General features: G+C 40.7%; 87 protein-coding genes, 1 tRNA gene, 4 other RNA genes, 2 pseudogenes and 1 other annotated feature (2 of these 95 running past the window's edge). Of the genes and pseudogenes, 45 read left to right on the top strand and 49 right to left on the bottom strand.

Annotated features, from left to right (window positions below):
• The 6 genes from ltnD to B0X70_RS12570 form a co-directional block, all read right to left on the bottom strand.
• Nucleotides 1-530: the 5' portion of an L-threonate dehydrogenase gene (gene ltnD / locus B0X70_RS12595; protein WP_217469480.1), read on the bottom strand. Its footprint begins 376 nt before the window's first position; the window shows 530 of its 906 coding nt (coding positions 1-530); the start codon lies at nucleotides 528-530; its stop codon lies beyond the left edge, outside the window.
• Nucleotides 531-900: 370 nt separating this feature from the next.
• Nucleotides 901-985: transfer RNA gene (locus tag B0X70_RS12590), tRNA-Tyr, on the bottom strand.
• A 150-nt stretch (nucleotides 986-1,135) separates the two neighbouring features.
• A non-coding RNA gene (locus B0X70_RS12585) (RtT sRNA) lies at nucleotides 1,136-1,280 on the bottom strand.
• A gap of 163 nt (nucleotides 1,281-1,443) precedes the next feature.
• Nucleotides 1,444-1,571, bottom strand: a non-coding RNA gene (locus B0X70_RS12580) — RtT sRNA.
• A 180-nt stretch (nucleotides 1,572-1,751) separates the two neighbouring features.
• Nucleotides 1,752-1,896, bottom strand: a non-coding RNA gene (locus B0X70_RS12575) — RtT sRNA.
• Nucleotides 1,897-2,062: 166 nt separating this feature from the next.
• A non-coding RNA gene (locus B0X70_RS12570) (RtT sRNA) lies at nucleotides 2,063-2,197 on the bottom strand.
• A 53-nt stretch (nucleotides 2,198-2,250) separates the two neighbouring features.
• Here B0X70_RS12570 and B0X70_RS12565 point away from each other — a divergent pair.
• Nucleotides 2,251-2,430 (top strand): type II toxin-antitoxin system HicA family toxin, encoded by a 180-nt coding sequence (locus B0X70_RS12565; RefSeq protein ID WP_036805646.1) that lies wholly within the window; start codon nucleotides 2,251-2,253, stop codon nucleotides 2,428-2,430.
• A gap of 58 nt (nucleotides 2,431-2,488) precedes the next feature.
• Nucleotides 2,489-2,902: a type II toxin-antitoxin system HicB family antitoxin gene (locus B0X70_RS12560; protein ID WP_110087358.1), complete on the top strand. Its 414-nt coding sequence runs from the start codon at nucleotides 2,489-2,491 to the stop codon at nucleotides 2,900-2,902.
• A gap of 177 nt (nucleotides 2,903-3,079) precedes the next feature.
• Here B0X70_RS12560 and purU read toward each other — a convergent pair whose 3' ends face one another.
• Nucleotides 3,080-3,928, bottom strand: a complete 849-nt coding sequence (gene purU / locus B0X70_RS12555; protein ID WP_217469479.1) for a formyltetrahydrofolate deformylase — start codon at nucleotides 3,926-3,928, stop codon at nucleotides 3,080-3,082.
• 45 nt (nucleotides 3,929-3,973) lie between these two features.
• Nucleotides 3,974-4,453 carry a YchJ family protein gene (locus B0X70_RS12550; protein ID WP_217469478.1) on the bottom strand — a complete coding sequence of 160 codons (480 nt, stop codon included), beginning with the start codon at nucleotides 4,451-4,453 and terminating at the stop codon, nucleotides 3,974-3,976.
• 158 nt (nucleotides 4,454-4,611) lie between these two features.
• On the opposite strand from B0X70_RS12550, the gene rssB reads away from it, so the two are divergent.
• From rssB to B0X70_RS12530, 4 genes are all read left to right on the top strand, one after another.
• Nucleotides 4,612-5,637: a two-component system response regulator RssB gene (gene rssB, locus B0X70_RS12545; RefSeq protein WP_036777158.1), complete on the top strand. Its 1,026-nt coding sequence runs from the start codon at nucleotides 4,612-4,614 to the stop codon at nucleotides 5,635-5,637.
• A gap of 380 nt (nucleotides 5,638-6,017) precedes the next feature.
• A complete protein-coding gene (galU, locus tag B0X70_RS12540; protein ID WP_044466996.1) occupies nucleotides 6,018-6,980 on the top strand; it encodes a UTP--glucose-1-phosphate uridylyltransferase GalU in 963 nt (320 codons plus the stop codon).
• Nucleotides 6,981-7,003: 23 nt separating this feature from the next.
• Nucleotides 7,004-8,347 carry a UDP-glucose dehydrogenase family protein gene (locus B0X70_RS12535; protein WP_036805653.1) on the top strand — a complete coding sequence of 448 codons (1,344 nt, stop codon included), beginning with the start codon at nucleotides 7,004-7,006 and terminating at the stop codon, nucleotides 8,345-8,347.
• A gap of 8 nt (nucleotides 8,348-8,355) precedes the next feature.
• Complete coding sequence (locus tag B0X70_RS12530; protein WP_105397374.1) at nucleotides 8,356-9,369, top strand: NAD-dependent epimerase; 1,014 nt, start codon at nucleotides 8,356-8,358, stop codon at nucleotides 9,367-9,369.
• 297 nt (nucleotides 9,370-9,666) lie between these two features.
• Here the strand turns inward: B0X70_RS12530 and hns are convergent, their stop codons facing one another.
• Complete coding sequence (hns, locus tag B0X70_RS12525; protein WP_036777152.1) at nucleotides 9,667-10,071, bottom strand: histone-like nucleoid-structuring protein H-NS; 405 nt, start codon at nucleotides 10,069-10,071, stop codon at nucleotides 9,667-9,669.
• 644 nt (nucleotides 10,072-10,715) lie between these two features.
• On the opposite strand from hns, the gene B0X70_RS12520 reads away from it, so the two are divergent.
• Nucleotides 10,716-11,321 carry a thymidine kinase gene (locus tag B0X70_RS12520; RefSeq protein ID WP_036805664.1) on the top strand — a complete coding sequence of 202 codons (606 nt, stop codon included), beginning with the start codon at nucleotides 10,716-10,718 and terminating at the stop codon, nucleotides 11,319-11,321.
• 131 nt (nucleotides 11,322-11,452) lie between these two features.
• Here B0X70_RS12520 and adhE read toward each other — a convergent pair whose 3' ends face one another.
• The gene (gene adhE, locus B0X70_RS12515) at nucleotides 11,453-14,083 is read right to left on the bottom strand and encodes a bifunctional acetaldehyde-CoA/alcohol dehydrogenase (RefSeq protein WP_217469477.1); all 2,631 of its coding nucleotides are present in this window, start codon (nucleotides 14,081-14,083) and stop codon (nucleotides 11,453-11,455) included.
• A 410-nt stretch (nucleotides 14,084-14,493) separates the two neighbouring features.
• On the opposite strand from adhE, the gene B0X70_RS12510 reads away from it, so the two are divergent.
• From B0X70_RS12510 to oppF, 7 genes are all read left to right on the top strand, one after another.
• A complete protein-coding gene (locus tag B0X70_RS12510) occupies nucleotides 14,494-15,138 on the top strand; it encodes a YchE family NAAT transporter (protein ID WP_036805668.1) in 645 nt (214 codons plus the stop codon).
• A 553-nt stretch (nucleotides 15,139-15,691) separates the two neighbouring features.
• Entirely contained in the window at nucleotides 15,692-17,335 is a 1,644-nt protein-coding gene (locus tag B0X70_RS12505; RefSeq protein ID WP_217469476.1) for an ABC transporter substrate-binding protein, read from the top strand.
• A gap of 129 nt (nucleotides 17,336-17,464) precedes the next feature.
• Nucleotides 17,465-19,105: an oligopeptide ABC transporter substrate-binding protein OppA gene (gene oppA, locus B0X70_RS12500; protein WP_217469475.1), complete on the top strand. Its 1,641-nt coding sequence runs from the start codon at nucleotides 17,465-17,467 to the stop codon at nucleotides 19,103-19,105.
• An 85-nt stretch (nucleotides 19,106-19,190) separates the two neighbouring features.
• Nucleotides 19,191-20,111, top strand: coding sequence for an oligopeptide ABC transporter permease OppB (oppB, locus tag B0X70_RS12495; protein ID WP_036777141.1), 921 nt, complete (start codon nucleotides 19,191-19,193; stop codon nucleotides 20,109-20,111).
• Nucleotides 20,112-20,125: 14 nt separating this feature from the next.
• Entirely contained in the window at nucleotides 20,126-21,034 is a 909-nt protein-coding gene (gene oppC, locus B0X70_RS12490) for an oligopeptide ABC transporter permease OppC (RefSeq protein ID WP_036777138.1), read from the top strand.
• A 9-nt stretch (nucleotides 21,035-21,043) separates the two neighbouring features.
• Entirely contained in the window at nucleotides 21,044-22,042 is a 999-nt protein-coding gene (gene oppD / locus B0X70_RS12485; protein ID WP_217471634.1) for an ABC transporter ATP-binding protein, read from the top strand.
• The gene (gene oppF, locus B0X70_RS12480; protein WP_036805680.1) at nucleotides 22,039-23,040 is read left to right on the top strand and encodes a murein tripeptide/oligopeptide ABC transporter ATP binding protein OppF; all 1,002 of its coding nucleotides are present in this window, start codon (nucleotides 22,039-22,041) and stop codon (nucleotides 23,038-23,040) included. The genes oppD and oppF overlap by 4 nt, the downstream gene beginning before the upstream one ends.
• Nucleotides 23,041-23,198: 158 nt before the next feature.
• Here oppF and B0X70_RS12475 read toward each other — a convergent pair whose 3' ends face one another.
• Both B0X70_RS12475 and cls read right to left on the bottom strand, forming a co-directional pair.
• Entirely contained in the window at nucleotides 23,199-23,528 is a 330-nt protein-coding gene (locus tag B0X70_RS12475) for an HI1450 family dsDNA-mimic protein (protein WP_036805684.1), read from the bottom strand.
• Between the two features lie 112 nt (nucleotides 23,529-23,640).
• Nucleotides 23,641-25,101 (bottom strand): cardiolipin synthase, encoded by a 1,461-nt coding sequence (gene cls, locus B0X70_RS12470; RefSeq protein ID WP_036805688.1) that lies wholly within the window; start codon nucleotides 25,099-25,101, stop codon nucleotides 23,641-23,643.
• Nucleotides 25,102-25,348: 247 nt separating this feature from the next.
• Between cls and B0X70_RS12465 the strand changes: the two genes are divergently transcribed.
• Nucleotides 25,349-25,531 carry a YciY family protein gene (locus tag B0X70_RS12465; RefSeq protein WP_036805691.1) on the top strand — a complete coding sequence of 61 codons (183 nt, stop codon included), beginning with the start codon at nucleotides 25,349-25,351 and terminating at the stop codon, nucleotides 25,529-25,531.
• 102 nt (nucleotides 25,532-25,633) lie between these two features.
• Nucleotides 25,634-26,314 carry a TonB system transport protein TonB gene (gene tonB, locus B0X70_RS12460; RefSeq protein ID WP_217471633.1) on the top strand — a complete coding sequence of 227 codons (681 nt, stop codon included), beginning with the start codon at nucleotides 25,634-25,636 and terminating at the stop codon, nucleotides 26,312-26,314.
• 67 nt (nucleotides 26,315-26,381) lie between these two features.
• Here the strand turns inward: tonB and yciA are convergent, their stop codons facing one another.
• Nucleotides 26,382-26,813, bottom strand: a complete 432-nt coding sequence (yciA, locus tag B0X70_RS12455) for an acyl-CoA thioester hydrolase YciA (protein ID WP_217471632.1) — start codon at nucleotides 26,811-26,813, stop codon at nucleotides 26,382-26,384.
• A gap of 77 nt (nucleotides 26,814-26,890) precedes the next feature.
• Complete coding sequence (locus B0X70_RS12450; RefSeq protein ID WP_036777126.1) at nucleotides 26,891-27,427, bottom strand: septation protein A; 537 nt, start codon at nucleotides 27,425-27,427, stop codon at nucleotides 26,891-26,893.
• Nucleotides 27,428-27,640: 213 nt separating this feature from the next.
• On the opposite strand from B0X70_RS12450, the gene B0X70_RS12445 reads away from it, so the two are divergent.
• The 4 genes from B0X70_RS12445 to B0X70_RS12430 all read left to right on the top strand — a co-directional run bounded on the left by B0X70_RS12445 (nucleotide 27,641) and on the right by B0X70_RS12430 (nucleotide 32,040).
• Nucleotides 27,641-29,371 (top strand): SulP family inorganic anion transporter, encoded by a 1,731-nt coding sequence (locus B0X70_RS12445; RefSeq protein ID WP_036805695.1) that lies wholly within the window; start codon nucleotides 27,641-27,643, stop codon nucleotides 29,369-29,371.
• Nucleotides 29,372-29,549: 178 nt separating this feature from the next.
• The gene (locus B0X70_RS12440) at nucleotides 29,550-29,951 is read left to right on the top strand and encodes an HVO_A0114 family putative DNA-binding protein (RefSeq protein ID WP_036777240.1); all 402 of its coding nucleotides are present in this window, start codon (nucleotides 29,550-29,552) and stop codon (nucleotides 29,949-29,951) included.
• 400 nt (nucleotides 29,952-30,351) lie between these two features.
• Nucleotides 30,352-30,909 carry an Ail/Lom family outer membrane beta-barrel protein gene (locus B0X70_RS12435; RefSeq protein ID WP_217471631.1) on the top strand — a complete coding sequence of 186 codons (558 nt, stop codon included), beginning with the start codon at nucleotides 30,352-30,354 and terminating at the stop codon, nucleotides 30,907-30,909.
• 576 nt (nucleotides 30,910-31,485) lie between these two features.
• Entirely contained in the window at nucleotides 31,486-32,040 is a 555-nt protein-coding gene (locus B0X70_RS12430) for an Ail/Lom family outer membrane beta-barrel protein (RefSeq protein WP_110087228.1), read from the top strand.
• Nucleotides 32,041-32,199: 159 nt separating this feature from the next.
• On the opposite strand, the gene B0X70_RS12425 is transcribed toward B0X70_RS12430, so the two are convergent.
• A complete protein-coding gene (locus tag B0X70_RS12425; protein ID WP_040148646.1) occupies nucleotides 32,200-32,970 on the bottom strand; it encodes a YciC family protein in 771 nt (256 codons plus the stop codon).
• A 439-nt stretch (nucleotides 32,971-33,409) separates the two neighbouring features.
• On the opposite strand from B0X70_RS12425, the gene ompW reads away from it, so the two are divergent.
• Nucleotides 33,410-34,051: an outer membrane protein OmpW gene (gene ompW, locus B0X70_RS12420; RefSeq protein WP_036805710.1), complete on the top strand. Its 642-nt coding sequence runs from the start codon at nucleotides 33,410-33,412 to the stop codon at nucleotides 34,049-34,051.
• 36 nt (nucleotides 34,052-34,087) lie between these two features.
• On the opposite strand, the gene trpA is transcribed toward ompW, so the two are convergent.
• From trpA to B0X70_RS12390, 6 genes are read right to left on the bottom strand one after another with little or no spacing between them, the layout of a single operon-like run.
• Entirely contained in the window at nucleotides 34,088-34,894 is an 807-nt protein-coding gene (trpA, locus tag B0X70_RS12415; RefSeq protein WP_217471630.1) for a tryptophan synthase subunit alpha, read from the bottom strand.
• Nucleotides 34,894-36,084, bottom strand: coding sequence for a tryptophan synthase subunit beta (gene trpB / locus B0X70_RS12410; protein ID WP_046397255.1), 1,191 nt, complete (start codon nucleotides 36,082-36,084; stop codon nucleotides 34,894-34,896). The genes trpA and trpB overlap by 1 nt, the downstream gene beginning before the upstream one ends.
• Nucleotides 36,085-36,142: 58 nt before the next feature.
• Nucleotides 36,143-37,507 (bottom strand): bifunctional indole-3-glycerol-phosphate synthase TrpC/phosphoribosylanthranilate isomerase TrpF, encoded by a 1,365-nt coding sequence (trpCF, locus tag B0X70_RS12405; protein WP_217471629.1) that lies wholly within the window; start codon nucleotides 37,505-37,507, stop codon nucleotides 36,143-36,145.
• Between the two features lie 2 nt (nucleotides 37,508-37,509).
• The gene (gene trpD / locus B0X70_RS12400; protein WP_214068076.1) at nucleotides 37,510-38,508 is read right to left on the bottom strand and encodes an anthranilate phosphoribosyltransferase; all 999 of its coding nucleotides are present in this window, start codon (nucleotides 38,506-38,508) and stop codon (nucleotides 37,510-37,512) included.
• A gap of 13 nt (nucleotides 38,509-38,521) precedes the next feature.
• Nucleotides 38,522-39,100 carry a glutamine amidotransferase-related protein gene (locus B0X70_RS12395; RefSeq protein WP_040148654.1) on the bottom strand — a complete coding sequence of 193 codons (579 nt, stop codon included), beginning with the start codon at nucleotides 39,098-39,100 and terminating at the stop codon, nucleotides 38,522-38,524.
• Nucleotides 39,100-40,695 (bottom strand): anthranilate synthase component 1, encoded by a 1,596-nt coding sequence (locus B0X70_RS12390; protein WP_217471628.1) that lies wholly within the window; start codon nucleotides 40,693-40,695, stop codon nucleotides 39,100-39,102. Before B0X70_RS12390 ends, B0X70_RS12395 begins: the two co-directional genes overlap by 1 nt.
• Before the next feature lie 28 nt (nucleotides 40,696-40,723).
• Nucleotides 40,724-40,824: a sequence feature (Trp leader region), on the bottom strand.
• Between the two features lie 671 nt (nucleotides 40,825-41,495).
• Between B0X70_RS12390 and B0X70_RS12385 the strand changes: the two genes are divergently transcribed.
• The 10 genes from B0X70_RS12385 to rluB all read left to right on the top strand — a co-directional run bounded on the left by B0X70_RS12385 (nucleotide 41,496) and on the right by rluB (nucleotide 64,390).
• Nucleotides 41,496-43,130 carry a glycoside hydrolase family 18 protein gene (locus B0X70_RS12385; RefSeq protein WP_217471627.1) on the top strand — a complete coding sequence of 545 codons (1,635 nt, stop codon included), beginning with the start codon at nucleotides 41,496-41,498 and terminating at the stop codon, nucleotides 43,128-43,130.
• Between the two features lie 97 nt (nucleotides 43,131-43,227).
• The gene (locus B0X70_RS12380; RefSeq protein WP_217471626.1) at nucleotides 43,228-46,779 is read left to right on the top strand and encodes a Tc toxin subunit A; all 3,552 of its coding nucleotides are present in this window, start codon (nucleotides 43,228-43,230) and stop codon (nucleotides 46,777-46,779) included.
• Nucleotides 46,772-50,869 carry a Tc toxin subunit A-related protein gene (locus tag B0X70_RS12375; protein WP_217471625.1) on the top strand — a complete coding sequence of 1,366 codons (4,098 nt, stop codon included), beginning with the start codon at nucleotides 46,772-46,774 and terminating at the stop codon, nucleotides 50,867-50,869. Before B0X70_RS12380 ends, B0X70_RS12375 begins: the two co-directional genes overlap by 8 nt.
• A 124-nt stretch (nucleotides 50,870-50,993) precedes the next feature.
• Nucleotides 50,994-52,862 carry a glycoside hydrolase family 18 protein gene (locus B0X70_RS12370; protein ID WP_217471624.1) on the top strand — a complete coding sequence of 623 codons (1,869 nt, stop codon included), beginning with the start codon at nucleotides 50,994-50,996 and terminating at the stop codon, nucleotides 52,860-52,862.
• 190 nt (nucleotides 52,863-53,052) lie between these two features.
• Nucleotides 53,053-53,913 (top strand): RNase RNM, encoded by an 861-nt coding sequence (gene rnm, locus B0X70_RS12365; protein ID WP_105394790.1) that lies wholly within the window; start codon nucleotides 53,053-53,055, stop codon nucleotides 53,911-53,913.
• Nucleotides 53,914-53,940: 27 nt separating this feature from the next.
• On the top strand, nucleotides 53,941-54,561 hold the full coding sequence (locus B0X70_RS12360; protein WP_036805745.1) for an L-threonylcarbamoyladenylate synthase: 621 nt from the start codon (nucleotides 53,941-53,943) through the stop codon (nucleotides 54,559-54,561).
• Between the two features lie 319 nt (nucleotides 54,562-54,880).
• Nucleotides 54,881-56,029, top strand: a complete 1,149-nt coding sequence (locus B0X70_RS12355; protein WP_246593510.1) for a C2 family cysteine protease — start codon at nucleotides 54,881-54,883, stop codon at nucleotides 56,027-56,029.
• Nucleotides 56,030-56,599: 570 nt separating this feature from the next.
• Entirely contained in the window at nucleotides 56,600-58,003 is a 1,404-nt protein-coding gene (locus B0X70_RS12350; RefSeq protein ID WP_105394793.1) for a hypothetical protein, read from the top strand.
• Nucleotides 58,004-58,134: 131 nt separating this feature from the next.
• Nucleotides 58,135-63,216, top strand: a complete 5,082-nt coding sequence (locus tag B0X70_RS12345; protein ID WP_217471622.1) for an RHS repeat-associated core domain-containing protein — start codon at nucleotides 58,135-58,137, stop codon at nucleotides 63,214-63,216.
• A 241-nt stretch (nucleotides 63,217-63,457) separates the two neighbouring features.
• Complete coding sequence (gene rluB / locus B0X70_RS12340; protein ID WP_217471621.1) at nucleotides 63,458-64,390, top strand: 23S rRNA pseudouridine(2605) synthase RluB; 933 nt, start codon at nucleotides 63,458-63,460, stop codon at nucleotides 64,388-64,390.
• 33 nt (nucleotides 64,391-64,423) lie between these two features.
• Here the strand turns inward: rluB and cobO are convergent, their stop codons facing one another.
• Both cobO and B0X70_RS12330 read right to left on the bottom strand, forming a co-directional pair.
• Complete coding sequence (gene cobO / locus B0X70_RS12335; RefSeq protein WP_046395815.1) at nucleotides 64,424-65,020, bottom strand: cob(I)yrinic acid a,c-diamide adenosyltransferase; 597 nt, start codon at nucleotides 65,018-65,020, stop codon at nucleotides 64,424-64,426.
• On the bottom strand, nucleotides 65,020-65,784 hold the full coding sequence (locus B0X70_RS12330; RefSeq protein ID WP_217471620.1) for a YciK family oxidoreductase: 765 nt from the start codon (nucleotides 65,782-65,784) through the stop codon (nucleotides 65,020-65,022). Before B0X70_RS12330 ends, cobO begins: the two co-directional genes overlap by 1 nt.
• A 492-nt stretch (nucleotides 65,785-66,276) precedes the next feature.
• Here B0X70_RS12330 and catA point away from each other — a divergent pair, with 492 nt between their 5' ends.
• Nucleotides 66,277-66,915: a type A chloramphenicol O-acetyltransferase gene (gene catA / locus B0X70_RS12325; protein ID WP_217471619.1), complete on the top strand. Its 639-nt coding sequence runs from the start codon at nucleotides 66,277-66,279 to the stop codon at nucleotides 66,913-66,915.
• Between the two features lie 158 nt (nucleotides 66,916-67,073).
• Here the strand turns inward: catA and B0X70_RS12320 are convergent, their stop codons facing one another.
• Nucleotides 67,074-67,187, bottom strand: a complete 114-nt coding sequence (locus B0X70_RS12320) for an integrase (protein WP_235319350.1) — start codon at nucleotides 67,185-67,187, stop codon at nucleotides 67,074-67,076.
• A 204-nt stretch (nucleotides 67,188-67,391) separates the two neighbouring features.
• Here B0X70_RS12320 and sohB point away from each other — a divergent pair, with 204 nt between their 5' ends.
• Nucleotides 67,392-68,438 carry a protease SohB gene (gene sohB, locus B0X70_RS12315; RefSeq protein ID WP_105397404.1) on the top strand — a complete coding sequence of 349 codons (1,047 nt, stop codon included), beginning with the start codon at nucleotides 67,392-67,394 and terminating at the stop codon, nucleotides 68,436-68,438.
• Nucleotides 68,439-68,605: 167 nt separating this feature from the next.
• Here the strand turns inward: sohB and B0X70_RS12310 are convergent, their stop codons facing one another.
• Nucleotides 68,606-68,785, bottom strand: a complete 180-nt coding sequence (locus B0X70_RS12310; protein ID WP_146110568.1) for a hypothetical protein — start codon at nucleotides 68,783-68,785, stop codon at nucleotides 68,606-68,608.
• 58 nt (nucleotides 68,786-68,843) lie between these two features.
• Here B0X70_RS12310 and B0X70_RS12305 point away from each other — a divergent pair, with 58 nt between their 5' ends.
• The gene (locus B0X70_RS12305; protein WP_217471618.1) at nucleotides 68,844-69,674 is read left to right on the top strand and encodes an alpha/beta fold hydrolase; all 831 of its coding nucleotides are present in this window, start codon (nucleotides 68,844-68,846) and stop codon (nucleotides 69,672-69,674) included.
• Nucleotides 69,675-69,779: 105 nt separating this feature from the next.
• On the opposite strand, the pseudogene B0X70_RS12300 reads toward B0X70_RS12305, so the two are convergent.
• Nucleotides 69,780-69,991: pseudogene (locus B0X70_RS12300) on the bottom strand (DUF2498 family protein); the annotation flags it as partial.
• Nucleotides 69,992-70,329: 338 nt separating this feature from the next.
• Between B0X70_RS12300 and topA the strand changes: the two are divergent.
• Together topA and cysB are read left to right on the top strand one after the other, a co-directional pair.
• Nucleotides 70,330-72,930, top strand: a complete 2,601-nt coding sequence (gene topA / locus B0X70_RS12295; RefSeq protein ID WP_217471617.1) for a type I DNA topoisomerase — start codon at nucleotides 70,330-70,332, stop codon at nucleotides 72,928-72,930.
• A gap of 304 nt (nucleotides 72,931-73,234) precedes the next feature.
• Nucleotides 73,235-74,209, top strand: a complete 975-nt coding sequence (gene cysB / locus B0X70_RS12290; protein ID WP_036805759.1) for an HTH-type transcriptional regulator CysB — start codon at nucleotides 73,235-73,237, stop codon at nucleotides 74,207-74,209.
• 49 nt (nucleotides 74,210-74,258) lie between these two features.
• Here cysB and B0X70_RS12285 read toward each other — a convergent pair whose 3' ends face one another.
• Nucleotides 74,259-75,086, bottom strand: coding sequence for an Evf family palmitoylated virulence factor (locus tag B0X70_RS12285; protein WP_046397490.1), 828 nt, complete (start codon nucleotides 75,084-75,086; stop codon nucleotides 74,259-74,261).
• 253 nt (nucleotides 75,087-75,339) lie between these two features.
• Here B0X70_RS12285 and acnA point away from each other — a divergent pair, with 253 nt between their 5' ends.
• Complete coding sequence (gene acnA / locus B0X70_RS12280; RefSeq protein WP_217471616.1) at nucleotides 75,340-78,015, top strand: aconitate hydratase AcnA; 2,676 nt, start codon at nucleotides 75,340-75,342, stop codon at nucleotides 78,013-78,015.
• Nucleotides 78,016-78,084: 69 nt separating this feature from the next.
• Here the strand turns inward: acnA and ribA are convergent, their stop codons facing one another.
• Nucleotides 78,085-78,681, bottom strand: coding sequence for a GTP cyclohydrolase II (gene ribA / locus B0X70_RS12275; protein ID WP_072165203.1), 597 nt, complete (start codon nucleotides 78,679-78,681; stop codon nucleotides 78,085-78,087).
• 250 nt (nucleotides 78,682-78,931) lie between these two features.
• Between ribA and pgpB the strand changes: the two genes are divergently transcribed.
• From pgpB to B0X70_RS12240, 7 genes are all read left to right on the top strand, one after another.
• On the top strand, nucleotides 78,932-79,666 hold the full coding sequence (pgpB, locus tag B0X70_RS12270) for a phosphatidylglycerophosphatase B (RefSeq protein WP_105394800.1): 735 nt from the start codon (nucleotides 78,932-78,934) through the stop codon (nucleotides 79,664-79,666).
• A gap of 160 nt (nucleotides 79,667-79,826) precedes the next feature.
• Entirely contained in the window at nucleotides 79,827-80,138 is a 312-nt protein-coding gene (locus tag B0X70_RS12265) for a LapA family protein (protein ID WP_036805770.1), read from the top strand.
• Nucleotides 80,139-80,144: 6 nt separating this feature from the next.
• Entirely contained in the window at nucleotides 80,145-81,314 is a 1,170-nt protein-coding gene (gene lapB / locus B0X70_RS12260; RefSeq protein WP_217471615.1) for a lipopolysaccharide assembly protein LapB, read from the top strand.
• Between the two features lie 46 nt (nucleotides 81,315-81,360).
• On the top strand, nucleotides 81,361-82,107 hold the full coding sequence (gene pyrF / locus B0X70_RS12255) for an orotidine-5'-phosphate decarboxylase (RefSeq protein ID WP_217471614.1): 747 nt from the start codon (nucleotides 81,361-81,363) through the stop codon (nucleotides 82,105-82,107).
• Entirely contained in the window at nucleotides 82,097-82,423 is a 327-nt protein-coding gene (yciH, locus tag B0X70_RS12250) for a stress response translation initiation inhibitor YciH (RefSeq protein WP_036805779.1), read from the top strand. Before pyrF ends, yciH begins: the two co-directional genes overlap by 11 nt.
• 384 nt (nucleotides 82,424-82,807) lie before the next feature.
• A complete protein-coding gene (locus B0X70_RS12245) occupies nucleotides 82,808-83,413 on the top strand; it encodes a TetR/AcrR family transcriptional regulator (protein WP_217471613.1) in 606 nt (201 codons plus the stop codon).
• 32 nt (nucleotides 83,414-83,445) lie between these two features.
• Entirely contained in the window at nucleotides 83,446-83,925 is a 480-nt protein-coding gene (locus tag B0X70_RS12240) for a nuclear transport factor 2 family protein (RefSeq protein ID WP_046396505.1), read from the top strand.
• 87 nt (nucleotides 83,926-84,012) lie between these two features.
• Here B0X70_RS12240 and B0X70_RS12235 read toward each other — a convergent pair whose 3' ends face one another.
• From B0X70_RS12235 to B0X70_RS25580, 3 genes and pseudogenes are all read right to left on the bottom strand, one after another.
• A complete protein-coding gene (locus tag B0X70_RS12235; RefSeq protein ID WP_217471612.1) occupies nucleotides 84,013-85,293 on the bottom strand; it encodes a type II toxin-antitoxin system HipA family toxin in 1,281 nt (426 codons plus the stop codon).
• On the bottom strand, nucleotides 85,290-85,478 hold the full coding sequence (locus tag B0X70_RS25205; RefSeq protein ID WP_246593557.1) for a hypothetical protein: 189 nt from the start codon (nucleotides 85,476-85,478) through the stop codon (nucleotides 85,290-85,292). Before B0X70_RS25205 ends, B0X70_RS12235 begins: the two co-directional genes overlap by 4 nt.
• A 39-nt stretch (nucleotides 85,479-85,517) precedes the next feature.
• Nucleotides 85,518-85,652 (bottom strand): annotated as a pseudogene (locus tag B0X70_RS25580) (DNA-binding protein); the annotation flags it as partial.
• Nucleotides 85,653-85,920: 268 nt separating this feature from the next.
• On the opposite strand from B0X70_RS25580, the gene B0X70_RS12225 reads away from it, so the two are divergent.
• On the top strand, nucleotides 85,921-87,270 hold the full coding sequence (locus B0X70_RS12225; protein WP_217471610.1) for a Fic family protein: 1,350 nt from the start codon (nucleotides 85,921-85,923) through the stop codon (nucleotides 87,268-87,270).
• An 85-nt stretch (nucleotides 87,271-87,355) separates the two neighbouring features.
• Here B0X70_RS12225 and B0X70_RS12220 read toward each other — a convergent pair whose 3' ends face one another.
• From B0X70_RS12220 to B0X70_RS12135, 18 genes are all read right to left on the bottom strand, one after another.
• Complete coding sequence (locus B0X70_RS12220) at nucleotides 87,356-92,266, bottom strand: putative adhesin (RefSeq protein WP_217471609.1); 4,911 nt, start codon at nucleotides 92,264-92,266, stop codon at nucleotides 87,356-87,358.
• Nucleotides 92,267-92,767: 501 nt separating this feature from the next.
• On the bottom strand, nucleotides 92,768-93,817 hold the full coding sequence (locus B0X70_RS12215; RefSeq protein ID WP_036805796.1) for a carbon-nitrogen hydrolase family protein: 1,050 nt from the start codon (nucleotides 93,815-93,817) through the stop codon (nucleotides 92,768-92,770).
• 761 nt (nucleotides 93,818-94,578) lie between these two features.
• Complete coding sequence (locus tag B0X70_RS12210) at nucleotides 94,579-95,505, bottom strand: YopT-type cysteine protease domain-containing protein (protein WP_246593509.1); 927 nt, start codon at nucleotides 95,503-95,505, stop codon at nucleotides 94,579-94,581.
• 126 nt (nucleotides 95,506-95,631) lie between these two features.
• Entirely contained in the window at nucleotides 95,632-96,546 is a 915-nt protein-coding gene (locus B0X70_RS12205) for a hypothetical protein (protein ID WP_217471607.1), read from the bottom strand.
• A gap of 72 nt (nucleotides 96,547-96,618) precedes the next feature.
• A complete protein-coding gene (locus B0X70_RS12200; protein ID WP_217471606.1) occupies nucleotides 96,619-98,250 on the bottom strand; it encodes a membrane-targeted effector domain-containing toxin in 1,632 nt (543 codons plus the stop codon).
• A gap of 173 nt (nucleotides 98,251-98,423) precedes the next feature.
• Nucleotides 98,424-99,335, bottom strand: a complete 912-nt coding sequence (locus B0X70_RS12195; protein ID WP_214039136.1) for a Pvc16 family protein — start codon at nucleotides 99,333-99,335, stop codon at nucleotides 98,424-98,426.
• A 24-nt stretch (nucleotides 99,336-99,359) separates the two neighbouring features.
• Nucleotides 99,360-101,441 (bottom strand): ATP-binding protein, encoded by a 2,082-nt coding sequence (locus tag B0X70_RS12190; protein WP_217471605.1) that lies wholly within the window; start codon nucleotides 101,439-101,441, stop codon nucleotides 99,360-99,362.
• Between the two features lie 9 nt (nucleotides 101,442-101,450).
• On the bottom strand, nucleotides 101,451-102,872 hold the full coding sequence (locus tag B0X70_RS12185) for a contractile injection system tape measure protein (RefSeq protein WP_217471604.1): 1,422 nt from the start codon (nucleotides 102,870-102,872) through the stop codon (nucleotides 101,451-101,453).
• A gap of 162 nt (nucleotides 102,873-103,034) precedes the next feature.
• Nucleotides 103,035-106,073 carry a baseplate wedge protein gene (locus B0X70_RS12180; RefSeq protein ID WP_217471603.1) on the bottom strand — a complete coding sequence of 1,013 codons (3,039 nt, stop codon included), beginning with the start codon at nucleotides 106,071-106,073 and terminating at the stop codon, nucleotides 103,035-103,037.
• Nucleotides 106,074-106,102: 29 nt separating this feature from the next.
• Nucleotides 106,103-110,152: a baseplate J/gp47 family protein gene (locus tag B0X70_RS12175; RefSeq protein WP_217471602.1), complete on the bottom strand. Its 4,050-nt coding sequence runs from the start codon at nucleotides 110,150-110,152 to the stop codon at nucleotides 106,103-106,105.
• Nucleotides 110,153-110,235: 83 nt separating this feature from the next.
• A complete protein-coding gene (locus B0X70_RS12170) occupies nucleotides 110,236-110,652 on the bottom strand; it encodes a contractile injection system spike tip protein (protein ID WP_214039131.1) in 417 nt (138 codons plus the stop codon).
• Nucleotides 110,649-111,071, bottom strand: coding sequence for a GPW/gp25 family protein (locus B0X70_RS12165; RefSeq protein WP_217471601.1), 423 nt, complete (start codon nucleotides 111,069-111,071; stop codon nucleotides 110,649-110,651). The genes B0X70_RS12170 and B0X70_RS12165 overlap by 4 nt, the downstream gene beginning before the upstream one ends.
• Before the next feature lie 12 nt (nucleotides 111,072-111,083).
• The gene (locus B0X70_RS12160) at nucleotides 111,084-112,685 is read right to left on the bottom strand and encodes a phage baseplate assembly protein V (protein ID WP_217471600.1); all 1,602 of its coding nucleotides are present in this window, start codon (nucleotides 112,683-112,685) and stop codon (nucleotides 111,084-111,086) included.
• Nucleotides 112,682-113,365: a CIS tube protein gene (locus tag B0X70_RS12155; RefSeq protein ID WP_217471599.1), complete on the bottom strand. Its 684-nt coding sequence runs from the start codon at nucleotides 113,363-113,365 to the stop codon at nucleotides 112,682-112,684. Before B0X70_RS12155 ends, B0X70_RS12160 begins: the two co-directional genes overlap by 4 nt.
• Nucleotides 113,352-113,531 carry a DUF5908 family protein gene (locus B0X70_RS12150; RefSeq protein WP_217471598.1) on the bottom strand — a complete coding sequence of 60 codons (180 nt, stop codon included), beginning with the start codon at nucleotides 113,529-113,531 and terminating at the stop codon, nucleotides 113,352-113,354. Before B0X70_RS12150 ends, B0X70_RS12155 begins: the two co-directional genes overlap by 14 nt.
• Nucleotides 113,528-113,986: a phage tail protein gene (locus B0X70_RS12145; RefSeq protein WP_065391978.1), complete on the bottom strand. Its 459-nt coding sequence runs from the start codon at nucleotides 113,984-113,986 to the stop codon at nucleotides 113,528-113,530. The genes B0X70_RS12150 and B0X70_RS12145 overlap by 4 nt, the downstream gene beginning before the upstream one ends.
• A gap of 18 nt (nucleotides 113,987-114,004) precedes the next feature.
• Complete coding sequence (locus tag B0X70_RS12140; RefSeq protein ID WP_217471597.1) at nucleotides 114,005-115,186, bottom strand: phage tail sheath family protein; 1,182 nt, start codon at nucleotides 115,184-115,186, stop codon at nucleotides 114,005-114,007.
• A gap of 54 nt (nucleotides 115,187-115,240) precedes the next feature.
• Nucleotides 115,241-115,343 carry the end of a phage tail sheath family protein gene (locus tag B0X70_RS12135; RefSeq protein ID WP_217471596.1) on the bottom strand. It continues 1,187 nt past the right edge of the window, so 103 of the gene's 1,290 nt are visible here — the last part of the coding sequence; its start codon lies beyond the right edge, outside the window — the gene reads right to left on this strand; its stop codon occupies nucleotides 115,241-115,243.

Here is a 115,343-nt window from a genome sequence, read left to right as displayed (position 1 = left end):
ACGGTAGATCCTTGACCAATTTCATTTCCGACATGGTAGAGGCGTTCGGTGGTTGCATCAAATACGGGTTTTAGTTGTTCAAATAATGCTGGCTCACCAGAAGCCATAACAGTAAGTTGGCCTTGTTCGGCTTTTAGTGCGCCACCTGAAATAGGTGCGTCCAGCATGTTGAGATTGTATTGGTTAAGACGATGGGCAAAATCTTTAGCTTGTCCTGCGGCAACGGTACTGTGAAGCACAATGATCGTACCGGCTTTTAGTTGGTTGACTAGCGGTGTTTCGCCTTCGAACAGTATGCTTTCTATTTGAGCGCCATTGACGACGACGAGTAGGATAGCATCCAGCTCTGATGCCCAGTTTGCTGCGTTGTTTGTTGCTACTTTAGCGCCCGCTTGCAGAAGCTGGTCACAGGCTTTTGGATTTAAGTCAAATCCATATGTGGGAATACCCGCGCGTATTAACGCGCGGGCAATTCCCATCCCCATAGCCCCCAATCCTATAATTCCTATTTTTTGTGTTGATTGGTTCATGATGGTTCCCTGGTGTTGTTGTTATAATTTGTTATTTTTTATAATTATTTCACACGAAATTTCACAAATACACGATGGTTATCACATTCGAATGCCTGCTGTTTGAAGATGACTTTTATTTTAATTATTTGATTTATATGGTTTATGTTGGGTGATTGTGGAATGTTAGGTTTCACATAATGGTGTGATAGAAAATAGGGTTGTGAGAGCACACTAAGGTGGGTAAGCGCGTTTAGTTGAGTTCTTTTAGAGGTGTTAGTTAGTCTGGGGCTGTGGATGACGATTTGAACCTTGACGAAGGTTCTCGACTTTTCCCCAAATGAGGAATGCGTTCTTATTGGGCTTGTTTGTAAGGCTTGAAGGATGTTTGTGGTGGTGGGGGAAGGATTCGAACCTTCGAAGTCTGTGACGGCAGATTTACAGTCTGCTCCCTTTGGCCGCTCGGGAACCCCACCAGATTTTGAAATGTATCACTGTTGTTGACAGCGGACGGAATCATATCAGATGAAACGCTACTGTAAAGCATATATTGAAAAATAAGTGACTATATGCTGATTTTCCAGCCTTATTGATCTTGTTGTGAGCAAATTAAGTAGTCTGTTTGCTGGTGGTGAGGGAAGGATTACTCGTCACTGCGTTCCTCGCCCTGCGGGCCAATGCGTCGCAAGCGCCGCATTGTTGTTTCGCTGCGCTCAACTCGAACCTTCAAAGTCTGTGACGGAAGATTTACCGTCTGTTCTCTTTGGCCGCTCGGGAACCCCATCCGATTTTGAGAAGTATCGCTGTTGTTAACAGCGGCCGGAATCACATCAGATGAACCGCTACTGTAAAGCATATATTGAAAAATAAGTGACTATATGCTGATTTTCCAGCCTTATTGATCTTGTTGTGAGCAAATAAGTGGTTTGTTTGCTGGTGGTGAGGGAAGGATTACTCGTCACTGCGTTCCTCGCCCTGCGGGCCAACGCGTCGCAAGCGCCGCATTGTTGTTTCGCTGCGCTCAACTCGAACCTTCAAAGTCTGTGACGGAAGATTTACTGTTTGCTCCCTTTGGCCGCTCGGGAACCCCACCCGATTTTGAGAAGTATCACTGTTGTTAACAGCGGCCGGAATCACATCAGATGAACCGCTACTGTAAAGCATATATTGAAAAATAAGTGACGATATGTTGGTTTTCTACCCTTATTGATCTTGTTGTGAGCAAATAAGTGGTTTGTTTGCTGGTGGTGAGGGAAGGATTACTCGTCACTGCGTTCCTCGCCCTGCGGGCCAACGCGTCGCAAGCGCCGCATTGTTGTTTCGCTGCGCTCAACTCGAACCTTCAAAGTCTGTGACGGAAGATTTACCGTCTGTTCTCTTTGGCCGCTCGGGAACCCCACCCGATTTTGAGAAGTATCACTGTTGTTAACAGCGGCCGGAATCACATCAGATGAACCGCTACTGTAAAGCATATATTGAAAAATAAGTGACGATATGTTGGTTTTCTACCCTTATTGATCTTGTTGTGAGCAAATAAGTAGTCTGTTTGCTGGTGGCGGGGGAAGGATGACTCGTCACTGCGTTCCTCGCCCTGCGGGCCAACGCGTCGCAAGCGCCGCATTGTTGTTTCGCTGCGCTCAACTCGAACCTAATTTAAATAGGGTTATCGAGGTTATTTTTTATTGATATTTGGAGTTATTGGGGTTATTGTTATTGCCAGGTTAAACAGATAGGAGTTGATTTGAGAAGTGCAGATTTAATCAAAGAAGTTGAGAAAAAAGGGTGGGTACTGGTAAGAATCAACGGGAGTCATCATCATTTTAAACACCCTGAACGTAATGACTTGTTGACAATTCCACATCCCAAACAGGAAATCAAAGTGGGATTGCTTAGGAAAATACAGAAGCAAGTGGGGCTGTAAGCCCCCTTATCTGCATCTGCACTAATCAAATTTCTTAAAATTATTGAAGGAGTATAACGTGTTATATCCTATTGCGATTGAAATTGGTGATGAGAACCACGCTTACGGCGTGGTTGTGCCCGATATATCAGGTTGTTTCTCGGCAGGTGATTCAATGGAGGATGTAATAAAAAATGCCAAGGAAGCTATCTCTGGGCATTTAGAGTTATTGGCCGAAATGAACCAATTACCCCCTGAAGCAAAGCCATTAGATTACTGGATCAAAGATGAAGAATACTCAGGGTGGGCATGGGCTGTAATTGACGTTGATGTTGAACCATATTTGGGTAAATCGACAAAATTCAACGTCACTCTGCCTGATTTGTTATCAAAGAAAATCGATGATCAAGTTAAAGCAAGTCCAAACCTGTATAAGAATCGTAGCCACTTTTTGCAAGTGGCTGCTTTGCATGAATTGCAAAACGGTATTTAGTGTTGTGAATAAATAAGCGGTCTGTTTGTGGTGGCGGGGGAAGGATGACTTGCCACTTTTGAAAAGTCACTGCTACTGCTTACAGCGGCCAGAATCACATCAAATAAATCGCCGCTGTAAAGCATGTGCTTGAAAAGTAGCTACTGTGTGCTGCTTTTGGGCCTAATTAATTCAGTTTTAAAGAATTACAGTACGGTTGCCGTAAACAAAAACCCGCTGAGCAAGAACCCAATATAGAGCATGGCTCAGAGCATTTTTTTCAACATCCCGGCCCGCTCTCATCATATCTTCAGCAGTGTATGTATGGTCTATGTTAATGACCTTCTGAGTAATAATTGGACCTTCATCCAGGTTATTATTCACATAATGCGCGGTTGCTCCGATGATTTTTACCCCTCTCTCGTAAGCCTGATGATAAGGACGCGCCCCGATAAATGCAGGTAAAAAGGAGTGGTGAATGTTAATAATCTGATTTGGATAATGCTGGACAAATTCTGGCGTCAGTACTCGCATGTATTTAGCTAATACCACATAGTCAGGTTTGTATTGGTCAATCTGGGCAATCAGTTTTTCATCATGTTGTTCACGGGTTAAACCTTCATGACTAATCAAGTGGAAAGGAATGCCAAATTGCTCAACCAACGGTTGTAATGTTGCGTGGTTGCCGATAACCGCAGCAATTTCAACGTCAAGCCCATCATAAGCGCTTTTCATGAGCAAATCCCCAAGACAATGCGCTTCTTTTGTCACCATAATGACAATACGCCGACGCCCCGCACTATTTAATTCCCGTTGAGAACCCATCGGAAGCGCATCATCTAAATCAGCAAGAAATGTCTCATCATTGAAAATTCCTTCAAGCTCAGTACGCATAAAAAAGCGGCCGGTGCGATGATCGACGAATTCATTATTCTGAACTATATTCAGTTGGTGTTTGTAGCAAATATTCGTAATTTTGGCGATCAGTCCTTTGGCATCAGGGCAAATGGTGCGTAGAATTTTCTTTTGTATATGTTGATGTTGCATGAATGGGATTGTCCTTAAATATTTTGCGTTTTCTGTTTGTGGATCTTAACCACAACATTTTTTGTATTTTTTACCTGAACCACATGGGCAGGGGCTATTACGGCCAATTTGAGGTTTTACGCCATCAATAGGTTTTACACCATCAATATAGTACCAACGCTGGTCTATACGAAGAAAACGTGAACGTTCATGAATAAGTTGCTTATCTTGGGATTTCTGATCAAGAAAGCAAGCTGAAAATTCAACATAGGCTTCGTTATCATTTTTGCCTTTTTCAGTTGTAATAACATTTAGTCCGAGCCATTGGGTAACAATAAAACTCTGTTCTAGATCTAAACGCCACTTTTCAGCCTGGCAGTCAGGATGCCAACTGGTAATAAGATAATCGGCGTTGTGCTTTACATAGGCACTGTATCGAGAACGCATCAGTGATTCGGCTGTCGGCGCAAATTTTATGTTTTGGAGATAAGGGGAACAGCAATCCGCAAAATCTATTCCACTACCACAAGGACATAGCTCTGTCAAAATAACTCCAAATTGTAAAGGGTGAAATACCATTTTTATGGGTTTTCTATTGCAAAGAAACGTAAGAGAACAAATGATAGTCACTTAATTGAACTAATATGAGTGATAGTACCTAAGAAAAGGTGAAGGTCGCAATATTAAGGTAAGGGAGCGCATTTATGGAAAAGGCATTGGCAGGCAAAAAAATTCTGATTGTGGAGGACGAACCCGTTTTTTGTTCTTTGCTGGCAGGGTATTTGCAAACGTTGGGCGCTAAGGTATTAGTCGCATCTAATGGGGCTGTTGCACTACAGGTGCTAGGACGCGAAGCTCATATTGAACTTATTTTATGTGATTTGGATATGCCGGTTATGAATGGCATTGAATTTATTGCGAAATTGACGAGTGAGGGTATTAGTATTCCAGTTATTATTATTTCAGCAACTAACAAGATGGCCGAAATTGATGAGGTGCTTCGTTTGGGAGCAAAAGATGTTTTATTAAAACCTGTTTCAGATCTTAATGAGATAAAAAAATCGGTGTTGGCCTATTTACATCCTACGGTCTTTATGTCTGGCGCGATTGAGCAGAATAACTTGAATAAGGATTGGTTAACGCTAAAGCATAATTCAGATGAAGCATTAAATATGCTTAAGCAGTTACAACCTCCAGTGTCTCAAGTTATCGCTCACTGTAAAGTGAATTACCGAAAATTGAATATGATTGATAAACCAGGGTTGATTCTCGATATGGCGGCGTTATCTGACAATGAATTGGCTTTTTATTGTCTAGATATTAGCCGCTCAAAAGAGTATGGTGTGATTTCGGCATTATTACTTAGAGTCGTATTTAACAGTTTGTTGCAAGAGCATATCGTTCACCATTCCCGGCGTTTACCCAGTATGGCAGGTATTCTAAATAGAATTAATAACTTGTTGGCAGGTGCAGGGTTACAAGGGCAGTTTCCATTGCTGCTTGGGTATTATCATACAATCAATAAAACGGTTTTGCTCACTTCCGCAGGGTTACATGCCAGTATTAAATCGGGTAATCGTCAAATCCAATTAGATAGTGGTGTTCCTCTTGGGACGTTGAGAACGATTTGTTCGAATCAGGTTTGCTCGCATAGTGCTGAATGGCAATGTCGGATTTGGAATACAAATAGTCAAATAAATCTGATGCTTTCTTCAATGTATTCTGGGTGAATATTACCAAGGTGGAATTTTGTTTAAAATGGATTTTAAACATTAGGTCACGGTAATGTAATTAAACAGAATGGTGCTGTTTATCGGAGGGAATTAGCTGGTATACTTGGCTTATTATGCTTGGAATCTATCTAATCAGGCTATTTTATTTGCCGCTCTTTGGTACAAAGAGCGGATTTAGCGTTGCTCAGGTAAAAGTGATAACTTTTTGCGTGGTCAGAGGGGTAAACAAGGCAGTGAACTCTGTGTATGCACCGGTTTCCGCGCTCGGTTTATTGACATAAAATAATCAGTAATAATGATGCCTTATTAAAGAATCGGCACTGATTTTGAGTTGAAAACGGATTTGTTTCAGCCAAAAAACATCGGGAGAAAGATTAATGCCATCGGTAAACGAACTATCGGTAAACAAACCATCAGTAAAAAAACTATCAGTAGAAAAAATAGTAAAGAAAGCCGTTATTCCAGTAGCGGGTTTGGGAACGAGGATGTTGCCTGCTACGAAAGCAATTCCTAAAGAGATGTTGCCTTTAGTGGATAAACCGCTTATTCAGTATGTCGTTAATGAATGTATTGCCGCTGGCATTAATGAAATTATCTTGGTGACCCATTCATCAAAAAATTCAATTGAAAACCATTTTGATACCAGTTTTGAGTTAGAGGCTATCCTTGAGAAAAGGGTGAAGCGTCAGTTGTTGGATGAAGTTCAATCTATTTGTCCAAGTCATGTCACCATTATGCAAACTCGTCAGGGAATTGCTAAAGGATTAGGGCATGCGGTGTTATGCGCCAAGCCTTTAATTGGTGATGAACCTTTTGCTGTGATACTCCCTGATGTTATTCTTGATGAGTTTAGTACGGATCTGACTAAATATAATCTGAGCGAAATGTTGGTCCGGTATAATGAAACGGGCGCTAGCCAAATATTAGTAGAACCTGTACCTCATGAAGAGGTCTCTAGTTATGGTATTGTCGATTGCCAGGGAGAAAATCTGCAACCCGGTGATAGCAAACCAATTAAGCGTGTAGTTGAAAAACCTGAACCGAAAGAAGCGCCATCAAATCTTTCTATTGTTGGCCGTTATGTGTTGTCCGAGAAAATTTGGCCATTATTAGCAAAAACAGCACCAGGTGCCGGTGATGAAATTCAACTTACTGATGCAATTGCGATGTTAATAGAAAAGGAGTCTGTGGAAGCCTATCACTTGCAGGGTGTAAGCCATGATTGCGGCAATAAACTTGGTTATATGCAAGCATTTGTCCGGTATGGTATGAAACATCATACTTTGGGCAAAGAGTTTACTGATTGGTTAATGGCTTTGCAGGATCGGGTTAAAGAATAATTTTACGGAAATTTAGGTATTATATGAAAGTTACGGTATTTGGTATCGGTTATGTTGGCTTAGTTCAGGCGGCGGTTTTAGCAGAAGTCGGTCATGATGTTCTTTGTATTGATATAGATGCGAATAAAGTTGAAAATTTGAAAAATGGTCAAATTCCCATTTTTGAACCTGGTTTAGCTCCACTGGTTAAAAAAAACTATGAAGAAGGCCGCCTGAATTTTAGTACGGATGCAAAGGCCGGTGTTGCGCACGGTAAATTACAATTTATTGCTGTCGGCACGCCTCCTGATGAAGATGGTTCAGCAGATTTAAAGTATGTGACAGCGGTGGCTCGTACTATTGCGGAATATATGGAGAGCTATAAGGTCATTATTGATAAGTCTACGGTTCCTGTTGGTACCGCGGATAAAGTTAATGTTGTTGTTAATGAGACTTTGCGTCAACGTAATATTGATATTCCATTTGATGTGGTTTCTAACCCTGAGTTCCTTAAAGAAGGAGCGGCCGTTGCAGATTGTATGCGCCCTGAGCGGATTATTATTGGGTGTGACAATGAAAGAGTTGTTGACCTGATGCATGAATTGTACGAACCGTTTAATCGTAATCATGATCGTATGATTGTGATGGATATCCGTAGCGCAGAACTGACGAAGTATGCTGCTAATTGTATGTTGGCAACGAAAATCAGTTTTATGAATGAGATATCTAATTTAGCAGAAATGCTTGGCGCTGATATTGAGCATGTTCGTCAAGGAATTGGTTCTGATTCCCGTATTGGCTATCATTTTATCTATCCGGGCTGTGGTTATGGTGGCTCCTGTTTCCCAAAAGATGTGCAGGCGTTGATTCGTACCGCAGAGCAAATTGGTTATCAGCCTAGAATTCTTCGTGCCGTAGAGCAAGTGAACGAACTGCAAAAGCATAAATTGCCCTCTTTTGTCACGCGCCATTTCGGTGAAGATTTATCCGGTAAGACATTTTCTGTCTGGGGATTGTCGTTCAAACCGAATACTGATGATATGCGTGAAGCGTCAAGCCGTGTTTTGATGGAAGCATTATGGCAGGCGGGAGCCAAAATACAGGCTTACGATCCGGAGGCGATGCAGGAAGCTCAGCGTATTTATGGTCAGCGCGATGATTTATTCTTGATGGGGACTAAAGAAGCGGCGCTGAAAGGGGCCGATGCCTTGATCATTTGTACTGAATGGCAAAGTTTTCGTGCGCCAGATTTTGATGTCATAAAAGAGTCTCTCAAGACGCCGGTTATCTTTGATGGCCGAAATCTCTATGATCCTGAGCGCCTGCAATCCCGGGGTTTTACTTATTATGGGATTGGTCGTGGCGCATCCATTAATCCGGTTATCTGAGTAATACAATGAAATTCTTAGTTACAGGCGCTGCTGGTTTTATTGGCTTTCATGTGAGCCAGAGATTATTGCAAATGGGGCATGAGGTTGTAGGTATCGACAACCTTAATGACTATTATGATGTGAGTCTCAAACAAGCACGGTTAGATCTATTATTTGATAAGCCAGGTTTTAAATTTGAAAAGCTGGATTTGGCTGACAGAATAGCCATTCCTGATCTTTTTTCCCGACACCAATTCCAACGGGTTATCCATCTAGGAGCTCAGGCGGGTGTTCGCTATTCGTTGCAAAACCCAATGGCTTACATTGATTCGAATATAATAGGGCATATCAATATCCTGGAAGGTTGCCGTCACAATAATGTTGAGCATTTATTATATTCTTCTTCTAGTTCTGTTTATGGATTAAATAGAAAGCAACCGTTTTCTACAAACGATTCAGTTGATCATCCAGTTTCTCTATATGCAGCAACGAAAAAGTCAGATGAATTAATGTCTCACAGTTACTCTCATCTTTATCAGTTGCCAACGACCGGCTTGCGTTTTTTTACCGTATATGGCCCGTGGGGACGTCCTGATATGGCTTTATTTAAGTTCACCAAGGCTATGTTATCAGGACAGCCTATTGATGTTTATAACCACGGTAAGATGGTTAGAGATTTTACTTATATAGATGATATTGTTGAATCGATAATCAGATTGCAAGACATCATTCCCGTACCAAATGAGAGCTGGACGGTTGAAGATGGACAAATATCTGCCAGCTCTGCCCCTTACTGTATTTATAATATTGGTAATGGTCAACCAACTAGACTAGGTGATTTTATTGAGGCAATAGAAGAATCATTAGGCATTCAGGCTAAGAGAAATTTTATGCCCATGCAAGATGGTGATGTTCTGTCGACCTGTGCTGATTCAAGTGACATTTTTCAAAAAATAGGGTTTGCCCCAAATACACCTGTGAAGCAGGGTGTGAAGCAGTTTGTAGAGTGGTATTTGAGTTTCTATCATAAGTCTAAATAAGATAAGGAGCCATTGGCTCCTTTTCTATTGAATCAACGACAGTGACCAGAGGGAAGTAAATAGTTGCGCCTGTTTGACTATTAATTTACCTAGGCATTGGCTAAACGAGTAACTAGCCTGCTTTATCGTAAAGAAATGATAGAAAAACGTGCAATCCGACTAAATCCTTCCCAAGGATACTTATACATGCTCATTCGAGAGACATTAATTCTTTTGTTATCTAAGCTGTTTAATAATAAAAACACCCTTCTATTTTAAAAGGGTGTTTTTAATTAAATTAACTTTAAAAACAATGAATTAGAGCAAGAAACTTTCCAGAGTTCTTCCTTCTTCTTCAATTGCTTTTTTGATAACAGCAGGTGTACGTCCTTGGCCAGTCCAAGTTTTAGTTTCACCGTTTGTATCAACATATTGGTATTTAGCTGGACGAGCAGGACGTTTCGTTTTACCAGCAGATTTGCCGGCGCTCATTGTCTGAAGTAATTCGCTTGGATCAATTCCTTGGTCAAGAATCATTTTACGAACTTCTTCCAATTTACGTGTACGTTCTTCTAATTCAGCTTGTACCTGACTTTCTTCTTCACGACGCTCTTCAACAACGACGGTCAGTTTTTCAAGTATTTCATCCAAGAACTCAAGTTGGCATTCTCTTGCTTGAGCTCGTAAAGTACGGATGTTATTTAGGGTTTTTAAATCGCTCATTGTCCTGGTCTCAAATTATTAATGATGATGGCTGATGTGGATATAATAATAGAATGCTATTTTATTTTCTGCAATAGTCAATTTATCATATTCGGATAAAATGGCTCTTTTTTTTAAACGTAATTTCTTTACAAAAGTTATATAGCGCTTTTTATACAGCTATTTCGATTGTCATTCCCCAATAACATGTTCAGGGTACCTTTAACAAAGGGGGGACATGATAATCTCTCTAATTTATAAACCAGGTATATACTAAATCGGTAAGTAATTTTAACTGTTTCTTATCATACCTGCTAAAGCAGAATAATACTAAGTTAAAAAAAACTTATGACTAATCCATGAGTTATCGCTGATTTACTGTTACCGTTTTCTGGAAGTCAATCACGCACATTATTAATTTGCATACGATATGCAACAAATCAGTCTGGCTTTCGTTTCTTAATTTAAACATGAACATTTGTCATTCAAATGCGCTTTATTACTTGGCTGGTGTGATGGTGGTCATGAATCATTAAGACATCACTAAGCTAAATATTTCGCTATATCAACCGGTGTAGCTTACTGGGATGGATAATCACGACGAAAGTTTATGGTAAACTCATCTGACTATATGGCTTTATAAATTTTGTTAAGGGGTAGGGCTGATGGCTCAACTTTATTTTTATTACTCCGCAATGAATGCTGGGAAATCGACATCCCTGTTGCAATCCTCTTATAACTATAATGAAAGAGGGATGAGAACGCTGGTGTTTACCGCAGAAATTGACACCCGGTTTGAAAAGGGCAAAGTTAATTCTCGGATTGGATTATCTTCTGATGCACTTCTGTTTAGTCAACAGACGGATATTGGCGTGTTGATCAGAAATGAAAATAAGCAGGCAAAAGTGCATTGTGTGCTGATTGATGAGTGCCATTTTCTCACGAAAGCACAGATTGAACAGTTATGTAAGGTGACTGACTATGATGATATTCCGGTTCTTTGTTATGGGCTGAGAACTGATTTTAGAGGCGAGCTTTTTAGCGGTAGCCAGTATCTTTTGGCGTGGGCTGATAAGTTAGTTGAGTTGAAAACTATTTGTCACTGTGGACGCAAGGCAAACCGTACATTACGTTTGGATAGCGAAGGTGTGGTCATTTATGATGGCGAACAAGTTGATATCGGCGGCAATGAAAAATATGTTTCTGTTTGCCGTAAGCACTATATGGATGCTGTCAGTGAGGCGAGGAAAAGCGAAAGAAGCAACATGTAATGGCGCTTTTCTGTGAAGCGGTCAGATGTTCTGTTTGAGAGTTTGTATTAACAATAGGGCAGAGGTAAGTTAAAGGGCGCTGATATCAGCACCCTTAAGTGATATTCAATCAGTTAATAAATTTGTTCTTATCAGCTTTCTTCTGCTGCAACGGTTTCAGTGAATTCTCGTCCATAGTATGAATCCAACAGCAATTGTTTCAGCTCAGAAATCAGTGGGTAGCGTGGGTTAGCGCCGGTACATTGGTCGTCGAAGGCATCCTCAGATAATTTATCAATTTTTGCCAGGAAGTCAGCCTCTTGAACGCCCGCTTCGCGGATAGATGTTGGAATACCTAGCTCAGATTTGAGTTTTTCTAGCCAAGCTAATAATTTTTCAATTTTTGTGACAGTCCGGTCACCAGTAGCGGATAAACCGAGATGATCGGCAATTTCAGCATAACGGCGGCGGGCCTGTGGACGGTCATATTGGCTGAATGCAGTCTGTTTGGTTGGGTTATCGTTAGCGTTATAGCGAATAACGTTACAAATTAGCAGTGCGTTAGCCAGGCCATGAGGAATATGGAACTCAGAACCTAGTTTATGCGCCATTGAGTGGCATACGCCCAAGAAAGCGTTAGCAAATGCAATCCCTGCGATAGTTGCTGCATTATGAACTCGTTCACGGGCAACCGGGTTAGTAGCGCCTTCGTGATAGCTGGCAGGCAGGAACTCTTTTAGTAGTTTTAGTGCTTGTAGTGCTTGTCCGTCAGAGTATTCGTTTGCTAAGACCGATACGTAAGCTTCCAGAGCATGGGTGACGGCATCCAGTCCACCAAAAGCACAGAGTGATTTCGGCATATCCATTACTAGATTGGCATCAACGATAGCTATATTGGGAGTCAATTCATAATCAGCCAGTGGATATTTCTGACCGGTTGCATCGTCAGTGACAACTGCAAATGGTGTCACTTCAGAACCGGTGCCGGAAGTTGTGGTAATAGCGACCATTTTCGCTTTAACCCCCATTTTGGGGAATCTATAGATGCGCTTACGGATATCCATAAATCGTAGAGCTAACTCCTCGAAATGAGTTTCAGGGTGTTCATACATCACCCACATGATTTTGGCCGCATCCATTGGGGAGCCTCCCCCCAAGGCGATAATAATGTCCGGTTTGAATGAGTGCATTTGTCCCGCACCTTTACGAACAGTGCTTAGAGTCGGATCTGCTTCAACTTCAAAGAAAACTTCTGTTTCTATCCCGTGGGATTTCAGCACATCAGTGACTTGATCAGCATAGCCATGATTGAATAAGAAACGGTCCGTTACGATAAAGGCGCGTTTTGCACCGTCGGTGGCAACTTCTTCTAATGCCACAGGCAGGGAACCGCGACGGAAGTAAATTGATTTCGGAAGTTTATGCCACAACATATTTTCTGCTCTTTTCGCCACGGTTTTGGTGTTGATAAGGTGTTTTGGCCCGACATTTTCAGAGATGGAATTTCCTCCCCAGGAGCCACAACCTAGTGTCAGAGATGGAGCAAGCTTGAAATTGTAGAGATCGCCGATACCTCCCTGAGAAGCAGGTGTATTCACTAGAATACGAGCCGTTTTCATTTTATCGCCGAAATACTTGATTCGTGCCGCCTGATTGTCCTGATCGGTATACAAGCAGGAAGTGTGACCAATTCCACCCATTTCAACCAATTTTTCTGCCTTTTCTACGGCATCTTCAAAGCTATTACCACGGTACATAGCGAGCAACGGGGATAGTTTTTCGTGAGCAAAGGGTTCTGTTTCATCAATCAAACTCACTTCGCCAATCAAGATTTTGGTCCTTTCAGGAACATGGATGCCTGCCATTTCGGCAATTTTTGTTGCAGGTTGACCAACAATTTCCGCATTTAAAGAACCGTTTTTTAGAATGATATCTTGAACAGCTTTCAATTCCTCGCCTTGTAACAGATAACCGCCATGTGTAAAAAATCGTTTACGGACCTGTTCATAAACAGCATCCACCACGATAACGGATTGTTCTGAAGCACAGATGACGCCGTTGTCAAAGGTTTTGGACATCAGAATAGACGCAATAGCACGTTTAATATCAGCCGATTCATCAATGACAGCTGGGGTGTTGCCGGCACCGACGCCGATTGCGGGCTTGCCAGAGCTGTATGCCGCTGTGACCATCCCTGGACCACCGGTTGCCAGGATCAGATTGATATCCTGGTGATGCATCAATGCATTGGAAAGTTCAACAGAGGGTTCATCAATCCAGCCAATAATATCTTTTGGCGCCCCTGCCGCAACCGCAGCACGCAGAACTAACTCTGCTGCTTTGGTTGTTGCTTTTTTAGCGCGAGGGTGGGGGGAGAAAATAATACCGTTACGGGTTTTTAGGCTGATAAGAGCCTTAAAAATAGCGGTAGATGTTGGGTTTGTGGTTGGCACAATACCGCAAATTAAGCCAATAGGTTCAGCGATAGTGATGGTGCCGAATGTTTTGTTTTCAGACAAAATGCCGCAGGTTTTTTCATCTTTATAAGCGTTATAGATATATTCGGAAGCAAAGTGGTTTTTGATCACTTTGTCTTCGACAATGCCCATACCAGATTCTGCTACAGCTAATTTTGCTAAAGGGATACGTGCGTCTGCTGCTGCAAGAGCCGCAGCGCGGAAGATTTTGTCAACTTGCTCCTGAGAAAAGTTAGCAAATTCACGTTGTGCTTTTTTTACCCTGGCAACCAGTTCGCCCAGTTCAGTAACATGAGTTACAGTCATAAAGAAGTACTCCTGAAAATATTAAAAATCTTTTAATATCAATGAATAAGTATTTTTTAGACTATTTAGCCTGGTGATTTTTTGGTAGCTACAGGTTACCATTTGGTATTAAATATATATTGATCTTAATCACATAAACCCCAAGCTGACTCCTTTCAGCTTAGGTCGGTGATAGTTATTATTGGATGGGTGTAAATTAGAGTTAATAAGGTTAAATTTCTAATCTGATGAAAATATTGGGTTAACAACTTGTTATATAAGATATTTTAAATTGTAAAATACGTTGCGGTCGATGGAAAATGGAACTTTACCAGTATAAAGTGAAGAAAAAATTAAGTTTTCTATGATTTTTGGGTGAACAATCATGAGAGTGTTTTTAATAACACAGCGTAACTTTGTAGAGGTTATTTGTGGGTGACTTACTGCTGGATCTTTCTGGTTACATTAAGTTTTTTGTTGGGTTGTTTGCACTGGTCAATCCTGTTGGTATTTTGCCGGTTTTTATCAGTATGACTCACTACCAAGCCCAGTCGGCTCGTAATAGAACTAACTTGATTGCCAATACTTCTGTTGCCATCATTTTATGGACAGCTTTACTGTTAGGTGACTCAATACTACGTATGTTCGGCATTTCCATTGACTCTTTTCGTATTGCAGGCGGAATTTTGGTGGTGACCATCGCGATGTCGATGATTAACGGCAAGCTTGGAGAGGACAAACAGAATAAGCAGGAAAAGTCGGAAACCGCCATTAGAGAAAGTGTTGGTGTTGTGCCGCTGGCATTGCCGCTAATGGCAGGCCCCGGTGCAATCAGTTCTTGTATTGTCTGGAGTTCTCGTTATCAGGGATGGCAGAATTTTCTTGGGTTGGTGCTTACCAGTGCATTGTTTGCTTTTTGCTGCTGGTTATTATTTCGGTCTGCACCTTTAGTCGTCAAATATCTGGGGCAAACAGGTATTAACGTTATCACTCGAATTATGGGGTTGCTGTTGATGTCTTTGGGAATTGAACTGATTGTGACAGGGATCAGGGCGCTATTCCCAGGGTTGCTTTGATATGATTTACGATAAAAGGTGTTAGTTTCTTTCTTGTGAAATTACAAATTATAATATTCTTATCATTTTTATTATAAAGCTTATATCATAGGCTTTTCTCACTTCTTTTACCGGTACTCCCTGAATTTTATACAAATAACCCAATATTTTTCTAAATTATTCTTTCCTGCTAGTTCAATGTGTAACTGGTTGCTTCCACCACTGTTTTGTGATGAATGTAGGTTTTTAATTTGCATTGATTGCAATTTGTTAAAATTATGTTTATTTTCATCTTTGGTCTAGCTTTGTTTACTATTTTAGTTAAGTTTAAAGTTGATAATTTGATAAATATCAGTTAGTTATAGTGGTTATTGGCGTGTTTTATCAATTAATGTAATAGGTCGCACTAAGTTGTTTGTAAGGATGATTTTTGCAATATGGGTGCGATATTTTAACAGTTGATATGATAAGTCCGCTTTAATATTTAATCCGTTACTTTGGGCTAAATAATGTGAAGATACCGGCCTTGATGGGATATGTGGAATGAACAAGTCCATCAAATTGGAGGTAAAAAATGAAGATCAAACAATTAGAATTATATAAGTTTATTTGCTGTATATTTTTATTATCAGCATCTCCTGTTACAGCCGTGTCTGCCGCTGAACTTCCAGATGGTGTGAAACTTGCGGATAAACAGCAAATTATTATTAATAATGGCACAGAGGTTGCTTCGCTTGATCCGCATAAAGTCGAAGGCGTACCAGAAACCAACATTATTCTTAATCTCCTGAAAGGGTTAGTAAGTACCGGCTCCGAGGGAGTAGTTGTGCCAGGCGTTGCCACCCATTGGGAAAATCAGGATTACAAGGTATGGACTTTTTATCTGCGTGATAATGCTAAATGGAGTGATGGAACGCCTGTCACTGCCCACGATTTTGTCTATAGCTGGCAGCGATTAGCTGATCCCAAAGTGGGTTCACCTTATGCCAGCTATCTTCAATATGCTTACGTTGAAAATGTTGGTGATGTTCTGAGGGGTAAAAAATCGCCTGATCAGTTGGGCGTCAAAGCGCTGGATGATCATCGTTTACAGGTGACTCTGACGCATCCCGTGCCTTATTTCGTCAGTATGCTCAGTCATACGGCAATGAAACCGGTGAAAAAGGATGTAGTTGAAAAGTTGGGTAATAAATGGACGTTGCCAGAAAATTATGTCGGTAATGGGGCGTATTCGTTGAAAGAGTGGGTGGTCAATGAGCGGATAGTGATCGAACGCAACCCTCGATATTGGAACAATGCAAAAACAGTTATTGATCAAGCGACTCTTTTACCCCTTCAATCTGAAACCAGTGATATTAACCGCTATCGCAGTGGAGAGATAAATATCACCAACAGAGCTATTCCCCCGACTCTGTATCAGAAAATGAAGAAAGAGATTCCTGATCAGGTTCGCGTCAGTCCTTATCTTTGTACGTTTTATTACGAAATTAACAATAAAAAACCGCCGTTTACTGATGTCAGAGTCCGCGAAGCCGTCAAGTTAAGTCTCGATAGGGATATTATTGCCGGAAAAATTATGGGGCAGGGGCAAATACCGGCTTATGGTTTTACGCCAACATTTATCGGTGGCGGCGATTTTGTTAAGCCAGAATGGGCTAATTGGACACAGGAGCAGCGCAATAAACGCGCCAGAGAATTGTTAGCCCAGGCCGGTTTCAATCAGGCGAATCCATTGAAGTTCACCTTGTTGTACAACACCTCTGAGCAAAACAAACAGCAGGCTATCGCCGCCGCATCCATGTGGAAAAAGAATCTGGGGGCGGATGTGATTTTGCAGAATCAGGAATGGAAAACCTCTCTTGAAAGCCGCCATCAAGGGAATTATGAGGTGACTAGAGCAACCTGGTGTGCTGATTACAATGAACCTACGGCGTTTTTAAACATGTTGCTGTCAGACAGCAGTAATAACACGGCGTTCTATCAGAATAAAAATTTTGATAGCTATCTGGAGCAGGCATTAATCGCTAAGGACGCTATTGAGCGTAAGAAATTATATCAACAAGCTGAGTTTCAACTGGATAAAGACTCGGTGCTGATTCCCGTTTATTACCGGGTGAGTGTAAGGCTTGTTAGCCCATCAGTGGGAGGGTTTTCAGGGAAAGACCCATTGGATTATATGGATATTAAGCGACTGTATATGAAAAAAATTAAACAGTAGCTTTATTCAAAAGAGTTACTGAGATCCTGCAAACAAAATCGTTCCTTTTGGATGCGGGTAGTAATCCACCCCTTATTTCTGGGCCGTCGGCCGAACAAGTCTGACGGTATAAAATTGGAGTAGAAAAAGATGATAAACACAACGAAAAAGAGACTACTTACTGTCAGCATCAGCGCTGCACTGAGTATGGTAATGGCAAGTCAGGTCTTTGCTGCAAAAGTGCCTGATGGCGTTCAATTGGCTGATAAACAGGTTTTAGTCCGTAATAACGGCTCTGAACCGCAATCGTTAGATCCACATAAGATTGAAGGAGTGCCAGAATCACATTTGGCCCGCGATCTGTTTGAAGGTGTTGTCATCGTTGGCCCGAATGGCGAAATTTTGCCAGGTTCTGCGACCAGTTGGGAAAATAAAGACTTTGCAGTCTGGACATTCCATATGCGTAAAGATTCTAAGTGGTCTAATGGAGATCCTGTCACGGCCCATGATTTTGTTTACAGTTGGCAACGTCTGGCCGATCCTAATACTGCTTCTCCCTATGAAAGTTACCTCCAGTATGCCCATATCACCAATATTGACGACATTATCGGTGGCAAAAAGAAACCAGATGCTCTGGGAGTAAAGGCGCTGGATGACTATACATTGCAGCTTACATTGAGCGAAGCGGTTCCTTATTTACCAAGGCTTTTGGCTCACTCTTCGATGGCGCCGGTGCATAAAGCTACGGTAGAAAAATATGGCGAAAAATGGACTCAGCCACAGAATTTTGTCGGTAATGGGGCTTATAAACTGAAAAATTGGATAGTCAACGAACGTATTGTGATGGAGCGTAGCCCGACATACTGGGATAACAAAAATACTGTTATTGATCAGGTGACTTTCCTGCCAATTTCGTCAGAGGTCACGGATGTAAACCGTTATCGCAGTGGCGAAATTGATATGACTTATATCAATTTGCCGATTGAGCTATTCCAGAAACTGAAAAAAGAGATCCCGAACGAGTTGCATATTAACCCAATTTTATGTACTTATTACTACGAAATTAATAACGAAAAACCCCCATTTAATGATCCCCGCGTCCGTACCGCACTGAAATTGGCTATGGACCGCGATATTGTGGCCAATAAAGTAAAAGCACAAGGTGATATCCCGGCTTCCGGTTATACACCGCCGGTTACTGATGGTATGAAAGAGGTGAAACCGGTGTGGTTTACTGGTTGGAGTCAGGAACAGCGCAACCAGGAGGCCAAAAAATTACTGGCGGAAGCAGGTTATAATAAAGATAACCCACTGAAATTTAACTTGCTTTATAACACTTCCGATCTGCATAAGAAAATTGCCATCGCGGTAGCTTCTATTTGGAAGAAAAATTTAGGTGCTGATGTTCGTTTAGAAAACCAAGAGTGGAAAACTTTCCTTGATACTCGACATCAGGGGAATTATGACGTAGCTCGTGCGGGGTGGTGTGCGGATTATAACGAACCATCTTCATTCCTGAATTCAATGCTTTCTTATAGTAGTAATAACACATCTCATTATAAGAGTGATGAGTTTGATAAACTGATGAAAGAATCTCTGAAAGTGGCAACAGATGATGAACGTGCTGCTGTTTACCAGAGAGCAGAAGCGCAGTTAGACAAAGATTCGGCTATTGTCCCGCTTTATTACTATGTGAATACCCGGTTAGTGAAGCCCTATGTTGGTGGCTATACAGGGAAAGATCCTTTGGATAATTTACACACCAAAGATTTTTATATTATCAAACACTAATCGTTGTAAAGCAGCCCGGAAAGGGCTGCTTTAGTGCCAAATTATTTTAAGGCCAGGGTTAAGGGCCAACACATAGGAACGGGCGATGCTTAAGTTTATTTTACGCCGTTGTTTAGAGGCGATCCCGACACTTTTTATTCTTATCACTATTTCGTTTTTCATGATGCGGCTGGCGCCAGGCAGCCCATTTACCGGCGAGCGGAAATTGCCGCCAGAAGTGATGGCAAACATTGAAGCGAAATATCATTTGAATGACCCAATTTATAAACAATATTTTGATTACTTAATTCAACTCACTAAAGGAGATTTCGGGCCTTCTTTTAAATATAAGGACTACTCGGTTAACGATCTCGTCGCAACAGCGTTTCCAGTATCGGCTAAATTAGGGGCTTCGGCATTTATCATGGCGGTTGTCTTGGGGGTCAGCGCCGGGGTTATTGCTGCACTTAACCAAAATACCAAGTGGGATTATACGGTGATGGGATTCGCCATGACGGGGGTTGTTATCCCAGGTTTTGTTGTAGCGCCGTTGTTAGTACTGGGGTTTGCTATTCATCTTAAATGGTTGCCGGGAGGAGGTTGGAATGGTGGTGCGCCTAAGTATATGATTTTGCCGATGGTGGCACTCTCTTTGGCCTATATCGCCAGTATCTCCCGTATTACCCGTAGTTCGATGATAGAAGTGTTGCACTCTAACTTTATTCGTACTGCGCGTGCCAAGGGGTTGCCATTACGTGTCATCATTTTCCGCCATGCTTTAAAGCCCGCATTGTTACCGGTTATCTCTTATATGGGGCCTGCTTTTGTCGGCATTATTACCGGTTCGATGGTGATTGAAACGATCTTCGGGTTGCCGGGAATAGGGCAGTTGTTTGTTAATGGCGCATTAAACCGTGACTATTCGTTAGTGTTAAGTCTGACGATTTTAGTTGGTAGTTTGACTATTTTTTTCAATGCGATTGTTGATGTGTTGTACGCTGTTATCGATCCGAAAATTCGTTATTAAGACTGGAGCACGCAATGATAGTTAACAAACAAAACAGCGAAGCTCTGGAAAATTTCTCTGAGCAATTAGAAATCGAAGGGCGTAGTTTGTGGCAGGATGCCCGACGCCGTTTTATTCACAACCGGGCAGCGATTGCCAGTTTGTGTCTGTTATCTTTGATTACCTTGTTTGTGATCCTGGCGCCGATGTTGGCTCAATTCACTTATGATGATACTGACTGGGCCATGATGTCGATGCCGCCTGATTCTGAGTCAGGTCACTATTTTGGTACAGATTCTTCTGGACGTGATTTGCTGGTGCGTGTTGCCATTGGAGGACGCATTTCGTTGATGGTTGGAATTGCAGCCGCTTTGGTGGCGGTAGTCGTCGGAACCTTATATGGATCATTATCTGGCTATTTGGGTGGAAAAATAGACTCAGTAATGATGCGTCTGCTGGAAATTCTGAACTCATTTCCATTCATGTTTTTTGTGATTCTGTTGGTGACCTTCTTCGGACAGAATATTTTTCTGATATTTGTCGCCATCGGTATGGTGTCATGGCTGGATATGGCGCGTATTGTCCGTGGTCAGACATTGAGCCTAAAACGTAAGGAGTTTATTGAAGCGGCGCTGGTGTGTGGTGTGTCAACCCGTCATATTGTGCTGCGCCATATTGTCCCTAATGTATTGGGAGTGGTGGTGGTTTATGCATCTTTATTAGTGCCGAGTATGATTCTGTTTGAATCGTTTCTTAGCTTTCTGGGATTGGGGACTCAAGAACCATTAAGCAGTTGGGGAGCACTATTAAGCGATGGTGCGAATTCGATGGAAGTTTCCCCGTGGTTACTGTTGTTTCCTGCCGGTTTTCTGGTGGTGACACTGTTTTGTTTTAACTTTATCGGCGATGGCTTGCGTGATGCCCTCGATCCGAAAGATCGTTAAGGAGGTAACATGGACAGCGTTAAAAACCAGAAAAGTTCTGAACCGTTGTTAATTGTTAAAGAGTTGGACGTAACTTTTAGTACCCCGGACGGGGATGTTACGGCGGTGAACAAGCTGAATTTTGATTTACGAGCAGGGGAAACATTAGGGATTGTGGGTGAATCTGGTTCTGGAAAATCACAAACTGCTTTTGCTTTGATGGGGCTGCTTGCCAGAAACGGCAAAATTGGCGGTTCCGCTATTTTTAATGGTAGGGAAATTCTTAACCTTGAAGAAAAAGCGCTTAACCGCATGAGAGCGGAAGAGATATCAATGATATTTCAAGACCCAATGACATCTCTCAATCCCTATATGCGTATCGGCGATCAACTGACAGAAGTATTGATGTTGCATAAGCATATGAGTAAAAGCGAGGCATACCTTGAATCGATTCGGATGCTGGATGCCGTCAAAATGCCGGAAGCGCTTAAACGAATGCGAATGTATCCGCATGAATTTTCTGGTGGAATGCGTCAGCGTGTGATGATCGCAATGGCGTTGTTATGTCGACCAAAATTGTTGATTGCTGACGAACCGACAACCGCACTTGATGTCACAGTTCAGGCTCAGATTATGACCCTACTGAATGAGCTGAAACGGGAGTTTAATACCGCGATTATTATGATTACTCACGATTTGGGGGTGGTTGCCGGTATTTGTGACAAAGTGTTGGTGATGTATGCGGGGAGAACGATGGAATATGGCTCGGCTCGTGAAGTGTTTTATCAACCAACTCATCCTTATTCTATTGGCCTGCTTAATGCTGTTCCACGTCTTGATGGTGATGAAGCGTCGTTGACGACCATTCCCGGAAATCCGCCTAACTTATTACGATTGCCGAAAGGGTGTCCGTTTCAGCCACGCTGTCAGTTTTCAGTAGGCCGTTGTGTAGATTGTGAACCGGGATTAGAGACATTTGGCAACGGGCGTTTGCGAGCTTGCTTTAAGGCACCGGAGGAATTGGTATGAGCCCGATTGAAGAAAGACGAGTGCTGCTGGAAGTAGCAGATCTAAAAGTTCACTTTGATATCAAAGATGGCAAACAGTGGTTCTGGCAACCAACAAAAACCTTGAAAGCGGTTGATGGCGTTACATTAAGGTTATACGAAGGGGAAACTCTTGGTGTGGTTGGTGAATCCGGTTGCGGTAAATCGACTTTTGCTCGTGCAATTATCGGATTGGTCAAGTCTTCTGGTGGTTCAGTAACTTGGTTGGGAAAAAGCCTGCTGGATATGGATGATAAACAGTGGCGGGATATTCGCAGTGATATCCAGATGATATTCCAGGACCCATTAGCATCCTTAAACCCACGAATGACGATTGGTGATATTATCGCTGAGCCACTGCGCACTTATCATCCAAAGATGAAAGAGCCGGAAATTAAAGAGCGGGTAAAAACAATGATGATGAAAGTTGGATTACTGCCGAATCTGATTAACCGTTATCCGCATGAATTCTCTGGTGGTCAGTGTCAACGTATCGGGATTGCTCGTGCGCTTATTCTTGAGCCTAAGTTGGTGATTTGTGATGAGCCGGTATCCGCACTTGATGTATCCATTCAGGCTCAGGTAGTGAACCTATTGCAGGAATTACAACGGGAAATGGGACTGTCGCTGATTTTTATCGCCCATGATCTGGCGGTGGTTAAACATATCTCTGATCGCGTGTTGGTGATGTACCTAGGGCATGCGGTGGAACTGGGCACTTATGATGAGGTTTATCATAATCCACAACATCCCTATACCAAAGCGTTGATGTCGGCGGTACCGGTGCCTGATCCAGATAAAGAACGAAATAAACACATTGAATTGTTGGAAGGTGAATTGCCGTCACCCATCAATCCGCCATCAGGATGTGTTTTCCGTACTCGTTGTCCAATGGCAGATCCTGAATGTGCTAAAACACGGCCATTGATGGAAGGAAGTTTCCGCCATGCGGTGTCTTGTTTAAAGGTTGATCCATTGTAGTTAAGGTTAATCGATTGTAGCTACTGAGGAATATTGTAAGGCATTAAATGTGAGAGTTACTTTTTGGGTTTTGTGTTGGGATTCAGACCTGCATCAAAACGGGTAGCTCTCACTCTTTGAATAAAAAAATAGCAGATAAAATCACTGACCTTAATTTTTCAATCTTTCCACAAAATATGGTAAATCGGGTGAGATTTTTCCCGGCAAATAAGGATGCGAGCGAAAACATCGTTGATCTCGGCATCTTCAGATTCTGCCAGCCCGATAATGACCTCGGCAAAAAAATCAGGGTTCGGATCAAAATCCACGTGCTTAACCCACTCCTCAGAAGGGATCAGTAATTCTGCGCCGCCACGTATTTCGAATTGTAAACTAAACAGTAGAATATCAGCGGGGTCGAGGTTGGATGAAGCCAGTTCAAGAAAGATGTCATAGGCTTTCTCAAGGGTTTCATCTTCTGTCATTCGATTATTGATGTCTAAATCCATAGCTTGTGAGGATCTGTTGTCCATGTTGATTTATTCGTGGGTCATGATGAAGGAATTAAAGCATGTTGAAGCGTTGATTGGTACCCCCGTCTTTACAAGACGAGGGTGTTGGTCACAGTAGTGGGCTAAAAAAGTAACAAATACGTTCAATTATCCGATGCCACAAAGGGCGTTGTTCCCACTCCTTGGTTTCCAGCAATGTAGAATGGGCGATATAATCATATTGTACCAGTGTCAAATCATTACCAAAGTTTTCATCATCAATAACCACGGTAATTTCGAAATTTAGCCACAGGCTACGCATATCGAGATTCACTGAACCCACCATGCTGAGTTGACCATCAACTAAAACGCTTTTGGTATGTAGCAAGCCATCTTCAAACTGGTAAATCTTAACACCGGCATTTAACAATTCAGCAAAAAATGCACGGCTTGCCCAACGCACTAAGAAGAAATTATTTCTGCGTGGAACGATAATAATAACTTCAACCCCTCGTAAAGCTGCGGTGCAAATAGCATGTATCAGGTCATCACTGGGAACAAAATAAGGGGTAGTTAAAATCAGTTGCTTACGGGCAGAGAAAATAGCCGTCATTAAAGATTGTTGAATCAATTCCTCGGGAAATCCAGGGCCGGATGCAATAACCTGAGTTGTGTGCCCGCTGGCCTGTTCAAATGGCATAATATTGCTATCCGGTGATGGCGGAAAGATACGTTGACCTGTTTCCATTTCCCAGTCACAAGCGTAAATAACCCCCATAGTCGTGGTAACTGGTCCTTCCATGCGCACCATGATATCGATCCATTGCCCAACGCCGGCATCTTGTTTAAAGAAGCGCGGATCGACCATATTCATACTACCGGCATAAGAAATATAATCATCTATCAAGATAATTTTACGATGCTGGCGCAGATCCATTCGGCGTAGAAATAGACGGAATATGTTGACCGGCAAAGCTTCAACAAATTCAATTCCCGCCTGGCGCATGATATCCGGGTATTGGCTACGGCAATATAACCAGCTACCGGCTGAATCCACCATAATACGGCATCTGACGCCTCGGTGTGCTGCGGCCATAAGAGCATCAGTCACTTGCTCAACCAAGCCGCCGGATTGCCAGATGTAAAACACCATATCAATACTGTGTTTGGCATTCTCAATATCTTTGATAATGGTTTTCAGTGAATGGTCATAGGTTGTCAGCAATTGGATCTTATTGCCTTTAACGCCTTCAAGCCCTTGTCGTCGTTCGCAAAGCTGGAATAAAGGCGTCGCGACTTCGCTATTTTCCGTGGCGAAGATATGACGAGATTTACGCAGTTCTTCAAGCCATACGGTTGTTGAAGGCCACATGGCTTTTGCTTGTTCAACTCTGCGTTTTCCCAAATGCAGCTCACCGAACGACAGGTAAGCGATGATTCCAACTAAGGGAAGGATATAAATAATCAACAGCCAGGTCATAGCGGAGGTGACCGGCCGACGCTTTATCAGAATGCGTAAGGTGATACTGGCAACAATCAGCCAATAAAAGAAAATAGCAAGCCAACTTAGGACGGAATAAAAGGTTGTCATATTCGGCAATCAATCCTGTTTTGTTCAGATATCTTTGGTGGCGTTTGACACGGTTTCCTCAAGACACGGGATATAAACGATCTAATTAACCCGATGAATTTACCAAAAAATCGGCAAATATACTGCAAGCATCATACTTGATATTGGTCATTTCGCATTATTGATATAAAAAGTACTATCCAGATACGCCTTGGATATCTTTTTTAAAGGCTTATAATGAGCGTGATATTTTTATAGGTATGACTTTATGAAACGTAGTCGGAATGAAGTAGGGCGGTGGCGGATGTTACGCCAGAATTTTAACCGTCGGCGCCGTTGGCTGGAAGGGCAATCAAGACGTAATTTACGCATTTATTCACTACGTAAATTAAATGGTTATAAACAGCGTCGAGCTTTATTGTTTGTTCAGCATGGCGAATGGATACATTGAAAAAATAATATTTTTGGCCTTATATTCACGCTCACCTACAATCTTTATTGAATATGATTGCTATTTGCATTTAAACTAGCAGTCATTCGAGGATTGACTATTATGCTGCTAATCAAGAATTCCCTTATGCGCTGGATACGTTGGCCAATATTGTTATCAGTTTGTTTGCACATTTCTATTGCTGCCGCCCTTTTTTGTTCTGCAATGCCGGAAAAACAGTCTGATGTTGCACTTATGTCTGTCGCTATGATTCAGTTAGCGGCTGAAGAAGCTCCTGTTTCGGAGCCGGCAGCGCCTGAGCCTGAATCAGAACCGGAGGAACCGGAACCTGTTCCGGAGCCGGTAATTCCAAAACCAGAGGTGAAGAAACCGAAACCAGAAGTGAAGAAGAAGGTTGTTAAAAAGCAATCTGAACCCGTTGAAAAGAGAGCTGAACAACCGGAAAAACCGCAGTTTAATCAGAATGCGCTGGCTAACCGTACTGATAATAATCAGAATAAACCGGTGGTTAAACCGCAGAATGGGCCAAGGGCATTAAGTAAAGAGTTACCTGTCTACCCATCCAGGGCTTCAGCATTGGGTACCGAAGGCTATGTGAAAGTCAAATATGATATTGATGAAGATGGACGGGTAAGAAATATAGAAGTCATTGGCGCTAATCCACCCAATATTTTTGAAAGGGAGGTGAAAAAAGCGATGAGAAAATGGCGTTTTGAAAAAATACCTGCGGTTGGTTATATCACAACCGTTGAATTCAAAATTACGGGTATATCTCAATCCTGATTGTCGGGGAAATGGAAATAAAAAAGGAGCATTATTAACACGCTCCTTTTTCCATTAATAATTAGCCTTATTCGTTATTGCTGCTAGCGAGTTGAAAGTGGGTTTTGCCTTCTGGCAATCGACGGGAGGCATTATCTTCATTAACCGCAACATAAGTGAATACCGCTTCGGTTGCACGATAGCGTTGACCGACAGGTGCAGAGGCGACTTTCTTCACCCAGACTTCGATGTTGATGGTAATCGAACTGTTACCGGTTTTGAGACAGTGTGCATAGCAGCAGACGACATCACCAACGGCGACAGGTTTCAGGAAAGTAATACCATCTACTCTGACAGTGACAACACGGCCTTCTGCAATTTCTTTTGCCAGAATTGCACCACCAATATCCATTTGTGACATTAACCATCCACCAAAAATATCTCCATTGGCGTTGGTATCAGCGGGCATAGCAAGTGTGCGGAGGACTAACTCTCCGTTAGGTAATTGTTGTTGTGTCATTGAAAACTTTACTTTATTTGATGAAAAAACAATACCTGCCTACTGACGATGGCAGGCAGGTATCCATTGGAATGGGGTTACTTCTGTTCGCGTGGCAGGTGACGGTAAATATATACTACACTGAGCACGGTGAAAACCAGAGTCAGGGCAGTCAGACCAAATACTTTAAAATTAACCCAGACATCTTGTGGTAACCAGAATGCGACATAAATATTAGCCAGCGCACAGGCAGTAAAAAACAGCGCCCATGCCATATTGAGTTTGTTCCAGACAAAATCGGGCAAAACTAACTCTTTTCCTAGCATTTTCTGAATCAGCGGTTTTTTCATAAACCATTGGCTGCCTAGCAAGGCTAATGCGAATAATGCATAGATGACTGTAACTTTCCATTTGATAAAGAGATCACTGTGGAAAGCTAAAGTTAAAGTACCGAAGACAGCCACCATGATAAAAGTGATCAGGGAAGATTTCTCTACTTTCCGGTAAATGAAATAAGTAATAGCGACAGCTAAACCGGTGGCGGCGATCAGCGCTCCAGAAGCGTAAAAAATGTCATACATTTTGTATACGACAAAAAAGACGACTAAAGGTAGAAAGTCTAAAAGTTGTTTCATATTTGAACCTATCGTAATTCCGGCATCTGATTATCATCCGATTTTAGTCATTTTGAAATCCATAGGGTATATCTCTCAATAAAAAAGATTTTTATCGATCGGTTTCGCAGAATTCTATCATAAAGAGCGGCGTAATTAACTTCCGGTTGTCAGTGAGCATATAACGCAGCATTATAGCTAAAACCCGTTGAAAAATAAGAGGGCATAAACCAGATGCAGTGGAAAAAACTACAGCGTTGGATGCCAGGGTTGGGCAATTTTTCTCATTATCGCAAGGAATGGTTGAGTCATGATTTAAGAGCCGGGCTTTCTGTCGCCGCAGTTGCGCTGCCGGTTGCGATTGCTTACGCTGAATTGATGGGAATAAGTGCAATTATCGGCCTTTATGCATGCATTTTACCTATGTTCGCTTATGCATTATTTGGTACCTCAAGACAGTTGATTGTCGGACCAGATGCAGCAACGTGTGCCGTTATTGCAGCGGCTGTCGCGCCATTGGTTTTTGATAATGAAGATGTACGCTGGCAGCTGACAATCGTAATGACCTTAATGACCGGGATATGGTGTGTTCTCGCCAGTCACTTCCGATTAGGCGCGTTTGCTGATTTTCTTTCCAAACCGATCCTGAAAGGATTAATGAACGGTGTTGCATTGACAATCATTGTGGATCAGCTAGCTAAAGTGTTTGGTTTTGCTGGCGTTCCGGCGGGATTGATTGAACGGGTGATCGCATTACCTGCCAAACTGATGGGTACGCATTTACCGACGCTAGCAATGTCTGTTGCTACGGTGTTGATTTTGCTCGCTGTGCGTTTCTTGCGTCCGACTTGGCCGGGGCCTTTGTTGGCAATGGTATTAGCGACTTATTTAAGCTGGCAATTTGGTCTGGAAAAATATGGCATCCAGATTGTTGGTAGTGTCAGCGGTGGGGGATTACCAGTTGTACCAGTGCCCGATTTCCAGCCAGGCATTATGCGTGAGCTAGTTATCCCGTCTTTGAACCTTGCTGTTATCAGTTTTGTCAGTTTTATGATGACGGCCCGCAGCTTTGCCAGTAAAAATGGTTATCAGATTGATGCAGATTGTGAACTTAGGGCCTTAGGCATTGCGAATATCGCTTCTGCTTTATCACAAGGATTTGCTGTCAGTGCTGCCAGCAGTCGTACTGCGGTTAATGATGCGATTGGTGGGAAAACGCAATTGGTTTCGGTTATCGCAGCGACCATTATTCTGCTGATTTTGTTATTTATGACAAGTTTCCTGGCTTATATCCCGTTGTCATCGCTTGGTGTGGTGTTGATTTATTCGGCATCGTCACTGTTGGACTTACGGCGGATCTGGTCACTGAGGAAAAGAAATCATCAGGCATTTACTTTATCACTATTTACATTAATTTCCGTGCTGGTGGTTGGCTTGATTAACGGTGTTGGTTTCGCCGTTTTGCTTGGTTTATTACAGTTTTTGCGAACTATATTCCGCCCGACAGATCAGCTCTTAGGGGTGAATGACCAAGGAATGATTCATTCAATTAATCATGGCAATGATATTAAACCAATAGATGGCGTAATGATGTATCGATTTAATTCACCATTGACTTATTTCAATGTCAGCTATTTTAAAAAGCGGGTGTTGCAGCATGTTGACAGGATTCAAAAACTTAACAAAACGCAAAAACATCCGGGTTGGCTGGTTGTCGATGCGGCTGTGAGTTTTACCCATGATGATGTCAGTGTATTTGCCGCCATTGATGAGTTGATTAATGAATTGAAAGTAAGAGATATCACATTGGTGCTCGCCGGACGTCGGACAGAACTTACCCGTTGGATAAAACAGAATAAGCTGCAAAGTAGTGATGACGATCTGATTGTGGCGCCCGATCTCTATTTTGCGGTACGAATGATCCAAAGTAAGCCTGAATGGTACTCGAATTACATTAAAAGATAATAATTTACAGTGGGTTGTTCACTTGAAGTTCGTTGAATAAAAACATATGATTAGATCATAACAAATAAAGAGGTTTTCGTAATGCAATCTGATTCAGGTTTGGACGTCTTGCTTGGGTTGCATGGTCAGAGAGTCATTGATGAAATTATCGCTGAACGCGAAAAAAGAGGGTAATACGATGAAAGCACTCATTGGCGTGATGAATGAAGAGCTTATACGCAAGCGTACATTGGCTATTATTAAGGGTGAATATATTGTTCAACCTGATGAGCCTAAAATCTGGTTTACTTCCATGATTGCGCTTGCTCAAGTACTTAGCAGTGACAATATTGCGCTTCTGCGTCTTATCGATGAGCACAAACCAGAGACAATCGCAGAGCTGGCTAATTTGTCAGGAAGGAAACCAAGCAACCTGTCAGTCACATTAAAGACACTTAGCCGACATGGTTTTGTCACGCTTGAAAAAAGTAATAAAAGTGTAAAACCAAAGGCGCTGTTTACTGACTTTGAAATAAAAATTGAGCAGGAAATCAGTGAAAGGGTGATGTCATCTTGTGGGGCTAAAAATATAGCGGCTTGAAATAGTAAATTTAACACCATGTAAATGAATACAACGTAAACTTGTTTATAACTTTCAGCCTCATGGTTTTATCACTGTGAGGTCTGATTGAACGATTATTCAGCTATAATAGCGCGTTATTGAGATCAATAAATAAATGCGAGAAATAAAATAATCACAATGATAATTATAATTGAGAAAAATAGTTATTAATTCCTGAACGTATGATTATTGACCGTCGCTATTCTATTAACTGAGATATCAGATCCTGAATACCTACCTTATTTTAAGATTTCTTGTTAAAAAACAATATGATTGAAGCATTAAGTATTTAATACCACGTTACATTCTGTTTTTCGATAAGTATATTTTAACAAAGCAAATCATTATTACTTGTACAATAACTATTTAGGACGTTCCAATGAAAAAGGCATTGATAGCCTCAGCAGTGGCAATTGGTTTATCTGTATTCACATTTGCAGCAAATGCCGGTGAACACACGATTTCGGGTGGTTATGCTCAGAGTCATGTGAAAGTTGATGGTGAAAAACTTGATGAAAACCCAAAAGGCTTTAACCTGAAATATCGCTATGAATTGGATAATAATTGGGGTGTTATTGGCTCATTCACGATGACACATCAGGGTTATGATTACTATTATGGTAGTAAAAAAGTTGGTACTGGTGATTTAGATTACTATTCTCTGATGGCTGGCCCTACATACCGCTTTAATGAATACGTGAGTGTATACGGTCTGGTTGGTGCTGCACACGGAAAGGTAAAGGAAAATAGTCAAATTTCTATTTTGGGCTTTAACTATAGTTATGAATATGAAGAAAGTAAGACCTCTGCTGCTTATGGTCTAGGATTGCAATTTAACCCTATGCCAAATTGGGTTATTGATACATCTTATGAATATTCAAAAGTAGGTAACTACAAAGTAGGCACTTGGGTAATTGGTGCGGGTTATCGATTCTAAATAGTATTTCCAATGTAGTCGTTCCTTTAAAGGGAATTCAGTCCAACTTTTGCGCTCTGGGCAATTTTATTAAGTGACTGAAGATAATAAAGTAATGTTAGAACCGACTCTCTGTTAGTTTGTTAGATAGTTTATTTAAAGGCTATCGAAATAATGAGGATAGAGAGTACGGATTTTCATCAGGGATTATTGAAACCGGATATATGTTTTTGACTATTGGTTTAATGTCCATATATCTATTTAGTTGAAATTGTTAGTCCATGTTTAGCCATATAATCTGAAGATTATTCCTTTATTAGTTATCACTATTATTCTAGACAAAATTCCCTGTTGTAAAACAGGGAATTTTTTTGCTTTTATCTCAATAGTGAAGTGATGAAATTCTAATAAGTACAAAAAACATCCGATTAAAATGGAAAAATTCTTCTGCTCAAGATGGGAAGCAGTTATTACTTGATCTTGTTAAACGGAAACTTAACAAAAAACGGGATTGAGTTGTTTTCTATTGGTTGCTGATAAATAATTGCGGTCCGTAATTAATGTTTTCTATATTTTATACAATATTAGGGATTTTCAATGAAAAGAACATTGGTGGCCTCAGTAGTAGCAGTAGGTTTATCTGTATTCTCATTTGCGGCAAATGCCGGTGAACACACGATTTCTGGTGGCTATGCTCAGGGTCATGTGAAAGCTGATGAAATTAAAGTTAATGATGAAAAGCTTGATAAAAAGTTTGATGAAAACCTAAAAGGTTTTAACTTGAAATATCGCTACGAGTTGGATAATAATTTTGGGGTTATTAGTTCATTCACATATACACACAAGGGGATCGAACCGATGCCTTCTGTTAAAGCTGATATGGATTATTATTCTCTAATGGCGGGTCCTACATATCGTTTTAATGAATATGTCAGTGCATACGGTCTGATTGGTGCTGCACATGGAAAGGTAAAGAGTGAAGGTTCTAACTCTAACTCTGACTTTAAATACAATAAGACATCAGTGGCTTATGGCCTAGGATTACAGTTTAACCCTATGCCAAATTGGACTATTGACACATCCTATGAATATTCAAAACTGAATGATATTAAAATAGGCACTTGGGTAGTTGGTGTTGGCTATCGGTTTTAACCGAAATTCGCTAATTAGTATTTAATTAGCTCTCTTTTCTATAGAATTCCCTGTTGAAAAACAGGGAATTTTTTGCATATTAGTTCAATTCAGTTATCACCAGCTTATTCTGTTTACCCCATAGTTTTATCACTATGGGGTTTTGTTTGAATAGCTACTTTATATTGATTTTTGTTGTGGAGAGGCAATCAGCATATACAACCGGAACAGATAAATCAGCAAAATAGCTGAAATGAGGTTATTGAATACACCAAGAATAATCCCTGCCATCTCGCTGTGAATGAATGTTAGGCGGTCAATAATAAATACCAACAAGAGCCTTGCGGTCAGCCATAAAAGAATTGCCGGAACCAACAGACGAATATTAGCAAATGCTAGTTTCCAGCTTATTTTCATAGAAGCAAAAATGCCGCGACGTTCAGCAGTCATAATAACGGGTGATAAAGCCAGTGCGATCGACAAAATAATGCCTGGTACTAGCATCAGCATCAAGCCCAGTTGAATTAACAGGGTGCAGATAAGCAGTAATAGGAATAGTTTCGGTAACTGGCTTGCTGATAAACCAATTGCCTGTAATGAAGAAATACGGTTTCCTGCTGAAACTGCCGCGACCAGCGTCAGTACGCCACCGACCAGTAGCACGCTGCCAATCATACTTGAGAAAATGGTCCCGATTCCCGCTCGCATGATCATTGACTGTTGCTCTGGGGTCATTTGAGACACCAGCTCCTGAATACCGGCCTTGCCTGAAGTGGCAAACGTAAATTCTGCTTCTGTCAGCAACTTCATCTGTTCGCTGTCAGGAATAAACAGGTGCCCCAATAAGGTGGTAACCAGAGCCGCCAGAACGGCCAAAGTCAGGGTACTTAACAGTTGATTTTTGAAAAAGTTAAAACTGTCACGGTACAGGGTATTCGCCGTGATTGGCATGAAGACAGCTCCTATCAGGTTAAACAACAATGCATAAGGGGTGATTGTACCTTGTTATGGGGAAATGTGGATAGTAGAAACGAGATGATACGGATAAATTAATGGTTAACTGTGATTATTGATAGTAGAAAAAAGTTCTTCACTTTATATTCTTAAGATAAAAATAAACATAAAATTAACCTTATTAAAACATAATGGAAATATAATGATAAGGAAAGATAAAACTTCGGAATGAGTATATAAATAAAGGATTTGTAACTGATTAATAATAAATGAATTTTGATCTGGATCAATTTAAAATAATTCCCAATTGAAATAATAATATTATAAATATGCGGTTTTACTGAAATTCTTTGAAAGATGTGATCTGTCTTGGATCATGATTTCTAATATATGAGTATATTTTAATTGACTTTAAATCACAGAAATGGGATGAATAATGAAAAAAATTTCTGCATTTGTATTAGCAGCGGCAACTTTAGCACCATCATTCGCTTTTGCTCATGAAGCGGGTGATTTTATTTTCCGCACAGGTACTGCGACGGTAAGACCTAATACGGGGTCTGACAATGTATTAGGGGTGGGTTCTTTGAGTGCGGATAATAATACCCAGATGGGTTTAACCTTCAGTTATATGATTACCGATAATATTGGTTTTGAATTACTGGCAGGGACACCCTTCCAGCATCGGGTAAGTTTACCGGGTGTTGGTGATATTGCTAAAGTAAAACATCTCCCGCCGACATTAATGGCGCAATACTATTTCGGTTCTAAAGAAAGTAGTTTCCGTCCTTATGTTGGTGTTGGTCTTAACTACACCACTTTCTTTAACGAAAAATTCAACGGCAATTCGGCTGTTAAAGATAATAACTTACATAGTCTGGATTTGAAGGATTCCTGGGGTGTTGCGGGGCAGGTTGGTCTGGATTATGAGTTAGATCAGAATTGGATGTTGAACGCCTCTGTGTGGTGGGTAAACATTGAAACAGATGTGAAATTTAAAGCAGGTGACCAGCAATATAAAATTGATACCCGGCTTGATCCGTGGGTATTTATGTTTGGGGTTGGTTATCACTTTTAATAAAAAAATGGGGCAGATTTTGCCCCATTTTTTGTATTAAAGTTGAGTGGCAGACTTCATTTTTGATACAAATTCAGCCAGTTTTTCCAGCATTATTTTTGGCTGGAAAAGATTTTCTTCGATAATTTTAACAACGGCAGATCCTGAAATGGCTCCCGCTGCGCCGCTTGCTAATGTTTCTTTTACCTGCTTAGGTTCTGAAATCCCAAATCCTTGTAACGGTGGCGCAGCATGATATTCCCGTAGTTTATTGACTAAATGATTTAACGGTTTTTCACCTCGTCTTTCTATACCGGTCACTCCTGCTCTTGATAATAGGTAGGTATATCCGCGGCCATAAGAAGCAATTTCACGTAATAGTTCATCTTCCGCGTTGGGAGGGCAGATAAAAATAGGAGCGATACCATGTTTCATCGCTGCGGTACGGAATGGTCGTGATTCTGACATGGGAACATCTGCAACTAATACTGAATCGACTTCTGCATCTTTGCAACGGCGGTAGAACTCGTCTATTCCATGATGAAAAACCAGGTTGGCATACATTAATAAACCAATAGGAATATCAGGATATTTTGCCCGAATTTTTGTTAATAGTTCAAAACAGAGCGAGGGAGTCACATTTGAGGAGAAGGCACGCAGATTAGCGTTCTGAATGGTTGGGCCGTCAGCTAGCGGATCAGAAAAAGGAATACTTAACTCAAGAGCGTCAGCGCCACTTGCAATCAGAGTATCAATAATTTCCAGTGATAATTCCGGGTTTGGATCGCCTAATGTGACAAAGGGGACAAAAGCACCTTGTTTACGACTTTCCAGTTGTTTAAATAGTTGCTCGTAACGTTCCATTAGATTTCCCCTCTGGATTTTAAAATATCATGGACAGTAAATATGTCTTTATCACCGCGACCGGATAGATTGACGATCAGTAATTGCTCTTTATCAGGCGCTTGATGGATCATTTTTAAAGCATAAGCCAGCGCATGAGAGGATTCGAGGGCTGGAATAATGCCTTCTTCACGGGAAAGGGTTTTGAACGCTTCTAATGCTTCATCATCGGTGATGGAAACATAGTCAGCCCGTCCAATACTGTTCAGATAGGCATGTTGAGGGCCAACGGAAGGGAAATCCAGACCGGCGGAAATAGAATAAGATTCTTCAATCTGGCCTTCATCTGTCTGCATCATTGGCGATTTCATACCAAAATAGATCCCCAATTTGCCATGTTTCAGTGGAGCGCCATGTTTACCGGTTTCAATACCTAGCCCGGCAGGTTCAATACCAATGAGGCGGACTGATGTTTCGGGAATAAATTCGGCAAACATGCCAATGGCATTGGAACCTCCACCAACACAGGCCAACACGGCATCGGGCAGGCGTCCCTCTTTTGCCAGAATCTGGGATTTGGCTTCTTCGCCGATCATACGTTGGAACTCTCGAACCATCGTCGGATAAGGATGGGGTCCAGCGGCAGTCCCTAATAAGTAGTGGGCTTTATCGTAGCTGCCAGACCAATCACGTAATGCTTCATTGCAGGCATCTTTTAAGGTAGCAGAGCCGCTGTGGACCGGAATGACTTCGGCTCCCATCAGACGCATGCGGAAAACATTAGGGGATTGGCGCTCCACATCTTTAGCGCCCATATAAATGCGGCATTTCATATTTAAAAGTGCGCAAGTGAGGGCGGTTGCCACACCATGTTGACCAGCGCCGGTTTCCGCAATAATTTCGTTTTTGCCCATGCGTTTCGCCAATAATGCCTGACCAAGTACCTGATTGGTTTTATGAGCGCCTCCGTGTAATAGATCTTCACGTTTCAGATAAAGTCGGGTTTTGGTGCCTTTCGTCAGATTACGACATAACGTTAATGCTGTTGGCCTGCCGGCATAATTTTTCAGTAGATCCTGAAATTCTTGCTGGAATTCGGGATCTTGCTGAGCCGCAATAAATGCGGCTTCTAATTGTTCAAGGGCTGGAATAAGGATCTGTGGTACAAATTGTCCACCGAAATCACCAAAATAGGGGTTAAGCTTACTCATTATTCTATTTGTCCATTGTAATTAATCGGAAGATTGTAATTAACTGGGAAATTGTTACTTACTGGTAACAGCGTAGAAGCTGAAACACTTTATTTAATTTATGACTGCTTTTAATGCCGGGGGCGCTTTCGACGCCAGAATTAAAATCAAGTCCGCAACAGCCATATTTTGCCGCTTGTTGGCAATTTTCTTCATTTAATCCACCGGCTAGCATGACATTGGCGAGTAATTGCTTTTCAAGTAATTGCCAATCGAAACTTTGGCCGGTTCCACCTTTGCCGTTATCAAGTAAATAACGGTCAACATTTTCGGCTTGGACGTGAAATGCCTCTTTCGACATATCAATTGCCTTCCAGATTTGACAATTTTCAGGCAGTGTTTTTCGCAGTTCCGTAATATAAACTTCGCCTTCTGCGCCATGTAATTGCACCGCAGCCAGAGAAAGGGTACGGGCGGTATGACTGATGAATGCAGATGATTGATTTTGAAATACCCCTACATATTTGAGATTTGCTGCATTGATAATTTGTTGGGCTTGTTGAATATTAATATTACGTGGTGAATGTTCAGCAAATATCAAACCACCATAAACAGCACCTGCCTGTAATGCTGCTTTAGCATCTTGTGGACGCGTTAACCCACAGACTTTATTTTCCCCCAGAATCAGTTGACGTAATGCTAAGTCTAGATTGGATTGGGCCATCAAAGCGCTGCCAATGAGAAAGCCATTAGCATAATGACTAAGATCACGAATTTGTTGATGTTGGTGAATGCCTGACTCGCTGATAACAATTGTTCCTTCCGGTAACTGCGGCGCAAGTTGCTTGGTACGGTTTAAATCGATAGAAAGATCTCTCAGATCACGGTTATTGATACCTATCACTTTAGCTTTTAGCGCCACTGCTCTGGCTCGCTCTTCCTCTGAACTGACTTCCGTCAGTACACCCATATTCAGGCTATGCGCAAGTTCAGACAGCGCAATATATTGCTGATCATCAAGAACAGACAGCATCAGTAAAATTGCATCGGCTTGATAATAACGGGCAAGATAAATTTGATAAGGATCGATAATAAAATCTTTGCACAATACCGGCTGGTGAACAGTATCACTGACTAAGCGAAGAAATTCATAGCTACCCTGAAAATATTTTTCATCAGTTAATACAGAGATGGCGGCAGCATAAGGCTGATAAATTTTCGCTATTTGAATGGGATCAAAATCCTGACGAATAATGCCTTTAGAAGGAGATGCCTTTTTACATTCCAGAATAAAAACCGTCTGTTCACTACTTAACGCCTGATAAAAATGACGATTGCTGGCAACAACGGCATCAATAAAACCTTCCAATGGTTGCTGTTGTTTGCGATCAATAAGATATTCGGCTTTATCATTAACAATTTTCTGTAAAATTGTGGCTTGCATGATTAACTCCTTGTTGCAAGTGCTATGACTCGTTCATAAGCTCGGCCACTGTGAATGGCTTCGAGAGCTTGTTGGGTGTTATGACGTAAATTTTCCTGTCCATGAATTTTCATTAACAGGGCAACGTTAGCCGCAACGGCATCAGCATGCGCTTTCTTGCCTCGCCCTTGTAACAATAAACTGAGCATTTCACGATTATCCTCTGGTGAACCTCCTTTTAATGCGGATATTGGATGATGTTGTAAACCAAAATCTTCAGCATTTAATTGATAATGGATAATTTCTCCATCATTAAGTTCTGCAACTTTCGTTGGCGCATGCAGTGCGACTTCATCCATACCGCCGCTGTGAACAACCGCCGCCCGTTGATAGCCGAGAACCTGTAAGGTGTGGGCAATAGGTCCAACGAGTTCAGGGCTGTAGACGCCAATTAAAGCCAGTGGTGGACGAGCCGGGTTGATCAGAGGACCTAATATATTGAATAGCGTCCGGGTTTTCAGTTGTTGACGTACCGGCATCGCATGGCGGAATCCAAGATGATACTGTGGTGCAAATAGGAAACAGATGCCGATTTCATCCAATGCGCTACGGGCACATTCCGCGCTGACATCAAGGGCGATACCAAACGCTGCCAACAAATCAGAAGAACCTGATCGACTGGAAACACTGCGATTACCATGTTTGGCGACTTTAATCTGACAAGCCGCGGCGACAAAGGCACTGGCGGTTGAAATATTGATGCTGTTCGCGCCATCACCGCCTGTTCCGACGATATCGCAGAAAGTGTAATCCGGCCGTGGAAATGGCAGGGCATTTGCCAGTAATGCTTGGGCTGCGCCGGCGATCTCCTGAGGTTGTTCACCGCGTAATTTCATGCTGATAAGTACAGCAGCGAGTTGTGATTCACTTAATTCTCCTTGAATAATGGCTGCAAATAGTTGCTGGCTTTCTTGTTGCGTCAGTGTCTGCGCATTAAACAATTTGTTGAAAATAGCCTGCATTTTCATCTCCCCTTTAATTTAGTGCCCAGACCAGAGTTTGTTCAAGTAATTTAGCGCCCTGAGTTGTGAGAATTGATTCTGGGTGGAATTGAAATCCACAAACCTTATGTTCGTTATGGCGAACCGCCATAACAGTATCGCCACAACGGGCAGAAATAGTCAGTTCGGATGGAATTTTATTACCCGCGAGAGAGTGATAACGGGCAACCGGTAGAGGATTTGTCAGATTAGCGAACATAGCCTGATTATCGTGTTCTGCCAGAGAAGCTTTGCCATGTAGGATTTCATCAGCAGCAGAAATTTCTCCACCATAGGCTTCAATAATGGCCTGATGCCCAAGGCAGATGCCGATCACTGGAATTTTGCCGATGATTTGTTGGAGTAATTGAGGCATACAACCGGCATCAGACGGTTTACCCGGCCCCGGTGAAAGCATTAATAACGGAGAAGAGAGCATGCTTAATTGCTGCATAATCATTTCAGTTGCAACGGTATTGCGATAGATAACCACCTGATGACCATGATTACGTAATTGATCGACCAGGTTATAGGTGAATGAATCCACGTTGTCGAGTAGCAGAATATTTGCCATTAGAAAATCTCCTCTGCCTGATGAGCTTCAATAATTGCGCGAATGACTGCTTTTGCTTTGTTACGAGTCTCTTCGGATTCTGCTAAAGGTTCGGAATCCAGCACGATACCTGCGCCAACCTGAACAGTCGCTATGCCATCTTCCACGTAGGCAGAGCGAATAACGATGCAATTATCCATATCTCCTTTGCCGGTGAAATAACCGACAGCACCACCATAGCTGCCCCGGCGTTCATTTTCATAGTGAGCGATAAGCTGCATTGCGCGTACTTTCGGTGCGCCAGTAAGGGTGCCCATATTCATACAAGCTTGATAAGCATGAAAGATATCCAAATCATGGCGTAATGTTCCCACTACGCGGGAAACCAGATGCATAACAAAGGAGTAGCGATCAACTTTTGTCAGATCAGCGACATAGCGGCTGCCCGGTTCACAAATGCGAGCTAGGTCATTACGGGCCAAGTCGACCAGCATCAGGTGTTCGGCTAATTCTTTATGATCTGTTCGCATCTCCAGTTCGGTCCGGCTGTCCAGATCGGCATCCAGCTCGCCGGCCGCATTGCGTCCACGGGGGCGAGTGCCGGCGATAGGGTAAATTTCAATCTGGCGATTGGATGCATCATATTTAAGTGCACTTTCAGGAGAAGCGCCAAACAGACAGAAATCTTTGTCCTGCATGAAAAACATATAGGGACTTGGATTGCGGTGCTTAAGCTTTTGATAAGCATGAAGCGGTGCCGGGCAGGGCAGAAAGAAGCGTCTTGATGGCACCACTTGAAAAATATCTCCCTGACGAATGTATTGCTGCAACTGTGCCACCATTTCTGCATAGGCTTTATCATCCCGATTGTATGAAACTTTCATGGCTGGCAGAGGGATCTGTTTTACCGGCTCAATAGGTTCGGTAATAAGTGCCGCTAATGTTTTCAATCGTTGTTTAAGGCGTTGCTCTTCTGCTTGAGAATCACTGAAAAGGGAGATTTGCAAACGTGCATTTTTATTCTGATGGTCGATCACTAATAATGTTTCTGCGAGATAAAAACAGAAATCAGGACAGCGTTGAACGGTTTTTACGGTTGGTAATGGCTCAAATCCGGCCACCAGATCATAGGAAAAAAGACCGCCGACAAATATTGCGTCTGTATTGTATGGAAATGAATTGTGTGGAAATGAATTGTATGGTGATGGCTCTTCCGCCAGAGAAAGCAGGGCACGCAGTGCATCAAATACGGATACCTCTTTCAGGCGATTATCTTCATCTATATTGTGATTAATTGGCGGGAAGGTAACTTGAAGAGCATCATGTGTCATTTCAGATTGGACATTGCTGGCCAATTTGTTGGCCAAAATGGGTAATAGATTTCGGCCATTTTCGGTCAACGCGTCAAAAGTAACCTGATTGCCGTTGGCACTGATACGTAAGGCACTATCGATAATCAGCAGACTTTTTAAATTTTTTTTGCTGTTAATTTCCGCAGATTCCAGCAATAAAGTTGCTGGTCGTTCACCACAGAGTTGGTTGAATAGCAGAGTAGGATCGGGTTGATAAGCTGTTTCCTGCTCGATTACTGTGATTTTTGGTTGTTTATCCGTCATTTTCTCGTCCTGTTAATAAGTTACGCATATAAAAAAACCCGCTGTTTAGGCGGGTTTTGGTAATTTGGCACTGTTGATTTATGTGCGTGACCATACCGCCCTTACTGGGAAGTTATGCCACCAACGGATAGACGTCATACATGCAGCCATTTTCAGTGCCTCTTTAGTATTAATAAATAGATGGTATACAAGACAATATCTTTCTCACTCTTGTACTAGTAAACTGGATCGTAATTTATGTGTCAAGTATTTTTTGCAAAGGTTAATTGGTACGCACATTCGTTACGGTGTAACAAAAAATAGTTAGAAATAAAATAATTATAGGATTCTTAATTTTAATAAAACTATTACTTCACTGTCACAAATAATGCATATTATCATTTTATAATATAGTCATAATATATATTTAGTAATGTTAAATATATAAATCATGTTTTATTAAAAAAGAATATTAACGATAACAGATTTTGACTAACACGCAGAATTGGCTGGATTTTATTTGAGTCAATAGGCCGAAGGAAAAAAGAGACTGTTAATTTTTATATCTGTATATGAAAAAAAGAGGTTTAGCTAATATTACTGTAAGAAGTAATATTCAGGGCTCTAACATATCGTGTTATTTAGAATTTAAATCTTTATAAGTTAAAGCTATGTAATTCTTTGTATTCAATACGTTATAGGTATTCTTGGTGAATGGTTTCTAACTCTGAATACTTATAAGACTCTACTTAATTCTGGCATGGGTTGCCATGATTTAACTCTCTGATGTTTAAACAATTGTATCGCTAGTGGAGTGAGATATGAGTGAAAATAAACCAAAAGCAGATAGCCAATTGGTGTATGAAACTGATCCACATAAAGTTAAGGATTCAGAAGAGGGCGCGGCGCAAAAAACTTATCGGTTAAATGGTTTTGATCCTAAAACAACTGATGGCGTATTATCATATACACCGACAAGACTTGCTAAAACGGTTTTTAATACTTACGAGGAGAAAGATGATTTTGGCGTTTTCTGCTATTTATCTGATTGGTCAATCTATGATGCGCGTTTGGTTGACACAGCAACGGAAGATGATTTTAAAAAGTATGGTGGCAGAAGTGCTGATTTAATGCGCTTTAAGGGCGATAAAGAAAAAGGAAAACCGTTTAAGAGAATCATCTTTAGTTTTGCAGGTATTATTGGAGATGCCGGGGATAAGAGAGCAACCATCATTGCTGCGGCGGGTAAAGATGGATGGCAAATGGGGGATGCTGAACAAGATATTTTAGAGAATCACGAAGGCAAACCGATTCCAATTGATCCTTGGGCAGATGTTGCAGCTTATCTTAATTGTGGTTTTACTCAGTGGGCAGGCAATCCTGTAGACTTATATCAACAAGATAAAGCCCAGGGGGTATTAGGCGGTTTACGTTTACTCAAGGAGGAAAATCCAGATCTGGAAATTTCTGTCAGTGTTGGCGGTTGGTCAATGAGTGGTGCTTTTTATAAAGTTTGTCGTGATGAGAAACTGCGCCAACGGTTTGTTGAAGGGGTCAAAGATTTATACACCAGATTCCCCATGCTAACCCACATTGATCTTGACTGGGAATATCCTGGTTCTGCGGGGGAAAATAATCAATTTGATGAAGATGATTATAAGTATTTTGCTGAGCTTATTAAGGATTTAAAAAATGCAAATATTAGTAATTTAAAAGGAATTAGTATTGCTGCTTCCGCTGATATAGAAAAAATTAAAGCAGCACATATTCCAGAATTGATCGCGGCCGGTGTCAATGAAATCAACTTAATGACTTATGATTTCTTTACATTGGGTGACGGAAAACTTTCTCATCATACCAATCTTTATCGCAATAAGGATGACCAGTATTCTAAATATTCAGTCGATGATGCAGTTAACTATCTTATCTCTTTAGGTATTAATAAGAAGTTTATCTATATCGGTTATTCTGGCTATACACGTAGTGCCAAAACTGCGGAGTTAGAGAGTAAGAATAATGAACAACTGGTTGGGAAATATACTGACGGAACATCTACGGTAGGGAGTTTTGAAAATAGTGTCACTGAATGGACAGATATTATCTATAACTATGTTGATTATGAAAATCAAATAGGTCGTAATGGCTATACGGTTTTCCATGATCCAGTGGCGAAAGCTGATTATCTTTATAATAAAGAACTCAAAGTATTTATGTCATTAGATACGCCACGCTCAGTCAGAGAAAAAGGTCGTTATGTTAAAGAAAAAGGGCTAGGTGGCTTATTTATTTGGAGCGGCGATCAAGATAATGGATTATTAACAAATGCTGCTCATGAAGGATTGGGTCGTAAAGCAATTAAAGAAGTTATCAAAATGGACCCGTTCTATTTTGAAGGTGATCTTCCTTCTTACGATAAACCGAAAGAGAAACAGTGTGAAGCCTGTAAATTAAATTGAATTTATGCGTTAAAAAAATCTCATTATTTAAAGTGGTTATAGTCTCTATAACTGTGCTATTCAGGTGTTTCCGATTAATTAGGTTGGGAATAATACAATGGATAAATATAAAAGCATTTCTCGTGAAAAACAGGATATAACAAAAGTATCGCCATTATTATCTGCGGTGGCAGAGATAAAATCATCAGCATCACCTATCTTGCCGACACGTTATATGTTGGCGAACTCAGAACAGAAGGAAGACAATTCTACTGTCACGCTACTCAATACACTTCAACGTCTGGGGTATAACTCAATTTTTGATATTATTGAAGTATCAAAACAGCGCTTTATTAAACGCCATAACGAATCTTTATCAGGTCATGCCGAGGTAATTTTTGATAAAGCAGTGAGTGCGGCTAATCAATTGGTACAAAGTTATCGGCAAAGACAATTGAGAGATTACGATGGCGCATCATTAACAAAAGCGAGTCGTCAGGCAAGATATTCTACTTATATTAGTGACAATACTGATGAGAAAGAAAAGTTGCCTGATTATAGCAACTTATTTCCTGAACCTTGGGATGATTTCTGTCAGCCAGACGCTATTGAGGCTCTTGATAGTCCGGTAAATTACCTGCTTGATCTTTATAAGTTTGTACAACAAATAGAGTTGGATGGTTCCAATAGTGCTGTGGGATTAGAGCAAAGGCGCGCTGATATTCCTGACTTATTACTTAATAGTGATAATCTTTACAAAGAGATTACAGCAATCTCTATTGTGAATGATGTTTTGTCGAAAAGTGCCAGGGAATATATTGATCAGACGGGCCATGCGGATAAACCGGTTAATCAGGTTTTGGGAGAGACTCGTTTTCCATTTACACTACCTTATAGTTTACCTTCCCAACAGATCAATAAAGGTTTGGCCGAAGAAGGGACAGAATTAGGCACGATTATTCAGCAAGTGGATCAGCAATTTCCCTGGCATATCTTAACTGAAAAGCGTGATCAGGCTTTGCTCGCTTATACTCAATTGAGTAAGGAGCAAATGACTTTACTGACAGAGAAAAGCCCATTTGCGCAAAATTTTTTATCACGTGAACAACTTATTAAGAGTTATTTCAGCACCAGCACAACCGAAATCTTGCCTGAACGTGATATTTCAAAACATGCTTATATTATTCTTGCTGATGGTAATGTTACTGGTCCGACATCGTTAAATGATAATGTGGATAAAGCTTATGACGAGATTATTATTACTTGCGAAAATAAAGCGAAAGAGACGATCAAAGTTAAACTTCGTGGTGAAAATGTTCTGACCTATAATCGTGTAAAAGCGAGGATGGAACCATTTAATAATTCATCTCCATTTAGTCGGCAATTAAAGTTAACGTATGTAGAAAGCGATAATAGTGAAATTGGTAATTTAGATAATGGCCCTTTCTTTGGTGCAATGACAGTTTATGCTGCGGTACCCAAAGAAAGCACAAATAATACCGCTGTAAATATTGAAGGTATTAACTTCCTGACCATGACTTACCGCTTCGCGATTGCAAAACAAGGTACTGCGCAAGCAGAATTATTGCCGGAAGCTGAACAATTCTTCCAGGATAATTATGGCCTTTCCGCGGATGACAGTGTGAAATTAAAAGAGGTTCTATTTTTTGGTCAACAAACAGGATCGAAAGTGACAGATCTCGAACATTTGTTTAGTAGTGGTGATTTCCGGCCTTTAGTTTCGTCCAATGTGTTATTCTCTAACCCTATTTTCGATAGTGGGAAAACGTCAGAACACTTTCCTGCATCTTATCACTATGGTGGTGTTTATATAAATGCGGGGCAATTAGACGCATTAAGCATTGTGAGAACGGACTCTGGACGAGAAATAGATGCAGTTTCTGATTCTCGTTATGATCGAATGAATCGTTTTATTCGTTTACAGCGTTGGTTAGAGCTACCTTATCATCAGCTTGATTTATTAATAATTTCAGCAATAAAAGCTGAACCCAATAATACCGATCTGACTATTTCCAATAATACATTAAGAGCATTAGGTTTATTCCGTCATTTATCAACACAATATAAAGTATTACCGGAAGCATTTGCTGGATGGATATATAAAGTTACGCCATTTGCTATCAGCAATAATATTCCATTTTTTGATCAACTGTTTAATCAGTCTAAACTTTTTGACCAACCTTTAATACTGGATGGGAAAGAGTTTAGCTATGCAGAAAATCAAGGAGAGGGCGCGAAAACAGTTAAACAATTGTGTGCAGGGTTAGCTATTTCTTTATCCACGTTTCAAGTGATTGCGCCTATCGTTGAGAAGGCATTGAAGCTCTCTTCTGGCAAATTGGTGCGTAATCTTGATGTCGTGTCCAGACTTTATTGCTTGGTAACTATTCCGCGATTATTTGGTTTTTCTGCGGAGGATGGATTAATTCTAGCCGGTATTTTGACAGGTGAAGAGGGATATTTGGCGAATATTCCGGTCTTTAAAGAAAAAGATGAGCAGAAAGATGACATTCTCAGTGTTATTGCTCAAATGGAGGTTTTGACTGCTTGGTTGGCTAAAACAAAGCTGACACCAATCAAACTTTCCTTATTATTAGGTAAAACTCAGCTTCCCGTGGTGCCAACAAGTGGCATGTTAACCTTTTATAAGGGAATTTCCGATGGTTTGACTGATAATGTGCGTTTACAACAGTCTGATTTTAATCGGCAAGAAATCAATGATATTGATTGGTGGACTATTCTATCAGATGAAAATGGTGTTTTTGATAAGAATAACGGTTTAATCAAAGATATCCCATTAGTATGGGGAAAAACAGATGAAGAATCTTTGCGGAAAAAGATTGAAGATATTTTAAATGAGAAGAAGATAAATCCAGATAATAATCAAATTAATATCGTCGTGCAGATCATATTGCAAGCTAAAACCGCGCAAGAAAGTCTATTATCTAGCGCTATTGCAGGAGAATATGGAGTATCAAGGGATATTGTTCCACTACAACTGCGCTGGTTAGGAAGTAGTGTCTATTCAGTACTGAAACTGGTATTAGATAATACGCCAGAAAAAGTTGAAGATATTAAGAAAGAGTTTCTGGACCTGACCTATAGTCTGTTAGTTTATACTCAATTAATTAATGCATTGAGCATAAGTAATAATCTGTTGTTATTGCGTCTGACGAATCCTAAATGGTTGGGTTTAAACGTGGATGAAACAACGGAAATATCATTATCATTAGATGAAATTTTCCTGCTGAATCGCTATCAGGATTTACTGGAAAATGCGAAACAGAATGAGGATAAAATTCAAGAATATTTTACTTTTGCTAATAGTGAAACTTCACCGAAGACAAGAGAAGAGGATGATGACAATTATAAATGTGCGCAATTACTGGCTGAGATTTTAGATTGGGACCCTGATGAAATTTCTCTTGCTTGTAAGAAAGGAGGATTAGATAAAGAACGTGCAATGACCTTATCCCAAATAGATTGGATACGACGATTGCAACAATTTTCTGTGAAAACTAATTTGTCCGTTGAGCCTTTATTAGGTGCTGGCGCACTTGATGTTAATTCAGATTTTGAAGCTTTCCAAAGTATCGGGGAAGCGGTAATGGCTGCATTAAAAGCGCAAGGAGATGATGAGAATGTCTAATTTAATTGAAGCAAAATTACAGGAAAATTTGCGTGATGCGTTAGTTGATTATTATCTTGGTCAGATTGTGCCGCATGATACCGCTTTTCAATCCTTGCGTGAAAGAGTTCAAAATGTGGATGATTTATATGATTTTCTATTATTAGATACTCAGGTTTCTTCTAAAGTAAAAACAGCCCGTGTCGCACATGTTACTCAATCTGTACAACAATATATTAACCGTATTGTTTTGAATTTAGAGTCAGGTTTATCGATGACTCAGGAAGATGCAGATAATTGGCAGGAGTTTGCTAATCGTTATGGTTATTGGGCGGCAAATCAACAACTGGCTATTTATCCAGAAGTCTATATTGATCCCACATTACGTTTAACCAAAACAGAATTCTTCTTTCAACTTGAAAGTGCGCTTAATCAAGGCAAGCTCACCGATGATGTTGCTCAGAAAGCGATATTGGGATATTTGAATAACTTTGAAGAGGTTAGTAATTTAGAGGTTATTGCCGGCTACGAAGATGGTATTGATATTGCCGATGATAAGGTCTATTTCATTGCTAAAACACGAACTCAACCTTACCGTTATTTTTGGCGAACTTTAGATGCCAAACAGCGTAATAATCAGACTGATGAACTTTATCCTACCGCCTGGAGTGAGTGGAAGCTGATTAATGTTCCATTAGAAAATGCATATAACGGTATTGTTCGTCCAATTATCTTAAATAACCGGTTATATATTAGTTGGTTTGAAGTTTCTGAAGAAAAACAAGGTAAAGATGAAATCATTAAATATCGTACCAAGCTTAATTTGGCTCATTTAGCGTTTGATGGTACCTGGAGTACCGGCACTACCGTTCGAGAAGATTTACTTGACCACTCTATGAAGGAGTTGATTGCGGTTCTCGATCGTACCGGAGATGTTGAACGCTTGGCTTTGGTGGCATTTGTGCGCTTAAAAGGTACAGATGAGAAGACCGGGCCTTATGATTATGATGAAGTTTTCACTTATGTATGTGACAATCTATTAATGGCAGCAACGGATTTGCCTAAATCCACTTCAACGCTGTCTGATCTGGATGCATATGGCGCTGCTTTAGTTTGGTTCTATTTCCGGGAACCTGCGAATGGCGGGCCGGACGAATATAAGCAATTGGTGCTTTATCCCGTTAATAATAATATGAAATGGCCGATAGCCGAACCACCAACATTTGAAGGACAATTGGGTAAAAAAGAAGATTTCAAGCTGGATGCGACTTATGTTGACGGGACATTGAATATGTATCTTACGTCCACTTCAACGTATAAATATGATTTTAGCAGAAGCAAAAATATCCTTTATTGTATTTGGTTGGAAGATAGCAAGGGTGAACGCTGTTGGCTGAATTATAAGATACTTACTCCAGAAGATTATGATCCAAAGCTGAGTGTGACATTGAACCGTTGTGATAGAAATGATGTAACGGTTGTTACGGGTTTTAGTTTGCCGTCGGAAACTGGAGATGATATTGCTGGTAGAATTAAGACTAAACTTAGTGTGGGGAAATTACTTCGTGATAAGGTTCAAATTAAGCAGACTAAACAAACTCAGTATTTGCAATTTCCAAAAGAAGAGCAACCAGAGGAACCATTAGAAAGTTGGTATTCTGACAAGGCAATTCGTTTAAATACCCTGTTTGCAAAAGAATTAATTAGTAAGGCGAGTCAAAAACTGGACAAAGTTCTCAGTTGGGAAACGCAAAATATTCATGAAGAGCCGATTACCGGCAATGTTTCAAAACCTATCGACCTTAAAGGGGCAAATGGTATTTATTTTTGGGAATTATTCTTCCATATGCCATTTATGGTGGCCTGGCGGTTTAATGTGGAACAACGTTATGAGGAAGCCAGTCGCTGGATTAAGTTTATTTTTAATCCTTTTGAAAGTAATGACGAACCGGCGCTGGGACAAGATAAGCCACGTTATTGGAATAGTCGTCCGATAATTGACGAGCCAAAGAGATTACGTAGTCTGGTAGAACCGGCTGATCCTGATGCAATTTCTGCCAGTGAACCTATTCATTATCGTAAAGCGATTTTTAACTTCTACGTTAAGAATGTTATTGATCAAGGTGATATGGAATATCGCAAGCTACAGCCAACGGCCAGAACGCTGGCGCGTCTGAGCTATGCAACGGCAAGTTCATTATTAGGCGCGCGTCCTGATCTCCAATTAGCCAGTTCCTGGCAGCCAATAACCCTTGAAGATGCATCATATAAGAAGAACAGCGCGGTACGTGCATTGGAGATGATAAGTTATCCTCTGCCTTATGCCCCGGTGGTTCATGATAGAACTATTCATGCGCTGGATAATGATCTCTTTATGAAACCGATTAATGAAGAATTAACGGCCCTGTGGGATAAAATAGAAAACCGGATTTACAATTTACGGCATAATTTAACGCTGGATGGTAAAGAAATTTCTATGGATCTTTATGATTCGAAAATTTCGCCTCGTGGATTAATGAATCAGCGTTATCAGCGAGTAGTTGCTGCCAGAAATGCCAGCAGAATGAATTTCAGAGTACCAAATTATCGTTTTGAACCGATGTTGGCGCGGGCGAAATCGGGTGTCGATACGTTGATACAATTTGGTAGCACATTATTAAGCTTGTTGGAACGGAAAGATAATTTGAGTTTTGAATCATTCCAGATGGTTCAGAATAATGATCTCTACCGTTTTGCGGTTGACCTTCAGCAACAAGATATCAATATTAATCAGGCCAGTCTTGATGCGTTGCAGGTGAGCAAACAATCTGCTCAGGATCGGTACGAACATTATAAAAGTCTTTATGATGAAAATATTTCGTCAACGGAACAGCAGGTTATTGAATTACAGGCTCAGGCATCTTCTGCTCTGTTAGCGTCACAAGTATCAAGAACGGCTGCGGCGGCACTGGATTTAGTTCCCAATATTTATGGATTGGCAGTTGGGGGATCACATTGGGGGGCTGCTTTAAATGCTGTTGCTGAAATAGCAACTTTGAAACATCAGTCTGATAGTACTAAAGCTGATAGTCTCAGTGTTTCTGAATCTTATCGTCGTCGCCGACAGGAGTGGGAACTGCAATATAAACAAGCTGAATGGGAAGTAAAGTCTATTGATCAGCAAATTAATATTCAGCAGTTGCAGGTCGGTGCCGCGCGTAAGCGTTTGGCGCAAGTTGAAGCGCAACAACAACAATCTCAGGCATTGTTGGCTTATTTCTCCAGCCGTTTTACTAATGAAAGTTTATATACCTGGATGATTAGCCAGATCTCAAGCCTCTATTTGCAGGCTTATGATGCTGTTTCTTCATTGTGCTTATCCGCACAATCCTCTTTACAATATGAGCTTGGGCTAGGCGAGCAGAATTTTATTGATGGTGCGAGTTGGAATGATCTCTATCAAGGGCTGTTGGTCGGTGAAAATCTAAAATTGGCTTTGCAACGCATGGAACGCACTTATGTTGAGCAAAATTCACGTCAATTGGAAATTATCAAAACGATTTCGCTTAAATCTTTATTGAATGAGGAGTGGGATACAAAACTTCAAGCCTTGAAATCGCATAACCAAATTACGTTTAATTTGGATGAAACCAAACATTTTGTTCCAGATTATACTGGTTTATTTAATCGGCGGATTAAATCTGTTTCAGTGACGCTGCCTATGTTAATTGGGCCTTATGAAGATATTTGCGCTAAATTAAGTTTGTCAGGTGTGAGCAGTTATACGACCAAAGCGGATCTTAAAACCGTTGAAAAAATGTTGAAAGAGGGAACTCGTGCGGAAACGCCTTATACGGCCCGCAGCATCCAGCCAAATCAACAAATCGCTTTATCTACAGGTATTAATGACAGTGGAATGTTTACGCTTAATTTCGATGATGAACGTTTCTTACCCTTTGAGGGCGTGGGGGTAGGCTCAAGTTGGAATTTCCAATTTACCAATACATCGCAGGATTTAGACAGTTTGACCGATGTGATCCTTCATATTCGATATACCGCGCAAGAAGGGTCTGCATCATTTGGCTCGGCTGTTAAAGCATTATTGAAAAAGGAATACCCAGATTTGGCATGACGGGAATTAAGAATTAAATGAATCAGTCATCTGAATTTAAAATTCTTACTCGTTATCATTAACATTCAAATTAGCCTCTTCTATCCATGTGGAGGCTAAATATAAATTTCATTGGAGTTTATAAATGGTAAACAAATATACTTATACCTCATCGAAATCCATGTCCGACATAAGTGATATTATTGGTGAGCCATTAACCGCATGGAAAAATCAGGCAGGCGGCCAAGTTTATAATGTTATTTTTAATGGTGGTGTTTATACCAATACCTATTGGGTTGAGCGCTGGCATATTCCTGATCCTGCGGCTAAAGAGGGAACACCGCACAACGCCTGGAAATATATTCGTCAAGCGACGGAAGAAGAGATAAAAGAGCACGGAAATCCTACCGATGGGCGCGTTGATCCGACAGAAGATATTCCTTCACCGGTTTTACAACCGGATGATATTACAGAAAAAACCTATCAACGGCCGGATGTTAATTTTAAACCGGATGGTTCAGCGGGCAACCTTTCTTATACTGCGACACGTGTTTGTCGCCCGATGTTTAATGAATATGAAAGCGATAAATCCAGACCGAAACTTTCTGCTTATATTACTGATTGGTGCCAATATGATGCGCGTTTAGATGGTAAGGATGAAAAAGCGGATGATCGGGGAAGAGGATTTGATTTAAGCACTATCAATGTGACTGCTTATGATAAATTAATATTCAGCTTCTTGGGTATTTACGGTGATACTGGTGTAAAAGGGAAGACGATTAAAGAAGTTGCCGATGGCTGGAATAGCCAGAGTGAAATAAAAATTACCGAAGGCCATATTGTTCCTCTTGATCCTTATGGTGATTTAGGTACTGCCCGTAATGTGGGATTACCTAAGGAAAGTGCGAATACTGATATTAATGCAGGAACATTTTTGCCTTTTTATCAACAAAAGAAAGCGTCCGGTTTATTAGGCGGATTACGCGAATTACAAAAAACGGCGCGTTTAGCGGGTCATAAACTTGAACTGGCTTTTAGTATTGGTGGCTGGAGTATGTCCGGTTATTTCTCTGTGATGGCGGCTGATGAAACAAAACGTGGCGTTTTTGTTGACAGTATTATTGATTTTTTTGAACGCTTTCCTATGTTCAGTTGTGTCGATATTGACTGGGAATATCCCGGAAGCCCAGGTGAAGATGGCAATGTTTACGATCCGAAAGATGGGGAATATTACGCTGTGTTAATTAAAGAATTACGTGAGTCTTTGGATAGCCGATTTGGGCGAGAGGACAGAAAAGAGATCTCCATTGCTTGTAGTGGTGTAAAAACGAAATTAGAGACCTCCAATATTGCCGAATTAGTCAAGAATGGTTTGGATAATATTTATTTAATGAGTTACGACTATTTTGGTACCGGATGGGCGCCTTATATCGGCCATCATACCAATCTCTATTCGCCAAAAGATCCTGATCCATCAGGGGCATCTGATTTATCCGCGGAAGTTGCTATCAATTACTTACATCAGGATCTTGGCATACCTTTGGAGAAAATTCATTTAGGTTATGCTAACTATGGTCGTGCAGGCAAAGGAGCAAAGCTTGAAACCCGTGAATATAATAAAACTGGCGATGCGTTAGGAACAATGGAAAAAGGCTCACCCGAATTTTTTGATATTGTTAATAATTATCTGGATAGCGAACACACCCTCGCGACCGGGAAAAATGGCTTTGTGCTAATGACGGATACCAATGCTGATGCCGATTTCTTGTTTAGTGAAACAGCAGGACACTTTATCTCATTAGATACACCACGCACGGTGAAACAGAAAGCGGAGTATGTCGCTAAGAATAAACTGGGCGGTATATTTTCTTGGTCAGGCGATCAGGATTGTGGTTTATTGGCGAACGCGGCCAGAGAAGGAATGGGTTATGTTGCTAAATCTAATGATGAGACCATCGACATGGGGCCACTCTATAATCCGGGTAAGCCCTATTATTTGAAATCTATTGGCTAGGTGAAGAAAAACGCTTATTAATTCTTCTCTGTCAATAACAAGGGATATTGTGTTTCTCATCCGTGAATTTCTTCACTCTTAAAATTACTCTATTCAGCCCGATATTTTAGGGCTGAATAGGGCTCTATTCTGTAAAATGTCACCGTTTATCGCTAAGCTATACCTAGCTATTTAATCAGAGAACGGAATAATGACAAATTCAACGACTGAATGGGTGACAATTTATGATCTGCATAGCCATACGACTGCATCGGATGGTTTACTTTCACCATCAGAGTTGGTTGAACGGGCAGTGGCAATGGGCGTTAATGTATTGGCTGTGACGGATCATGATACAACGGATGCTATTTTGCCCGCTAATGAACATATCAGCCAACACAACTTGCCATTAAAACTGATATCAGGCGTTGAGATATCTACCCTGTGGCAAAATATGGAGATTCACATTGTTGGTTTAGACATTGATATTCAATCAAATGCAATGGCTACATTACTCGGTAAACAAGCTGAACTCAGAAAAGAACGAGGAATTGAAATAGGCCGCAGATTAGCAAAGGTGGGTATTCCCGATGCTTGGGCAGGGGCGAATCGGTTAGCGAAGGGTGGACAAGTGACGCGAGGCCATTTCGCCCGTTATTTAATTGAAATAGGCAAAGAGCCAACAATGGCGAAAGTATTTAAAAAGTATCTGGCAAAAGGAAAAATCGGATACGTTCCACCTCAATGGTGTACAATTGAACAAGCTATTGATGCCATTCATCAATCAGGTGGTCAAGCAGTCATTGCTCATCCGGGACGATATGATTTATCGACTAAATGGTTGAAGCGTCTGATTGTCTGGTTTAAACAACATGGTGGTGATGCAATGGAAGTTGCACAGTGCCAGCAGGCGCCTAACGAACGGCAATATCTCGGTCAATTGTCGCGGGAATATGATTTGATGGCTTCGTTAGGTTCTGATTTTCACCAGCCTTGTTCATGGATAGAGTTAGGGCGTAAATTGTGGTTGCCCGGTGATGTGGTACCAATATGGCGTAACTGGTCACTGTAGGGGCTGCATAAAATTAAGAGGTAATTTATGAGCCAGTTTTTTTATATTCATCCTGATAATCCGCAGCCGCGTTTAATAGGGCAAAGTGTGGATGTGCTTAAAAAGGGTGGGGTAGTTGTTTATCCAACAGATTCCGGTTATGCGATTGGTTGCCATCTGGAAGATAAAGATTCGATGACTCGGATATGCCGTATCCGTCAGTTAGATAGTCATCATAATTTCACCTTAATGTGTCGGGATTTGTCAGAAATATCGACCTATGCTTATGTCGATAATTCAGCTTTTCGTCTGATTAAGAATAATACGCCGGGTAATTACACGTTTATTTTGCGTGCGACGAAAGAAGTACCTCGTCGTTTGATGAATGATAAGCGGAAAACCATCGGGTTACGTGTTCCATCCAATCCAATTGCCTTGGCGCTGCTTGAACAAGTGGGTGAACCATTGATGTCCACTAGCCTGATTTTGCCGGGCAATGATTTTGCTGAGTCTGATCCTGAAGAAATTAAAGATAATTTGGGAAAACTGGTTGATCTGATTATTCACGGGGGTTATTTGGGGCAACAGCCTACCACCGTAATTGATTTAACTGAGGATACGCCGGTTGTAATACGGGAAGGGGCTGGCAATATCACGCCATTCTTATAAGCTACGCAGTAATTATTTTCAGAATCTATATAGAGCCTGTGTATTATACGCAGGCTTTATATTTTTGATTTTTTAATGGAATCGAAATGGTTATTGTTATTTCGAATTATTGATACTGATTCAATAAAATAAAATTATCATCTATTTAATAATTAAGTTGATTTTAATAACGTGATAAGGAAATATTTACCGCACCTAAGGTAAGTATATTTGCTAATTATTTGATCATATTATTAGGTATAAAATCTTTGGGCTGGTTATTTAATATAAATAACAGCGCAAGGTTATCCATCCATTATAAAATCAAGGGATATTGAAAATGTCAGTTGTTAATTTCTCCGATAAACCAGTTGATGTCAGTAATGTTCACTCCTGGCCAAAATCACCAGATAGGGATTTAAGCGCATGTGGGCGTGACGCATATGCTGAAAAATCAGTGCAAGAAGCATTGATCGGAGATCCTGATAAAGCGATAAAATTAAGCGAATTAAATGATATTCTGGCTACCTGTGAACCTTTTGACTTTAACGGAGTCACTTTATATGCAAAAGATCCGGTATTGGCCCTAATTAAAGCATTATCAGAGAAAAATGGTTATTTATTGGATGATTCATATCCTCCTGAACAATGGCAAAGTGGAGGAGTTGATAAGCATAGTCGTATTAAAGATTTTATTGAATCCCCTAGCATGTTTATTAAAGGGGTAGAGATGATCGATATGGGGCAGCTTTATCTTGGCAATTGCGGCTTTGTTAGCACCATTGGAGCAATTGCGTCCCATCCAGAAGGGCATAATTTGTTATTCTCTTCCATTTATCCGCCAGTTTATAATTCAACGGGCGTTTATTCCGTTAGAATCATCAATCAATCTAAGATTGGTTATTTATTGATTGACGATGATCTGCCTCGCGTTAATTTCTCTGCTATGGAAGATAAGAATGAATTTTGGTATTACCTGATTGAAAAAGCATTTGCGAAATTGCATGGAAGCTATGAGAATTTAGGCGGCGGTAATGAAATCTATTTTGGTATAGAATCGACAGCAAATACCGGTATTAATCAGGATAATCAGGATCGTATTTGGGATGAGAAATTTATCGATATCTTCAAAGTAAAACATCATGTGACTTATCAAGGAACGGGTTCGTCTACGGATTTGGTATCAGGTCATGCTTATTTAATATTAGATGCTCAACAATGGAATGATATTAAGTTAGTACGACTGCATAATCCGTGGAATGTCGTTAAATACAAAGGTCCATATTCTCCTGACTCTGCTGAATGGAAAAATATTCCAGAAGACGTGCAAAATGAGATATTCCAGAATAGCCGATTTGAAGGGAAATCATTCTGGATGCCATATGATCTTTATGTTAAGAATTTACCAAAAATCAGCGATATGTATCTCAGTGAAACCATCCCTGATTCACTGAAAAATATTGCAAATCCATCTCCAATTCAAGAGTGATGAAATTTTTGATTTGCTAAATTAATTATTACAAAGTAATAGAAAATAAAGTAGCTCTAATGGAGTAGGTAGTTATAAAAAGCAATTAGCCCAGATGCTATTATTAGCATAACTCAATCCGGCGAGCGCTCAGATTGCAAAAACCGGATTGAGTTCCCTTTTAAGTGATAGATTATTTTGCGAAGTTATTTATTCATTTTATTTATAATCATATCTCTATGATGATTGAAATAATGTTTCTATTTTCATTGTTGATTAATAGATTAATGCCAAGATAAAAAATCTAATTAAATAATTAATTCATTTCTATTAATTATCTTTGGGTTGTATATAATAAAAAAATTACAGCTATCCTTGACGAACCTAAATCTACCAACTTAAATAAGATAGTTATATTCAATATTTCTATGAAATATTAGGTAAAAGATATTTTTATTGTTGTTGATAATTACGACCGTCCTATTTACTCGAATAGAGAAAACCGTTGTTCATCAGTAAGATCTTAGTTTTTGACTTGGGTTAGTTTTCTCGTTTCGGTTACTTAAACCATAATTATTTGGTGAGTTATATATGAAAAAAAATCCGTCTAACTACAATATCGAAGTTGACATTACTCCCAGCAACTTATCTATTCTTTGGGTTTCCATTACTAACAGTGCTCCATCTTCACCAACAAATCAAACACGTAATATTTACATTAACGGATGCATGACAGGTGTTGTTTATGTGGGATATCAATACACACCAACAGGCAGTGAAACTCAAAGTGATGTAGAAAGTTATATTCAGCAGAATATTAGCTTTTACGATTACGATAATCCCTCTGAAATCATATCTAATGAATTAAATATCCAAAGTTTTAACCAAACTAATGATCCGGGCGCCGCTTATGCTCACGATATTTATGCCGAAAACTTGACCACAGATAGCCTAAATGTCGATGTTCAAAATGAAATAATTACCGGTAGTCTACCATTTTATCTTTTACCTCCTTCTACAATGGGAGCTAAGACCTTTCAAACATTTGTTTGCGTTGACGGTAATAGCCAATCTCCTACATCGAACACGAATCCGGCTTCCACCTACAGCAGCTCAAGAGTAACGGTAGAGTGCCAGGTACCCACATTTAGTACGAGTGATTTTACTTATACCAGCAATGTTATTACTGCCGGAGCAGAACTTCCTACTGGCTCAGATACCCCAGGTTCACTCAGTATTGATGAAATTAATTATGCTGATTATTGGACAGGGCAATCATCCAATTTTTGTTTTATTGACTGGATTATGGATGAGAATACTGATGATATGGCTTCTGCAACACATTGTAATGTTGCAGAATCAGGGAAAAACGAATCTATTCTTATGGGATTTACGTTAAATACATTCAAACCTGTAGACCAACCTTCAAATTATTTTGGTTCTTATCCCTGCTCAACATTTTATATTGCTAAAGGTAATACCTATCTTCCTCCTATCACTACTTATGATGAAAACAATCCATACACACCAGTTTGGAGCGACTGGTACGAGAATTATTATAACTTCTGGTATACGCCTCATATTCCACCTTTTACCAGTAGTGATCCTTTTTCTCTGTGGGGAGCGTTTGCGGATGATTGGGAAAACACCATTTCCAAGACAGCTAATAGGCTAGGACTAATCGTAGTGCGAACTAATAATGGCGGGGCGGGGTATCTCCATAAGCCAAATGTTCCAGGTGATATGATGGTGAGTCGGTTGACTATCATTGATACATCATCTATTCAACATCCACCGGCGAGCCTTAAACAGGAACACAATAATATGGGGTATCTTCGTGCCCGGGACAATTTCGGCAACATCATTAAATTTCAATTTATTGCCGAATGGACGTCTTACAATATTCACGGTGATGCTGGGGATGTTCGTTATGAGCCTGAATATGGTTCGGTCACTTATGCCATAAAATCAGCAATGGTTGATAACGACAATTAGGCATATCCCAAGGAAAAACACCACGGCACGTTAATTCTGCCGTGGTATTTATCTGATGATCTATACCGTTACTTTCTTTGCCATATGAGCGCAACATAATTTCATAATCTTATAAATTGCGAGGTACTTTCATGGCATCACCTATTTATTCTAGTGCTTTTAACGAAAGCAGTTATCTCTCCGGTCAGCCAGATTTACGAACCGGCTTATTCAGTAAACGTTTTACGTTGGGAAGTGTTGTTGGCAATGCCGGCAATGGACCTTCACTAGCCCTAACGTTAGCCTTTGATCCACTCACTGCCTGGAGTGACCAAGCCTATACTCAAAGCGCCGGGAATTACCCTGAAAAACCTTGGGGTTATGGTTGGACACTTTCAGTTCCCCGATACAGTTTTGATAGTGATTCTAATAGTGGGCAGCTCAGTTTGCTCCAAGGTATGTCTTGGGTGGTATTGGACGGTTTAACTTCGGGAGATAAACCTCTGGATGGGCATTTATTGCTGACGTTGCGTGTGAATATTGCACAGGATGGACAAACGCTGACGGTCACCTATGCCAACGGTACAATATTGACTTACACTTTCAGCTTAGATAGCAGTCGCCTACAGGATGCGTTGCTGACATCGATTCGTTCTGCCAATGGGCGCTCTTTGACTGTTCAATATGTGCCCGGGAGCGGTGAGTTGCAGTCTATCATTGATGATACCGGTATGGTGCTGTGTTATGTAGATAGTAACGGTCCTTGCCTTGGAGGAAATGTACTGTTTTACCCAGTACAGAATGGAACAACTTGGGAGGCTGATAGTAACAACCCTGATAGCTATGTCGTTACACTCACGGTCCAAAATGCATTATTGACCAAGGTCACCTATCCAGAGTCTCTGATTTACACTCTGACGTATCAGGATTTGTCACCCAATAATGTGCATATGTATTACTTGACCCAGGTGGTGCATGCTACAGGGATGGTTGAGAATGTTGAATACTTGGCGCAACTTCCTCTGCCTAATCCTCCAGCGGGTTATCCTACCTATATTTGGGGGGTTACCCAATATACTCAGTCACCGGGGGTAGGGACACCTGACTTGGTGAGTACCTACACCTACGGTACAGGGGATTCTGGGATTGAGGGGGATAACACAGGCAACAATTTCTTCGGCTATGGCGCGCCAAATGTCTCGTTAACCAGTAATCTTGACACTTTATTGCATGTCACACAGGCGTACTGTTACACCAACCAACAGAAGACCGTGTTTGATGACAGCACTACCGTTGTGACAACACAGACCTACGACAAATTTCATTCGCTACTGAGAAAAGTGGTAACGAGGGATGATAGCGTTCACACACAAACACTAAACAGTTCTTATGGTTATGTTAATGAGAGTTCTGACATTGCCGGGCAAGATCCGAGGTATAAACTCCCAACGCAAGCTGATGCTACTTACCAGGATAATAGTGTTTCTCCGGCACTCTTTCGTACCGAAACCACGCAGCTTGATTGGAGTGAAAATGGTCAGTTGGTCAGTAAAACCGATAAAGCTGGTACTGTCACAGAGTTTAGTTATTATCCGGCTACTGGAGAGAGCGATGGTGACAACCAGTGTCCGCCTGATCCTAATAACTTTTCCTGGCATATCAAAGATAAGGTGGTAACCCCTGCTCCGGTTGATACCGAACAAGGCATTCTATTTGATGATGCTCCGATTTCCCGAATGCACTATCAATACGCTGTTATGCCGTGTTACGACAATACTGAGTTGCAGTATATTGTCACGGCGCATCAGAACCAGTATTACACGGTGGATAGAACCGAATCCTTGTACAGCGATGTCGAATATGCCTATTACGATTCTTTGGATGCTCATGACAGCTCTTTAGTGTACGGTCGCCAAAAAAGTGTAAGCACGACATTGTATGATTATGCTGGGGCTCAACCAGTCAGTACGGTATCCCAGCAGATAATGGCCTATGTATCGGGAGATTCGACACAGACACCGGCTCCAACGCTGAATTACACCGGTTTAGTGAGTACCGCTACGACTCTATTTGCTGGAGAACTGTTGCAGCAAACCCAATCGGTAACCAGTACTGCCGGGAAATCGTTACGGATCGTACAAAATAGTCATCAGCCGGAGACGTGTACGACGCTGGATTATCAGTATGACGGATTAGGTCGGGTAATATCTGAAGCTGCGGCCATCAATACTAGTTACGCGGCTATCCGAACATACGAATATGATTTTGCTAAGCTTGATGTCAAATTGTCATCGATACAGACACCTGCTACGCTTTTGCAAACTGATGCCAAAAATGGACAACTAAAGACCCTCTATGACGGCGCCGGTCATCCGATTCAAACATTTCTCCTGGATGTGGATGGTGTTATTACGGCTCCTCCGGATTTCTACCTTGTTCGTCAGTTTAGCTACAATGCTGGTGGTAGTGTTATTAGCACCACAGCAATAGATTACGTTCCAGGGGATACGCCTGACAACCCGTCCCATTCTGCGACGACAACCCGTTCCTATGATGTTTGGGGAAATGTTAGTGCTGTCACATACAGTGATGGTCATCAGCACATCACAATACAAGATCCTATCTCCAACACGACATTCAGTTATCTGCAAAGTTCTCCAAATGCACAAGAGCAGCTCAAAGCACAGTGTACGTTGACAACATCGTCGGTTTTGGGTGTCCCAATCACAACGGAAATGCAGAATGCAAATGAAGAGCATTATGCCATTACGACTTATGCATATGATGGCGTTGGGAACCAGCGCCAGGTCACCGATGACCAGGGAAATGTGACAAGTACAGATTATGATGTGTATCAACGTCCGACAGTGAAAACCCGGCCTGATTTTACTCAGAATGTTACGCAGTACGCTCCAGGTAGTACACAGGTATTGCCGATAGCAGTGGGTGTCCGTGCTTCGGAATGCGATGAAGTTGTTACGCTCGGTGAGCGCACCTTTGATGGGTTCAATCGCATCGTGACCGAAACGGTTGGGGGACGTGTCACACAATATACCTACTATGATAGTGGTGATTTGCAGCCACAAAAGATGACCACACCAGTAGGGGATAATATCACTCTGAACTACCAGCCTCGATTAATGAATGTCCTGCTTTCCGCAGTTCTAGGTGATAATTTCACCCCTTCTGCTCAGTACAGCTATGACGATATCAGTGGTGTCATGCTGACTGCTTTACTGACAGATGACGTAGGCAATAGCAATCAGACAACCATGACTTATTTTAGCTCTGGTCAGCTAAAGTCGGAACGTTTTGATTTAACAATTGAAAGTGTCCCGCAACCAAGCAAAAATACGCAATATACCTATACTTTGAAAGGAAAACTGCTTACCTATACGGATGTGTGCGGAAATACACAAACTTTGCACTATGATTCATTAGGTCGTCTGAATAGTTGTACGCAACAAATGTTGACTGTTGATATTGCTTATAATTTCTTTGGGCAACCAGGAAAAGTCACTGTTGTGGATAGTGATACAGGGAATACAGCGATACTGTTACTTTCCAATGACACTTTTGGCCGGGAAAAAATCCGCACATTTTATACGACGGTGAATGGCGAGAGTAACCAGCAAACGTTGATACTAAGTTACAATACCCTCAACCAAATCACGCAACGCGAATTGTTACGTAACAAAGTGTCTGTTCAGACAGAGACCTACACTTATACTTTACTGGGGCAACTGGGAACCTATACCTGCGAAGGTAATGAGTATCCGGTGGATATAACTGGGAACGCTATTTATAGACAGGGTTTTAGTTTTGACCTCTATGGCAATGTGGCAACATTAATCACTGATTATTCATATAGTAGCAGTAACACGGCGACTTACCAGTACAGTGATACCGATCCAACACAACTCATCAATATCAGCAACGTTCCTAACACGGATCAGGATGCTACCTTCAGTTATGACGGCAATGGCAATATGCTAACAGATGAGCAAGGTCGGCAATTAACTTATAACAGCCTCAATCAACGTACTGCTATCTTTGAGAATAACGGCACATTGCTTGCTCGTTATGCTTATGATGCACTGGGGCGACAAATTGCGTTACAACCGGTGGAGCAGCCAATACGGACTTTCTGGTACCAAGGACAGACATTGGTGAATGAAATCCAGGGAAATATGCAAGCAGCTTGTCTATTGGGGTTAGCTTCATTGACAAATGACGGTGAAAGGTGGCAGGCCCAGCTTCTGGGAACTGACAACCAAGGGTCAGTTATTCAAATCACGGGCAGTACAAGCACAAATTACCGGAGTTATACTCCTCTAGGATATACGTCAGAAATTGGTAGCAGTGAAAATCTGTCTGTTCCAGACAAAGGTTATATTGGACAACCTACAGACCCAGTGAGCGGTGATCAGTTGCTGGGGAATGGTTACAGGGGCTATAACCCGCGCATTGGGTGTTTTATGTCGCAGGACCGAGCCAGTCCGTTTGGTAGAGGGGGCTTCAATGGTTACGAGTTTGATAATGGAAACCCGATCAATAATACCGATCCGTCGGGTCGTGGGCCTGTAGTCGATCTTTTTGAGATGTTACTGGGTGTAACAACGGAAATTGCGGCGGCGATAGTAACGGGTGGCGCTGCGATACCTGAGGAGGCGGCATTGGATGCTGGGGTTGTTGGTGCTGACGCAGGGGTTGAGGCTGCGGGAGAAATCGGCGCGATGGATGCGGCTGGTAATGTTGAAGGTGCCGCAGAGACATCAGGTCTTGGAGAGGGAACATTGGAAAATACCAAGCAAAAACTCTATCCTGTAGAAGAAAATCTTGCCGGGTGGACCCAACGTGAAGGTGAGGCTACTGTAACCGTAGTACATAAAACAAGTGATTTGGATGTTCTTAGTGATACAACTCGATCGCATAAATTTGTTTTTAACCAAGAAGGAAAGTTGGCAATAGGTAGCATCAGTAAAGAGGTTGATCCTAAGATGTTGTCCCATCCTGCACTGGCTGCAATTGCAGGTCAGAGTGGTGTGATAAGTGCAGGGTATCTTCACCGAGCGGGTAATAAAATTTTCTTAGTTAATCACTCTGGGCATTATCGACCCAGTTTTGAGCGGCTAGTGCCTGTTAAAGGATATATACAAAATGATTTGGAACTAAAGACTTATAAGATTAGAGCAAATTCTCTTAAACACCTTCTGCTGAAACTCATTCGGTAACGTCACAAATGGAAACCTCCTCTTAATTTTTTAGAGGAGGTTAACAACGAATATATTTATAGAATCATTGACTTTAAAATTCGTGTAGAATGCGCCACCACGGAGTTAGGATTATGATGTATTTTTTGACATCCTATGCTATCAAATGTATTAAAATCAGTTTGTTATGATTGAATTCCACCATAACGTATTGATTGATATATAACACGACGCCTGTGAAGGCGACAATAGAGGTTGCTCAATGAGCGGTAAAACACAGAAATCTGAAAAGTTACAGAAAATTCTCGCGCGTTCCGGTCACGGTTCCCGCCGCGAAATAGAAGGTTATATTCAACAAGGGCGCGTCAGTGTTGACGGTAAAATTGCGACTTTAGGCGATCGCCTTGAAGTTCAGCCCGCCACAAAAATTCGCCTTGATGGCCGGATATTAAGTATCAAAGAATCTCAAAAAGCGGTTTGCCGTGTTCTGGCTTATTATAAACCAGAAGGTGAACTTTGTACTCGTCATGATCCAGAAGGGCGGCCAACGGTTTTTGATCGTCTGCCTAAATTGCTAGGTTCCCGCTGGATAGCTGTTGGGCGTCTGGATGTGAATACCTGTGGTTTGTTGCTATTTACCACGGATGGGGAACTGGCTAATCGTTTGATGCATCCAAGCCGTGAAGTTGAACGCGAATATGCAGTCCGTGTCTTTGGTGAAGTTGATGATGCTAAATTGAAGCAATTGGCTAAGGGGATTCAACTGGAAGATGGTCCCGCTTCATTCCGCACTATCGCGTTTAAAGGCGGTGAGGGGATGAATCAGTGGTATAACGTCACGCTGACAGAAGGGCGTAACCGTGAAGTTCGTCGTCTTTGGGAAGCAGTTGGCGTACAGGTGAGCCGTCTTATTCGTGTGCGTTATGGGGATATTGGCTTGCCAAAAGGTTTACCACGCGGGGGATGGACAGAACTGGGTCTGGAGCAGACTAACTATTTACGCCAATTAGTGGATTTGAATGAAGAGACGGTTTCCAAAGTAGCAGTAGGGCCTGATCAACGTCGGCTTAAAGCTAACCAAATCCGCCGGGCAGTTAAACGCCATGCTCAGGTAACATCACGTCCATCGGCAGGAAAACGTCAGGGCAGTTCGCGCCAGAATGCGGGGCGAACAACCGCACCAAAAGGCCGTTAAGTTTTCTGGGTCTCGTGTCATAGCGGGACCTTTTTACCAGTCGATCCCTTTTTGTGCCTTAATACCGGCGTCAAAGGCATGTTTTACCGGACGCATCTCTGTGACGGTATCCGCCATTTCCAATAATTCACGATGACAACCGCGGCCGGTGATAATAACAGATTGGTGCTCCGGTCGGTGGTTAAGCGCAGTAATAACTTCTTCCAGAGGAAGATAGCCATAACTCACCATATAAGTCAGTTCATCCAATACGACCAGATCCAAATCGGGATCAGATAACATCTCTAACGCATGGCGCCATACTTGACGGCAGGCTACAGTATCGGTTTCCCGGCTTTGAGTTTCCCAAGTAAAACCCGTCGCCATAACATGGAAATTCACCCCATGTTGTTCTAGCAGATTTTTCTCGCCATTCTCCCATGTACCTTTGATAAATTGGATCACACCGGCGCGAAATCCATGACCTATCGCACGGGTCACTGTGCCAAATGCAGCGGTGGTTTTGCCTTTGCCATTGCCGGTAAAAACGATGAGAATACCCCGTTCTAACTGGGCGGCTTCAATACGGGAATCCACTTTTTCTTTTAGGCGTTGTTGCCTTTTCTGATGTTGGTTGTCATTGATTGTCATTATTCGGCTGGTCCTGCTTTGCGTCCGGGTTGTGCATCAAAACTGATGCCTGTTTTATGCAGACTATCTCTGCCCATAAGATAAAGATACAGTGGCATAATATCTGCCGGTGTTTTCAGTTTAGCAGAATTTTCGTTAGGGAATGCGCGGGCGCGCATATTTGTGCGAGTGCCGCCGGGATTAATACAGTTAACGCGTAGAGAAGCGTGTTTATATTCTTCGGCTAAAACTTGCATCATGCCTTCGGTTGCAAATTTAGAGGCAGAATAAGCACCCCAGCCACTGCGACCTTCGCGGCCAACGCTCGAACTGGTAAAGATGAGTGATCCGTCAGGCGACGTCAATAATAGCGGCAGCAAAGCTTGAGTTAACATAAAGGTCGCATTGACGTTGACTTGCATAACGTCATGCCATAATTGGACGGGTTGCTCCGCCATCGGCGCGACAGCTCCCAGTAAACCGGCATTATGCAATACGCCATCCAGGCGCGGATAATGTTGCGCTAAATTGTCAGCGAATGTCTGGCACTCTTCGGCAGTGACGGTAAGCAGATCCATTGTGTAAACAGTTGCAGGTGCGCCGCCTACTTGTTCAATCTCTTTTTGGACAGCTTCCAGTTTGTGTGTTGTTCTGCCAAGTAAGATCACTTGTGCGCCATAACGGGCGTAAGTCAAAGCCGCTTCACGGCCAATACCCTCTCCAGCGCCTGTCACCAGAATAATACGTTGTTGTAGGAGGTCATGTTTTGGTTGGTAATGTAACATTTGAAGATTTCCTATTGTTGACGGCGCGATTTGTTACCGTCGGAGGCCGTTCGGGCTATCAAAACAGAAAGTTATATATTGAGTCAAATTTGCCAAGGTTGATTGCTCAGGAGATATACCCGTCATCTTTCAAGCTGCCTCTTTGTTGGCTGCACTCGCTCACCCCGGTCACATAGTTTGCTATGCTCCCGGGGATTCACTCCCTGGCCGCCGCGATGCAACTTGAAATCCATAGGGTATAAACGGAAAATATGGCGGGTTGATAGAGGTTTGTGTAAGTTTTTATGGCGTGGAGTCTTTTGTTGTCTGATTTATTAAAGATAATGCTGTGTTGGTAGTTATTTGCTTCTGGCTAATATATAATTTTTCTTCGTCAGAGAGTGAGTATTTAATCCAATTTCATACCGGAGTGATTATGAGTCCAATACAAACAGAAAGCGCAGCCCTTCTAATTTAATCAATTTGTTAAATTTTACATTAGAAGGGGAAAACATGAATTACTCAAAGATTGAGATAGATTGCTGGGATAGGAAAGAGCATTTCTTGCATTATCGTAATGTCGTGCAATGCGGATTTAGTCTGACAACAAAGATTGATATTACCCATTTGTTATCTTCGTTGGTAGAAAAACAATATAAATTCTACCCAACCATGATTTATTTAATATCAAAAGTTGTGAACTCTTACTCTGAGTTCAGAATGTCCATAAAAGATGAAGAATTAATTGTATGGGATGATGTAAATCCTGCATATACAATCTTTCACAAGGAAACCGAAACATTCTCAGCGATTTGGACTGAGTTCAATTCCGATCTGGAAGAATTTATGAAAAACTATTCTGCTGATTATGAAACTTATAAAGATAATCTTTGCTTTTTTTCTAAACCAGAACTACCTGAAAATCACTTTCACATATCGTCAGTGCCGTGGGTAAGTTTTGATGGATTTAACTTGAACGTCGCGAATTTTACGGATTATTTTCCACCCATATTTACAATGGGAAAATTTTACCAAGATGGAAATCAAACTCGGTTGCCTTTGGCAATTCAGGTGCATCATGCTGCTTGTGACGGTTTTCATGTGGGGCGTGTTATTAATAAATTACAAGAACTATGTAATGATTTTGTTTAGTCAAATACAACCTGAATTATTTATGACCTCAATATAAAGTTGTATTGAAATACACTAGTAGCCATCAGTTAATACTGGTGGTTTTTATGTCCGTAATATTTATACCCTATGGATTTCAAGATGGATCGCGGCGGCAAGGGAGCGAACCATTGCATCATTTATAGCGATAACGGTCTCTTTTCCTGCTGTTCGATAATTTCCTGTTTCTCTTTCAGGTAGTCGTAGCGATCATAGTGCTTGGTTGAAACTCCGGGTTTTTTGTGATTCTGCAATTTAATCCCTCATTTTTGAATTGGTTCCCCATTTCTCGATCTAATGGTGTAGAATTGGCTACAGAGACCGATATACTGGGCGTTTTTATTTGTACATATTCGTGTTTATTGAATGCGAGTTAATTATAATATATTGTTTTTAAATGAAAAAAATTAAATACATTTATTGTAAATTCATAATCTAAGAAACAAAAGGTGGATTTTGTGGAGTACTTATCTCTTTACGGGTTGTTTTTAGCCAAAGTAGTTACGCTGGTGCTGGCGGTTATTGCTCTGGCAATATTCGGTATCGGCATAGGAATGCGGAAATCCTCTCTAAAAGGAGAATTGAAACTCACCGATCTCGGTGAATCATATCGGGATAAGCAGCGTCAAATGCAGCGGGCGCGCATGACAGAAGCGGAAGGGAAAATCTGGCAGAAAGAGTTTAATAAACAACAAAAACTCGAATCCAAACAGAAGAAAAGTGACGCTAAAGCCGGTCATAAAGGGTTACAGAAACCTTGTCTTTATGTACTGGATTTTAAAGGGAGCATGGATGCTCATGAAGTTGATTCATTACGTGAAGAGATTAGCGCGATTCTGGCCGTGGCAGATGCAAAAGATGAAGTGTTGTTGCGTTTGGAAAGCCCTGGAGGAATGGTGCATGGCTATGGGCTGGCGGCCTCTCAGCTTGTCCGTTTGCGTCAGAAAGGCATTCGCTTGACTATCGTCGTAGATAAAGTTGCTGCCAGTGGGGGCTATATGATGGCCTGTGTTGCTGATCGTGTGGTTGCCGCGCCTTTTGCCATTATTGGTTCTATTGGCGTGGTCGCCCAAATTCCGAACATTCATAAGCTATTGAAGAAAAATGATATCGATGTGGAACTCCATACGGCTGGTGAATATAAACGTACACTGACTGTGTTGGGAGAAAATACAGAACAGGGCCGGAAAAAATTCCAGGAAGATCTGAATCAGACTCACGAATTATTCAAAGCGTTTATTCATACACATCGCCCATCGCTTGACGTGGAAAGTGTGGCGACCGGTGAATACTGGTACGGCTCACAAGCGAAAGAGAAGGGATTGATTGACGAAATTGGCGTCAGCGATGATCTGTTGATTGCTCAAATAGATAACTGTGAAGTTATTGGCGTCAGTTATACACGCCGTAAACGCATGGTAGAGCGTTTCACCGGCAGTGCGATGGAAAGTATTGATAAACTGTTATTGCGCTGGTGGCAAAGAGGGGAGAAGCCTCTGCTTTAATTAAAGTTCCGCTATTTTAAATCAATTATCTTGGCGTATTCCAAGGCGTTCTGTTTAGACATTCAGGGGCGCCTTGATATATTGCTTAATTGTAATGTGCTAATTGTACAGCGTGACGCTTATTATCATGATGTTATTCCCCTGAAAAACCCGCTATTTTGGCCCTGTTAAAATATTACAGGTATTACATAATTTGCTTTACATCCCCCTTCCTGCTTGTGAGGAGCCGCAGGCTTTTCTACACCAATAGTTGATACTCTGGCTTTGCGTTTATCTGTTCTGCCGGGCTGATCTTCAAACAAGTACAAGTCACTTTTGCACAGCGCTATTGGCGTCTTTAAACGCACTATGCAAATCCCCGAAGAATGGCAACTTACAATAATATTCATAAGGAAATAAAGTATTATGGCTACTTCACAATACGATATTCATACCAGTCATGCTGTCATCTCTGTTGCTGATACGGGAGGTGATGGATTACCGGTCCTCCTTATACACGGTAATTCAAGTTGTAAAGAAGTTTTTCGCCACCAAATTAACTGTTTTGGCGACGAATACCGGATTTTAGCGATTGATTTACCAGGACATGGTGCTTCATCAAACGCAGTGGACCCTCGCCGGACCTATTCGATATCCGGCTATGCTCTTTGCATCATCGAAGTACTGGAAAAGTTAGGCATCGATAAAGTTGCTGTTTTCGGATGGTCACTGGGGGGGCATATCGGTTTGGAGCTGATCTCGCGATTCCCTGGGATTGTTGGGCTAATGATTTGTGGTACGCCGCCGGTTAGCCCAGGTGCTGAGAATGTCAGGCTTGGATTTAAACCAAGCCGGTTTATGGCAATATCTGGTAAGGCTTTGCTGACAGAAGAGGAAATTACGGATTATACCCTGGCGTTGTATGGAAAAGACGCACTTTGTGAGCCATTTCTAAGAGCCGCAGTAGCGCGGACCGATGGTTTGGCTCGGCAATATATGTCTGAAGCGTCGGTTTCACCGGACGTTATGGATCAACGGTTATTGGTTGAAACAAACCCAACACCACTTGCTATCGTTAATGGTGCAGAAGATTTATTTGTTAATATTGATTACATTAACGGGATAACCTACAAAAATCTTTGGACTGGTCAGGTGTATAACTTGCTCCACTTGGGACATGGGCCATTCTGGGAAGCACCAGAGCTGTTTAATCGTTTGATGGCGGGTTTTTTCTCTGATCTCACCTTAGAAATGTAATTAATACCTGTAGTTTGTCATCAGTGGTATTTTATATACCCGGCAGATATATTTTTATATCGTTTTCATATATCTGCCTATTCATTACTCAATAAATTTTTGTTATTAATCTTCGAGATGATATTGTTTCGATAGGATATGCTTCAGATGTTTGAACATATTGAAAAGATTAGTAATTTTGCCTATAGGTAAACCATTTCCGCTTAGAAAAGATTCACCATCAATACTAATACATATCCTTTTTGCTCTACGCTGTTTATATACATGCCATGAATAAAATCTTCATGTTGCCGGATGATATGGCTGGTTTTTTTTAATCATTGTTCACCTTTAATCGGTGTTGTTCGGTTTTATCTTTTCCTGTCCTTATCAAAAATAATTTGTTGCGCATCATTTTTTATCAGGTAGAGTGTGAACTTTTCATCATGCAGATGGAAGATTTTGTTTACGGCGATTACTTCATTCATTTGCATAGCTCATGGGCGGTATCTAAAATACCTTAGATAATTCAATATGTTTCGAGTTTGGGTAAATCAACTGAATAAAAATAAGTTGATATATTGAGAATCTATCGCAATATAAAAAGAGGTTTTAAATACCGTGATATGGCGCAGTGAATTCCACCATCTGAAAAGATAATTAGGTAAAGATAACTATGGGTAAAGCTCTTGTAATAGTGGAGTCCCCGGCAAAGGCCAAAACAATCAACAAATATTTGGGGAGTGACTACGTGGTGAAATCCAGCGTTGGTCATATCCGTGATTTGCCGACCAGTGGCTCAGCCAGCCAAAAGAGTTCGAGCTCATCTACCGATAAGTCTAAGAAGAAGGTTAAAAAAGATGAGAAAGCTGCATTAGTCAACCGTATGGGGGTTGATCCATACCGTGGTTGGGAAGCGAATTATCAGATTTTGCCGGGCAAAGAGAAGGTCGTGGCAGAGCTAAAATCGCTGGCTGAAAAAGTTGATCATGTTTATCTCGCAACGGATCTTGACCGCGAGGGAGAAGCCATTGCATGGCACTTGCGGGAAGTGATTGGTGGTGATGGCGATCGTTTTAGCCGGGTTGTTTTTAATGAAATCACTAAAAATGCCATTAAACAGGCATTTGATAATCCGGGTGAATTAAATATTCACCGGATAAATGCTCAACAAGCTCGTCGTTTTATGGATCGAGTTGTGGGTTATATGGTTTCTCCGCTACTGTGGAAAAAGGTCGCCAGAGGGCTATCTGCCGGTCGGGTGCAATCGGTGGCGGTACGTCTTGTAGTAGAGAGAGAACGTGAAATTAAAGCGTTTGTACCGGTAGAATATTGGCAATTACATGCTGATTTGCTGGCGAAAGGCGAAATTTCACTGCATATGGAAGTGACTCATCAGCAGGGTAAACCGTTTAAGCCGGTTAACAGTGAACAAACCCAAGCCGCCGTCTCTTTACTGGAAAAAGCCCGTTACAAAGTGCTTGATCGTGAAGATCGTCCGACATCCAGTAAACCAGGTGCGCCGTTTATCACTTCTACATTGCAACAGGCAGCGAGCACGCGTTTAGGGTTTGGCGTTAAAAAGACCATGATGATGGCTCAGCGTTTGTATGAGGCCGGATATATTACTTATATGCGTACTGATTCAACTAACCTGAGTCAGGATGCGCTGGATATGGTTCGTGGTTATATCGGTGATAATTTTGGCGATAAATACCTGCCAAAAACCGCCAATACTTACAGTAGTAAAGAGAATTCACAGGAAGCGCATGAAGCGATTCGTCCTTCCAGTGTTGATATCATGGCAGAACAACTGAAAGATATGGATGCGGATGCACAGAAGCTGTATCAGCTAATCTGGCGTCAGTTTGTGGCCTGTCAGATGACACCGGCGAAATACGATTCCACAACATTGACTGTACAGGCGGGTGATTTTGAATTGCGTGCCAAAGGCCGTACATTGCGTTTTGATGGCTGGACAAAAGTGATGCCTGTATTGCGCAAAGGTGACGAAGACCGCACGTTGCCGGTTGTTGAAATTGGTACAGAACTTGATTTGCAACAACTGCTCCCAAGCCAACACTTTACTAAGCCACCGGCACGTTATAGTGAGGCATCTCTGGTTAAAGAGCTGGAGAAACGCAGTATTGGTCGCCCATCCACTTATGCTTCCATTATCTCCACAATTCAGGAGCGTGGTTATGTTCGCGTAGAGAGTCGCCGTTTCTACTCAGAAAAAATGGGAGAGATTGTGACTGATCGTCTGGAAGAGAATTTCAACGAGCTGATGAGTTATGATTTTACTGCGCGAATGGAAGATCAGCTTGATCAGGTTGCAAGTAACAAAGCTGAATGGAAAGGGGTTTTGGATGAATTTTTCACTGATTTTAGTGAACAGCTAGACGTCGCCAATAAAGAACCGGAAGAGGGTGGTATGCGGCCCAATCCGATGGTTATTACCTCTATTGAATGCCCGACATGTCAGCGTTCTATGGGCATTCGAACGGCAACTACTGGCGTTTTCCTGGGTTGTTCTGGCTACGCGTTGTCACCTAAAGAGCGTTGTAAGCAGACGATAAACCTTATCCCTGAGAATGAAATTCTTAATATCTTGGAAGGGGATGAGGCGGAAACAAACGCGTTGCGAGCTCGTCGTCGCTGTAAAAAATGTGGTACGGCGATGGACAGCTACCTCATTGATAACCAACGTAAATTACATGTTTGCGGTAATAACCCTGCTTGTGATAGTTATGAAGTGGAAGAGGGCGAATTTCGCATTAAGGGATATGACGGTCCTGTTATCGAATGTGATAAATGCGGCGCTGAAATGCACCTGAAAATGGGTCGTTTCGGTAAGTACATGGGCTGTACTGATGAAACTTGTAAAAATACTCGTAAGATCTTGCGTAGTGGGGAAGTTGCGCCGCCAAAAGAGGACCCGGTTCCATTACCAGAGCTTCCTTGTGAAAAATCTGATGCCTATTTTGTATTGCGCGATGGTGCCGCTGGCGTATTTTTAGCGGCAAATACTTTCCCTAAATCTAGAGAAACTAGAGCGCCGTTGGTGGAAGAGCTAGCGCGTTTTAAAGAGCGTCTGCCGGAGAAATTACGTTACTTGGCTGATGCTCCTGCGGCAGATGCCGAAGGCAATAAAACAGTTATCCGTTTTAGCCGTAAAACTAAACAGCAATATGTTTCTTCGGAGAAAAATGGCAAGGCAACGGGTTGGAGTGTGTTTTATGTTGATGGAAAATGGGTTGAGAAAGATAAAAAGTAACAATTTCTGATAGAATCAACACTCTCTTTTTCTTAGAAAAGGGATTATTTTCTTCTATTAAGCCAACCTTATAGGTTGGCTTTTTTCACCTATAGGCAGTATCTTAAAATATATGAATTAGAATCGCGCTAAACATTCATTATGAATTTTCAATTATTCGTTATATAAATATATAATCGTGTTATAGTGGTTATATGCGACAACAATATTATTTCTATTCGTTATAATAAATAGCAAACAGCAATATCAGTCCAGGTTTCTAAGTCATAATTGTTCACAGCGTTTATTTTGGGATGGTGTTTATATGAAATTGCAACAGCTTCGTTACATCGTGGAGGTGGTAAACCACAACCTTAATGTTTCATCTACGGCAGAAGGATTGTATACATCTCAACCCGGGATCAGTAAGCAAGTCAGGATGCTTGAAGATGAATTAGGTATTCAGATTTTTTCCCGTAGTGGTAAACACCTGACGCATGTTACTCCCGCAGGTGAAGAGGTTGTCCGAATTTCTCGTGAAGTATTATCTAAGATTGATGCAATACGGTCGGTTGCTAGTGAACATACTTATCCGAATCGTGGTTCGCTATATATTGCTACTACCCACACACAGGCTCGTTATGCATTACCTCCTGTGATTAAAGGCTTTATTGAACGTTATCCGCAGGTTTCTTTACACATGCATCAGGGGTCGCCGACGCAAATTGCTGAAGCTGTGAGTAAAGGTAATGCTGATTTTGCTATTGCAACTGAGGCGCTCCATTTATATGAAGATTTGGTAATGTTGCCTTGTTACCATTGGAACAGGACGCTGGTGGTGACGTCGGATCACCCGCTGGCAGGTAAAGAGAGTGTTTCAATTGAAGAATTGGCTGAATATCAACTGGTCACTTATACGTTTGGCTTTACTGGTCGTTCTGAGTTAGATGTTGCATTCGATAAAGTAGGTTTAAAACCTAAAATTGTTTTCACTGCGACGGATGCTGATGTGATTAAAACTTATGTCCGGTTAGGGTTAGGCGTGGGGGTTATTGCCAACATGGCGGTTGATCCGGTACAGGATAAAGATCTGGTTTGCATTGATATGCGTGATAAATTCGGCTATAGCACAACTAAGATTGGTTTTCGTCGCAGTAGTTTCTTACGCAGCTACATGTATGACTTTATGTGGCGTTTTGCGCCTCACCTGACGCGTGATGTGATTGATCAGGCGGTTGCTCTACGTTCGAATGAAGATATCGAAATGATGTTTAAAGATATCAAATTACCAATCGTATAATGAAATAATTAGGGAGCTAATATTGCTATTAGTTCCCTAATTTTGCTTATCAGTTGGATTCAAACTCACCACTGAAGAAATCATCAGACTCTTCTATTGATGTTTTTCTTTGTTTATTAATGAAACTATCAAAACTGGCTTTAATCTCAGGATTTTCGAGCGCTTCATAGTCTAGGACCGATATTAAGGATGAATACTCAAAATCAACGTTGACATTTTCATTAGAAGCACAACTTGATAAAAAGTTTGAATTAGTGCTATCAAAATTAACGCGATAGAGTTTTAGTTTCGGAATATATACGGTCTTATCTCCTACAATTAAGGTATCGATAGCAATCGTCAGTGTCACAGTAGAATAGAAGCCTTTATTTTTCCGTATACCTAAGCGGATCGTTTCCCCTTGTTTAGTAAGGAACTTAGCGAAATCCGGCAGCATATCTGTATTTTCGAATACAACCACATTCATAATGAAATTAAGAAAACTTTTTGAGATGCTTAAACCATTTAATGAATCGGTGTAATTTTTCGATTCAACTTTGCTGGTGCCCATTAGTGGTAACTTGTCAACCACTTTACTCCAAAAGTCCATATCTGTTTTATATTGCTCTCCATACTTTTCCGCGTATTTATTGACATAATTGGTTGCGATGGAGGAAAGTGCAATTAATGTTTTACTTAAACTATTGGTTTTCTCTATAACTTCTGGTTTATCAGATAATTGTTTGGCTATAATGAACTGAACTAAACCATCTTTTTCGTTATATTTATTGGTATTTTCTATACTGAAATAAGCGTCATCGATGTGAAAGAAGGTATTAGCTTCATTGATTTTTGCGATATGTTCCTGGTTATGAGTAATTGCGTTTTTTATATCCATTATTTTGTCCTTGTTTTTTTAATTGATAATTTTAATCCAATTGAATTGTTAGCGAGCTAATTCTATCTGATTATCATTCGATTGTTTACCCGACTAAATTATCAAAATTTATTACTGAAATTCTGATGGATACACTGAATTGACACATTGTGCGGTAATAAAAAACAAATATTTGCTTATATGTTATGTTTAATTTGTGCCATTATCGTTAAGGTAGCTTTGAGTTATGCCAGTATAAGAAGAAGGAGGAGTTATGTCGTTTGATTTGAAAAAGGTTTGTGTTTCAACACTTTCCGCTGCAAGTAAACAATATGATTATTACAGCTTACCACTGGTTGCTAAACATTTGGGGGATATTTCCCGTTTACCCAAGTCTATGAAAGTTCTTCTGGAAAATCTTCTTCGCAATATTGATGGCAATTCTGTTGTTGATGATGATTTGAAAGCCATTGTTGATTGGCAAAATACCGGCCATGCAGACAGAGAAATTGCTTACCGACCAGCACGTGTATTGATGCAGGATTTCACCGGTGTTCCTGCCGTTGTTGATTTAGCGGCCATGAGAGAAGCGGTCCAGCGTCTTGGCGGTGATGTTGAACAAGTTAATCCATTATCACCCGTTGATTTGGTTATTGACCATTCAGTTATGGTGGATAAATTCGGCACGGAAAAAGCCTTTGAGCAAAATGTTCAATTAGAAATGGAACGGAACCATGAACGTTATCTCTTTCTGCGCTGGGGGCAAAAAGCATTTAACCGTTTTCGTGTTGTTCCGCCAGGAACCGGGATTTGCCATCAGGTAAACCTGGAATATCTGGGAAAAACGGTTTGGCATGAAATGCAGAACGGGCGGGAGCTGGCTTATCCTGATACTTTAGTTGGTACCGATTCTCATACTACTATGATCAATGGCCTCGGTGTTTTAGGATGGGGTGTAGGTGGTATTGAAGCCGAAGCAGCTATGTTAGGACAGCCTGTTTCCATGCTTATTCCTGATGTGGTGGGTTTTAAACTTACCGGCAAGTTACGTGAAGGGATTACCGCAACAGACTTGGTACTGACAGTGACTCAGATGCTGCGTAAACATGGCGTGGTCGGGAAATTTGTTGAATTTTATGGGGATGGATTAGCTGATTTGCCGCTGGCAGACAGGGCAACCATTGCCAATATGTCACCGGAATATGGGGCAACTTGCGGTTTCTTCCCGGTAGATGATATTACCCTGAGCTACATGCGGTTGACAGGGCGTACAGAACAGCAGATTGCGCTGGTGGAAGCCTATTGTAAGATTCAGGGATTATGGCGAAATCCCGGTGATGAACCGGTATTTACCAGCACTCTTGAGCTGGATATGTCGACAGTGGAAGCGAGCCTCGCTGGACCGAAACGTCCACAAGATAGAGTGGCTTTAGCGCAAGTACCCCAAGTATTTCAATCAGCCGTTGATCTGGAAATGAATAAATCCCAGGGGAAAGCCGTCTCAGCGCCAGTTAATCAGGATAACCAGAAGTATGAGTTAGAAGAGGGGGCGGCCGTCATTGCTGCGATAACTTCCTGTACCAACACATCTAATCCCAGTGTACTGATGGCCGCGGGTTTATTGGCGAAGAAAGCGGTTGAGAAGGGGCTTAAACGCCAACCGTGGGTGAAAACTTCACTGGCGCCCGGCTCGAAAGTGGTAACGGATTACCTTGAACTGGCGGGTTTGATGCCATATCTGGAAAAACTGGGCTTCAATCTGGTTGGTTACGGTTGCACAACTTGCATTGGTAATTCCGGGCCACTGCCTGAATCTATTGAAACTGCGATTAAGCAGGCAGATCTTACCGTTGGCGCCGTCCTTTCTGGCAACCGAAACTTTGAAGGTCGTATCCATCCTCTGATAAAAACTAACTGGCTAGCGTCGCCGCCGTTAGTCGTGGCATATGCTTTATCCGGCAGCATGAAAAAGGATTTGACTAAAGATCCCCTTGGTCAGGATCAACAAGGCAATGATATCTATTTGAAAGATATATGGCCTGATAGCAAAGAAATTGCTAACGCCGTTGATCAAATTAAGGCTGATATGTTTCACAAAGAGTATGCGGAGGTCTTTGATGGTGATGAAACATGGCAGTCGCTGGACGTTGCGAGTTCTGCAACTTATCACTTCCAACCTGATTCTACTTATATTCGTCACCCGCCATTCTTTAGTGAAATGACAGCCGAGCCAGAAGCGATAACGGATATTCACGGTGCGAATATATTGGCTATTCTTGGGGATTCTGTCACCACGGACCATATTTCTCCGGCGGGGAATATCAAAGCTGACAGTCCGGCAGGGCGTTATCTTCAAGAACATGGTGTTGAACCTAAGGATTTTAACTCTTACGGATCAAGGCGTGGTAATCATGAAGTCATGATGCGAGGAACATTTGCCAATATCCGTATCCGTAATGAGATGATTTCTGGTGTAGAAGGAGGATATACCCGCCATATTCCGTCACAGACACAATTAGCAATTTATGATGCGGCTATGCGTTATCAGGAAGAAAAAACACCATTGGCTATTATTGCCGGCAAAGAATATGGCTCCGGTTCAAGCCGCGACTGGGCGGCGAAAGGTACCCGATTATTAGGAGTTAGAGTGGTGATTGCGGAATCATTTGAGCGTATTCACCGTTCGAACCTGATTGGTATGGGAGTATTACCGCTGGAATTCCCTCAGGGCATAAATCGTAAAACGCTAAATCTACGTGGCGATGAGACAATTGATATTGAAGGGATGAATAACCTCAAGCCGGGACAGATTGTACCGGTGAAAGTGACTTATGCGGATGGGCGTAAGGAAATCATTAATGCTCATAGTCGTATTGATACCAGAACTGAATTAGATTATTTCCACCACGGTGGTATCTTGCATTATGTTATTCGCCACATGTTGAAATAGATTTTACAGCATACTAAAGACGGCACTGATTATTTAAGCGCCGTCTTTTCCGGCTAGTTTGCTGAAAAACTAATTTTGCTCAGGTAACAAATGACCCATTTTTCTGGCTTTGGTATCCAAATAATAAGCGTTTTTAGGATTCCGGCCGGTAATTAATGGAACACGTTCTACGATATTAATACCTGCTTCGGTCATAATTTCCACTTTTTTGGGATTATTTGTCAGCAGACGAATGGCTTGAACGCCGAGTAATTTATACATATCCGCACATAGGGTGAAATCACGCTCATCGGCGGCAAAACCTAACTGATGGTTAGCTTCTACAGTATCGATACCGTTATCCTGTAACGCGTAAGCCCGAATTTTGTTGATTAAGCCGATATTACGACCTTCTTGCCGATGGTAAAGTAATACACCTCGCCCTTCTTTAGCAATCTGAGCAAGGGCGGCTTCAAGTTGAAATCCGCAATCACAACGTAGACTAAATAGGGCGTCACCGGTCAGGCATTCTGAATGGATTCTGGAAAGGACGGGCTCATTGCCAGAAATAGTGCCGTATACTAATGCGACATGATCTTGACCTGTGGCGACTTCTTCAAAGCCGACCATTAAAAAATCGCCCCAGGGAGTGGGTAACTTGGCCTCAGCGACTCGTTTTAATTGCATTTTATTGTTCATATGTTGATTCAGACTCGTTACAAGACATAGATGTGAAAAACAATACCGGTCTGGGAAATCAGGGGACACTGCATAAAAGATTTTCTCTGATTATAATGCGGCGATATTTTGCCATATTTACCGCAAATTATCTGTCAAAAACTTTCAGATAATCATATATAAATGGCAGTTATAACACTAACATGTTAACGCTGAACAAATTTTTAAAATTGTGTATAAAAATAATCCGGTGCCAGATATGAATCAATTTACCAAACCTATTATTGTCGCAACCCTGATTTTATTGTTACCACCTATAGCTGTATTGATGGCAGGTTGGCAATGGCAGCCTATGGGAGAGTGTTTATGGCTTGAAGTACTGTATTGGATTACTAATACTTCCGGTGAGCCGTGGTGTTATCTGGTTTTTCTGTTTTTTATTTTAGGGATGCTATGGTTGTTCGCGACTTCGGCCAGACAGGGAGGAATATTGCTCGCTATTGTTATGATGCTCCTTTTAACGGGGCAAGGCATAAAAGTTTTGGTAAAAAATACCACTAAAGAGCCTCGCCCCTATGTTGTTTGGTTAGAAAAAAACTATCAAATGCCAGCAGGTGAATTTTATCAACATTCGCGAAAACAGCGGGCTGAGTTGTTGCAACGCAATTTAAAAGCTGATGACCGTATTCCACAATGGCAACTCAATCATTGGAAAAGAGAGACCGGATATGCTTTTCCTTCTGGGCATACCTTGTTTGCTGCAAGTTTGTCACTACTTTTAGTAGGTTTTTTATGGCCGCGTCGTCGCTATATTTTGTCTATAATTGTGACGATATGGGCAATGAGTGTTTTGATTAGCAGGATGGCATTAGGTATGCATTGGCCGCAGGATATTATCACATCAACGCTAATTAGTGCGGTATTAGTGATGGCTATTTGTTATCTCACAGAAAAATGGCGGTTGATTAACGACAAAAAGGATTTGGCGGTGTAATTGCTTCTTATTTACACTTAATCGATGAGAAGATATCGTAAAAAAGCTGAAAGACGCATTTATCATGATAAATTGCTTCCTTTATCCAGACTGGAAATGCTAATTTAATGGGCCGTTATCCAGCATAATGTCCAAGCAACAATAGATAACAGGAAAAAATGTGAAATATTTTCTGATTTTATTACTGGTGTTGGTGATCTTTGTCATCTCGGTGACTCTCGGATCAAATAATGATCAGGTGGTTACATTTAACTATCTGATCGCTAAAGGGAATTACTCTGTATCTACACTTTTGGCTGTATTGTTTGCTAGCGGTTTCGTGTTAGGTTGGGTTATTTGTGGATTATTTTATCTTCGTGCTCGTTTGTCATTAGGAAGAGCTGAACGAAAGATTAAGCGACTCGAAGCGCAACTGGAGCAACCTGCTGAACCTTCGGTTACTCATTCATCGCTTGCACTTAGCAAGGAATAAACTCCTATGTTAGAGCTGCTGTTTCTGTTGCTTCCTGTGGCCGCTGCTTATGGCTGGTATATGGGGCGCAGAAGTGCTCAACAGGATAAGCAACAAAATGCTGATCGCTTATCACGAGAATATGTTGCTGGGGTTAACTTTCTCCTTTCAAACCAGCAAGATAAAGCTGTGGATCTGTTTCTTGAAATGCTTAAAGAGGACAGTTCCGCTTTTGAAGCTCATTTGACTTTGGGGAATCTATTCCGTTCCAGGGGGGAAGTAGAGCGGGCTATCCGCATTCATCAATCTCTTATGGAAAGCGCTTCTCTGACATTTGATCAGCGTCTGCTTGCGACGCAGCAATTGGGCCGTGATTATATGTCGGCGGGTTTGTATGATCGTGCTGAAAATATGTTCGCTCAATTGGTGAATGAAAAAGATTTTCGGGAAAATGCGCTTCAATCGCTGCTGACTATTTATCAGGCAACCAGTGATTGGAAAAAAGCCATTGATATCGCCGAGAAATTAGTCAAGTCCGGTAAACATGATTTACGGGAAAAAATTGCCCATTTTTATTGTGAACTCGCTTTACAGGAGATGAGCGGTGATGATCTTGATGAGGCAATCAGTTATCTCAATAAAGCGGTTCAGGCAGATAAAAACTGCGCCAGAGTTTCTATCATGTTGGGGCGCCTGTTTATGGCCCGACAAGAGTACATCAAAGCGGCGGATGCTTTAAAATCTGTTCTTGAGCAAGATAAAAAGTTGGTTAGTGAGGTGTTGCCTATTCTCCAGGAGTGTTACCAGCATCTGAATCAGACTGATGAATGGGAAGATTTCCTGAGACGTTGTGTAGAGGAAGATTGTGGGGCCACGGCCGAACTTTTGCTGGCTGATATTATCGAGCAGCAAAAAGGGCATGAAGTCGCGCAAATTTATATCAACCATCGATTAGAGCGTCATCCGACCATGCGCCTGTTTTATCGCCTGATGGATTACCATTTGGCTGAGGCAGAAGAAGGGCGAGCGAAAGAAAGTATTATCTTGTTGAGGGACATGGTTGGTGAGCAAATTCGTACTAAACCTAATTATCGCTGCCATAAATGCGGCTTTACTTCTCATTCACTTTATTGGCACTGTCCATCATGCCGTTCGTGGGATTCAATTAAACCGATCCGTGGATTAGATGGTCAGTGACACCGTGTCATCATAATGTTGCTTTGTTAGTCAAAAAGGTTAAAAAATGACATCTCATACCTTAACGTCGTTCGGTAGACAGATTAGCTCGCCTGTCATTGTTGCTTTAGATTACGATAATCAGGATGCGGCGATGGCTTTTGCCGATAAAATTGATCCGCAGGATTGTCGTCTGAAAGTGGGTAAAGAGATGTTTACCCTGCATGGTCCGCAGTTTGTTAAGTTGTTGCATCAACGTGGTTTTGAACTATTTTTGGATTTGAAATTCCATGATATTCCTAATACCACCGCCAGAGCGGTAGCCGCTGCTGCTGAAATGGGCGTTTGGATGGTAAACGTACATGCGAGTGGTGGCGCCAGAATGATGACAGCGGCGAAAGAGGCGCTGCTGCCTTATGGTCATGACGCTCCGTTGTTAATTGCTGTCACGGTGTTAACCAGCATGGAACAATCGGATCTACAAGGTATTGGTATTGATATGACGCCAGCGCAACAGGCTGAAAGGTTGGCAAAACTGACTCAGGCATGTGGGCTAGATGGTGTGGTTTGTTCTGCGCATGAAGCTCAACAACTGAAAAAGGTTTGTGGTCAGAATTTTCAATTAGTGACTCCGGGGATTCGGCCGATGGGCAGCGATGCAGGCGATCAACGCCGTATCATGACGCCGGAACAGGCGGTATTGGCTGGGGTTGATTATATGGTTATTGGTCGTCCGATTACCCGTTCCGCCGATCCTGCGGCAGCATTGCGTCAGATTAATCAATCTATTGCGGGAGTGATTAATGCAAGATAATAATTCGCGTCTAGTCTATTCCACAGATAAAGGCCGTATTCAGGAAGAAACAGTTAAACCCTTGCGTCCAAAAGGAGATGGTATTGTTCGTATTCAACGTCAAACCAGTGGTCGTAAAGGAAAAGGGGTTTGTGTAATTACCGGAATTGATGCTGATGATCAGGCACTGATTAAACTGGCGGCTGAATTGAAGAAAAAATGTGGCTGTGGTGGTTCAGTAAAGGACGGTGAAATAGAAATTCAGGGTGATAAAAGGGATTTATTGAAACAGTTACTTGAAGCTAAAGGTATGATAGTTAAATTAGCTGGTGGTTAACAGAAGGGCGGATATTCGCCCTTCATCCATTTTATTTCTTGGTCTAATTATTGGTAGTGTTTTTATTATTTATTTAATAATTCTTAAGTTTTTAATTAAAGATAATTCACAATAAATAGATTATTTTAAATATTCTGAAAAATAATATTTTGATATTATCTTTCCTTTTAAAAATAAATTTATATTTTTAAATTGATATAATAATCAATAAACGGCAGTAGGAAATTTAATATTATTTCTTCGTTTCTTTGATAATATTTTTATTTAAAAGAGCTATTATGTGGAAATGAGCAGTTTTGATGAAAAAGGCGATGAGTATTATAATTGCTTTTTAAATCATATAGATAACAATTTAAATTCATTTTTTTAGTAAAGAGGTTGACTATGGAGAATGATCGTTCTACCATGAAAAACATGGAAGATGAGCCGGTGCCCAACATCAGGGAAAACATGTTGGATGTTGTAGAGGAATTGATTTACACAAGGGGGATTGCGGCTACAGGTATCGATCTGATAACGCGCACGACAGGTTCTTCACGTAAGACAATTTATCGTTATTTTGGTACGAAAGAGGGGCTGATTGAAGAAGTTCTTCGTCGGCGAGATGAACGCTGGATGCGGTGGTTTACTTCATCAATAGCCGAATATAAAACACCTAAAGAAAAATTGCTGAATATTTTTCTGGTATTACAACGATGGTTCGAAAGTGATGATTTTAGGGGATGTGCATTTATCAATACATCCGGTGAACGGCCTAATCCAGATGATCCTGTAAGGATAATTGCGAAAGAACATAAAGAGAAAGTTTTTACTTACGTGCTTTCTATTTGTGAAGAAATATCGCCAGATTCATCAGTGGATTTAGCGAGGAAACTCCTACTCTTAATAGAAGGCGCTATTACAACTGCGCATGTGATGAATGATACACACTATGCTTTAGAGGCGATGAATATTGCCAGGGCATTGCTGAATAAATGTGATGTGAGTTAATGAAATTTAATTATAATTAATTAGGAGACAATATGTCTAATACAAAAGAAATTCGCCAGCCGGTACCGCCATTTACTCGGGAAACCGCTATTCAAAAAGTCCGCTTGGCGGAAGATGGGTGGAATAGCCGTGACCCTGAAAAGGTTTCATTGGCCTATTCATTGGATACCCATTGGCGTAATCGCGCTGAATTCGTGCATAGCCGTAAAGAAGCTCAGGGTTTATTAACCAGAAAATGGGCGAAAGAGCATGAATATAGATTAATTAAAGAACTTTGGGCGTTTACTGATAATAGAATAGCGGTTCGTTATGCTTATGAATGGCATGACGATTCCGGTAACTGGTTTCGCTCATATGGTAATGAGAATTGGGAATTTAACGAAGATGGCTTGATGTACAACCGTTATGCTTGCATTAATGATCTTCCGATAAAAGAATCCGAACGCAAATTTCATTGGCCATTAGGTCGCCGTCCTGATGATCATCCTGGATTATCTGAGTTAGGATTGTAATCCTTTTAGGAGATGGCCGAAACGCGGCTAATGTGCATGCTTAGCCTTCTGATAACGGAAGAATTCAGAAGGCCCGTATCTTTGAATTTATCGTTTGAGGCAAGACAGATTACGGTTAATGCAGTTCGTGACCTGATGGAGTTCGTCAGTGGGAATATCATCAGTTACATTCCGTGCCGTATGGGCGAAGTCAGCGGCGACATCTGCTATTTCATCAATAATGTTATTCATTCTGGCCGACGCGATGCTTGCATCTTTGGCAACCTTAAGCAACATGGTGCGGGTGATATTCGTGCCATGACCACCCACTGAGGTTTGATGTTGTCCGCCGGGACCGTCCGCAAAGGTCAGATCATAGGCGGGGGACACCACCCATTCATTGCTTTCATTTAGAATGAAGGAGAAATTCTTCACATGATCATCACGGTTATGCATCAACACGTTGAACACCATACGACGGGCTTGGATTTCTCGCTCAACAACAGAGCGCGTGATGAAGCCAGTTGCCCGTAAGATATCTATGTAATCCATACAGGGTAATCGGAAGTCGGCATGTAGGGCGCCGGCCATACTCAGTACCGGCACTCGCATTCCATTCTCACGATCGAAACGCTGGACACCGAAAGCAGCAAGCTCCCCTTCAAGGCGGAAGTAGCGACTTGTGGGAAAATCAATGCCTGCCATTCTGGCCGTACAGGCGTAAGCTTCTTCAAGGGCACAAACCCAAGGATTTTCCTCTGCTGCGGGAAATTTAACCAGCCAAGGCTCACTCTCAGGGAACGCAGTTGTTTTCATCTGGCCGGTGGATGGATTATATTCTACCTGTGCCTTTGGTCTGGCGCCGTGGGGCGAGCCGCCAAGTAGAAAAAGTTCGCGCAGTGCCTCTGAGTCCTGACCAGTTACTTCCTGACGAATCTGTTGAGCCAGCCCGGTCAAGTTCAGAATACTATATTTGTCTTCCTGATCGTCCGGTAAAGGCAGAGCAGGTTGGTAGGTGAGAGCCCCCATTGTGTTATTGCCCAATAATGCCAGGCGTTCCAGGACGGAAATCCGGCCAGGATCGACATTATTACGGCGAAGGAACCGGTCCATAAGCAGTCGCCCCCAGCCATCCGGCAGGGAATCTGCGATGAAGCCCGGGAGCCAGTCCTGAAAGTGCTCAAAATTCGCGTAAGTCTCTGTGGTAAGTGGTAGTTGTAGGGGAGAGAATTCGATGCCATTATCAAGAGCTTCTTGGGTGTACTCAAATAAATAGCGGCCACGCACAGTACTTTCGGCCAGATGACCCAACACCCACTGTTCCCCTTGACCGCGGTAGACCACTTGTAGTCGGTTTAATGACCGGTACTGAAAGTTTCGCGTTGTCATTTTTTTGAGTCTCCTGATTGATGAGCGCGGCCATTGCCGGAGGGTTTCCGAGATGAACGTTGGGTTCGCCGGGCGCGTTGGCGAGCCGGTGCCTTCATGGCTTCAAGTTGTGCAATGCTGATCTGTTGTGGCGCAAACAGGGACTTCATTTCGTTCTCCAGTCGTAGAGCAAAGACGACCTTCATGAAATTCTCAAGCGTGCCTTGTCCACTGGCCTCTAGTTTTTTGAGCGCTGAGACGGAAATACCGCTTCTGAGCGCCAGTTCTGTCTGGAGCATGTTGCGCCGCAGTCGGTGCTCTCGCAGGCGGTTTCCAAGTTCTGCCAGCAACTCTGATTCGGTATAGAGTATTAGAGACACAAATGCACCTCTTAAGTTTAAATTTTATGGTTAAAAGACTTTATTATACCTCTTATTTTGCAAGAATCTGAATATAAAAAGAGAGAGATTTAAGAGTTCTAAATGAAGCTTATAAATGTGTTTTATGTACTTTAAAGCTTTATATGAGTCCTTTATAAAAGAGATCTTCCTTTTCAAACAGTTCATGAATCTGGTTTATTCGTGTTGATATCCTTAAGGATTTACTGTCATACTTACCTATACATCAAATTTTAAAATGTGAGGTAATATGGCAAAACATCCTGTAGAACAATCACCTAAACTTAATTTCTCAAACCTAGATTTTGTGAAATTCGGGGAATACCTCAGTGAATATAGCATTGTTGATAAACAGGGAAGATACCTTCATTGGAGTCAGCTTAAGTGGCGAGTTCCTAGTAAAGAAGCTGAACACATCTGGTATGCGGTAAAGTTCTGTAGAGATCAGGTAAAAAAAAGTACGGGCTTATTTGATAAAAGCGGGAATGAGTTTAGTTTTTGTATACATGATTCACTAGAACCAAAATTGCACAAAATTGTACAACTTGGTGCAGGTAAAGTAGCCGCAATTGCAGGATCTCAAGCATCAGATAATATTCAACAGAATTACTTAGTATCATCTTTACTGATGGAAGAAGCCATCACCAGCGCTCAATTGGAAGGTGCGGCAACTACCCGAGCTGACGCAAAAAAAATGCTAGAGGAAGAATTAGCGCCCAGCACTCCTGATGAAAGAATGATTCTGAATAATTATATGCTATTAAAGCTAGCGGATAAAAGAAAACAAGAACTCCTTACAAGGGATTTGATGCTTGAATTTCACAGAATAGCGACTAATGGTGTATCTGAAAGCGAAAATATACCGGGGGAATTTAGATGCAGTAATGATATCTACATTGGCAATGATGACAATCCATTATTTTACCCGCCAAATTATGAGGAGTTAGAAAATAGGTTAGAAGAATTATGTGCTTTTGCTAACGAAAATCATAATGGAGAGGGTGGCCGGAAATTTATACCACCAGTAATAAAAGCGATTATTCTTCATTTCATGATCGGGTATGAACACGCATTTAGAGATGGGAATGGCAGAACTGCAAGGGCAATATTTTATTGGTACATGTTAAAGAATGGATATGATATTTTTGAATATATTTCAATAAGCAAGGTTATCAAGGAGCACGCTAAAGACTATGGTATGTCATATCTTTATGTTCAAAAGGATTATGGGGATTTAACTTATTTTATCGATTTTAATGTTAATGCTATTCTAAACGCATTTGATGAGTTACAAGAATATTTAAAAGTAAAAACAAAAGAATTTTATGAAATTGTAGATGTGTTGGAAAATTCAAAGTATAAAAGTAAGCTAACCTTCATTCAGAAAGATTTAATTAAAAAAGGTGTAAAAGAACCTGGAAGATTGTTTAAAGTTAAATCGGTTCAAAATGTATATGATGTTAGTGAAAATACAGCTAGAAAATTACTTAGAGAGCTTGAGGCAATGAATATATTTTTTCCTATAAAAATAAGAAGAACAACTTATTATATTGCCCCCGCAGATCTACGTAGTAGGCTAAATAAGATATCAAAATCGTAGGCAGAATTAGTACAGTTTAAAATAAATAAGGCGAGAAAATATTTCCCGCCTCAATTTAGTATTTCAAGTAATACAAAAAGATCTTTTAATTATCGATAAACAGGAAAGGCGCTATACCGACGATTTTTTCTGTTATGAGATTATAATGCAGATTTACTGCAATAATGGAATAAATAATTGCTCCATCAGGCGTGAGTGTCGCCGATCGTTTTGAACGTGAAAGAACCACTGTCGGTTGGAATTTGGGTTCATAACCACCGCCAAGGCCAGTATCATGTACTGATTTCATGTTGATTCTATTCAATTCTTCACGACAGGCGACAAAGGTGATTTCATCATATTTTGCCATCCTTTCGTCGGTTCTCAGCAGCGTAAAAATATCGGACAATTTTTTACGATTTCCAGCTTCCGGGCTGACTAATAGCGCGTCATATTTATTGATATTCGAACTGTCTGCTCTATTTTTCCATATTGCCGCCTTTACTTCCTCATCAGGCATTTTCTCATAATATTTGATACCATAATTTCTTACCCTGCCATGATTGGTTGTATTGGCTTCTACTCCGGTGGCTAGTAGATAATTTTCAATATCATCGGCAGTCATATTCTGAATATCATTCACAGTAAACGTTTTATCACCTATTTTCACACTAGCCGAACCAGCTTTATTACCTGATTCTATCGTTGCATAAGGTTGTATCGTCAAGCCACTATTACCCAATGTGACATCAAAAGGGGAGTTTAATGCATTTTCTGGTGCTTCCAATAATGTCTGCTCGTGAGGACCGAGAAACTGGATTGTTTTTCCAGCGGGGACTTGCGTCGCTGCACTATCAGAGAAGAAATATCCATGAGAATTCAGCATTAATCTATTCGCCGGTTCATTAGGTACTGTCCATAATTCGAATGCACCACCAAGCTCAATTTTCTGCGGTTCAAGTTGAGGATATTCTTTTTGTAAAATCCCCATTCTGGATTGTGCTTTTGTTTTTCTAATATCACCTGATCCAATGCTTTCTTCCGGTTTTTTATTAGCTTTTCTCCATTCCCTCACTCTATTACGGTAATCAGTAGCTGATTCACCGGGCATTTTTTCAGGTTTTTCATTGCCCACACCCATGACATTGCGGTGTGATTCATTGATATTTATTTTAATATTTTTCAATGGAATTTGACTATCGCCTTTACCATAATAAGGTTGAATAATATACTCACTTTCACCTTTGAATATAGCATATTCTGCTCTGAATCTATTTTCAGTCAATAAGGCCGAATTGTTTTCTAATAAATAATCGGGATCACTGAAATCAAATAGCGTATTTTTATCGTTGGAATAATATTTTGTTCCCACAATTCGTGATTCTTCCAGCAAAGAAGATCCCCCGCTGACTTTTTGATCAATCATCTTATTATCGATAGAAGTAAACCATGTTGGGTAACGATTATAATAGATATGTAACATCTCATGATATAAAGCGATAGCAGGTTCACGAGAACGCCAAGGCTCTTCGGTCAGTTTCTCTTCTGTGCCAATCAGATGATTCTCTGGATCAAAGGCAATACTGCTACCGGCGCTATTACGGGCATAAAATTGACCATCTTTTTCTCGTACAATGGCATCCATCATCGGCGGTTTGATATTTAAACCCTGTTTTTCAAGCTCCTGAATAATGATATTTCCGGAAGGGATCTCACTTATTTCATCGAGTACGTGAGTGACTCGATTAATAAATAGATCATTACCTGTTATTGTGATCCCCACAGGAGGAATATCTACACGGTTACTCTCTACGGATGTGTATTGTATTGTTTTTTTGATATTACCAGAAGAATATTTCGGCATCGGTGTGCCAGGTATTTCTTCAATAGCAAGGGCGATTTTATTGATTGCTGATGCATTAGGTAATTGATTTTCAATGGGATAGATTTCCCTTAATAAATAAGGCAGCTCGGTTTTGATAGCATTAATTTTTTCAGCCGAAATACTTAGGTTTTTTGGTAATGGATTGTTTTGTAATGGTAAAGTGACTTCACGTATCCAGGCTTGTTGAATATTCACTATCTCTGTGTTGAATAGGGCTTCTTTATCTCCAAGTTTGAGGGATTTTTCCAGGAAATGGTTTAATGTATCAGTAATGTTTGATAGTTTATCGATATCATATTTTTTATAATTTTTGAATGCGGTATTGATATGAATAAATGCATCCAATATTTTATCATTATTAATATTACTGCGTGCTGCTTCAAGCTCCTGATCTATTTTTTTACTTTGCTCCAGGATAAGAAATTTGTTAGATACATCGGTATGAGTAACCCAATGTCCATTTTTATCTAATTTCACCGCAGGCCAGTAACTAAATTGTTCGGGATAAGCCGGGTTGGCTACGCGCCAAGTGTGGTTTGCTTCATCCCATTTGACTTGATAATTAGCGCCAGATTCCTTTATATAGTAGTTCTGTTTAACGGCTGTTTCCACACTAGCAGGGCGTATTGAATAAATCCCTTTATATATTCCTTCATTTGCATGAGGTATCATTCTATCAAGTGAAATATTGCTGACTTTCCATTCATTTTTAAGTTTGCCAAGCCCTATGGTACTTTTGCTAAAAATATCAGCGAAACTTTTCTCAAGTTTAATACTATTTTTTATCGCACCTACTGCGCTGACAACTCCTCGGTAAGTTAAGGTGAGTGTCGATCTGATCGGTAAAGGTTCGATTAAATCAATTAATCCGCCGAGTAGAATGCGAGAAGATTGGCGTAAAGTTGTGATGCCATGTTCAGGTAATGTCCTGATAACTGCTGTAATTAAAGCTCGTCCGGTCAGACCGGCTTGTCTGAGGCGCAATGTGGTTTGTGTGACTTTTGCAGCCATTGATTCAGTCAATGACATACCTAGAGTAGCAACAACTAATAGCACATTTGCTGTATCAAAAACAATTGAGCCAATATCTTCTCCAGTTAATTTATATTCACTATCGGTTGTTGCTTTGTAGATAACATTATAGAAAGGAATAAGAATAGTTGCCGCTATATGCCAACCAGAGGTAATATCCAGCGCTTGTTTACTTTTTATTGCGATGTCATTTAGACCTTGCTGTACTATATTCGTAGTAACAGAAAGTAAGTTCTCTTCTTTATAAAAATTAAATTTAGGTGAACCTGTGAAGCTAATCCCCACATTCATTCCTGAATTTATACCGTAATAATCATTCCAGAATGTGTCGTAAGAATATTTATATCTGCTTGTTTCTGAGAAGCCACTCAAGGTTTTGGCCCGCTGATAGCCAATCGGAAACAGCCTTTTCCCTGTAGTGACTATTTGATTTTCCATAAACATTCCAATGCCTATCATAATCTTTTGCTCAATTAAAAATAAAGCATTGGGTCTAGACATAGCACGTAAAGTGGGCTGGCTGTCAACCTGCTGTTGGGTATATTTTTTTGCTTTCACTCCTCCTTGTATTGTTGAGACAACCAACCAATTACCTTGATACATTTTTATCATGGCAACATTTCCCATACCCTGTTCGACTGAATAGAGAAAGGCTTCTTCTGGTGGGTTAATAATTTCTTCAACAGTTAATTGCGCAGCCGGAGATGAAAGTATTAACTTACTGAGTAAAATGGATTCATAATGACTATATTTGTTTTTATAAACATTAAATTGTTCATTAAAGTTATATTGTGAATCAAATTTATCTCTCTTTTTGAAATCGATAAAAGAAAAGTATCCTGCTGGTTTTTCGTTACTTTTATTGAAAGGATTAAATTTTTTCTTGTCATTTTCAAATAATTTTATTGTTTCTAATGTAGAATACTTAAATGCTTGCTCAACATTAGCATTTTCTTTTCTCATTCGATAAATGATTGCTGCTGTTAAAATAATACAGCCTTCCATTTCAATATGTTTTGATTCTTGAGAAAGAATATGATCAGTATCATAGTGAATATTATATTTTTTAAATAATAATTCAGCCTGATCTTGAGCAAAAATAATATCGCGATAATCACCATGACCTTGAGTCATTTTTCCGACTTTAGGGGCAATCTGATATAATAGGGAGCCTAATGAAGATAAGACTAATAGATGATACTTAGCAGCTTGTAGAGTTTGCAGTTTAAGAATATCTTTTTGGCTGTACTCAGTACGATGTTGTTTTTTTAATGCGATCTCTTCTTTGGCTAGCAGAGATAATAGTATGTCATCTCCAATACTAATACTTTGGTTTGTTTCTGAGTGAATAATCGGAATTCCTGGATGAATATTATTAGCGGAAATTAAACTATTTACCTTTTCAATGCCTTTTTTATAGGATTTGAAAAGATCCTCTTTATCTTTGATTCGTTGGTTATAATCTGATTTTTCTTTGTCATTTAATGTTAAATTTCCATCTGACATAAAAGTTAGCAATGCATCTGAATATAGCTCATCATCGATATCTACGGTAGAGAATGCCTGACGATATATTTTCAGTAAAGGTTCTTCGGCATTAATACCTAGTTCCTGCCATATATCAACTTTATTTTGTTCTAAATCGGCTTTATCCTTACTTATGTTTCTTATTTTTTCATGAATTTCTATTTTTGATATTAAGATATTGATTGCTGTATCAATATCAGCGCTATTATAATTTTTTATAAAGAAGAGATTAAATATATTATTAATGTTATTCAGTAAATCAGAATATTTTATCTCAGAATATTCATTGAAAACGGCGTTCACAGCTTGTTTTAAAGTCTGTTGTAATTTAGCTGAGTATTTATTATAAGAAAGTAAATTTTCTATGGTATATAGAGCCATTTCTTTAATATCAGAGGTTATCAAAGTTGGATAGTTTTGATTGCCTTTCAGCAGGGAAATAAATGGCTTATCTTTATTTTTATTATTATCTCGATTATATTCCCAATATTTTCCATTGACTACGGTATATTCCGTTTCTGTTGGCTGATAGATCTCTTTTTTATTTTCGATATTGTATTCGGAATGTGGCATATAATCCTCCAGGTTGATTAAATTTATTATTTATCTATATAGCTACCGTATTCATCTGATTTACGGAGATGATTGTCCATATAAAAATATTATTTTGTGATTTTAAAGTCACAATCGTAAGGCAGGGTGATTATAGTTGATATTGGTTAATATCAAATATCAATTAATAACATCATAAAATTATTAATTAGTATAACTATATATAAATATTTATTTATAGTTTTTTATAATATGGTTAAATATAAACCAATATATCCATTGATAGGTGGGCTGAAAGGCTTTTGTAGCTAATACGGGATGTTTATTAAAGTTACTCTGTGGTGAATAGTAAACAGTAGGAATAGTACATATTTGTGAAGAAATGGAAAGAGAAATGTTATTACTGTGAGGGGATGATGCTAATTAAACGTTTTTTATTGATTGGAATACAGCCGTGTAATTGGGGAATAACGTAGTTAAATCACGGCTGCAAAATTTAAAATAAACTGATTTTATCCGTTATTATTTAGCATCGATATTAATCGCTGTAGATGCTTTCTCTAATGGATCACAGATACTCTCTTTTTCAATACAGACTTCGCTATCACAGCAATAGTCTTGCTTCATGATAACTGGTTGACGTCGGGTTTTATCTAAGAGAAGGCAGGTGACATCAGGTCGTGAATAGTGTCCAACGGGGTCTGCAACCGCTTTTGCTAAGGTAATCGCACTCAGATCGATATCTGCATACAGTAATCCTTCTTCATTTTGGGGTAATGGCTTGGCAAGCTGCTTGCCGTCCGGACCGTATATACAGGCATAACCTCCGCCTATTTCAAGCAGAGATTTGTGTTTTTCAGTTTGGCACATCATATCAATCATTTCTTGGGAAACCAGAGCGCAAGCACCAATGAAGAAACATTGACCTTCTAATGCATATACGCTGCTTACTGCCGTATTCATTTCACCGGATAGGCCATGAACATGCCCTTTATAGACAGAAAAACTTGGCCAGGCAGCGATATGGACTTGTTCATCTTGGGCAAACATCGCGTATTTTGATAGAGGTTGGATATGTTCCCAGCAGTTTAGGGCGCCAACTTTACCAAGAGGCGTCTCGACAACGCTCAGGCCACTGCCATCACTTTCACCAAAAAGCGTTCTTTCTACATGAGTAGGTTTTAATTTTCTCCTTGCTAATAATGTCTTGCCGGTCTGATCAATGATGGATTGGGACATATAAAGAGTGCCTTTATCTTTCTCACTGAAACCAAGCACCACCATAATATTATTATCGGCGGCGGCCTGTTCAATACGTTGGTATTGATGACTACCGATAATTAATGAATTGTTGTGATACTGCTTGATGAATTGCATGCCCCAGAGAGGGGAATCCAGCCAGATAAACCACGGATAGCCCGGAATCCAAGTTTCAGGGAAAGCAATCAACTTAGCACCATTATTAGCTGCTAATTCAATTAACGTGATAGTTTTTGTAACGGTAGCTTCAAGATCAAGGAAAACGGGAGCCGCCTGAACGGCGGCAACACGATATATTGTATTTGTTGACATAGTTAGTTATCTCTTTGGTGTAGGGGTATCCATCATAATGTGGATTTTAAGTCCAATGGTATAGAATTTACGCTTTATTTTAGAATATATAACTGTGTCCACATTTTTTTAGTAAAAAATACCATTGTTTTATATTGTGTTATTTTTGTATGCAATAATTGCTATTTTTTTATAGAAAAAACTTATTGGTACGTAAAAACCAATATATCGATCTAGAATTATTCATCTGATGTCGGTCATAAATCAAACTACTTAGGGGCTGTAATGTTATTTTTTGATCATTGAAATTAAAAAAATCCCTGACAATATTTGCCCGAGATTTTTTTATAAAATACTATTTTTATGCTTAATTAATGGATGTTTATTCTTCCTACTGCTTTTTAGTCCATTCAGAGGGCTTGATAATCAGTCGATCAATTTTTTGCTATTGAAATCCTTGTATTCCTTGCGAAGGGACAATAAGAAATCTAGATCTTGTGCGGTATAGTACAAATACCGTGCTGATAGAGTAAACGGCGGCCTGACGTTGTTTCTCCGTTCGGTCCTGCTCATTTGCCGGTGGCATAAGGATATTGAGTAAATCAGTTAAATCGTGTGAGCCAGAGGAGGAGAGAACGCCAATATATTGAGTGTAGGCGTACCGGTATATACGGCCGGGTCGAAGGTAGATGTCATTTTATCTATGCTCCTTGATTTGATGGCTGTTCTAAAAAAAGAGATGAAAGAGTAATCTGGAGAACAAGTTAAGTGAGCGTCGCGGATTATGGCTCTTTAGGCTCGTAATTGAAGACTTCAAATTGTTTCCCCAGACCAATTTCCAGGTTGTACCAAGATTTTGGCCAGAAATCGTCAGTGAACCAGTGAGAAAACGAAGTTATGTTTGGGAAGTTGAATTCGCCGAAGTTGGGATCAAAGAAAACGACACCTTTCTGATCATTCACATAGGCCGCTACAGTATGTCCAGCCATTTTTCCGAGAAAACTAATTTTCTTGTAGCCTGAGCCTTTATCACCCGTATCCAGAATGGCGCGTAATAGGTCTGTTGTACCTTTGTTACCGGTTTGACCGACTATCTTGGATGAGTGTTCGTCCACGTCGTTTTTTTGCATGCTTGGCTGAATGCCTTGAGTACCAAGCCAGTACTCTGTCATGGTACTTTGTTCATCATCCAGATAACCGTCCATCTGTAACTGTTTAATGGAAACCAGTGAGTCGATATGAAATTTTCCCTTTTGGCCCCCGACATAGAGTTGGTCAAAGATGCTTTCACCCTTGGCATGGGCGCTTATCCAATGAGCGGATATAGACTCGCAGACACCGCCTGAGGTGTCTTTGTGTTTCATGATTTGGTCTAGGAAAGTACCTTTGGTTTGGGCAAATTTGAAGGTGACTTGACCACCGTGTTTACTCGCCGAATTTCGGACTTTACCTAATCTGGTTCTGACCCCGAAATGCATGAGCCTGTCCATTATCATGCTAGGGGAGAATCGACTTTCTTGGTTTTTCTTGCCATCGGTGGTTAGTTCACGATCGAGCATAGAATGGCCTGGCAGATTGCGTTGTAAAGTGGCCGAGAAACGTTCCTGTAACCCAGGTCTTTTTCTGTTAGTGTATTGAGAATTAAGTTCCAATGGAGTTGTGGTATTTATATCCTCCTTATCATGTCCGATAGAATCCCTTAGTTGCATTGGGCATTTTTGGAGTTTTTCTTTTTCACTGTATTCGTGTTCCATATATATTACCTCTAAGTTAATTTTTTTATTGTTGAATATTAGACTGATATTTTAAGGCTTACTTTAGCCTGTTTATTTTTATCAACTATCAGTACGAGATCTTATATTTTTTGGTTTCTTGCGTTTTGAAAAGATAAATGATTCTGGAGATATATTGGTGTCACTGTCATGTATAGGAACAGATTTCTTTTCTGCAAAGATTATTTTTTCTTCAAGGATGGTGTTATTTTTCTTTATAGGTGATTGGCTTGGGTTAAGATCAGCAATCTGTTTGATCTCTTCTGGATCATTAATTACACGTGTGATAGAGTGGCCTGGAATTTCTGGTGAAATCAGCACCTCTTTGTCTGCAAAGGCGTTTTGAGCAATGTTGCTATTTGCGGTACCAAAGAAAGTATTATCCGGTTTATTCAGGTCGAAGATTTTAGTGGTATCAGGCAGCTTATTAACGTCGATTTCTATTATTGGAGACCATGTTTTTTCTGGTCTTAGCCTTCTTTCTGATGCGGGTCCAATCCCATTCCAATTCCTTACAGTATTCTGCGCGGCCCCTCGCTCGTCACCTGTAGAGATGTAAGGGCTTAATACATCATCACCGGAAACATGTTGTGCAATAGGAGTATTAGCGCTGGAAGCGGTTGCTATAATTGAAGCATATGTCGGCCATTCTTTTAATTTTTTATATTCAGCAGCTCTATCCAGATGTCTATCTTTGAGTTCTGTAAATAGATTACCATCAGGTGACACCGATACTTGATCTTTTGTAATGGGGTCTCGTTTGTTTGAGGCTATCATACGGATTGCACGGAATAGTTTTTTTCGACCAGTTCTATTAATAAAATCTTTCGGTGTTTCATATTTATCTTCCATATTAGAAGTATTTTGATTGTTTTTGGACAAATCTAATACTGGTAAAAATATTTTTTCTTCATAATTATCTGATTGTGTTGAGCGCTTTCTTTTTCTATCATCGGTTTTACCGTATTCGTACACCATAATTATCACCTATGAGTTTTTAGTGGGAAGTATTTATCTTGTGGTCTTGTTATATTAATGATTGTACTATAGCTAAGATGTTAATTGAATACGAGGTAATTCAACCACATCATCATAACGTTTGCGTTGGTTGATATTATCGACCTGAGCTGTAAAACGATTATTTTCATCTACCTTGAGAGCCGGTAAACCAAGACGATGGGTAATGCCTGGTAAAAAGTGATCAATACCTTCATGGGATTGCAAATGAGCATTACCATAAATGGCAACGAACTTCTCTCCCGCAGGCAATTGTCGTAAACGCTCTACCGCCACGTTATTAGCTGCCCCTGCACGATACATCAGGCCATGTTGTGTTCCTTCCACGGTAGGGCGAGTTGTGCTGTTGTTATCTAGTGCAATGATTTTCATCTGCTTGCTTCTGGCTTGTTCAAACAAATTCGCAGATAAATGTTTAGTCTTAAGCATTGCGGCCAGTTCAGCAGGCATGGGTTCATTCCCACTTGCTAGGAATTTATCTATCAACGGTTGAGCTAAATCTGAGCGTAGGTGTTCCAGGCCAATGACTGTCACGCCATGCGCTTTTAATACCTCCATCTGATCTTCGACAAAACGTAATCCGTTCAGATCTGAGCCATGACTTTCACCAATCAGTAGCCCTTGGCGATCTTTAAGTAAAAGAGACAACTGGCTGTTCAGATCCACATTGTTATTCAGTTGATGATTAAATTGCGTCAGCGCATCTGAGGCAAATTGCTTATCCCAAGCAGTCACATCAGTGTCATGAGAGCTGTGATATATTGCTTCTATTTGTGCCAATCTGCCTTGTTCCAGTTGTGCCAGATAGGTAGGATTAGCAAATCGGTGGAGCAAAATTTCTTCTTGCGATTTAGTAGAACCTGGTTCAGCTTGTTTGGCTGCTTCCTTAAGGAAATAGACCGCCATCTGCACGCTTTCAACTCCAGTCATATCTAGCAGCTCATTATAGCTGTAACCAAGATGGGCCTGTTTATTTTGTTCATCAAGCCGGGTATGAGTCAGCAATCCCTTATTCTGGGCGGTGTCCAACCACTTTTTAAAGTCATCAAATTGAGCGCCTAGCTCCACGTGAAACTTAGGTTCAAAAGGTAGATCATTGGGAATTTTTCCTTGATAGCCTGTTTTAGCAGCAAGATAGGGATCTTCTTTTACCCAACGCACCATCAGATCGGTCAGCCCAGGTGTATTACCTGTGACCTCATCACGAGCAATCTGGTAGATATGCGATGCCATTTCAGGGCGAGTTTCCGCCATTTCCAACAACGAGTGGCGTATTTTCTGCAAAGTACCGGTAAACATCAGATCCCCAAACTGCGTTTGTATCCTTCTCAGGGCAGTATTACGTTTAGAATCAGGATGTTCTTCTAGGTAACGGATAATGCGTCGATACAATTCGAAACCTGTCGTCAATTGCTCATTCCCACTTAGATTATGAAGATGCTCAAGTCCATCCAGAATTCCCTGATAGGAGGGACCAATCCGTTTGGCAAAAACCGAAGCCTCTTTACGTAAATTATTGCTGGTGATGAGATCGTGGAGTAATGGATTATTCTGATTACTTTGAGACAATTCTAGTGCCTGTTCAAATGATTTTTCTTTATTATTGTCTAATTGTATCGACGGTTTTCTTTTTCTTTCGATGGTTTTATCGTATTCATATACCATATTATCACCTGTTAATTTTCGGGAAGAGGTATGTTGGAAATAAATACTATATAGATTGACTATTGTCATTTTATTTTTAAAAAATAAAGTTAAGTATATTTTAATATATAAGCAAAGTGATTTTATAAGAAATTTTAATTGGTGTTGCAGTGGGTTTTTTATATAAATATGAATTAGAGATTTTTAATGGCTATTAGTTTATCAGATTTATCTTCTGAAGTAATAATACCAATATTATTTATCCTAACAACGGCACTATGACTATTTTTCCATGTCGAGAGAATACCTTTTATTCTAGGTAAATAATCCAAACGGGTAATACCAGAAACTTCAAGAATTACGTTTTGATTATTCTGATTTTCATTATTTTCCTTAGCAGGTTTGGTTGTCAGATTCACTTTCGAAAGGGCAAGGTGAACATCTTCTGTGCCGCCTAAATCGGCACACAATTTTCTAAATAAAGCTTGGTTTATTTGAGAATTATCCAGATTTGGTTTTTGTTCCATAGAAGCGGAAATCTGGCTAACGGGTTTTATGACGTCTTTAATATCTTGAAGCTTTACTGGTGCGGTGATTGAATATAACAAAGAAAGGCGAGGGCGGTTGCCGAGCGCTTGCCAAAAGTTACCTAAACTATTTAGATTTTCTTGCGGTGGAATGACTCTGGTATATGCCGCTGGAATTTTAGGTAATTGTCGGTTGTTAACTAATGCATTTAAAATAGCTGTCATGACGCGTGCAGCTTGATTATTGGGATGACTGTCAGGGTTAGAGGCATCTCCTGATGGTTGGTTTGAATGCCAGTAAGTAATTAAATAGTTATAATTAATATTTACCCATCCAGACAATAATGAGTTGGTGGCAGGATTATAACTCCTTGGTTCCGCGGAGCGTAATTGTAGATCTTCATGTATATCATAAAGAAATACACTGACGGTAGGTTTAGCAGGAGTTGAATTAATTTCCGGTAGATCAAAACGGATATCAATTATTTGGTTAGAGGTGTTTAGATGTTGAGATAAAATTTCATGTAATGCGGTATTGACTGCAACAATAGCATTATTAGGATCAATTATATTTGTCATATCGACTCCAATCTTATTAAACGTTTAAAAAAACAATCGACCAGTTTTATTCAATTCGAGAATAACTGCCCGTTCTATATGTTTGTTATCAATCTTTTCACTATTATCATCTACTGCTAATATTGATGCTAATAAAGCAATATTCCGAATATTAGCACCTGTCAGATCTGTTTGTTTAGACAAATGGTCAAAATTAAGTTCGTCTGATAAATATAGTTTTTCAGGCCAAATTGCTTGCCACATTTGTTTACGTAATATTTCATCAGGATAAGTAAAATGGGTAATAAAGGTAAAACGGCGATTAAAAGCACTGTCTAAATGGCTGCGATTATTGGTGGCTAAAATCACTAATCCGGGATAATTTTCCAAGCGTTGTAGCAAATAAGAAACTTCAATATTGGCATGTCGGTCTTGGGCATCTTTGGTTTCACTGCGTTTGCCAAATAGGGCATCGGCTTCATCGAAAAACAGCACGCCGGAATCGGCTTCGGCCAAATCGAAAATTCGAGAGATATTTTTTTCCGTTTCACCGATATATTTATTCACCACGCTAGAGAGATCGACTTTAATCAGATCAACGCCAAGATGCCCGGCAATCACTTCTGCGGCCATCGTTTTTCCGGTCCCTGATTCACCATAAAATAGGGCGCTAATACCGGTACCATAACCTATTTTCTCTTGAAAACCCGCGTTTAATATTTGGTTTCGGTAATTAATAGCGGCAATAATTTCTTTCAGTTGTTGAGTTAATCCCTCTGAAACCACCAAGTCATTAAAATTGCGTTTGGGGGTTATTCGTTGGGCTAATTTACCGAAATTTTGTTGGGCGCGGAAATTTAATGCCTTACGCAAATCGATCTCCTTCAATTGGTCTTCTGGTTGCCGGATTATTTGATATTGAACGGCTTCTTTAATAATTAAAGGTAACGTTTCGGGAGTAAATGAAAAACGCTGACATAACTGAGTAAGATTAATTCCTTGATCGGCATTATCTGGCAGATTTTCTTTTAGCATTGATTTTTTCTCTGCCGGCGTTGCTATAGGCATCTCAATTTGTACCATTGGCAGATGTTGAATCCATACAAATGAATCTCCCGGTTCTACCAGACAAACTACACGTAATTTTGGTTGATTCAGCAGGGTGGACAATTCGCTTTGATATATTTTCTTTTCCTCTGCAAATAAAGAAAAATTGCGGATTAATAAGCAGGCATTGTGTAGCCGGGTTTCCCGTATTGCGTCTGTTAACAGGCCGGGTTTAGTGTTGATATTCTCTTCGTCCGGTAGATGGGCTAAATCGAGAATTAAGGTACTGATGTCATGAAGTGCCATAATATTATTGACTGCTAATTCTCTGGCGCTCTCTTGTTTCCCTTTGAGAATCACCAGTGGGCGTATTTCATCTATTTCATTTAACAATATCTTTTTAAGTGAATGATAAAGGGTTTGCGGATACCAAGTCTGTGAGGTAGAAAAATGCCAATAAGCACAGGTTATCAGGGGAGGTAAAATAACCCGTTGGCCGGATAAAAAATGCCGGACGCTACTGTGTGTTAAAAATTGCGTTTGCAGCCAAATGGGTTCCTCATGGTTATTAAGCTGTAACAGATGGTGATTGATTAATGGTGTCTGAGGCAGAAAGCTATTTTGCAGTAATTGCCAATCACTTTGGCGTTGGCTAAATAATTCAATTGCTAAAGCAAAACTGGGCCACTGCTTTTTACTGTTACCGTGCAGAAAAGCAAATAGTGCATGATAACGACTGTCAAAATGGGGTAATAAACCCAATAGTAAAGTATCACGCTCAAATTCAGTCAGTTCAAAACGTTCTATCAACAATGATAATGTACCGGTAATAGTTTTATTCTCTATTTCCTTATGAATAATAATATCACTTTGTTTTAACCAATGAGGCATGCCTAATGGTTTTATCAAACGTTGCTCTATTTCATCTTCGGTCAGTAAAAAACTTTCCGGTAAGGAATCGTACCAATTTCCCTTTTGATAATAGTAGCGTTGTAATAGCAGATCAATACGCTCCAGATGAGGATAAATCCAATGCAATTCTGCTGCCATAAAGTGGTTATTTGTCAGAGGTAAGTTCATATAAACCTTTTAAATAGTTTGCCAGTTGATTAGTAAAGGATGATCCAGCCAGGGTAGTTTGGCGATATTTAATGGCCAAGGCCAGTCAGATAATAGTGCATCAAACGGTTGATGTTGTACCGTGATATTGATTTCTTGTTCATCTATTCGTAATTCACCTGGTCGTTGTAAAAATAACTGACGGGCGTCATTACGGCTTAATTTCTTCCATGCGGGAAATTGGGCGATAGCTGCGTCCAGCCATTGATCTATTATTAACTGTTTCTCTGGTTCGATGGGTACTGATTCGATATTTTCATCAGGTATTATCCCACATAAAATAGGACTTAATCCCTTGCGTTCTATCGGTGCTTTTTCAGTTCCCCAAATGAGATAATCAAGGATAACAACGGCACTGAATTGAGCTTGACGATGGGTAAACTTCTGCTTTTCAAGTAGACCAAGTTGATTAAATAGAGCAGGTAATATCGGCCATAAAACTAATATTCCAGCATTGTTTATCGGTTGTTCAGGTAATAAAATTGGTTCAGGGCGTTGTGTGTTGTCATTTCTAGGTTGGTTATGGTTATTTTCTCCTGTTGTAATAAAGTATTTCGACAGGTATTGGTATTCTTCAACCGATAGATATTTTTTACAGTATTGTGAAACGGGTATTGTTTGCCAGAGTGGTTTTAACCAATTATTTAATGGAGAATTATAGGTTGCAGTCTGGCGAAATAGCGCAATAATAGATGTTATATTAATTTTACCATTATTAAGTTCAGTTGTGATGCGAGAGATAATTTTTGCATCGGGTTTAGGTATTTCTTGTGTATTATGTTGTTGTATATATTTCAGAGCATTCAGTATTAATTGCCAGGAGGAAACTGGTTCCTCCTGATGTTGCGGTGTGACTGTGTTCTCCGATAATTTTCGACTAATGGCAGTTAATAAAGTGGGTTCTCTGATAGCCAGAATGTTTTGCAGACTATGCTCAGATAAACAGCTTTTTGCTAATAAAAGTGTCCAGTTATTTTGTATATGAGATAATTGGTTAATTAATTTTTTAATGTTTACATCAGTAATTTTATTCTTCTTAATTTTCTCCATCGGGTTTAATGTGGGATTTTTTTGATGTAAGTAATGAATAAATTTCTCAATATCAGTCTGATTATTTACCTGATATTGGCTTAATGCTTGAATTAATGTAGTATTAAGTAGAATAGAAAACAGTGAATTAAAATCATCTAATCTTATTTCGCCAAGGTTCAGGGTAAGTGTTTCTAAATAGATATTTGCATTAATGATATATGGGTTAAAATAAGAATTGATTAACTTATTTATACTGGATTGATTAAGCAGGGAGCCATGTAATACTTTTTTAGCTACCTGTAGATTATTGGCTGTAATAGTAATAATAATTCGATTTAATAGATTTGGATCTGAAACCATATTAATATTCTCTTTGTAATTAATAGATATGGAGAAAGCTAAGAGTGAAATATTTCATAGAATCGCAATAATAATTGCCACAGGATATTAATACACTAAAATAACTTATGAATATTTGGATTCATAGATATCTTTGTAATATTAGATATCATAAAACAATCCTTATGAAATCATTATTTCTTCACTGTATTCTTCTACTAAAGCAGAAGGTTTCTTTCCTAGTGTTAATGTTTCTAGAATTCTATATGCGTGATCACCTAAAGGAGCGCCATTATTTTGCCAAAGTTTATAAGTGCTGGCAAATTTTTCGAATTCTTCCGATGATAGCCAATGAATAACGAGTGAGATATGAGCGGGCAGTTCAGCTAAAATTTCAGTTTTCACCCAAGATTCTAATTTGTAAAAATCAGTAGTGCCGCTCTTAATGCGTTCTCGATTCAGTACTATGCTGACTACAAATGAAAATTGGTCAGATTGGATATATCTTTCTCCGGAGAAGTACCAATAAGAGTGCGATGCGTTGCTTTCCGATGGAAAATTATTTATTTGATCTATGTTTTTTTCAACTAATATTCGTTTTTCTATACGATCAAATTCTTTTACCTGTGTTTTAAGCTCATAATCCGGGTCAAGTTTTAGTATTATTTCATCATCCGCTTGGAACATATCAAAAGGAAAACTATCGTAAGGAGAGTCATCGGGTTGTTTTCTGATGGTAATCCAGCGTTCATTTTCATTTGAGGTTGTATCGGCAGAAATCAATTTATATGTGCGTTCCTCTCCGTATCCGTAATCATATTTTGTGTAGGACAAGCAGTGGTGTGATATATATTCTCTTGATGGAAATTCGTTTTTTGAATTTACATCTTTTCTAAGTAATATCCGGTTATTAGCACTATCAAGTTGCACAATTTGGGTTGTAAGTTCATAATCGGACTTGGTTCTTATTGTGATTTCATCATTCTTTTCGATCATGGCAGGGAAGGGGTTTTGGTCATTAAGGGTAATCCATCGTTTATTTTCGGTTTCTTCTTGATTCTCTTCACTGTCATAAACGAGTTGATAATCCATATCTTCTATCCACACGGAACTATTGCGCCAGTGCAGGCTATTAAGCTGCTTAAATGCGTTTTGTAATTTGTCCAGATTGTTTTTTAGATCATTATTGTTATTGGTGTTAATAGTGAATGTATCTCCTGTCACTTCAGTGATCATTAGGTTCAGAAATTTGAATACATTGTAGTCTTCTCTAAATTCCAGATTAATAACTTGACCTTGCATTAAATGGCCTGCTGTATCAGTTTGTGTAATCATGACTTGATCATTTTTAATTTCTAGATTATCAGGTGTTTGGTCATTATTGAATTTTTCATTAGGTTTTATTGGTAAGAGTTGACGATGTTCAATTAAATAAAAAGGGAGTTTATCCAGTTCTGGTGTTTCTTTGAAACACTCTCCTCCCAGACCCAATCGGGCGGCAATGCGTTTTTGTAGCGCTGACACTTTATCAATACGAATATTATTACGTTGATAGGCTAAGCCAGGTTGTTGAGAAAGATATTCGCGCTGAGTAGATAGAAAATCTTCCTGAGAATTTGAGTTTTGTGATAGGAGAGGGGTTGCACATTGCGCTCCAAAATATTGCAATAGATAGTCTAACATCGCCAATTCTTTAGTATAGTTTTTATCATTATTATTGATTTCAGCTTCATTATTCATTTGATTAATTAAATGAGATTTTATGTTTTGATGAGTATTTTTATTTTGAGCTACAGTATTTTCTTTAAAAGGCCATTGAGTACCACGTACAGTATTCCCTCGTTGTTTAAAAGCCAATAGTTTTGGTAACAAGGCGAGATCAGCGCAGTGATTAGCCAAAGTTTGTTCAAAAGGTAACATGAACTGATGTAATTGTACTTGCTGTTGGGTATTAGTTTGTAATCCATAGCAAGCGGGTAATTTATTGCTTACCGGATAGTAATCCAGGACCTTACGATATTTACCCCAATCCAGTAATTCAGGTTGTGTTTCAATCAGAGGCTCTGCAATGAGCTTTTCCTTTACATCTTGTTTGGAAACAACAATTTTAACTCCACCTTTGGCTGTAATGGTGAGTGGGCTATTTGATGAGGTAATTGACTGTAAGGGATCGTTGCCCCATAGTCTGGGATAGAACCCCTGATCGATTGTCCAGGACCAATTATCGTTTGGTAGTTTAGAAATTCTTTCATTATCCTTATCTAACGTGAATTGGGTAACTTTTTTGATTCCTTTGATTCTCAGTAGTTGGTTAACTAAGGGACTTAGATTTAGTTCTTTAGGTTTGGTGTAATCTTCGTTTGAAGGTAATTGGGGAATCCAACCATGACGTAAATAGGGCCCATTAAAAATTTCTTCACTACTGTAACCCATTTCTCTCATAGCTTGGGTGGTATAACGTCGTGGTTTTTCAACTACCATTTGTTCTGCCGCCGTGTAAACTTTAGTGAATATATCAGTGATATCTTTAACGTCATCATCAAGTTGAATATCAATTTTCAATGGTAGATCGATGGGTTCCAGCCAAATAATTTTACTGATTGATTCTCCTAAGTTGCGATTGTCCCTCAGAAAATCATCCAACTTTTTCTGAGCTTGAATTCTATTATCTTGAATTTTTTCGGTTTCTCGACTAGGGAGTAAATAAAGCCAATAATTTCCCCTGAGTGTTAACTTTAACTGTGATGAACTGCTATGTTGCTTTTTAATAAAACTGTATTGCCGTTCTTGTTTGTTATACCAGTATGTATAGCGTTGATTTTTAGGTTCATGAATAAGTTGCACGTCATCAAAGAAGAAATAACCATCTCTTTTGTCGTTGCTATGCAAATCCAACAAAGCTCGGCGATAATCCTCTTCGGTTATAGGGCCACAAGTCAATATTTGTTGTGGGCCAAACTCTTTAGGGAAAATACCGTCTCTGGATGTTTGTTCCTCTTGTTTAGGAGTAAGAAGATCTTTCAGTGGTAATGAATGACGGTAAGCTAAATCAGACGCGCCATAACAACAAGCTTCTAATAAGGTGATGCCTGGATCATTTTCCCCCATATCGTTCCAACATTGGCCGGATTGTTGTTCAATAACGGTTTTTGCCTGAGTAAGTAAGATATCAAAGGCAATATCGTCTTTAATAATGGGAAATAGTCTATCTTGATTATTCATTTGTTAACTCCTTCATTTAGGGGGGATTATTACCAGACTAAAATCAATACTTCATCATCGTCGGCTTCTATACTTTTACCTACGGTATCTGTGGGTGGATTGCCTTTTTGCAAAGTCAAGCTAGTGACCCGTTCAACATAAGGTGATTGTTGAATCGTGGCTAATAACTGGTAATAGTCAATGCGATTACCTGGTGTTACGCCAATAGCAATATTTTCTCCCCACGGCATGTAGATTCGACTCAGTTCCTGTTGTAATTGATGGCGGCCATAATCGGGATTAACTCCTGAAGCAAATACCAATTCATAGCTAATCGGGACATCAACGTATGTGGGATTATTAATTTCAATGGTTGTCCAGGGGCTACTTAATTGATCTAACCATTCGACCATTTCCGTTAATCGAGCTTGGTTCAATTCTGGACGAAGTGAATCATCATTATCTTTGTAACGATTATTAGGGATAACGATTAATTGGCGCTTTTCTGGCGCTGGTATTTTGGTTAATTCATTGGTAGAAGGGTATTTGATATCAAATATACTGACAAACCGCTCTTTTAGTAAGGTGACAACATCGCTCCAATTTAATGCTCGATTACGATGGGACAGCCGAGCGGGAATCCGTTTCAAAAAGGTTTGTCCGTCTTCTTTCGGACGACCATTCCAAGATGCCCAAGGTTGAGCCACTTCACTGATTGCAACAGATGAGTTCACTGGCTGTTTAATGATATTAACGGCTAATCCGCTGATAAAGTGATCTTGTTCTACTGTTACTGTGTTGATTAACGTGGCTGTTGTGGCGTTATATAACAATCCTTTAATTCTTGGGTAATCTGGAGGGACTATCTTTATCTGTTTTTTCTCCTGTTTTATCTGCGCTTTTAGCCAGTATCTCCCCTTTGGCATTTGAGATGCTTGGTTTGAAGCGTCCTGTGGTAATAGGATACTTTGATCTTCTGATTCAAATAGATTATATGTTTGGTGGTAAGTTGATCTATTTAATAATTCCCAGGTATTTCTTTGACTCAGATAAAACCAAGACAAAGATAGATTTTTCAGGCCCTTTAGCTGCCAATATAGAGAAAAAGTTTGCCCTGGTGATATATCGGTAAAACCTAAATAGAATGTATCGTGGGTTAATGGTGTTATATCTTTTCCGGCTTCGTCTTTGCCAAAAGGTGTGAGGGGATAAACGGAAAATTGTCGACGGAAAGCTGTAGCACTGAATTCCACCTGTAATTTACTGAGTTCTGGGGTATAGGGCTTATTTTTACCTGTAGAACTTTTCTCGTATTGGGTGTGCATAAAGTCTTGCTCAACTAGTTTTATTTTTATACTAGTTGATTGATCGCTGTTTGAATATAAGTAATGCTTGTCAGGTAAGGTAAAAGTCAGGCTTTTTCCTTGTGGTGCATTTTCGCCATCAAATAATGACAGAATTTCATCAAGTTTTTTCTCTCCTCTGTAGGGAGTGACAAGATAGCCTTCCACTTTAAATACATTGTTATTGGTAGGTTTATTAGCATATCCTTTATACCACGATGAAAAGTTCTCTGTAGGTAAGTTGACCCATTGAGGAGTAATAGTGAATGTTGTGTTTGATACATATTCAGAGTTAATCCATTCAGGGAGAACTACCTTCGGACTAAAACTGGAGTCCAGTGATGGCGATTGGCCAAAAGGGAAATGAGAGATTTTTGCTTTTGAATTGTCGGAAGCAGAGAGCACGATGTTGCTGTTAATACATATTTTATAAATCCAGGGTAAAGTGAAACCCTCAGTAGTTGTCAATTTTAACAATGGCGTATCGAACGTCATATTATCCAGAGCATTAGGGGGGCTGATGGGATCATTGTTATCATCGTCTGGTAATTGCAACTTAATACTATTAATGTCACTGAGATATTCGACTGACAGTGTTAACCAGTGATTCCCTGAACTTATTTTAGCAGCTATATTCTCAGAATTACCTTCCCATTTACTTCCCAAAATTAATGTAATGTTGAGCCCTTTTTTTAGGAATGTGAATAAAGGCCAAGTAATTAGGTAGCCGGATAGAATCGGGATATCATTAGATGTTGGACTAAAAATCTGGATACCATTTGTTGGTAATTTCATGTTATTTGAAAGGCGAAGAGGTGTTGCAGATTTCCAGCCATCGTTATCTTTCCGATGCCAATATAGGTCAGTCAGTATTGCTTGATTCGTCTGTAAAATTTGTGCCTTCACCCAGTATTGCCCCTTCGGCATTTGGGATGCTTGGTTTGAAGCATCCTGTGGTAATAAGGTACGCCAAGTTCCTCGATCAAATAGATTGCGGGTTTGGTCGTGTACCAAATTATCCAATGCACTCCAGGTATTTTCTTGGTTTAGATAAAACCAGGATAAAGGTAGTTTTTTAATACCTTCTAATTGCCAGTACAGGGATAAAGTTTGTCCTGGTAATACATCGGTAAAGCCTAAATAAAATGTGTCGCTGATTAATGATGGCGTTTCTGCGTTTGCTTTGTCCCAGCCAAAAGGGGTGAGAGGATAAACAGAATATTGCCCAGTTTTGACTTCTGCTCTGAATTCAATTTTCAATGAATTGACCTGAGGAGTATAGGGTAATGCTTTATTTTGGGGCGTTTCATTGTACTGAGAATGCATAAAATCCTGTTCAGCTAATTCTACACGAATAAAAGCTGGCCAGTCGTTTGGAGATTGGCTATCTGCAATGGGGTAACTCATTGCTGGCAAGGGAAAATTCAGGCTTTTCCCTTGTGGTTTATCTGTTCCATCAAATAATGGTTGAGTCTCAGTTTCTTTTTGAGTATTAGTCTCTTTTAGTTTGTTTTTTCCCTGAGGCGTAACTAAATATCCCTGTACTTTAAATGCACTATTATCGGGTTGAGAGTTATATGCTTTATACCACGTTTTAAAATTCTCTTCGGGCAATCCCACCCATTGGGGAGTAATCGTGAGTGTTGCGTTTTCAAAGCCGTACCATTCAGGAGCAATCAGATTAAAACCGGAATTTAGTGACGGTGATTGCCCAAAGGGAAAACTAGTCGTACCTACGTTTTCAACACCTCTATCAGAGGAATAACGTACATTACTGTTGCCGTTAGTGCTAATTTCAATACCCATAATCTTGGGTAACATCGCTCCTTGAGTGGTGCCTAGTTTTAATACGGGGACATTAAACTCCATATTATCTAAGGAATCAGGGGGGCTGATGGGTTCATCGTTAGCTGATAAGCTTAAGATGAGTTTAAGATTGGTCTCTGCTTTTTTTACTAACAGTGAAAGCCAATGTTTTCCAGAACTGATCTGAGCAGTAATGTTGTTAGGATTACCCATCCACTCATTTGCTAGAGTTACCTCAATATTACGCACTCCTTTCGACATAGCAAATAAAGAAGAGGTAATCAGATAACCAGACAAGACTGGGGCATCATTGGGGGTTGGGCTAAAAAGCTTAATACCGTTTTCAGGTAATTTAATATTATCTGAATGGTTTAGTAGTATTGCCGATTTCCAACTATCGTTATCTTTCCGATACCAACGCAGGTCGGTTAATTTTCCTTGGTTCGCCAGTAGTTCAGTATCTGACGCATATTGTAACGGATTCCCAGCGCTATCCTGCCCGGCATCAAACAGGGTTCCTTTAGGGATAAGATATTCTGCCTTATCTGTATTTAAGGTAATGCCTAAAGCAACGCTATCCGCTTGTGCATTTCTCGGTTTCAATCCTAATAATTCCCGATAATAAAGATCACGATGTCGTACCGGGAAGGTATTAAATAAAACTTTGGTTGTTTCTAAGAGTTTTAAAAAAGCCAATACAAAAGCTTGATGTGCCGGTAAATTTCCATCTGCTTTATTAACTTTTTGGTAAATATCTGCTAATTTCTCAGGATTATTTTTCTGAATAAAATAGAAGCTATCCCAGAATTTTTCTTTCTCTTGACCGAAAGGTATTTTCTTAGAATATTCTTGTAGCCAGTTTAAAATATCCAGTGTACTTCTTTCATCAAGTTTAAATTCTGTCTCTGGTACGATAGCGGCAAGTTTATTTTTTAATTCGGTGAGTCCCATATTATACCACCTGTTATTTGAATATATTGATGATAGCTTTGCGTAATAGGATCGTTATTTAATAATGGATTTTTAGAGGTTATTTATCCGGCATTAGCGATATATTGACCGGCAATAAAACGGCCTTTTCCCATACTGGGTGTTGTTATATCCGGTACGCCTGACGGATTAATCGCCGGTTGTGTCGGAGTAAAACGGGCGGTAAATTGCTGCCCGACAACAATTACCGTGGCATTACTGCGGCAAAAGTTGACTTGTTGGCTGGCATCCAATTGCGCAATGGTGACTATACCCATGCCGAGCGTTGGGTGGCTGGGGGTAATATATTGCGCCTGGAGCTGTACCTTTTTTTCATCACCCACAATGGCGATCTTTTTACCTTGAATTTGGGCGTGCCCGCTGCCTCTGATAATTGCCGGTCCCAAAATGGTGACTTGCCGGTTGCCGAATAAGGGTTCGAATAACAGACTATCTCCATCGATGATCAATTGTTTACTCATAGGCTCACCTTTGCCCGACCTTCGTTGACTTCAAGAATACCTTCAAGCTGTTGACTAATTTCACTGCCTCTTAGGGCATAGGTCACTTGAATATGTAAGGTATTCGGTGAATCTGTTTTCTGAGTTACCTGAATATCGGTGATTTCAGCACGAGGTTCATAGCGCAGAACTCGCTCTTCAATACGGGTTTGAATCTCCGACAACAATTCATCACTGATATTTTCAAACATATAATCATTCAGACCGCAGCCATAATCTTCACGCATAATCCGTTCACCGGGTTCAGTTAAAAAAAGGATTTTTATACTTTGGCGAACATTTTCGGCGCCTTCGGCCATTGCTACGCCAGTTTCAAGAGAAAACTGGGGCGGAAATTTCCAGCCGCGCCCATAAATATCGGCTAATATTGGGTTTGTCATTTCAATACCTCATTACTGTGTTAAGTTAATTTTCGAGCCTTTAATATCAACGCCGGATTTTCCTGTGGCTGACAGAGATTTTTCCGCTTGTATGTTAATTTCCTGAGCTTGAGTGATGAGATTTTTAGTTGAATTGAGCGTAATATCTTTATCCTGTTGCAGAGAGACTTTATTTTCTCCGCTATTAAGTGCCACGGTGTTTTCTTTGTTATCGAATATTAATGCCTGTTGTTTATCTCCTTGTTTGATCACTAAGGTTTTCACCGGATTTTTTTCACTGGGTTCTACCGGCGATTTATTTTTAGGATTATGCATGGAGCCTAATATCACCGGGAAACGAGGGTCACATTCAAAGAAGCCGATAATCACCTCGTCCCCCGGTTCTGGATAAAAGCAGAACCCACTTTCATGACTGGCATAAGGTTTACCTAAACGTGCAAAGAGTGCACCTTGGGTTAGGTTTAATGCCGGTATTCTGACGGGAATACGGCCTAGCGATTGGCTGTCTTGCTGATATTTTTCCACGATACCGATGTGTAACTCTTTTACCTGCGGCACCGGAGGGTCTACATCCGGCAACATGCCTAAGGTTAATCGGGTGCGCCAACCTTGCCGCTGGTTAATTATCTGATTTACACCGGTGATAATCCCTTGACCATCCATTCCCTGACCAAAGCCGTTTAACGCCAGAACATTCCCCGGTTGGTAATGATGATTACCTTCGATTTCAAAGCTACCGGATATATTATGACTGCGTAAGTTATCCATAATGCCTTGAGCAAGATGTTTGGCTTGTTCGTTATCCAATGGATAGCTGTAAGCCCATTGCCACGCTTTATCAGCTAGCGCATCGATACTGTCCACGGCCAGCTTGTTACTGCCAAGCTTGCTGTTTTGGGTATTGATTGCCTGAGAAAGCTTTTGTTGAGTCACATCCCAGGCGCGTATACTCACGGTTTTGGGGTTGTGTTGGTTATTCCACTGGAGATCCGCTTCAAATAGCACAATGTTTTGATCGCTGGCATGCCGATGAAGGGTATGCACAGTTGACTTATTCAGTGCCTTAGGTGTTATCAAGGTAACTGATTCATTACCGGGCAATAACCAGGTGTTAGTGGCAGTCAATCGGCTTTTTAGGAATGCCCAGTCATTGCAACGAAATTGCACCATTTGTTCATGAACGGTTTTGAGTTGCGGCGCCTGTTTGATCGTCGTTTGGATGCCATTCTGATTAAAGAGTTTTTTGATAATCGCCTCATCACTCTGTTTATTAAATAGCTGTGAGTGAAAGCTATGGGTTAATTTTTGCAGGTGATGTTTTGCTGTCAGGGTAATGATGCTGTCTTGACCTTTAAGACCCAGTGTTTGCCGCACGATAACGCCCTTAAATAACACGGTTTTTTGCATCTGCACGATAACTTCATGATTCGGGCGACAGCTTGTCAATTCAGCCTGCGTCTTGGCGTCAAAAATATGGCTGGCATCACCGGCTATGCCTAGAGTGATGTTGGCCGAAGGGATGCCGTTGATGTGATGGTGGGTTGTCAGGCTGATTACGGTAAATTGGTTGAGTGTCTTACCACCTATCTTGATGATTACTGTGGGTATTTTCATGTATCCCTCCGTGCTTGTAAGGTTTGTCCGGGGGTAAAGTCATCAAGATTATCCAGATCGTTTTGCCAGGCCAGAGAGAGATAATCGATACCACCTGCCAGAGAAGCGCCGGCGCCTAAAGCAATCAAGGGTAAGGAGAGCATGTCTGTGACGCTAACCGCAGTGGCCGGTGGCGATTTTAACTGCCGCTCGGTGTCCTGAATCACTAAGCTTTCATCTGCCACTAAAGATAAGGTCGCACTGGCCCGTAAAGGGGTGGCGTCCCGGTCAAACAGGGTGTAGTTGATGGCAAGGCCACTGGCCCGGCAGGCAAAATAACCTTTATTTTCCCAGCGCATTTTTCCCCATTTGATTTTAAGGAAGTGGGGTACTTTGGTGCTGGCGTCAACCGCACACAGTGATTTTAGGGTCGCAAGCTGAGTTTCTATTGGCGTGCTATTGCCGGGCATCGATGCATCAAATAGCAGGACTAAGGATAATCCGGCAGGTTGGGATAATATATAGCGGCTGCTTTGGTTGGCACGATTGACACTTTCATCCTGTTGGTAGCGGGTTTGGTAATCAAGTTGGATCGTATCGGGGTTATACATGGCTTGTAAGCTACCCACGGAAATTTTGCCTTCCCGATCTTTGAAGGCTGTTAAGGTGAGTCTGGATAAACCGCGTTCAATTAAACTCATAATCGCCTCCTGTTTCACGTAATGCCTCTAATACTTCCCGTTTCACCATCTCAACTAAACGGGCGTTATCCAGCTTTTCTTGGGCTAATGTTCGTGAACTGAGTTGATCATTCGTCGGATCGGTGACTTTAGCCTGAATAATCAGTTCCTTAATTTCTACAGTCATGCTTTTACTCCTAACCAGCGCATATCCTGATAACGTAGTTCTAGTGCGCTCACCAACACGGTGTTGCTATTAGCATCAAAGTCGCTGGTGGACCAACGAACCGGTAGCGCGTTACTGACGGTCCAGCTTGCTACAGGTAACGTGTTTTCGTTCAGCAGCATGATGACGACATCGGCATATACCGCTTTCTCACCGCGCAGCACGCGATCAAATATTAAGGTGAGTGGGGTGATGGTCATGACACCACGCTCCAATACCAGACTGCCATGTTGGATCTTTTCGGTTAGCCAGACATTTCTGGCGTTTTCCCCGCCTTGGCTGTGTTGAGTGGTTTGCAGTTCTCGGCTCAGGCCCGATATGCGCTGAAAGGCGATATCAAGTGGGCTGGGAATGTTGTTAAACAGAAAACTGGCGATAAAACGGTGTGATACTGACGGGGTGTATAAGTTGTACATGTTTTTCCCCTGTTGAGATTAGCTAGGTACGGTATTGTTACGGATATCAAATGTCAGACTCAGCTCAATAAATTCCGCCGGAATTAACAGGGCCAGCCTGATTTTCATGATCATCTTTCCGGCCAGGATATCGGCTTCACTCATTGATTCATTAACACCCAGTAACACCTCAAATGCTTGATCTTCCTGAGTGCCGCGCAATCCACCTTTTAACCATAACTGACGTAACCAGTTGTGGGCTTGACCTTTAAATTTCATCCAGGTGATGGCGTTATTGGGTTCAAAGACGAAGGCTCGGCCAAGTTGGGTCATGTGGGTTTCGATATAGGAAACCAGTCGGCGAATTTGGATATAACGCCAAGGGGAACCCGGCGTGTTGTCCAGTGTGCGGCATCCCCAGATTTTAATGCCTTTGCCGGGGAAACTGCGAACCAGATTCAACGAAGTGCCTTCTTGATTAAGGTTAAGGAGGGCGCCTGCTTCAATGTAAGAGCGTACTGGGCTGATCACCTTGGTTAAAGCGACATTGGCAGGGGCTGTCCATACGCCTTTTTGGTTGTCATTGCGTTGTATAACAGCGGCGACCGCAGCGGTAGGTGAAAGTACGATATGTTTATCTTGCTCCTGGTAGGTGCTTATCAGCCTTGGCCAGTATACGGCGCCCCATTGTCGATCACTTGAGGAAAAATCAGCCAGACAATTAGCAGCTAATGTTGGATCGTCAGGAGCATCCAGTAATCCCATGATGCCGCGTCGGCTTTTGCAAAGTTCAAGTATTGACTGCCAATATTGTAGCCAAAGGTCTTTTGGAGTGTTGGTATCACTAAAACGAGCAATATCAGGTACAACAATCAATGTAATTTCGTTCTCTGTGGAAATGGCTTGTTTAACCCAGTCCTGTTGTAGGGCGGTAATCAATAATTGAAAATCATTTAGCGATTTATCATGGCCCAGTGATAGGACATAAGCTTGCCGACCACTGTTTTCAAAGAAGTGGCGCACTGAATAATAGGTTAATCCTGATTTACCAAAATGTTGGGTAAAGTCAGTCAGGCTGTTTAGTTTAATGGCGGTTTTATTACTTGAGCTTTTTTCGGTATAACCAATAAAAACGGGGACACCGATAAATTCATTGTTTGGTGGCAGAGATATACGGCTTTCCGTTATCATGACGCCCGGCTGTTTTGTCTCTGTTGTCATTATCATCTCCTCAATGACTGAATGGACGCGGTGTTAAACCGCGTCTCAGTACGGTTACTGTGCTACATGTTGCGAGAATTGAAGGATAATAAATTCAGCCGGACGAACCGCCGCCATACCGACTTTGACAATCATTTTGCCTTGTTTGATATCGTCA

Source organism: Photorhabdus akhurstii (assembly GCF_019090985.1).
Classification (GTDB): Bacteria; Pseudomonadota; Gammaproteobacteria; order Enterobacterales; family Enterobacteriaceae; genus Photorhabdus; species Photorhabdus akhurstii.
Note: the sequence above shows the minus strand (reverse complement) of the source record. Positions and strands in the feature narration are given on the sequence as shown.

Bases quoted from the DNA above. Each gene is read 5' to 3' on its own strand.
- purU (WP_217469479.1), bottom strand. From the start codon at position 3,928: ATGCAACATCAACATATACAAAAGAAAATTCTACGCACCATTTGCCCT.
- rssB (WP_036777158.1), top strand. From the start codon at position 4,612: ATGGAAAAGGCATTGGCAGGCAAAAAAATTCTGATTGTGGAGGACGAA.
- galU (WP_044466996.1), top strand. From the start codon at position 6,018: ATGCCATCGGTAAACGAACTATCGGTAAACAAACCATCAGTAAAAAAA.
- B0X70_RS12535 (WP_036805653.1), top strand. From the start codon at position 7,004: ATGAAAGTTACGGTATTTGGTATCGGTTATGTTGGCTTAGTTCAGGCG.
- B0X70_RS12530 (WP_105397374.1), top strand. From the start codon at position 8,356: ATGAAATTCTTAGTTACAGGCGCTGCTGGTTTTATTGGCTTTCATGTG.
- hns (WP_036777152.1), bottom strand. From the start codon at position 10,071: ATGAGCGATTTAAAAACCCTAAATAACATCCGTACTTTACGAGCTCAA.
- B0X70_RS12520 (WP_036805664.1), top strand. From the start codon at position 10,716: ATGGCTCAACTTTATTTTTATTACTCCGCAATGAATGCTGGGAAATCG.
- adhE (WP_217469477.1), bottom strand. From the start codon at position 14,083: ATGACTGTAACTCATGTTACTGAACTGGGCGAACTGGTTGCCAGGGTA.
- B0X70_RS12505 (WP_217469476.1), top strand. From the start codon at position 15,692: ATGAAGATCAAACAATTAGAATTATATAAGTTTATTTGCTGTATATTT.
- oppA (WP_217469475.1), top strand. From the start codon at position 17,465: ATGATAAACACAACGAAAAAGAGACTACTTACTGTCAGCATCAGCGCT.
- oppB (WP_036777141.1), top strand. From the start codon at position 19,191: ATGCTTAAGTTTATTTTACGCCGTTGTTTAGAGGCGATCCCGACACTT.
- oppC (WP_036777138.1), top strand. From the start codon at position 20,126: ATGATAGTTAACAAACAAAACAGCGAAGCTCTGGAAAATTTCTCTGAG.
- oppD (WP_217471634.1), top strand. From the start codon at position 21,044: ATGGACAGCGTTAAAAACCAGAAAAGTTCTGAACCGTTGTTAATTGTT.
- oppF (WP_036805680.1), top strand. From the start codon at position 22,039: ATGAGCCCGATTGAAGAAAGACGAGTGCTGCTGGAAGTAGCAGATCTA.
- B0X70_RS12475 (WP_036805684.1), bottom strand. From the start codon at position 23,528: ATGGATTTAGACATCAATAATCGAATGACAGAAGATGAAACCCTTGAG.
- cls (WP_036805688.1), bottom strand. From the start codon at position 25,101: ATGACAACCTTTTATTCCGTCCTAAGTTGGCTTGCTATTTTCTTTTAT.
- B0X70_RS12465 (WP_036805691.1), top strand. From the start codon at position 25,349: ATGAAACGTAGTCGGAATGAAGTAGGGCGGTGGCGGATGTTACGCCAG.
- tonB (WP_217471633.1), top strand. From the start codon at position 25,634: ATGCTGCTAATCAAGAATTCCCTTATGCGCTGGATACGTTGGCCAATA.
- yciA (WP_217471632.1), bottom strand. From the start codon at position 26,813: ATGACACAACAACAATTACCTAACGGAGAGTTAGTCCTCCGCACACTT.
- B0X70_RS12450 (WP_036777126.1), bottom strand. From the start codon at position 27,427: ATGAAACAACTTTTAGACTTTCTACCTTTAGTCGTCTTTTTTGTCGTA.
- B0X70_RS12445 (WP_036805695.1), top strand. From the start codon at position 27,641: ATGCAGTGGAAAAAACTACAGCGTTGGATGCCAGGGTTGGGCAATTTT.
- B0X70_RS12440 (WP_036777240.1), top strand. From the start codon at position 29,550: ATGAAAGCACTCATTGGCGTGATGAATGAAGAGCTTATACGCAAGCGT.
- B0X70_RS12435 (WP_217471631.1), top strand. From the start codon at position 30,352: ATGAAAAAGGCATTGATAGCCTCAGCAGTGGCAATTGGTTTATCTGTA.
- B0X70_RS12430 (WP_110087228.1), top strand. From the start codon at position 31,486: ATGAAAAGAACATTGGTGGCCTCAGTAGTAGCAGTAGGTTTATCTGTA.
- B0X70_RS12425 (WP_040148646.1), bottom strand. From the start codon at position 32,970: ATGCCAATCACGGCGAATACCCTGTACCGTGACAGTTTTAACTTTTTC.
- ompW (WP_036805710.1), top strand. From the start codon at position 33,410: ATGAAAAAAATTTCTGCATTTGTATTAGCAGCGGCAACTTTAGCACCA.
- trpA (WP_217471630.1), bottom strand. From the start codon at position 34,894: ATGGAACGTTACGAGCAACTATTTAAACAACTGGAAAGTCGTAAACAA.
- trpB (WP_046397255.1), bottom strand. From the start codon at position 36,084: ATGAGTAAGCTTAACCCCTATTTTGGTGATTTCGGTGGACAATTTGTA.
- trpCF (WP_217471629.1), bottom strand. From the start codon at position 37,507: ATGCAAGCCACAATTTTACAGAAAATTGTTAATGATAAAGCCGAATAT.
- trpD (WP_214068076.1), bottom strand. From the start codon at position 38,508: ATGCAGGCTATTTTCAACAAATTGTTTAATGCGCAGACACTGACGCAA.
- B0X70_RS12395 (WP_040148654.1), bottom strand. From the start codon at position 39,100: ATGGCAAATATTCTGCTACTCGACAACGTGGATTCATTCACCTATAAC.
- B0X70_RS12390 (WP_217471628.1), bottom strand. From the start codon at position 40,695: ATGACGGATAAACAACCAAAAATCACAGTAATCGAGCAGGAAACAGCT.
- B0X70_RS12385 (WP_217471627.1), top strand. From the start codon at position 41,496: ATGAGTGAAAATAAACCAAAAGCAGATAGCCAATTGGTGTATGAAACT.
- B0X70_RS12380 (WP_217471626.1), top strand. From the start codon at position 43,228: ATGGATAAATATAAAAGCATTTCTCGTGAAAAACAGGATATAACAAAA.
- B0X70_RS12375 (WP_217471625.1), top strand. From the start codon at position 46,772: ATGTCTAATTTAATTGAAGCAAAATTACAGGAAAATTTGCGTGATGCG.
- B0X70_RS12370 (WP_217471624.1), top strand. From the start codon at position 50,994: ATGGTAAACAAATATACTTATACCTCATCGAAATCCATGTCCGACATA.
- rnm (WP_105394790.1), top strand. From the start codon at position 53,053: ATGACAAATTCAACGACTGAATGGGTGACAATTTATGATCTGCATAGC.
- B0X70_RS12360 (WP_036805745.1), top strand. From the start codon at position 53,941: ATGAGCCAGTTTTTTTATATTCATCCTGATAATCCGCAGCCGCGTTTA.
- B0X70_RS12355 (WP_246593510.1), top strand. From the start codon at position 54,881: ATGTCAGTTGTTAATTTCTCCGATAAACCAGTTGATGTCAGTAATGTT.
- B0X70_RS12350 (WP_105394793.1), top strand. From the start codon at position 56,600: ATGAAAAAAAATCCGTCTAACTACAATATCGAAGTTGACATTACTCCC.
- B0X70_RS12345 (WP_217471622.1), top strand. From the start codon at position 58,135: ATGGCATCACCTATTTATTCTAGTGCTTTTAACGAAAGCAGTTATCTC.
- rluB (WP_217471621.1), top strand. From the start codon at position 63,458: ATGAGCGGTAAAACACAGAAATCTGAAAAGTTACAGAAAATTCTCGCG.
- cobO (WP_046395815.1), bottom strand. From the start codon at position 65,020: ATGACAATCAATGACAACCAACATCAGAAAAGGCAACAACGCCTAAAA.
- B0X70_RS12330 (WP_217471620.1), bottom strand. From the start codon at position 65,784: ATGTTACATTACCAACCAAAACATGACCTCCTACAACAACGTATTATT.
- catA (WP_217471619.1), top strand. From the start codon at position 66,277: ATGAATTACTCAAAGATTGAGATAGATTGCTGGGATAGGAAAGAGCAT.
- B0X70_RS12305 (WP_217471618.1), top strand. From the start codon at position 68,844: ATGGCTACTTCACAATACGATATTCATACCAGTCATGCTGTCATCTCT.
- topA (WP_217471617.1), top strand. From the start codon at position 70,330: ATGGGTAAAGCTCTTGTAATAGTGGAGTCCCCGGCAAAGGCCAAAACA.
- cysB (WP_036805759.1), top strand. From the start codon at position 73,235: ATGAAATTGCAACAGCTTCGTTACATCGTGGAGGTGGTAAACCACAAC.
- B0X70_RS12285 (WP_046397490.1), bottom strand. From the start codon at position 75,086: ATGGATATAAAAAACGCAATTACTCATAACCAGGAACATATCGCAAAA.
- acnA (WP_217471616.1), top strand. From the start codon at position 75,340: ATGTCGTTTGATTTGAAAAAGGTTTGTGTTTCAACACTTTCCGCTGCA.
- ribA (WP_072165203.1), bottom strand. From the start codon at position 78,681: ATGCAATTAAAACGAGTCGCTGAGGCCAAGTTACCCACTCCCTGGGGC.
- pgpB (WP_105394800.1), top strand. From the start codon at position 78,932: ATGAATCAATTTACCAAACCTATTATTGTCGCAACCCTGATTTTATTG.
- lapB (WP_217471615.1), top strand. From the start codon at position 80,145: ATGTTAGAGCTGCTGTTTCTGTTGCTTCCTGTGGCCGCTGCTTATGGC.
- pyrF (WP_217471614.1), top strand. From the start codon at position 81,361: ATGACATCTCATACCTTAACGTCGTTCGGTAGACAGATTAGCTCGCCT.
- yciH (WP_036805779.1), top strand. From the start codon at position 82,097: ATGCAAGATAATAATTCGCGTCTAGTCTATTCCACAGATAAAGGCCGT.
- B0X70_RS12245 (WP_217471613.1), top strand. From the start codon at position 82,808: ATGGAGAATGATCGTTCTACCATGAAAAACATGGAAGATGAGCCGGTG.
- B0X70_RS12240 (WP_046396505.1), top strand. From the start codon at position 83,446: ATGTCTAATACAAAAGAAATTCGCCAGCCGGTACCGCCATTTACTCGG.
- B0X70_RS12235 (WP_217471612.1), bottom strand. From the start codon at position 85,293: ATGACAACGCGAAACTTTCAGTACCGGTCATTAAACCGACTACAAGTG.
- B0X70_RS25205 (WP_246593557.1), bottom strand. From the start codon at position 85,478: ATGAAGGTCGTCTTTGCTCTACGACTGGAGAACGAAATGAAGTCCCTG.
- B0X70_RS12225 (WP_217471610.1), top strand. From the start codon at position 85,921: ATGGCAAAACATCCTGTAGAACAATCACCTAAACTTAATTTCTCAAAC.
- B0X70_RS12220 (WP_217471609.1), bottom strand. From the start codon at position 92,266: ATGCCACATTCCGAATACAATATCGAAAATAAAAAAGAGATCTATCAG.
- B0X70_RS12215 (WP_036805796.1), bottom strand. From the start codon at position 93,817: ATGTCAACAAATACAATATATCGTGTTGCCGCCGTTCAGGCGGCTCCC.
- B0X70_RS12210 (WP_246593509.1), bottom strand. From the start codon at position 95,505: ATGCAACTAAGGGATTCTATCGGACATGATAAGGAGGATATAAATACC.
- B0X70_RS12205 (WP_217471607.1), bottom strand. From the start codon at position 96,546: ATGGTGTACGAATACGGTAAAACCGATGATAGAAAAAGAAAGCGCTCA.
- B0X70_RS12200 (WP_217471606.1), bottom strand. From the start codon at position 98,250: ATGGTATATGAATACGATAAAACCATCGAAAGAAAAAGAAAACCGTCG.
- B0X70_RS12195 (WP_214039136.1), bottom strand. From the start codon at position 99,335: ATGACAAATATAATTGATCCTAATAATGCTATTGTTGCAGTCAATACC.
- B0X70_RS12190 (WP_217471605.1), bottom strand. From the start codon at position 101,441: ATGAACTTACCTCTGACAAATAACCACTTTATGGCAGCAGAATTGCAT.
- B0X70_RS12185 (WP_217471604.1), bottom strand. From the start codon at position 102,872: ATGGTTTCAGATCCAAATCTATTAAATCGAATTATTATTACTATTACA.
- B0X70_RS12180 (WP_217471603.1), bottom strand. From the start codon at position 106,073: ATGAATAATCAAGATAGACTATTTCCCATTATTAAAGACGATATTGCC.
- B0X70_RS12175 (WP_217471602.1), bottom strand. From the start codon at position 110,152: ATGGGACTCACCGAATTAAAAAATAAACTTGCCGCTATCGTACCAGAG.
- B0X70_RS12170 (WP_214039131.1), bottom strand. From the start codon at position 110,652: ATGAGTAAACAATTGATCATCGATGGAGATAGTCTGTTATTCGAACCC.
- B0X70_RS12165 (WP_217471601.1), bottom strand. From the start codon at position 111,071: ATGACAAACCCAATATTAGCCGATATTTATGGGCGCGGCTGGAAATTT.
- B0X70_RS12160 (WP_217471600.1), bottom strand. From the start codon at position 112,685: ATGAAAATACCCACAGTAATCATCAAGATAGGTGGTAAGACACTCAAC.
- B0X70_RS12155 (WP_217471599.1), bottom strand. From the start codon at position 113,365: ATGAGTTTAATTGAACGCGGTTTATCCAGACTCACCTTAACAGCCTTC.
- B0X70_RS12150 (WP_217471598.1), bottom strand. From the start codon at position 113,531: ATGACTGTAGAAATTAAGGAACTGATTATTCAGGCTAAAGTCACCGAT.
- B0X70_RS12145 (WP_065391978.1), bottom strand. From the start codon at position 113,986: ATGTACAACTTATACACCCCGTCAGTATCACACCGTTTTATCGCCAGT.
- B0X70_RS12140 (WP_217471597.1), bottom strand. From the start codon at position 115,186: ATGACAACAGAGACAAAACAGCCGGGCGTCATGATAACGGAAAGCCGT.